The following is a 115343-nucleotide window of genomic DNA, read 5'->3' on the forward strand; positions in this document are numbered from 1 at the left end:
ATTTTCTGATAAACCGCTCTCGCTTTTCATTCTGTCATCCCGCAGGTCTGCTACATAAAATCCACTCTTTGGAACAGAATAAATATATCCCTCTGCTGCAAGCTGCCCATAAGCATTTTCTACTGTAATTACACTTATAGCCAGATTTTTTGCAAGTGCACGCTTTGATGGAAGTTTTTCTCCACTCTTAATTTTCCCTTGAATAATGTCATTTTTGATACATTTATACAAATATTGATAAAGCGTATCTGACCCTATATTTTCAAAATTATACGTCAACATATTTACTTTTTTCTCCATTCTGACCTTTTTGAATATATCAAAACTGAGTATTTTTATATAGTCACTTTGTCATTATACTATTACCTATCGAATTAGTAAAGAAAAGGAGATTTAAAAATGAGTACAAATAATGAACGTTATGAATTGAATAAAAATCTGGCACAGATGTTAAAAGGTGGAGTGATTATGGATGTTACAACTCCGGAACAGGCAAAGATTGCAGAAGCTGCCGGTGCATGTGCTGTTATGGCGCTGGAAAGAATTCCGGCTGACATCCGCGCTGCTGGTGGAGTTTCCCGTATGAGTGACCCGAAGATGATCAAAGGAATCCAGGAAGCTGTTTCAATCCCTGTTATGGCCAAATGCAGAATCGGACATTTTGCAGAAGCTCAGGTACTTCAGGCAATTGAAATCGACTATATTGATGAAAGCGAAGTCCTTTCACCTGCAGATGATGTCTACCATATTAACAAAAGAGAGTTTGGTGTTCCATTTGTCTGCGGTGCAAAAGATCTTGGCGAAGCACTCAGACGTATCAATGAAGGAGCTTCTATGATCCGTACAAAAGGTGAACCGGGAACCGGTGATATTGTTCAGGCAGTTCGCCATATGCGCAAAATGAACAGTGAAATTTCCAAACTTGTAAGTATGCGTGAAGATGAACTTTTCGAGGCAGCCAAACAGTTGCAGGTTCCTTATGATCTTGTCCTTTACGTACATGAAAACGGAAAACTTCCTGTTGTAAACTTTGCTGCCGGCGGTGTTGCAACTCCTGCTGATGCTGCTCTTATGATGCAGTTAGGCGCAGAGGGAGTCTTTGTCGGTTCCGGTATCTTCAAATCCGGAAATCCGGCGAAACGTGCTGCTGCTATCGTACAGGCCGTTACAAACTATACAGATGCAAAACTGATCGCTGAACTTTCATCTGACCTTGGTGAAGCTATGGTCGGCATCAACGAACAGGAAATTGAACTTCTCATGGCAGAAAGAGGAAAATAAGATGACAATCGCAGTACTTGCCCTTCAAGGAGCATTCATAGAACACGAACAAATGCTTCAAAAGCTTGGAGTTCATACCATTGAACTCCGACAGGCTTCTGATCTGCAAAAAGATTTTGATGGGATTATCCTTCCCGGCGGTGAAAGCACCGTTCAGGGAAAACTCTTACACGATCTTAACATGTTCGAACCTTTAAAAGAAAAGATTCAATCCGGAATGCCTGTTCTGGCCACTTGTGCCGGAATGATTCTCCTGGCTTCTGACATTGCTGAACAAGACGAAACCTATTTTGAAACCATTCCTATGACAGTCAAGCGAAACGCCTATGGTCGCCAGCTTGGAAGCTTCCATACGAATGCAGAAGCTTCCGGAATCGGTGAAATTCCTATGACTTTCATCCGAGCACCTTATGTAGAATCTGTTCATACAGACACGTCCGGAAATACACCTGAGATCCTCAGTATTGTAGAGGATCGTATTGTCGGAGTGAAATATAAGAATCAGATGGCATTTGCATTTCATCCGGAATTAGATCAGGACACACAGATTCATGAAGCATTTCTAGGGATGATCAGATAGTTATCGCAGCATTCTCCAAGGTCTCGTGCAAGTACGGACTTTGGCTCGTTGCTCGCGTAAACAAAAGAAACCGACAGGATGTTTTCTAAATGAGCTTATCATTTTCATCCTGTCGATTTCTTTCTTTTTACTAGTACTATTAAGCAGGTTTTTTACATTGGTGTTCCAACCTCTATCAGATTTCCATCCAAATCATAAAAACGAACAATCTTCTGTCCCCAGCTATGCGTCATCAAACGATTCACAAATTTTATATCTGGATAAAGTTTGTCCAGTTTTTCGACAAAGGCTTCGATATTCTTCTCCTCAAAATATAACTCACAGGAATTGCTCTCTGAAATGATATCTCTTTCCAGAAAGTTCTTCCAAATTGTTTTCTCCTGAAGAACAAGTCCCTCTGTCAGAATGACATTTCCTTCATTATCAAGTATTACATCAAGTCCAAATAAATCATAATAAAATTTCTTCGATTTCTCGATATCTTCTACAACAATCATAATATTTCTTAATCTCATACTTCATAATCTCCTTGTGAGGTTTTATGCATCTACTTTCCACTCTGCCAGCGGTTTTAGCTCAATCTTTGTTCCGTTTGGAAGCGAAAACCAATGGTCATTGATTGCTTTTACCGGATACGCTTTGATTTTCTCCATAATCTCTGCCTCTGAATCTACTGCAATGGAAATATGATCATATCCATTTTCTGATGCTGCATCCAGCTCCTCTACTTCGCAAAGCTGGATACCTTCTTTGTACCAGCATTTTCTTCCCGGTTTTTCACCGATTTCTCTCCACATATGCATCTCAAATACATCTTCAAAAAAATGTTGTGCTTCTTCATATGATTTCGTGCGGATTGCTGCGTGATCGATTCTTGCCATTTTGACACACTCCTTTTTTCTTATTCTACTACCTCTATATTACGTTATTTCTTTTCATTTTTCATTATAAACTCAAATTGTTTAACAAAAAAAACAGCGCTTTCGCACTGCTTCTCATTCCTGTCTATATATCATGTACCTTCAAAACTACATACAGTTAAAACCAACATCATCATCCAAACCTATCACTGCTTTGGTTATGCCCTCGACCTATTAGTAACAGTCAGCTCCATGTGTTACCACACTTCCACCTCTGCCCTATCTACCTCGTCGTCTTCAAGGGGTCTTACTAACTTGACGTTATGAGATATCTCATCTTGAGGGGGGCTTCACGCTTAGATGCCTTCAGCGTTTATCCCTTCCCGGCTTGGCTACTCTGCTATGCCTTTGGTAAGACAACAGATACACCAGCGGCCAGTCCATCCCGGTCCTCTCGTACTAAGGACAGCTCCTCTCAAATATCTTACGCCCACGCCGGATAGGGACCGAACTGTCTCACGACGTTCTGAACCCAGCTCGCGTACCGCTTTAATGGGCGAACAGCCCAACCCTTGGGACCTACTTCAGCCCCAGGATGCGATGAGCCGACATCGAGGTGCCAAACCACTCCGTCGATGTGAACTCTTGGGAGTGATAAGCCTGTTATCCCCAGGGTAGCTTTTATCCGTTGAGCGATGGCAATCCCACTTTATACCACCGGATCACTAAGTCCTACTTTCGTACCTGCTCCACCCGTCGGTGTCGCAGTCAAGCTCCCTTCTGCCTTTGCACTCTTCGAATGGTTTCCAACCATTCTGAGGGAACCTTTGAGCGCCTCCGATACCCTTTCGGAGGCGACCGCCCCAGTCAAACTCCCCACCTGACATTGTCCCCCAGCCGGATCACGGCTGCTGGTTAGAAACCCAGTACTGCAAGGGTGGTATCCCAACATTGGCTCCATGGCAACTGGCGTTACCATTTCCTAGCCTCCCACCTATCCTGTACATGCAATACCGAATCCCAGTATCAAGCTGGAGTAAAGCTCCATGGGGTCTTTCCGTCCTGGCGCAGGTAACCAGCATCTTCACTGGTATTTCAATTTCACCGGGTGCATTGTTGAGACAGTGCCCAAATCATTACGCCTTTCGTGCGGGTCGGAACTTACCCGACAAGGAATTTCGCTACCTTAGGACCGTTATAGTTACGGCCGCCGTTTACTGGGGCTTAAGTTCAAAGCTTCGCTTGCGCTAACCTCTCCCCTTAACCTTCCAGCACCGGGCAGGCGTCAGCCCATATACCTCACCTTTCGGTTTTGCATAGACCTGTGTTTTTGCTAAACAGTTGCTTGGGCCAATTCTCTGCGGCCATCTTACTGGCACTCCTTCTCCCGAAGTTACGGAGTCATTTTGCCGAGTTCCTTAACAATGCTTCTCCCGTCGGCCTTAGGATTCTCTCCTCATCCACCTGTGTCGGTTTACGGTACGGGTATCCTGCAAACAATAGCGGCTTTTCTTGACAGTCAGCTCACGTGCTTCCCTACTTATTTTCAGTCCACATCACGTCTTCAGATTAAAGAGCGGATTTGCCAACTCTTCTCCTACCTCGCTTGTACCGGTCTTTCCATTCCCGGCTCACGCTCTCTGCCTGTGTCCCCACAGTTCTGTTACAGGATAGTACAGGAATTTCAACCTGTTATCCATCGACTACGTCTTTCGACCTCGCCTTAGGCCCCGACTTACCCAGAGCAGATCAGCTTTACTCTGGAAACCTTAGATATTCGGCCGGAAGGATTCCCACCTTCCTCTCGCTACTCATTCCGGCATTCTCTCTTCTTAAAAGTCCACAGCTCCTTTCGGTACTGCTTCGTCCCTTTAAGAATGCTCCTCTACCAATTGAATTCTCAATTCCAAAGCTTCGGCAGTGTGTTTTAGCCCCGGACATTTTCGGCGCAGGACCTCTCGACTAGTGAGCTATTACGCACTCTTTGAATGAATGGCTGCTTCTGAGCCAACATCCTAGTTGTCTTCGAAATCCCACATCCTTTTCCACTTAACACACATTTTGGGGCCTTAGCTGTTGGTCTGGGCTCTTTCCCTTTTGACCACCCAACTTATCTCGGATCGTCTGACTCCCATACATCATCTACACGGCATTCGGAGTTTGATATCCCTTAGTAAGCTTTGACGCCCCCTTAGGAATTCAGTGCTCTACCTCCGCAAGACTCGTATGAGGCTAGCCCTAAAGCTATTTCGAGGAGAACCAGCTATCTCCGGGTTCGATTGGAATTTCTCCCCTATCCACACCTCATCCCCACCCTTTTCAACGGATGTGGGTTCGGTCCTCCATTGCCTTTTACGGCAACTTCAACCTGGACATGGATAGATCACCCGGTTTCGGGTCTACTCCGACTGACTATGCGCCCTATTCAGACTTGGTTTCCCTTCGGCTCCGGACCTTTAGTCCTTAACCTCGCCAGCCAGCGTAACTCGCCGGACCGTTCTACAAAAAGTACGCGGTTGAGCATATAAAGCTCTTCCACAGCTTGTAAACATATGGTTTCAGGTTCTTTTTCACTCCCCTCCCGGGGTCCTTTTCACCTTTCCTTCACAGTACTATGCGCTATCGGTCACTAAGTAGTATTTAGCCTTACGGGGTGGTCCCCGCATCTTCCCACAAGGTTCCACGTGTCTCGTGGTACTCTGGATCCCGCCATGTCAACTCGTCTTTCGCTTACGGGGCTTTCACCCTCTCTGGCCGGCTTTCCCAAAACCGTTCTGCTAAACTCGTTGAATCAATTCCGCGGTCCGAACCCCAGCATGCACGCACGCTGGTTTGGGCTCTTCCGTTTTCGCTCGCCGCTACTCACAGAATCACATGTTGTTTTCTCTTCCTCCGGCTACTTAGATGTTTCAGTTCACCGGGTTCCCTTCCTTAAGTTATGTATTGGCTTAAGGATACTTGAGGTTTGCTCAAGTAGGTTTCCCCATTCAGAAATCTCCGGATCAAAGGATATTTGCTCCTCCCCGAAGCTTTTCGCAGCTTATCACGTCTTTCATCGGCTCTTAGTGCCAAGGCATCCACCATACGCTCTTATCAGCATAACCAACTCGACCTCATCCCACGGGAATGGGATAATGTCCACACATACATAGCGTTGTATGCGTTGGTGATAGTCAATTTATTTTAAGTCTGTTTTCTTCAGACTGTAAGTTAATGTTGTTAACATTACCTCGGATGTCTTGATTAGATATTTATCTAAATCTATTGATTTTTACTATATGCAGTTTTCAAGGTACATAAGATGAAGTCCTTATTCAGTTCTTCATCTGACTGACTTTTTCATCAGTCATCAGAGACTAAAAGCTTTCTTTTAAACTCTGATCACTGGTGAAGACCAGCTTTATCGCAGAACCTCTCGGTTTATTTTCTTTTTAATTTGGCGGCCACCTACTCTCCCACACCGTCTCCAGTGCAGTACCATCGGCCGCTTAGGTCTTTACCATCGTGTTCGGGATGGGAACGGGTGTTACCCCTAAGCGCATCGCCACCAAAAGTTTTGGTTACTTGATAACCCAACAATAGACAACAGTAAAAACTCTCTACTTTTTTCTTCCTTAGAAAGGAGGTGATCCAGCCGCACCTTCCGATACGGCTACCTTGTTACGACTTCACCCCAGTTATCGGTCCCACCTTCGGCAGCTCCCTCCTTACGGTTGGGTCACTGACTTCGGGCGTTACTGACTCCCATGGTGTGACGGGCGGTGTGTACAAGACCCGGGAACGTATTCACCGCGACATTCTGATTCGCGATTACTAGCGATTCCAGCTTCATGTAGTCGAGTTGCAGACTACAATCCGAACTGAGACGTTATTTTTGGGATTTGCTCGACCTCGCGGTTCTGCCTCCCTTTGTTTACGCCATTGTAGCACGTGTGTAGCCCTGCTCATAAGGGGCATGATGATTTGACGTCATCCCCACCTTCCTCCAGGTTATCCCTGGCAGTCTCTCTAGAGTGCCCGGCCAAACCGCTGGCTACTAAAGATAGGGGTTGCGCTCGTTGCGGGACTTAACCCAACATCTCACGACACGAGCTGACGACAACCATGCACCACCTGTCATCCCTGTCCCGAAGGAAAGGCAACATTACTTGCCGGTCAGGGAGATGTCAAGAGCAGGTAAGGTTCTTCGCGTTGCTTCGAATTAAACCACATGCTCCACCGCTTGTGCGGGTCCCCGTCAATTCCTTTGAGTTTCATTCTTGCGAACGTACTCCCCAGGTGGACTACTTATTGCGTTTGCTGCGGCACCGAACAGCTTTGCTGCCCGACACCTAGTAGTCATCGTTTACGGCGTGGACTACCAGGGTATCTAATCCTGTTTGCTCCCCACGCTTTCGAGCCTCAACGTCAGTTACCGTCCAGTAAGCCGCCTTCGCCACTGGTGTTCCTCCTAATATCTACGCATTTCACCGCTACACTAGGAATTCCGCTTACCTCTCCGGTACTCTAGATTGACAGTTTCCAATGCAGTCCCGGGGTTGAGCCCCGGGTTTTCACATCAGACTTGCCACTCCGTCTACGCTCCCTTTACACCCAGTAAATCCGGATAACGCTTGCACCATACGTATTACCGCGGCTGCTGGCACGTATTTAGCCGGTGCTTCTTAGTCAGGTACCGTCATTTTCTTCCCTGCTGATAGAGCTTTACATACCGAAATACTTCATCGCTCACGCGGCGTCGCTGCATCAGGGTTTCCCCCATTGTGCAATATTCCCCACTGCTGCCTCCCGTAGGAGTTTGGGCCGTGTCTCAGTCCCAATGTGGCCGGTCACCCTCTCAGGTCGGCTACTGATCGTCGGCTTGGTAGGCCGTTACCCCACCAACTACCTAATCAGACGCGGGTCCATCTCATACCACCGGAGTTTTTACCCCTGCACCATGCGGTGCTGTGGTCTTATGCGGTATTAGCAGTCATTTCTAACTGTTATCCCCCTGTATGAGGCAGGTTACCCACGCGTTACTCACCCGTCCGCCACTCAGTCACCAAGATCTTCATCCGAAGAATCAAATCAAGGTGCTTCGTTCGACTTGCATGTGTTAAGCACGCCGCCAGCGTTCATCCTGAGCCAGGATCAAACTCTCGTTAAAAGTGTTTGTATCCAGTTCAGAACCAACTAACTAGCTAATTCTTTCCTTTTTACTGTTGTTTTGGTTTGTTTAAAAACCGTTCTTAAAAATCTTCTCTTAAAGAAATTTTCAAGGGTTGTTGTTGTCTATTGTTCAGTTATCAAGGTTCTTTGTTTGTGTCGTTCTTTTCAAGCGACAGCTTTTATATTTTATCAAAAGCTTTTGTCTTTGTCAAGAACTTTTTTATTTTTCTTTGCCGCTCTTTTCGAGCTTTCCTTTGCCGTCTCACGCGACAGCTTATTTAGGATATCACTTTCAGAACTCTTTGTCAACAACTTTTTTGATTTATTTTTCAATTATTTCATTGATTTTTAAATCTTCCAGTTTCCTTCCGATCAAGAATGTCCCGCCTCCGCGTCTTCTTTTATCTTCCGTTGCTCTGTTGTTTTCTTTGCTGTTCCTCAGCGACGAAGGTTATCTTATCACAGCTGTTTTTAATTGTCAATGTTTTTTATATATTTCATGCAATTCAGAATATTCTGAAAATTAGTGTCTGCGTTCCCAAACACTAACAGCTATTGCAAGCTTGCTTGCAGTAAGCTGATAGGGTTGGGGAACATAGGGCGAATGCCCTTAACCGAAAGGACGTCAGTTCTTTCGGTTGTTGCAGATGCGTAAACTGCGTTCCCCAACTCTAACAAATAGATCCGATAGCCAAAACAGCTGTTTTGCAAACGTCTGAATAATAATCAAAAAAACAAAAGAGACCATGCTCAACACAGTCTCTCTCTTTTACTATTTTATTTTCTTTTCAACTTCTCTCGGAAGACGTTCGTACAACCATGTCATACGTTTCAGTCTCTTCACCGTCTCTTCATCAAACTGTCCCTTCTCCATTCTCCAGGTCCAGTTTCCGCCAAGTGTAGACGGTACATTGATTCTCGCCTTTCCATCCAGGTTCAGTAAATCCTGCATCGGAGTTACGCAAAGGTTCGCCTTACTGCTCATTGCAAGTCGGATGAAATCCCACGCCAGATCATCTTCATCCAGGCGTTGTGCATTCATATACTCTTTTGCAAAATCTCGCGTCGCTTTATCTGTACTGTGATACCATCCTCTTGTTGTATCATTGTCATGCGTACCCGTATATACAACACTGTTTTCCGGATAATTATGCGGGAGATATGCAGAGCCTCCATTTGGATCAAATGCAAACTGTATTACTTTCATTCCCGGGAATCCACTGTCGGATAGCATCTGAAGTACACTTTCTGTCAGGAATCCAAGGTCTTCTGCAATAATATTCAATTTGCCAAGTTTTTCTTCAATTGTACGGAACAGATCCATTCCCGGGCCAGGCATCCATGTTCCATCCACTGCTGTCTTATTTCCATAAGGAATGGAATAATATTCGTCAAATCCACGGAAATGATCAATTCTTACTACATCATATAATTTGAGACAATGACGGATTCTCTTAATCCACCAGTCGTATTCTGTCTTTTTATGATATTCCCAATTATACAGCGGATTGCCCCACAACTGTCCTGTTGCAGAAAAATCATCCGGAGGACATCCTGCTACTGCCACCGGATTATTCTCTTCATCAAACTGGAATAACTCCGGAGATGCCCATGTATCTGCACCGTCAAATGCAACATAAATCGGAATATCTCCAACGATCTGAATTCCCTGTTCATTTGCATAAGCGTGAAGCTGTGACCACTGTTTATCGAATTCATACTGCTGGAATTTGTAAAAATCAATCTCTTCTGCAAGTTCTTCTCTCGCATTCTCAAGTGCTGCTTCCTCGCGGTTTTTCAGGGCTTCTTCCCATTCATTCCAGCTAATTCCACCTTTGCTGTCCTTGATTGCCATGTAAAGACTATAATCATCCAGCCAATACGCATTTTCTTTGATAAAGTTATCATATGCTTCATCTTTTTCGAAACGCTCAAATGCCTTTTTCAGCACTTTAAATCTTGAATTGTAGATTTTTTCGTAATCAATACTGCCTGCCTGCTCTCCAAAATCATACACTTTACATTCTTTTTTTGTCAGAAGTCCTTCTTTGATCAGTGTCTTCAGATCAATAAAATATGGATTTCCAGCATATGTGGAGAAAGACTGGTACGGGGAATCCCCGTATCCAGTCGGTCCAAGCGGCAGAATCTGCCAGTAACTCTGTCCAGCCTCTTTTAACTGATCAATAAATTTATACGCCTCTTTTGAGAAACAGCCAATTCCGTATTTTGATGGCAATGAAAATACCGGTAATAATACTCCGCTCGCTCTTTTCACGTTCTTCTCCTCCTCTTACAGATGCCAGATATCTCTGTTGTACTCTTCGATTGTTCTGTCAGATGAGAAATACCCTGCTTTTGCAATATTTACAAGTGCTTTCTTAGCCCATGTTTTCTGATCTGCATAAGCTCTCAATGCTTCTTCTTTCTTTTCTTTATAGCTGTCGAAGTCAAGAAGAGTCATGAACCAGTCTTTACTGATAATCTCATGCTGCAGTCTCTCAAGATTCTCTTTCTCTCCAACTTTCAGAACTTCCTCGCTTGTAATAAAGTCAATTGCTGCCTTGATCGCAGGATTCTTCTCATAGAAATCTCTTGCGACATAATCAGCCTTTGCATAATGCTCGATTACTTCATCACTGGATGCACCGAATACAAAAATGTTATCGTTTCCAACGAGTTCATGAATCTCAACATTTGCTCCATCCTCTGTTCCGAGTGTTACAGCTCCGTTCAGCATGAATTTCATATTACCTGTTCCACTGGCTTCTTTAGATGCAAGTGAAATCTGCTCAGAAATATCACAAGCCGGAATTAATTTTTCAGCCTTTGTTACGTTATAATTCTCAACCATAACAACCTTCAGGTATGGACTTACCTCTGGATCATTGTTGATGATCTCCTGCAGACAAAGAATCAAATGAATGATATCTTTTGCGATCACATAAGCCGGTGCTGCCTTTGCTCCAAAGATAGCTGTCACCGGTGCAGCCGGAATCTTTCCTGCTTTGATCTCAAGATATTTATCAATGATATATAATGCATTCAGCTGCTGACGTTTGTACTCATGCAGACGTTTGATCTGAATATCAAAGATTGTATCAGGGCTTACTTTTACTCCCTGTGTCTCTTCCAGATATTTGCAGAGTGCTTCTTTATTTGTATGTTTAATCTCTACTAATCTGTCAAGAACCTTCTCATCATCCTTAAATGCAAGAAGTTTCTCAAGTTCAGCTGCATCTTTCTTGTATCCCTCTCCGATCAGTTCATCAAGAAGCTCTGTGAGAGCCGGATTACAATGTAGTAACCAGCGACGGAATGTAATACCATTTGTCTTATTGTTAAACTTCTCTGGATAAATCTTGTAGAAATTATTCAGTTCTGTCTCTTTCAGAATCTCTGTATGAAGAGAAGCAACACCGTTTACACTGAATCCGTAATGGATATCAATGTGTGCCATATGAACTGTATCATTTCTGTCAATAATAGAAACGCTTTCATCTTCATATTTTCTTCTTACTTTATCATCCAACACTTCGATGATCGGCATCAGCTGCGGAACTACCTTCTTCAGGTAATATACAGGCCATTTTTCCAGTGCCTCTGCAAGGATTGTATGATTTGTGTATGCACATGTCTTAGAAACAACTTCGATCGCCTCATCCATGTCTAATCCTCTCTCTACAAGAAGACGGATCAGTTCCGGAATTACCATTGTCGGGTGAGTATCATTGATCTGGATCACTGCATAATCAGCAAGATCATGAAGGTTGCATCCCTTTGCTGTACATTCATCAAGAATCAGCTGTGCTCCTGCACTTACCATGAAATACTGCTGATAGATTCGAAGCAGTCTTCCGTTCTCATCACTGTCATCTGGATATAAGAAAAGTGTCAGGTTCTTCTCGATGTCTTCTTTATTAAAAGCAATTCCATCCTCTACGATTGTCTCATCTACAGAGTCAATATCAAAGAGATGTAATTTATTTGTCTTATTGTTATATCCTGTTACTTCAATATCATACATTCTCGCATTTACATTAAGTCCTTTGAAAGATACCGGATAAACAACATCTGTCTTTTTCAGCCAGGATTTTTCTTCAATCCATGGATTCGGAGTTTCTCTCTGAAGGTTATTTTTAAACTCCTGTTTAAAAAGTCCAAGATGATAGTTCAGTCCGACACCGTCTCCTGCAAGTCCAAGTGTTGCGATTGAATCAAGGAAACATGCTGCCAGTCGTCCAAGTCCACCATTACCAAGTGACGGCTCTGGCTCTACTTCTTCGATCTCTGCAATATTCTTACCGTTCTGTGCAAGTACATCTTTTACTTCATTAAAAATACCAAGGTTGATCATGTTGTTAGAAAGCAGTTTTCCGATCAAGAACTCTGCGGAAATATAGTAAAGTTTTTTCTTACTATCTGTACGTTCCTTTTCTCCTGCCATTTCCTGCACCATACTAAGAAGTGCTCCGTAGATTTCTTCATTGGAAGCCTGTGCAATCTCTTTACCAAGTTTCTGCTGTAATGTTTCCTGAATGTTCATTTGAATAATCTCCCTTCAAATCTGATTCTGTTTTTATGTTACATACTTTGTTTCTTTGTTTTCAACTTATGATTGTATTTTAATACGATTATCTTCAAATATCTTGCAATATACTTGCACTTTATTGTACAATACTATCATTCTTATAATTCAATCTAGTTTGACCAGTAGGTGTGTCAGATAACATTTTATTGAAAGGATCTCATTTTTACATGAACATTAACGAATATCAGAATTACCATGAAACAAAAGCGCATACATCCGCAGAATTTCCTTATAATACTTATCTCTGCTCGATCCCTCTCGATTTCCCTGGAGTACCACTGCACTGGCACGATGAGTTGGAACTTGTTGTCATTAAAAGAGGGCAGGGTTTTGTTTCTGTGGACTTTGATAAGCGTCTGGTTCACAGTGGAGATATTATTATTATTCCCCCTAGATGTCTCCATGCCATCGAACAGGATGATACTTTTAAAATGGAATATGAAAATATTATTTTCAAACCAGATTTACTTTCTTCCGGAGCAAACGATCTGTGCATGATTCAATACATCGTTCCGCTTCTTGACGGTTCTCTTCCCATTGAATATTTTCTCACTCCGGCTCTCGGATCTTTTGAAGCCTTAAGCAATTGTATCCGACAGATTGACCTTGTCTGTGCTGATCAGACACCTGGATGGCAGCTTGCTGTGAAAAGTTCTCTGTTTAACTTTTTCTTTCTTCTGATCTCTGAACGTCAGAAAAAAACAGTCTCCACTTCCTCCAATTCCAAATCTTTGGAGAAAATGAAAACTGTTTTAAAATACGTAGAAAATCATTATACAGAAAAACTAACGATTGATGACATGGCTGAACTTACTTATTATAGTAAATCCCATTTCATGAAGTTCTTCAAAGCCCACATGGGAATCGGATTCACTGAATACTTAAATGATTACCGACTTACAATGGCTGCCAGACTTCTCAAATCATCCGATGACTCTATTCTGATGATTGCTGATGCCAGTGGTTTTGACAATCTGTCCTACTTTAACCGCATTTTCAAGAGAAAATATGGTATTTCACCTGGGGCTTACAGGAAAGCATAGTAACTATCCAAAAACAATTATGAGTGATAATACAGTTCGATTGGATCAATCGGATCAAATGGATGTTCTTCTTCCATTTTCTTATTCCGCCCACGACGTTTCATCAGCTCGCCGCTCTTGTTGTATACCCAGAAGGAATATACAAGGAGCTTATTTACCTTCCCGATCTTCTCTTTTGTCGTCTTATTATAATAGACACCACCTGTCTTGAATGCAGTCTTCTTATGGATCAAAGAGATCAGCTCTGTCTCCGTTTTGACCGGTTCAGGTAAGATTGTATATGCCCGTCCGACACAGTCTGTCTTGTGGGAATCACTTCCACCGGTCATCACCTTACCGTATTTTTCTGCCAGTTTTAAGGCACCGGCATTAGAATCCTTCGGTTCACAACAATTGAATGTCTCAATAAAATCGAATCGTTTAACAATCTCAGGTGAGAGATAGTATCTTCTCGCATGAGTGAAGCTCATGTACTTTTCTCCGCATGGATGTGCCGGTCCCAAAACTCCACCATTGCGGTGAACCAAATCGATCAGAAGTGCAAGCGGCATTCCACGCATCTCAAGTAGACGCATCTTTACACCCTCCGGCATAATTACAAGAATATGCCCTGCATCTCTCGTATCATATTCAATTCCTTTGAGTACCACAAAATCGGTATGTTTCTTTCCTTTTAAATTCTTTTTCCAGTAGCGGTAGCCATTATATGTGTCGTGATCCGTGATCACCATTCCCTGAAATCCGTGTTCCTTGAGTATCGTGATATATTCCTCAATCCCTACCCTGCTGTCTATGGACCCCTCTTTCACGTGACAGTGCATGTCTATCTTCATATTTGAGTCCTCCTTTTCCGCAGTCCTGATTTTATAAAAAGTACTATGTGAAATAACTTTATTTTCGTTCTTTAAAAAGACTGCTTATTGATAAATTCATTATACCTCGTTTATATAGGAGTGACAAGCAGCTCTTTAATTACGGAAGTTGAAGAGTTACTGTTCAATATCTGATTCGTCACTTTCATTGCAGATTCCACACCGAATCGAAGTAAATAATAATCCTCAACACTTTTCAAATCTTCCCATGCAATCGGAAGAATTTCAACTTTATATTGTTCCTGCACGTTCTCTCAATTCCTTTCTTGCTTCGGAGATACTTCTTGTCTTTGCTCCGTTTAACCTTTCTTCTTCTGCCTGCATGATTTTCGCACGAAATTCCAATGCCTGTTCCCTTTTCTCAAAGGCATCAATATTCATAAATACTCCGTCATCCTCGTCATTTTTTGTTATATAAATCGGTTCACCCGTTGACCTTGCAAGATTGGAAATAGTAGAATAATCGTTTCGTAATGTTGCTGAAGCCTTGATAATATTTGTTTTCCGAATACACTTTGTTCAGAATGTTAATAAGAGCAAGAACAGGCACCACATACGGTAAACTGTTCTTGCTCTTATGTTACATACTTTCAAAGGGATGAGGTAAAGCGGGCTGATACCCGTGGTAATAGTAGAACTGGCATTGCGACCATTCAATTAAATTTTAGATCCCAATTGAAAGAATCCTGGTTCAACAAATCTTACTGCACCTTCGCAATATCGATCAGTGACAGTTTCTTAATATCTGTATTCTCAAGACTTGTGATCAATGCATATGCTGTGTCAATTGCAGTCAGTACATTCACACCTGTCTCGATTGCATTTCTACGGATTACAAATCCATCTCTTGAATGCTCTGCACCCTGTGCCGGGATATCGATAACAAGATCGATCTTATGTCCGAGGATCAGGTCAAGAAGGTTCGGTGATTCCTGCTCGATCTTACGAACCGGAGTAGCCTTTACTCCCGCCTCATTCAGCGCACGTGCTGTTCCGCTTGTAGCAAAGATATGGTATCCAATCTTCTCAAATCTTCTTCCGATCTCTACTGCATCTGCATGGTCTTCATCGCGGACTGTCATGATCATGTTTTTATGCTTCGGAAGCTTGATTCCTGCTCCGATAAATGCTTTGTAAAGTGCTTCATCAAATGTCTTTGCAATTCCAAGACACTCTCCTGTAGACTTCATCTCAGGTCCAAGGCTGATATCAGCTCCGCGGATCTTCTCAAATGAGAATACCGGCATCTTAACCGCTACATAATCAGCTTCCGGCTGAAGTCCCGGTGTGTATCCAAGATCTTTGATCTTCTTTCCTGTGATAACCTGTGTTGCTAAAGGAACAATCGGGATACCTGTCACCTTACTGATATATGGTACTGTACGGCTGGAACGTGGGTTTACTTCGATTACATATACATCATCTTCGCCGCACACGATAAACTGGATATTGATCATACCGATAACATGGAGTGATTTTGCAAGTCTTCTTGTATACTCAGCAATCTTTGCTTTCGCTCCTTCTGTCAGGCTCTGTGCCGGATATACGGAAATACTGTCTCCGGAGTGGATTCCTGCACGCTCGATATGTTCCATGATACCCGGGATCAGGATATCTGTTCCGTCGCATACTGCATCGACCTCAATCTCTTTTCCCTGAAGGTATTTATCTACAAGGATTGGGTGATCCTGTGCGATTCTGTTAATGATTCCGATGAATTCATCAATATCATTGTCGTTGATTGCAATCTGCATTCCCTGTCCACCAAGAACGTAGGAAGGACGAACCAATACAGGATATCCAAGTCTGTTGGCAACTTCTTTCGCTTCTTCTGCTGTGAATACTGTTCCACCTGTCGGACGTGGAATCTCGCACTCTTCAAGAATCTCATCAAAGAGCTCACGGTCTTCGGCTTTGTCTACATTCTCTGCAGATGTACCAAGGATCGGTACTCCCATCTTCATAAGTGCTTCTGTCAGCTTGATTGCTGTCTGTCCACCAAACTGTACAACTGCTCCATCCGGTTTCTCAATATCAACGATACTCTCTACATCTTCCGCTGTCAGTGGCTCGAAGTACAGCTTATCAGCAATGTCAAAGTCAGTACTTACTGTCTCCGGGTTATTATTTACAATGATTGTCTCATATCCGTCTTTTGCAAATGCCCATGTACAATGTACAGAACAGAAGTCGAACTCGATACCCTGACCGATACGGATCGGACCGGATCCAAGAACAAGTACTTTCTTCTTATCTTTTGTCTGTTCAACCTCATTCTCGCTTCCATATACAGAGTAGTAATATGGTGTCTCTGCGGCGAACTCTGCTGCACAAGTATCTACGATCTTATATGCTGCAACGATACCGTTTGCATGACGCATATCGTGAATTTCCTGCTCTGTCTTACCTGTCAGCTGTGCGATCACATTATCCGGGAACTCGATACGTTTTGCTTCTGCAAGAAGCTCCGGTGTAAGTTCCTGTGTCTTCAGAGCTGTCTCCATCTCTGTGATGATCGCAAATTTATCGATAAACCACTCATCAACTTTTGTAATCTCGTGGATCAGATTGTAAGAGATTCCTCTTCTGCATGCTTCTGCGATTCTCCACATACGCATGTCATCTACTTTCTTCAGCTGATCGATCAGTTCATCATCTGTCAGATCTGTGAAGTCATAAGACATCAGACTGTCTACATGCTGCTCCAGAGAACGGATTGCTTTCATAAGAGCTCCCTCGAAGTTATTACAGATGCTCATAACTTCTCCGGTTGCTTTCATCTGTGTTGTCAGCGTTCTCTTTGCACTGATGAATTTATCGAATGGAAGTCTCGGGATCTTAACTACTACATAGTCAAGCATTGGCTCAAAACTTGCATAGGTCTTCTGTGTGATTGCATTCTTAATCTCATCCAGATTGTATCCAAGTGCGATCTTCGCTGCAACCTTCGCAATCGGGTATCCTGTTGCTTTGGAAGCAAGTGCAGAAGAACGGCTTACACGAGGGTTTACCTCGATTACACAATATTCAAATGTCTCTGGGTGTAATGCATACTGTACGTTACATCCACCTGTGATATTCAACTCACTAATAATGTTCAATGCGGAAGTACGTAACATCTGATATTCTTTATCGCCCAGTGTCTGAGATGGTGCAACTACAATACTGTCTCCTGTATGAACTCCAACCGGGTCAATATTTTCCATATTACATACTGTAATACAGTTTCCGGCTCCGTCACGCATTACCTCGTACTCGATCTCTTTCCATCCTGCGATACAACGTTCAACAAGAACCTGACCAACACGGGAAAGACGAAGACCATTCTCAAGGATCTCTACTAACTGCTGAGAATCATGTGCGATACCACCACCGCTTCCTCCCAGTGTATAAGCAGGACGAAGAACAACCGGGTAGCCGATCTTATTTGCAAATGCAAGTCCGTCTTCTACATTTTCTACAACAAGAGAAGCTGCAACCGGCTCACCGATCTTCTCCATTGTTGCCTTGAATTCCAAACGGTCCTCTGCCTTCTTGATTGTCTCAGATGTTGTTCCGATCAGGCGTACATTATTCTCTTTTAAGAATCCAGCCTCTTCGAGTTCCATTGCAAGGTTCAGTCCAGCCTGTCCTCCAAGTGTTGGAAGTACACTGTCTGGTTTTTCCTTTTTGATCAGCTGCTCAACAACCTCAATTGTCAGTGGCTCGATATAAACACGATCTGCGATATCTTTATCTGTCATGATTGTTGCAGGGTTTGAGTTGAGAAGTACAACCTCAATCCCTTCTTCTTTCAGTGAACGGCAGGCCTGAGTTCCAGCATAATCGAACTCCGCAGCCTGTCCGATGACGATCGGACCAGAACCGATAACTAATACTTTTTTGATACTATTATCTCTTGGCATTATTTCTCTCCTCCCATCATCTCAAGAAAACGATCGAACAGGTATCCTGAATCCTGTGGTCCCGGGCATGCTTCCGGATGGAACTGAACTGTAAAAATGTTCTTTCCAACATATGCAAGTCCTTCGTTTGTTCCGTCATTTACATTCTTAAATGCAGGAACTGCAACGTTTGGATCAATCTTGTCTTCATCAACAACATAGCCGTGATTCTGTGAAGAAATGTAGACTCTGCCTGTCTGAAGATCTTTCACCGGATGATTTCCTCCGCGATGTCCATATTTTAATTTGTAAGTTGTACCACCTGTTGCAAGTGCCATCAACTGATGTCCAAGGCAAATGGCAAATATTGGGATATCTGTTTCATAAAGCTTTTTGATTTCTTTGATAATTGATGTACATTCTGCCGGATCTCCAGGTCCATTGGAAAGCATAATGCCATCTGGATTAGATGCGATGATCTCATCCGCTGTTGTATCGGCCGGATAAACGGTCACTTCGCAGCCGCGATCATTTAAAGATTTTGCGATGTTTTTCTTAGCTCCGAGATCAAGAAGTGCAACCTTCTTACCTGTTCCTTCTAAAACGTATTTCTCCTCACATGTAACTTTGGAGACAACACCTTCTACCTTATAATTCTTCAACTTAGAGATTACTTCATCAAGATCGTAATTCTCGTTTGTTGTGATCATACCATTCATGGTACCTTTTTCTCTTAAAATCTTTGTAAGAGCACGAGTATCAACTCCCGCAATACCCGGAATATCATATTTCTTGAGGAAATCCTGAATTGTACCTTCACATCTGAAGTTACTTGGCATTCTGGATAACTCCCTCACAATATATCCATCTGGCCATGCCTTTAATGACTCCATATCCGGTGTAATTCCATAATTACCAATCAGCGGATATGTCATAACCACTGCCTGTCCCGCATAAGAAGGGTCCGTCAGTACCTCAAGATATCCTGTCATTGAAGTATTAAACACGATCTCACTGATCATATCTCTCGTCGAACCAATGCTTGTTCCTGTAAACACAGTACCGTCTTCCAAAATAAGAAACGCTTTCATCTGTTCACCCTTTCCCTTCGTAAAAATATTTTTTCTCAAAAGGAAGGCGCTCATGGAGTCTTTATCCCAGAGCGCCCTCTTTCTCAAATTGTAAAGATTATACTACAGCATGAGAGACATTTCAACATCATTTTTGATGAATAACTTAGTACTTTTATTAATATATATTGGTATTTTTTACTTATAAATGGTATTTTATGCATTTTTATGAATACCAGAAGATCATTATGATCCGCTTTCTGTCATCCACGGCATACGTATATTTCACTTCTTCCAATTGTCTAAAGTCAACAAGAAACTGCGCCGCCTGTGGAATCAAATTATCTATAATTTTCTCTTTTGCAACTTCATAAACAGCATTTTCCGAAAAGCGGATAGCAAACATTTCCTGTTCCTGTTCTATCCCTGCTTTCATTTTTTCATAGATTTCATTCTCATCAAATGTTTCATAGTACAGACCGTTGATTCGATAATATTCCAGATCATTGGAATCGCACACCGGATACGGCACAAAATCATCCTGCTGATGATCTGTAAAAATTTCTTCATCTGTACAACATAGATACTCATAATTCACAAGATCATGAGGCAGCGTTTCTCCCGTCTCATTCTCCTGAAAGATCGGATCTCCGAAAGTCACATCCATCTGATAATACTTATCATTACATTTCACTATATTCCATGCATGTGCCCCCTGCTCTTTTACTGTTCCCACAACGTAAATACATTCTATTCCCATCTGTTTCAACAGATATTGCGCTGCCCTGGAATATCCTGCGCAGACGGATTTTTTCCCAACCAAAGAACTATAAATATTCTGATTATCCAATGCGTTTTGATCATAATCCACAGTATCTACAAGATATTTGAAAATGTACTTGATCTTCTCATACGCTGTCTCACATCCCTGTGCACCTGCAAGTGCCTCTTGTGCCGCATTTTCAATCTGCTCCCGTCTGGATTCTCTCTGATCTGGTGTGCAGATATAAGACGGATGAAACTCTGTGTAGTCTTTGTATACCGTCATTTTTGAGCTGCCGTCACACCAGAACAATTCCGGCCGGTCATACATCAGATATTCGTATATCTTTCCTGCCTCGTCATTCTCGCCTGCATGAAGAAGAATGGTCTCTTCCATGGAACGAACCCCCTGCAGGATCTCACGATAAACCTGTTTTTCCTGCTCCGACAGCTGCTGATAATAAAAACCATCTGCAACATCTTCTTCTGATACATTTAACTCCGGAAATTCTATTTTCTGACCAGAATCAGACAAAAGGACATTTCCAGACTCACGGAATAATCCTGGTACTACTTTTGTCATCTTTAATACACCTGCCACTCCGATGATCACAAGAAGAAGCACAAGAAACACGAATCCTTTTCTTGTTGTTTTTCTATTTCTTCGTCGTTTTTTCCTTCGTCTTCTGTCTCTTTCCATTAATTTCACTGTCTCCTGTCTGAACTGTTCCTGTACTTTATGAAAGCTCTGCTATTCTTGACACGCCAACATAAATTTCCGATATCTTATACCATGTTTTATAATCTATCTCTCCTGTTACCGGAAGACCGAATATAGATTGAAATTTCCGGACAGCCGCTTCTGTTTCAGGTCCATAGATTCCATCTTCCGTCAATTTGGGGATTTCCGGATATGCACCTGCAATCACATTCAGTTCTTCCTGTATCTGACGCACTTTGGGGCCTTGTGAACCTTGTTCCAGTGTATATCCCGGCCAGGAGGACGGAATACCTGAGATTGCTTCTGCCGTATTGATATACATATCGTCACCATAATAATACCTTAGAATTTCAATCGGAGAAAATCCCTGTTCTCCCAGACTTTTTGACCCCCACTGTGTCAACCAATTTGGACAGCTCACCCTGCGGCCATCACAATACTGTGTCAGGATTGGCTGGCGCACATTCGGCCGTGACAGATAGTCTGCAAACAGTTCATCCACAATCACTGAAATAGGCTCAAATATATTGCGCTCCGGGATCCATTTATGGTCAAATGCCGTTGATGATGTAATTGTAAAATCAAACCCTTTATTTCGATACCATTCCGTATAAACCCTGTTTAAAGTAAATGACATAATTGCCAGCACATTTGCCCTTATGGTGTCTGCCGGCCAGGTTGCATAGATTTCACTTGATGCGACATTTTTTATATAATCTTTGTACTTCACATAATAATTCTGTGCTGTAGAATCCCGCGGAGATCCATCATGTACGATAATATATTCCGGTACAACCACACGGCTCAAGACAATTTCTCCTGTTTCATTTACCGGCTTAATCTCTTCCTCTGCAATCTTCGGAGGATAATTTCCATATAAAGTATGAGCAGGGATGACGAATACCTGCTCTTCTTCCCTGCTCTGATCCTTTTGTTTCATGCGTATATTCTGGATTGCCTTTGTGTTTGCCAGGATCTCTGTTCCCGAAACACTGATCGACTCAAATCCTTCTGCTTCAATATTCAATGTATATTCTGAATATGGTTGACGTTCTTCGTTCTCATCCAGACTCCATTCTTCCGGTGGTGCATTCAATTCAATCAGTTCTGTCTGACCGGAAGAATCCGTGACTACCTGCTCTAATATACTTTCCGGAATTCCTGTATAAGAGATGGAAATCCGTGCTTCTTTTACTGGAAATGCATTCACAGAAGATGTAACATTTACCTGCAGCTGACCACGATCGATCAGATTCTCCTGCGTTTCTTTGCTTTCAATTGAACCTTGTATCGGTTGAAAAAGTTTCATAGTTTGTCTCCCACATCTGATTCGTTTCCTTTTTCCAGTATATGCGGGAAACTCCTATTCTTTCCTGTTTTCTACACAAGTTTCAGAATGTCATTAAACATAATAACAACCATCAATGCCATCAGAAGCACAAATCCTGCAAAATGTACCATGCCTTCTTTCTCAGGCGGTACTCTTTTTCCACGAACGGCCTCAATGATAAGGAATACAAGACGTCCACCGTCCAACGCCGGAAGCGGTAACAGATTCATCACACCCAGGTTGGCGGTCAGAAGTACTCCTATATTGAGAAGATTTAAAATCACTACTACCATGCCTGCCGGAGCTGCTTCCTGATAAACGTTATCTACCGCACTGACAATTCCAACCGGACCGGAAAGATCTTTTACTCCTACCTTTCCACCAACTAACATTTTCAGACTGTCAACTGTATATGTGATCCAATACTTCACCGTATATGCTCCGTATCGAACTGTTCCAAACAGACCCGGACGAACCATCTCACCACCTGTAATTCCAAGCAGAGGAAAAGCATCTCCCTCATTCTGTTTTGGTTCCAGCACAACTGTATAATCCTTACCGTCACGCTCATACTCAACTTCTACACTTTTTGTTCCCGCATGCATCATATTATACAGACTGATATCGTTCCAGATATGAACTGATTTTCCTCCGATCTTCTTGATCACATCTCCCGGTTCGATACCTTCTTCCTGCGCTGAATATCCATCTGTCACATTACTGACAATCGGTGCTCGATATCCCGTCCAGCCAATAATAATCATGCAGAGGATCCATGCAAGAATAAGATTAAACACTGGACCTGCAACAATTACTGACATTCTTGCCCAGACCGATTTGCTGTTAAAGCTCCCTTCAGACATATCATCCACATCATCTTCTCCCATCATGCAGGCTCCGCCAAACGGAAGAAGCTTTAAGCTGAATTTTGTTTCTCCAAACTGTTTTCCAAAAATAGTCGGTCCAAGACCCAGAGAGAATTCATCCACACGGATCTTATTCTTCTTTGCAAGCAGAAAGTGTCCTAATTCGTGAAAGATTACAATCGCACTGAATAGCAGAATTGCCAAGATTATGCCCATACATTACCACCTGTTTTTAATAAATTCATATGTTTCCTGTTCTGTCTTTAGTATCTCCTCAACAGTTGGAGCCGCAATATTTTTATGCGCTTCCATACACGCCTGAATAATTTCAGGAATCTGGAGATACTTAATCTTTCTGTCAAGGAACAGCGCAACTGCTTTCTCATTTGCCGCATTTAACACGGTCGGAAGGGAACCTCCTGTTCTTCCCGCTTCAAAAGCAAGCTTCAATCCATAAAATGTTTCCAGATCCGGCTGTTCAAACGTGATCTGCTGAAGTGTCGAAAAGTCCAGTCTGTCACCCGGAAGATAACGACGTTCCGGATAATAGAGTGCATACTGGATTGGAAGTTTCATATCCGGTGTTCCAAGCTGTGCGATCACTGCACCATCTTCATATTCCACCATTGAATGAATGATACTCTGTGGCTGCACAACAACCTGAATCTGATCTACATCCACTCCAAAGAGCCATTTCGCCTCAATCACTTCAAGACCTTTGTTCACCATTGTAGATGAGTCAATTGTAATCTTGCGTCCCATTGCCCAGTTTGGATGTTTCAATGCATCCTCTACCTGGATGTTCTCCAGATCTTCCAGTTTCTTTCCTCTAAATGGTCCACCGGATGCCGTCAGGAGAATCTTGTGCAGAGCCTTCTGCTGTCCTCCCTGAAGAGACTGAAAGATTGCGCTGTGCTCGCTATCCACCGGAAGAATAGAAACCCCTTTTTCCTTTGCCAGCGGCATAATGATATGTCCTGCTGTGACCAGTGTCTCTTTATTTGCCAAAGCAATATCTTTTCCTGCATTAATTGCTTCAATTGTAGGAAGAATTCCAATCATTCCGACAATTGCTGTCACAAGAATCTCTGACTCCGGCTGTCTCGCTACTTCAAGCAGTCCATCCATACCGCTTACTACTTTAACATCCAGATCATTTATTTTGTCTTTTAATTCATTTGCTCTTTCTTCTTTCCAAACTGCTGCCAGTTTCGGCTTAAATTCTCTGATCTGTTTCTCCAGGAGATCAATATTATTCCCTGCTGCAAGTGCTGTAACCTCCAGATCGCCATTTGTCCTGACAATCTCCAATGTCTGTGTTCCTATGGATCCTGTAGATCCCAAAATTGCAATTTTCTTCATCGTAACTTTTTACCTCTATTCTGCTTTTATGTTACAATCCACAAAACTGTGGATCAGCAACGCATCTATCACACATATATCTCCTTTTACAGAAACAGGGAAAGATAGAAAATAATAGGTGCTGTAAAGATAACACTGTCAAAACGGTCAAGAATTCCTCCATGTCCCGGAATCAGTTTTCCATAATCTTTAATGTTGTGGTATCTCTTGATCGCAGAAGCTGCCAGGTCTCCAATCTGTGAAATTGCTCCACCGACCGCACCAATAATCGCATATTGCAATAAATCTGCTGCCGCATTTCCCCAGTAGTTAATTGCAAGTCCATACAATACTCCGATCAATGCTGCACCAAGGATTCCTCCGATTCCACCTTCTATTGATTTCTTCGGACTTAAAATCGGTGCCAGCTTGTGCTTTCCGATCAACATACCGACACAGTATGCACAAGTATCACATCCCCAGGAGCATACAAATACAAGCCATACCGAGAAGATTCCTCCCGGAAGATTTCTTGTCTGATAAATGTAAGAGAGCATCACTGCCACATAGAACATTCCAAAAAAACCGGCAAAAATCTGCTGTGTATTATATTTCGGATAGGCAAATACAAGAACCGCCATCTGGCAGATCAAAAAAGCCATAAACAGCATAACAAACCAGTTTAAGGATTCTCCCGGAAGAAGCGGTTTAAAATATAATAACCCATAATACAGGATTGCAAAAATATATCCGACAATTCCTGGTGCCTTCTTCTCTATGTGAAATACTTTATACAACTCTGTCATTCCGATCAGGCTGATTAATAACAAAACTGCAAAGAGCAGGTTTCCGCCCGTGATCACTGTGACAAGCGCGATGATCACTAATAGTATTCCACTTAGTAACCTTGTTTTAAACATCTTTATTCCGCCTCCTCTACTCCGCCGAATCTTCTATGCCTGCGGTTATATTCTTCCACCGCTTTTATAAGCTCTTCTTTCGTAAATGCCGGCCACGGAATATCTGTAAAATAAAACTCTGAATAGGCCAACTGCCAAAGCAGATAATTCGATAATCTTTGTTCTCCGCTTGTACGGATCATCAAATCCGGATCCGGAATGTCATTTGTATCCAGATAAGAATTAAATAATGATTCATCGATCGTGTCCGGATTTACCTTGCCGGCCGCACAATCCTTCGCAAGCTTTCTGGCTGCTCTTGTGATCTCATCACGGCTTCCATAATTCAGAGCAATTGTAAAATTAAGCCCTCCATTGTTGGCTGTTGCCTCTTCCAGTTCTCTGATCCGGCTCTTGATATCCTCATCCAGCGGTTCAATATCGCCGATCACACGGATCTTCATATCATTCTTTGCCGCTGTCTTCAGACATGTTTTCATGTAATTTCTTAAAAGTTTCATCAGTGCATCCACTTCATTCTGTGGTCTGCTCCAGTTTTCTGTAGAAAATGCATAGACTGTCAGGTACTTGATTCCCATACGCCATGCTTCTTCACAGATCTTCTCAACGTTCTTGGCTCCCTGTGCGTGTCCGTAATTTCTCGGCATTCCTTTTGATTTTGCCCAGCGTCCGTTTCCATCTAAAATAATCGCAATATGCTGTGGTACGTTCATTTTCTTATCCTCTCTGTCGCAACTTTCTTTAAAGAAGAAATGGAGGCCTTAAATAAGCCTCCATGTTCTTAAAAACTTATCTGCGTACAAATAATCTGTAAACAGTTTTTCCACATTACAATCTGACAATTCAGCTCTGCTGTTTTTCGATTTAGACTGTCATGATTTCCTTGGACTTCGCCTCTACCATCTTGTCAATCTTAGCAACATACTTGTCTGTGATCTTCTGAAGTTCATCTTCAAGATCTTTGATCTCATCTTCAGAAATTTCCGTTCCTTTCAGTTTCTTGAAAGCAACATTTCCATCACGACGGACATTACGTACAGCAACTTTCGCTTCCTCACCTTTTTTCTTAACATCTTTCGCAAGTTCTTTTCTGCGGTCCTCTGTCAGTTCTGGGAATACTAGACGGATAGATGTTCCATCATTTGTCGGGTTGATTCCGATATCAGATGTAAGAATTGCTTTCTCAATTGCCTTGAGCATGCTCTTCTCCCATGGCTGGATCTGGATCATACGTGCTTCCGGTACAGATACATTCGCTACCTGCTGGATCGGTGTTGGTGTTCCGTAGTAATCAACTGCCAGCTTATCCAGTACATGTGGGTTTGCACGCCCTGCACGGATTGTAGCAAGTTCTCCATCCAGATTGTTAATTGTCTTTGTCATCTTATCATCATAGATTTTGTTTTTTTCATTCATGCTGTAATTCCTCCGCTATTTAAAATAGTTTATACAGTAACTTTTGTTCCTGTGAATTTTCCCTGCATTGTATTTACAATACTATTCTCTTCATTAAGTCCGAATACAAGCATCGGCATCTTATTCTCAAGACAGAGAATGGATGCTGTCAGATCAACTGCTGCGAGTTTCTGATCGATCACTTCTTGAATAGAAATTTCATCATACTTCACTGCTGCCGGATTCACCTTCGGATCACTGTCATAGATACCGTCAATTGCCTTTGCAAGAAGCATTGCATCTGCCTCAATCTCGATTGCACGGAGAACTGCACCTGTATCTGTTGAGAAATATGGATGTCCTGTTCCACCTGCGAAAAAGATCACCTTACCTTCTTCCAGTGCTGCAACTGCCGCATCCTTTGAGAACAGAGATGTAAATGCTCCGCATACAAAAGGTGTGAATACTTCTGTCTTCATTCCTACATGACGGAAAATATCTGACACATAGATACAGTTCATAACTGTTGCAAGCATACCGATCTGATCTGCTTTTGTACGGTCAATTGTCTCACTTGTTCTTCCTCTCCAGAAGTTTCCTCCTCCTGTTACGATTGCTACCTGCACACCTTCATCTACAAGCTGTTTTACCTGCTTCGCAACTCCGATACAAGTTGCCTCATCAAATCCAGTCTTCTTCTCGCCTGCAAGAGCTTCTCCGCTCAGCTTTAACAATACTCTTTTCATACCGTATAGCTCCTTTAAATTCTATCTTTCAGTGCCTGTTCTGTCTTTTTCACACAAACCATAATTCAAAGTATAATGGCACTAACCTAACTTAGAGTATAACATAAGTTTCCACATTTGTCATGACCGAAGCGTGAAATCCTTATTTTTTTCAAAAAAAGAACCGATTTCTTTCAGGCAATGTTTCTATACGAAAATCCTGATGAAATCGATTCTTTTCATGATTATTAAATTCGCCTACATAATAAGCATTGAAAACAGCACTGTAATAATTCCACAGATTCCGATTGCAAGACCGCTCATTGCACCCTCGATCTCACCAATTTCAATTGCCTTTGATGTTCCGACCGCATGACTACATGCACCGATCGCAAGTCCTGCTGCCACAGAATCCTTCACATGGAATATTTTGATCAGCGTCGGAGCCAGAATACTTCCAAGGATCCCCGTGAAAATAACAGCAACCACCGTAATCGGCACTACACCACCTGCCGGCTCAGAAATACTCACTGCGATAGGTGTTGTCACTGACTTAGGAATCAGTGAAACTGTCATGCTCTGATCCAGTCCAAATAATTTGCACATTCCAAACACGCTTGCCATAGATGCTGCTGACCCTGCAGTACATCCAACTACAATTGGAAGCCAGTATTTCTTCAAAACATCAATTTTTGTATAAATTGCAACCGCAAGACATGCTGTTGCCGGAGCAAGGAACATATTGATTAAAGCCCCGCCCACATCATAGCTATCATATGGAATATCAAAAATCAAAAGGACTCCTACAATCAATACAATCGCAACGATCAGTGGATTACAGATCGGTGTCTTTAATTTATTATGCAGCTTTTCTCCTATCCAGAATGCTACTACACTCAACCCTACTCCAAAATAAGGAGATGTCATTAATTCTTTCATGCTTTCCTTCCTCCCTTTTTCTTCTCCATCAATTTCACTGTCAGCGTAACTACATACGCTGTCACAGCAAATGTTACAATCGTGGATACAACACAGATTACAAGAAGCTGAAGCACTGTACTTTTTAAAATGTCAAAATAATTAATGATACTTACTCCTGCCGGTACAAAAAAGAATGCCATATTTCCTAATAAAAAATCTGCTTTTTCCTGCACATGCTCAATCTTTAAGAACCCGGTCAGCAGACAGATCAACAATAAAATCATACCGATCACACTCGCCGGAAAAGAAAACGGCAGATAATGTTCGATTACAAGACTGACCCAGCAAACACCGAATATCACACCAAACTGTTTTAAAATCTTCATTTGTTTTACCTCTTTTTAATATGTAAGCCTACATGTCAAGTTCCAGAAACAATTCTTTCGTCAGTTTCTGTCAATCTCATGCCTGGAGAACTCTCTTTTCACATGACACGCTTTTTAGATTAGCACTGCGCACTCTATCCGTCAATGTGATTATTCATGAAATAATCACACTATTTTGCATGTTTTTTTGATATATTTCTTCAAATAATCCAAAAGACATTGACATCTAATTGTATATGTTTTATGATACATATGTTTTCGCACTTTAAACAACTAAAATTTTACAGTACGAATATTAAGGAGGATGATAAAAAATGATTATTGTTTTGAAACCTCATACTTCTGAGGAAAATATACACCGTGTCGAAAATCTTGTAAAAAAGCGCGGACTTGACACTCATCTGGTTCAGGGAACCGGAATGACGATCATCGGATGTATCGGAGATACAACACTGATCGATCCAAGACAATTTGAAATTGACACATGTGTTGACAAAGTTATGCATGTACAGGAGCCTTATAAGCTTGCAAATCGCGCATTTCATCCGGAAGACTCTATTATTGATGTTTCCGGTGTTAAGATCGGCGGTGAACATTTAGGACTGATTGCAGGACCTTGTTCTGTAGAATCCTATGAGCAGGTTCTTGAGATTGCTCAAAAAGCAAAAACATCCGGAGCAAATCTTCTCCGCGGCGGCGCATTCAAGCCAAGAACAAGTCCTTACGCTTTCCAGGGACTCGGACTTGAGGGACTTGATATTCTCTGTGCAGTCAGAGAAGAAGTCGGACTTCCTATTGTCACAGAACTCATGTCTTCCAAGTATCTGGATGTATTCAACGAGAAGGTTGACCTGATCCAGATTGGTGCCCGCAACATGCAGAACTTTGATCTTCTCAAAGAATTAGGACAAGTTGATCGCCCAATCCTGTTAAAGAGAGGACTGAATGCCACATACGAAGAATGGATCATGTCCGCTGAGTATATCATGGCATCCGGTAATGAAAATGTTATTCTCTGTGAACGTGGTATCCGTACTTTTGAGACTTTTACAAGAAACACTTTGGATCTTCAGTGTATCCCTGTTCTTCGCAGCAAGACACATCTTCCAATTGTTATTGACCCAAGTCATGCCGGCGGAAAATGGTGGCTTGTTGAGCCTATGGCAAAGGCTGCAGTTGCTGCAGGTGCTGACGGACTTATGATTGAAGTTCACAACAATCCGGAAGCTGCCCTTTGTGACGGAGCCCAATCTTTGAAACCTGAGAAATATGATGTTCTGCTTCAGCAAGTTCGTCAAATTGCCGAAGTAGTCGGTAAAAAATTCTAAGGAGATCGTCATGAAATTAACAGTTGATCTTGGACCGAATTCTTATCCGATCCATATTGAAAATGGAATCCTTGCAAAAACCGGAGAACTTGTAAGCGAAGTGTTCTCCGGAAAAAAAATCATGATCGTTTCAGATGACAATGTTTTTCCTCTCTATGGAGAAATTATCACAAAAGCATTGTCTGACTCAGGGTTTGAATGCTACTCTTTTGTTCTGCCTCACGGCGAACCTACTAAGAGTTTCCAGTCTCTGCCTAAGATCTATGAAGCATTAATAAATGCAAAACTAACACGAAGTGACCTGCTCATTGCACTTGGTGGCGGTGTGATCGGTGATCTTGCCGGATTTGCTGCCAGCAGTTATCTGCGTGGAATCAAATTTGTACAGATTCCAACCTCACTTCTTGCGCAAGTCGATTCTTCCGTTGGTGGAAAAGTTGCGGTAGATCTTTCACAGGGAAAAAATCTTGTTGGTGCATTTTATCACCCAAAGGCAGTCATCATTGACCCAGATGTGCTAAATACATTGCCAGATCATTTCATCAGTGATGGAATGGGCGAAGTGATCAAATATGGATGCATCAAAGACAAAGAGCTTTTTGAGCTTTTATGTAAACATACTTCCTTCGATGATTTAAAGCCGAAGCTGACACAGATTATTGCACGCTGCGTTGATATCAAAAGAATCGTTGTCGAAGCCGATCAGTTTGACCTTGGAGAACGTATTCTTCTGAACTTTGGACACACACTTGCGCACACGATTGAACAGCACTTCAATTATGAGCGCGAAAGCCATGGAGAGGCTGTTGGAATTGGTATGTATCAGATTACAAAGATTGCAGAAGAGAAAGGATTAACCACATCCGGATGCGCAGAACAGATCAAAAAGGCATTGGAGATTTATAAACTTCCGGACAACTCTAATTTACCGATTGATGTACTGACTGATGCAATTTCTTTGGATAAAAAGAACCTGAATAATCACTTGAATGTTGTACTTCTTCATGACATTGGAGACAGCTATGTATATCCAACAGATGTCAGCTTCTTTGACGGTGCCGGTATTGTATAACAGAAATACTTTATGAACAAAGAATGTGCCTTGGCACATTCTTGCGCCTGCGGCGGTCGCTTACGACACCTACCTTGTACGCCGCAGTGCGCATCCTGAGCGGAGCGTTTTTTATATATTAGAAAAGGACTTTCCTAATATATAAAAAACAGGATCCGCCAGTTTTATCTTTACTGACAGATCCTGTTTTCTATTTTCTGTTAAATTAATCCATAATGCTTCATGGCATATGCAATTCCATCATTTTCCACTGTCTTTGTAACAAACTCAGCATATGAATCCAATACCGAATCATGTCTGCCCATCGCAATCGCATGCTCCGCATATTCAAACATCGCCAGATCATTACTGCTGTCTCCGAAGACATACGCACGACTTGCATCCATGTCATATCTTTCCATAATAAACTGACATGCTGTCGCTTTAGAAAATCCCTTCTGAATTACCTCATAGGCCTTTCCGCCACGGTCAAGTGCTTCCATGTCATCTCCAAGATACTCACGAAAAGAATCAAAATCACTCTTATCATCTACGTAAACAAATAACTTATCATATTCAAATCTTTCGCTCTCTAAAGACTGTTCGATTCCTATTCCTCTAGATGCAAAATATCTTCTTGTAGATTCTAACCTGTCAAATCGTGATATGTGCCCAGGAAAATAACAATCCTCTTGTCCTTCCGCAATAACACCAAGATTACATTCTTTTGCTTTTCGCAGCAGTTCTATACCTCTCTGCTTCTCAATCGAGCTTTTTAGCAAAACTTCATCATGTTCTGTAAGATATGTCCCACAGCCACATAAATACCCATCAAATTGGAATTTTCTCACCTCTGTCGGAATACTACAGATTGTTCTGCCTGTATTAATAAACAGCAGATGTCCTTCCGCTCGTGCTTTTTCCATTGCCTCAATCGCACTTTGCGGTACCTCTTTTGTCACTTCACTCAACACTGTTCCATCAATATCAAAAAACAAGATTGCTCTTTCCATTTTACTTAATCCTAACTCTTATCTATTCTTAAACATTTCTACTATGTCAACCATCTCCTGAGACGGATTGGAGATTACAGCAGTTTGTATAACTTTACACGGTGCATTATTTTTCACTTCATCAACCGCTGCTGTTACTGCTGATACACTGCCACCTACAAAAACAAGTGCATGTCCACCGCACTTTGTGTCCTGTGTCACATACTCTACTTCTGCAGTCTTTAACATGCGGTCAACTACGATCACCGCATTGGATTCTCCTTTTACCTCTACCAGGCCATATGCTCCATATTTCTTCATCTTATTTCCCTTTCTTTTCCTTCTCTGATTTCCTCACAAAACAATACTCTTCTCATATGTACAACAGACAATTGAACAAATACCTATTTATTAATTGTCATTGCAATTGCTTTTTCCGTATCCTCAGAAGGTGATGCAATCACCGTATGGGAAACAATCTTCGTCAACGGTCTGGCTACATCCAGTGCTGCTTCCATTGCAGCCTTCACGTCAGAGACACTTCCTCTCATCTTCACGCAGGCTCCTGCCGCAAGACGATTTCTCTCCACACCCTGAATCTTTACTGCTGCTGCTTTTGCTGCCGCATCAAGTGCTACAAAACAGATACACTCACTTTCCAGTTCAAATACGCCGATTGCCTGGTTTCTGTAATCCTCTGCCATATTTTTCTCCTCTTCTTTCTGCTGTTCTGATCTTCCAACAGTTTTTGCATATCATATAGCTTTATTATAATACACACCTGACACTTAATCAACTACAACAGCAATTAAAATTCATCAAAAAAACAACATGAAGAAGTTGCTTTCTTGTGGTTTTGTTACTATTTTGTAACTTTATAAGCTGATAACAGCCTTAATTCCACATTCATTTAACTTCTTCATGATTCATTACTTTCTTCTATTTTTAAATTCGTCTGTTATTTTGCAGATTCCACATTCACAGCCCCAAGGTTCATCTTGCGGAAAACTACAACAAGTACTTTTCCAAGTGCAAGAACGAGAATTGCTGCTGCGATTGCTTCCGGAATACCAGATGCTGTCACAGTTCCCATCACCAGACCGAAGACTGCTGTAAGTGCAACTTCTTTTGCCTCGGCATACTGCTGTGCAAACAGGAAATAAATACTTCCCATTACAGTGACAGTATTCACCATTGAACCAACAAATCCCACAATCGGAAGTGCAATAAACTGATTCAGTTTAATCTTTGTAAAAAGTACCCACAGCCATCCTGCTACCACACCGATCAGAATTCTGCATCCAACAGATATCCAGATTGCCTTCAACGCCCCAGGAATTCCGGTTGTACTTAAAAATGGTGAAAATGCAAAGGATAAGAGTGTCGGAGCCATTGTATTACTGACCAGAGAGCATATACCAAAAACTGCTCCAAGAATTGCTCCTGCACCAGGTCCTAACAGAATTGCTCCGAGGATCACCGGAATATGAACTGTTGTTGCCTTAATGATAGGGAGCTGGATCATACCAAGCGGTGTATTGGCCAGTACGATCACGATCGCTGCCATAAGTGCAACACTAACCATCCAACGAGTGTCATGTTTCTTTGTTTTCATTATTCAATTCCTCCTTGTTATCATTCCCAACTTGCGGGATACAATACAATTACCGGATTAGTATATCATTCCTTTGCCTGCTCAACAAGTATAAAAAGAAATACAATTTCATATATTCTATTAACGATTTTCCGAGGTGAACGAATGAAACTCTCTCTTTCCCGGAAATGTATCCATTTTCCCATACACCCTTTGAAATCAAAAAAATATTGTATTTTATTTCTTATCTTCTCTTATTTTTCAGGTATTGGAGCTGGATTTCTTAAAGAACAGATTTTCGCTTTTTCTAATGAGTCAACTTCGGCTCGCCCCTCTCCTGTCAACCAGAACTCCGTGACTTCTATTCCCCGGACGATTTCCTGTGCCCTTCCTGATCTCACACTTTCTTCAGAAGGAAACTGGGGGTTAAGTTTTCAGGAAGAAGGCAAAACTCCTGTTGGAAATGCTTCGATCCAGGAACTTGCATCTATGGATGCTTATTACGCACAGGATACGTCTGAAAAAGTTCTGTATCTTACTTTTGATGCCGGTTACGAAAACGGAAATACATCTGCCATCCTTGATGCACTGAAAAAACATCAGGTAAAAGCCACTTTTTTTGTTGTCGGAACCTACATTGACTCTGAGCCTGAACTGATCCGACAGATAATAAAAGAAGGACACACCGTGGGAAACCATACCTGGCATCACCCCGACATGTCCCATATTTCTTCTATAGAAGATTTCCAAAAAGAACTGGACTATGTAGAAACTGCCTATAAAAACGTAACCGGAAAGAATATGACCAAATACTATCGGCCTCCTCAGGGAAAATACAGTGAAGCTAATCTTCAAATGGCAAAAGAACTTGGTTACAAAAGTTTCTTCTGGAGTCTCGCCTATGTAGACTGGTATCAGGATAACCAGCCATCCAAAGAAGAAGCTTTCTCCAAACTCCTCGGAAGGATTCATCCCGGAGCTATCGTTCTGCTCCACAGCACATCTTCCACTAATGCTGAAATCCTGGATGAACTACTGACCAGATGGGAAGAGATGGGATATCATGTACAGCCCCTTGAAAATATCATTTCCACTTCATCTGCCACCGTCCAGCAACACACATAACTATAGATTTTCAACCGCTGCTTTCTCGATTGCAAGACCCTTAGCATATGTTTCCATAAATTTCTCGTATCCTTCCACATCTTCCGCAACCGGATCCATTCCTGTTCCCACTGCATCATGGAATACTTTGTTCTCAAGATAATCTGTCAGCGATTCCTTGTCCTCTTTCTTAATAAGGTAATCGGCAAGCAGTGCGATTCCCCATGCACCACCTTCACCTGCTGTCTCCATAACATAAACCGGTGTATCGATTGCTCCTGCAAGGATTCTCTGTCCAACACCTTTTGTCTTAAACAATCCGCCATGTCCCATCATTCGATCCAATGCAACATGTTCTTTTTTCAGAAGGATATTCATTCCTGTCTTCAATGCTCCAAGAGAAGTATAAAGATGCACTCTCATAAAGTTTGCAAGATTAAATTTGCTGTCAGGTTTACGAACGAACAACGGTCTTCCTTCGTTAAATCCTGTAATATGCTCTCCTGAGAAATAGTTGTAAGCCAGAAGTCCGCCACAATCGGAATCTCCTTCTAATGCTTTGTTATAAAGTGTTCCAAAAATCTGGTTCATATCTGCTGTCATTCCCATACTCTCTGCAAATTCACGGAACAGATTCACCCATGCATTCAGATCTGATGTACAGTTATTACAGTGTACCATCGCTACAAGATCTCCGGCCGGAGTTGTTACGAGGTCAATTTCTTCGTAAGGCTTTGTCAAGTCTTTCTCAAGTACTGCCATTGCAAATACACTTGTTCCGGCAGATACATTTCCTGTACGGACAGCAACGCTGTTTGTTGCAACCATTCCTGTTCCGGCATCTCCTTCCGGAGGACACATTGGAATTCCGGACTGAAGTGTTCCTGTAGGATCAAGCAGTTTTGCGCCTTCTTCTGTCAATACACCTGCGTCTTCTCCGGCAACAAGAACTTCCGGAAGGATTTCACGGATCTTCCATGGGAAATTCTTCTCTGCTGTAAGTTCATCAAACTGATCCATCATCTTCTCATTAAATTTCTTAGTAGCTATGTTGATTGGGAACATTCCTGCTGCATCACCATTTCCGAGCACCTTCTTGCCGGTCAGTTTCCAATGGATATATCCTGCAAGTGTTGTAATATAACGAACATCTTTTACATGTTCTTCACCATTTAAGATTGCCTGGTACAGATGAGCAATACTCCAACGCTGCGGAATATGATAGGAAAAGAGCTCTGTCAGTTTTTCAGAAGCTTCTTCTGTGATCGTATTTCTCCAGGTACGGAACGGAACAAGCAATTCATCATTCTCACCAAACGCAAGATATCCATGCATCATTGCGCTGACTCCGAGTGCCGCAAATTTTGTAAGCTTCACATTATATTTTGCTTCTACATCTTTCACAAGATCCTGATAACATCCCTGAAGACCATTCTGGATTTTCTCCATGCTGTATGTCCAGATATTGTCTACAAGCTGATTCTCCCAGTCATAACTTCCGGATGCGATCGGACTTTTATCCTCATCAATTAAAACTGCTTTGATTCTTGTAGAACCAAACTCAATTCCAAGCACCGCTTTTCCTTCTTCGATTGTTTTCTTAATCTCTTCTTTTCCTCTCATATTTTTGCCCTCCTATAAAAAATGCGGCGTATAACTCATTTAAGTAAGTCATCGCCGCATCCGATTTTATAACATATGTTTTCTAAGCTCTTCTCCGCTCTTTGCGCTTAAGTATGCAGGTGCAATATCAAATACTGTCTTGCATCCGCTCTGTCCTTCGCTTGCCAGTCTGTAAGCTGCTCTTGCATAAGCGATCAGTACAGATGATGTAAATTCCGGATTGGAATCAAGTTTCAGACTATATTCGATCAGGTGCTTATTCTCACCATCCCATCCTGTCTTTCCGCTGCGGAGTACAAATCCACCGTGCGGAATTCCGCTGTGGTTTGCTTTCAGTTCTTCTTCACTGATAAAGTGTACTGTTGTATCATAATCTGAGAAGTAGTTCGGCATTGTCTTGATCTCTTCTTCTACCTTCGCCGCATCTGCTCCTTCTTCCAGTACAACGAAACACTCTCTTGTATGTTTCTGTCTTGTTGTAAGTTCCGGATTCTCTCCGTTTCTTACTGCTTTCAGTGCAGCCTCTACCGGAATTGTGTACTGCTTTCCGTCTTTGACACCTTCAACTCTGCGGATTGCATCAGAATGTCCCTGGCTTACACCTTTGCCCCAGAATGTGTAATCATTTCCATCTGGAAGAATTGCATTCGCATACAGTCTGTTCAGTGAGAACATTCCCGGATCCCAGCCCACGGAAATGATTCCTACATGTCCGCCTTCTTTTGCGGCTGCATCTACATTTGCAAAATGCTCCGGGATTCTTGCATGTGTATCAAAACTATCGATCACATTGAACATCTTTGCGTAAACAGGTGTCTGTTTTGGAAGGTCTGTTGCGCTTCCTCCGCAAATTATCATAACGTCAATCTTATCTTTCCAGTCTTCTACGTCTGCTACATTACAAACTGTCGCAGTCTCTGTCAGAATCTTGACATCTTCCGGATTTCTTCTTGTGAACACTGCCACAAGCTCCATATCATCATTCTGCTTTACTGCGCACTCAACGCCTCTTCCAAGATTACCATAACCTAAAATACCAATTTTAATACTCATACTTAAACTCCTTTTTGCTCCGCAGATCTGTTTGCTTTGCATTTTCTTAGCGGACAGATTTACGGAGACTTTTTTTCTAATTAGATATTATACCTTTTCGTTTTCTTCATTTCAATGATTTTTCGATGAATTTTTAAGTATTGAAGGTTATCCTCTTAATGATTTTTTATTTTCTAAATGCAAGTTCATTCCATCTGAGTTCATTTTTCAGATTACGGATTGTTGTATCTTTATCAATATATACAGCTTCGATTCCCATCATTGCTGCCCAGTCACCCATCTGTTCTGCAGTGATATCATAAGAGAATGCTGTATGATGTGCACCACCGCAAAGAATCCAGGCTTCAGCTCCTGTTGCGAGATCCGGCTCCGGTGTCCAGAAGTTTGTTGCTACCGGAAGCTTCGGCATTGGTTTTTCATTTTTCTTGCAGTCAACTGTATTGATGATCAGGCGGAAACGATCTCCAAGATCGATCAGTGATGTTGCAATACCCTTTCCTTCTTTTGATGTAAATACAAGTCTTGCAGGATCTTCTCTGTCTCCCATAGAAAGTGGATTTACCTTGATGCTGATCGGACCGTCTGCGATAGATGGGCAGATCTCAAGCATATGAGCCTGAAGGATTCCTTCTTTTCCAGGCACAAAATTGTATGTATAATCTTCCAGCATCGATGTTCCTTTTGCATCTTTCATGCCTTCTGTCATGATCTTCATGATACGGACCATAGCTGCTGTCTTCCAGTCTCCTTCAGCTCCAAATCCATATCCCTTCTGCATCAGACGCTGGATCGCAAGTCCAGGAAGCTGTTTGAGTGCACCGAGATCTCCAAAGTGTGTAACGATTGCCTGATAGTTTTTCTCCTCAAGGAAACGCTCGAATCCAAGCTCAATCTGTGCCTGAACAGCAACATGTTTTCTGAACTCTTCCGGATCTCTTCCTTCAAGAAGGATCTCATATTTGTCATAATACTCTTCTACTAATGTATTTACATCTGCTGCGCTTACAGCATCTACAGACTCTGCGATTTCATTTACCGGATAAGCATCTACTTCCCATCCGAATTTAATCTGTGCCTCTACTTTGTCACCTTCAGTAACAGCAACATTTCTCATGTTGTCTGCAACTCTCATGACACGTACATGGCTGCTTTCGATCACACCAACTGCTGTACGCATCCAGGAAGCGATCTTCTCCTGAACCTTCTCGTCTGACCAGTGTCCAACAACAACTTTTCTCTCGATTCCAAGTCTTGTGAAAATGTGTCCGAACTCACGTCCACCATGTGCTGACTGGTTCTCATTCATGAAATCCATATCGATCGTGTCATATGGGATCTCCATATTGAACTGTGTATGAAGGTGAAGCAATGGTTTTCTGAACTCCTGAAGTCCAAGAATCCATGATTTTGCAGGTGAGAATGTATGCATCCATGTAATGACACCGGCACATTCATCATCAATATTAGCTTCATTAAAAGTCTTACGGATCAGTTCGTTTGTGATCAATGTTGGTTTCCATACAACTTCATATGGAAGAACTCCAGACTCATTGAGCTTCTCTACGATAATCTTGGCATGCTCTGCTACATGCGCCAGACATTCATCTCCGTAAAGATCCTGTGAACCTGTGCAAAACCAGAATTTGTACTCTTTCTTCTTTAACATTTTTGTGTCCTCCTTGTTATAAAATGTTTATAGTTATTTTTTATTTATCACTTAATTTGTTATTATGTTATACTTGACAGTTATTATTTTGCTGTATTCTGTCCGTAATAGGCATTCGCACCATGTTTTCTATAGTAATGCTTATCCTGAAGTTCCTGCGGAGCCGGTTTTACCTGCGGATTGATCATCTCACATCTTGCTGCCATCTTTGCAACTTCTTCTGCAACAACTGCATTGTGAACTGCTTCGTGTGCATCTTTACCCCATGTAAATACACCATGATTCTTACAAAGAACTGCCGGAACTGCAATATAATCTTTCTTCTTAGCTTCAAACTCATCTGCAATCAGAACTCCTGTGTTCTTCTCATATGCTTCCTCAATCTCTTCTTTCGTCAGATTACGCACGCATGGGATTTCTCCGTAGATGTAATCTGCATGTGTTGTTCCGTAACATGGGATATCTCTTCCTGCCTGTGCCCAGCTTGTTGCCCATGCAGAATGTGTATGTACAACACCACCGATTTTTGGAAAACGATTATAAAGAACAACATGTGTCGGTGTATCGGAAGATGGATTGTAACGTCCCTCTACTTTATTTCCGTTCAGATCAACAACTACCATATCTTCCGGAGTCAGCTTATCATATTCAACTCCACTTGGTTTAATAACAAAAAGTCCGCTTTCTCGATCGATTCCACTTACATTTCCCCATGTAAATGTAACCAAATCGTATTTTGGAAGCAGCATATTTGCCTCATACACTTCTTTTTTTAACTGTTCTAACATTGTTCTTCTCCTTTCGTCTGCTGTCTACATGACTTCATTATATAATTTCACAGAATTTCGCATCACAAGTTCCGGTGCAAATTCCGCTGAGTACATTTCCATATTTTTATCAATCTTATCCAATATAATCTGTGCTGCACACTTTCCAATCTCATTTGCCGGATTATTTACCGATGTGATTGGTACTTCACAAAATCTTGCAAGATTGGAATTGTCAATTCCAATCACTGAAATCTGATCTGGCACCTGCAAATCTGCACTTTGCAAGATTTGAATCAACTTACTTGCAATCTCATCATTGTAGCAGACACAGGCTGTACATCCGTTTAACCGCTTTAAAATTCTTTCACTTACCAGCTCCATCTCACGGATATCTTCTGAATCGATCCATAAAATCTGCCGATTCTTGATTTTATGTGAATGTTCCATGAGTGCTTTTGTGTATCCTGCATATCGCATTCTTCCCTGCCCATCATCCGCCTTGAAGATTCCTGCTATTCTTGTATGTCCACATTCCAAAAGGTGTTTCGTTGCAATGTAGCCTGCTTTCTCATCATCCAGACTGACATGCGGAATTGTGAGATTCTCATAGAAACTATTCACAAACAAAACCGGTATTCCTGATTTCTGTAATTTCTGATATAAATCTAAATTCGGATTCGGAAGCCCGCTTTTCACAGGTTCTGCAATCAATCCATCAATTCTTCTTGTTCTCAAAAATTCTTCTAAATGCATCCGCTCTTTTGCAACCGAATTATCTGTCATCGCAATCTGAAGGATTCCGCCTGCCTGAGTAACTTTTTTCTCAATTTCCCGAACAATAATTGGGAAAATATATGTATCAATGTATGTCAGCATCACTGCGATTCGCTTTTCTTCGTGATCTGATCTTTTTCTTTCTATATTTCCCAAAATCGAGCCCGCTTCTTCACATATATAGGATCCACTGCCACGTCTGCTTTCTACAATATTCTGTTTTACTAATTCCTCTAATGCCCGCCGTACGGTCTGGCGACTGACCTGAAATTGTTCGGACAATTCCTGCTCAGAAGGAATTTTCTCTCCGGAAATCATTTTTCCTGTTCTTACTTCCTCCTGTATCCAGGTTACGATTTTCTCAAATTTTTTCATTCGCTTATGACCTCTCTATACAATCGACTATCATTACTGTCATACGACACTTTGATTGTTACTGTTCACACGATGTGCGACCAGCAACGCATCTCGCCATTTTAAATCGCCTTTGGCGATGGGGCGAGATGCATTCAAACCAAAACATGCATCCTCCGTGTCAATCAGCGGAGTGATTGACACGGGAGTGAACAGTAACCTCTGATTTTCATCGATCCGATCAGTACATTCTCTTTATGCACTTAATATACAACAATACATGTTACAATACAATCCGCAGGATATCCAATCTTTTTCACTTGAAAATGTATATAAATTCAAAGTTGTATTGTTTTTATTCTTATTTTTCAATACAAATCAATAACTGTTCAGAGCCAACCTTCAAAATGCTACGCATTTCGTCGGTGTAGCGTATCCGCCAAATAAAATTTTTTCCTCTCCCTCTTGGGTACATAGTTGCTGTTCACACGTTGTGCGACCAGCAACTATACATTCACTCAAATATTATATTTTCAAAAAAATGTCTTGAAATTTATTTGATTTCGGTTCATAATTACATCAGACAAAGAATTAAATATTGTCAAAGGGGAGCTGGTCAGAACCGGCTGAGAGGAGACGTGTTACCGTTTCGACCCGTTTAAACCTGATTTGGATAATGCCAACGGAGGGAATTGATACCATGTAATGATTGAGATGCCCTTGCATCTCTTTTTACTTCGGACAGCTGGTAGGATCTTCACTCAGGTGAGGATCCTTTTTTTCATTTGAAAGGAGACTCAAGTTATGAAACAGACAACAAACACAAAAAAACTGGCACTTGCAGGTGTTCTCACCGCTCTTGCCATCGTTGGAAGCTTTTTAAGCTTTCCTGTAGCCGGAAGTAAATGTGCACCGGTTCAACATATGGTAAATATCTTTGCAGCCGTACTTCTTGGTCCCGGCTGGGGCGTTGGAATTGCATTCTGTGCAAGCCTTCTACGCAACATACTTGGAATCGGAAGTCTGATGGCTTTCCCGGGTAGTATGATTGGAGCTCTCTGCTGTGGACTTGTTTACAAGAAATGTAAGAATTTAAGCCTTACTTGTCTTGCAGAGGCACTTGGAACAGGTATTCTCGGAGGAATTGCTGCTTATCCGGTTGCTTTATTCCTTATGGGAGCAGCACCGGCAGGATTATTTATCTATGTGATCCCATTCCTGATCTCAACAGTAGCCGGAAGTATCCTGGCATTCCTGCTGATTTCAGTATTCCAGAAAAGTGGAGTAATGGCACAGCTTTTCCCGACTTCATAAGTTGTTCTATGCGATACATTGGGGACACCACCTTGTACCGCACAAGAAAATGCAGAATCAATCTGTAATCACCGGAGTTTTCCGTTAATAACCTCTTTATTTTCCAGTTATTAACATCTCTCCGCTGAAGGCGTCAGCATAATTTTTCTACTCATTCACTGGAAGTGTAGGTTAATAGTTACATCTCCTGTCCACATTCGTTCATGTGCAGGAGGTAGTAGCTTTTCTCGTGTACGCTGTCCGTGTTTTGCTGACGTCATAATATTTATCAATTCACATGTAAGAACGGAGGCAAAACAACATGAGAAACTACACAACCCAGATGGATGCAGCCCGCAAGGGGATTCTCACCCCGGAAATCAAAACAGTAGCTGAAAAAGAACATATGGAAACTGACAAACTGATGAAGCTTGTCGCAGAAGGAAAAGTTGCGATCTGTGCGAACAAAAACCACAAAGCACTGAACCCGGAAGGTGTCGGAAGCATGCTCCGCACAAAGATCAATGTCAATCTCGGAGTTTCCCGTGACTGCAAAGATTATAATATTGAGATGCAGAAAGTAATGAGCGCAGTAGAACTCGGTGCGGAAGCGATCATGGATCTTTCCAGCCATGGAGATACACAGCCATTCCGTCGCAAACTGACTTCTGAATGTCCTGCTATGATCGGTACAGTTCCTGTATACGACAGTGTCATTCATTATCAGAGAGATCTTGCAACTCTGACTGCACAGGATTTCCTTGATGTCATCCGTATGCATGCAGAAGACGGTGTTGACTTTGTTACACTTCACTGCGGAATCACAAGAAAAACAATTGAACAGATCAAAAAGCATAAACGTAAAATGAACATTGTAAGCCGTGGAGGAAGCCTTGTATTCGCATGGATGAGCATGACAGGAGAAGAGAACCCATTCTACGAGTACTATGATGAGATTCTTGATATCTGTGAAGAATATGACGTGACGATCTCACTTGGTGATGCGTGCCGTCCTGGATGTCTGGCTGACGCTACAGATGTATGCCAGATTGAAGAGCTTGTACGTCTCGGCGAACTGACAAAACGTGCCTGGGATCATAATGTTCAGGTTATGGTAGAAGGACCTGGACATGTACCGCTTGATCAGGTTGCAGCTAACATGAAAGTGCAGCAGACCATCTGTATGGGAGCTCCTTTCTATGTTCTTGGACCTATCGTTACAGATATTGCTCCTGGATATGACCATATCACTTCCGCGATCGGTGGAGCTGTTGCGGCAATGAACGGTGCTTCCTTCCTCTGCTATGTAACACCGGCTGAACACCTTGCTCTTCCAAATGTTGAAGATACAAAACAGGGAATCATTGCTTCTAAGATTGCAGCTCATGCTGCTGATATTGCCAAAGGAATTCCTGGAGCAAGAGATATCGATGATAAGATGGCAGATGCCCGCCGTGTTCTTGACTGGGATGCACAGTTTGAATGCGCTCTGGATCCTGAAACTGCAAAAGCAATCCGCGACAGCAGAAAACCGGAGGACGACCACAGCGATACTTGCAGTATGTGTGGAAAGTTCTGTGCAGTAAGAAGTATGAATAAGGCACTGGCCGGGGAATATATTGATATTCTGTAAGTATCCGAAATACGTATAGCATTTTGGGAGATTAATTCCAAGCAGTTATAATTAAGGGAATGCGGTTAAAGAATCGCTTTCCCTTTTGCATTTACGCGATCAAACGAGTCAAAGTCCATGCTTGCACTATGCTGATCACACCTATGATCGATGCTCTCTGAAAACCTGTTATATATCCCAAGTCGACTTGTCTTTAAGAGGATAATAAGCTTCTACCATGGCTTTTTGAACAGTTACAACAAATCTTTTATTTTTTTATCCTGTTGTCCTTTAATAGAATACTTTTAGACCTTAAATAGCACTTAATGTCAGAAAAGCTATCAATCACAACACATTTCATCTTAATTGTTGTAATCGATAGCTTTTTATATTTCTATATTATCTTATTCCGGATTCACAATCTTCCCGGCAACTGCACATGCCGCTGCAGTTCTCGGACTTGCAAGATAAATCTCTACCTTAGATGTTCCCATACGCCCAAGGAAGTTTCTGTTATTCGTTGCTACAACTCGTTCTCCGTCAGAAAGGATTCCTCCTGTTCTTCCGCAGCACAATCCGCACCCCGGATGTGTAATGATCGCACCTGCTTCTGCCAAAATATCCAGGGTTCCGTCTGCCAGTGCCTGTCTGTAGATCTTGCGGCTTGCCGGTGTAACGATCAGCTTCACAAAGTCCGCAACTTTCTTCCCTTTGAGTACTTCTGCCGCAGCTCTGAGATCTTCCAGACGTCCATTTGTACAGGATCCGATAAATACCTGGTCAATCTCTGTTCCTTCCAGTTCACTGACATTTCTGATCTTATCAACCTGGGACGGACATGCCATAACCGGAACGAAATCCTCTGCCTTATATGTCATTGTCTTCATATAAACAGCATCTTCATCTCCAACAAGGCTCTTCTGGTAATCATTGAGTTCAATCTCACAATATTCTGCCGTCTTCTCATCCGGTGTGAAAAGAGCACATTTTGCTCCTGCCTCGATTGCCATATTCGCCATTGTCATACGGCTTGCAACTGACATATTCTCAATCGTGCTTCCCGAGAATTCCAGTGCTCTGTAAGTTGCTCCGTCCGCACGGAGATCTCCGATCAGTCGGAGAATGATATCCTTGGACATTACATTTTCCGGAAGTTCTCCGTCAATCACAACTTTGATCGTCTCCGGAACTTTGATCCACATTGTACCGGTTCCGAGAATACTTGCCATTTCTGTATAACCGATTCCAGATGAAAATGCGCCGACACAACCATAAGTTGTCGTATGGCTGTCTGTTCCGAATGCGATATCTCCAGGTTTCACATATCCAGCTTCTGTCATCAACTGGTGACAGATTCCGTCGCTTCTATGTACGTGAGTCAGTCCATATTTTTCTACAAATTCATCTCCTTTGTGGAAATGTCTTGTGTCATCCTGCTGGCTTGCCGGAACCAGGTGGTCATAAATTAAAACCACTTTATCCGGATCATGAAGCTTTGTAAATCCCATCTCTTCAAATTTATCTGCTACAAAAGGAATGAAAATATCATGGATCATGCATCTGTCAACATTGACTGTCACGATATCTCCCGGCTTTACTGCCTTTCCTGTATTATGTCTGATAATCTTTTCAATAATCGTCTCGCCCATCATGCTCTCCTTTCTGCTCAATCCTCAAGTCCATTCAGCTTGCGCATAGCTTTTACAAGTCCGCCTGCCTGAATGATGCTCATCAGATTCTCCGGCAGAGAAGCGATCGGGTATTCTTTGCCATTATAGTCTACATGCTGATTCATCACGACATCAATTGTGTCGCCTTCTTTCATATCATCATACAGATCCGGCTGCTCGATCAAAAGCAGACCATTGTTGATTGAATTGCGGAAAAAGATTCTTGCAAATGATTTTGCGATCACACACTGGATTCCAAGTGCTTTGATGATCTCCGGTGCCTGCTCTCTGGAAGATCCACATCCAAAGTTCTTTCCTGCAACGATGATATCACCTTTCTGGATCTGTCCTGCCAGCTCCGGACGAAGCGGACTGAATCCATACTGTTTCATATCGTCAATTGTTTTCAGTGCAAGATACTCTGTCGGGATAATGATATCAGTATCAATATCATCTCCGAGTACCCACACCTTTCCTGTAAATTTATCCATAGTTCACCTCAAAATATATAAGTTCTTCTCTGTGTAAATTATCTCTTGTTCCCATCACCTTACAGATCAGATGCAAGTGCGATCTCGCCCTTAATTGCTGATGCTGTAACTGTTGCTGCGGATCCAAGATATACTTTTGAACTTGGGTGTCCTGCACGACCCTTGAAATTACGTGTTCCTGTACTGATCAGAACTTCATTTTCACCGATAACTCCCTGGCAGCTTCCCCAGCAGACACTACAGTTCGGATTCATTACAATTGCGCCTGCCTCCATGAAAATGTCAAGAAGTCCTTCCTTAAGAGCCTGGCGGTAAATTGTCTGGCTTGCCGGAACAACAAGGAAACGGACCTTATCTGCAACTTTCTTTCCTTTGATGACTTCTGCTCCGACACGAAGATCTTCAATACGTCCATTATTACAGGAACCTAAAAATGCTTCATCAATCTTAATTCCACGCACTTCTTTTGCCGGACTTAAATTATCTACAAAATCAGGTTTTGCCACGACCGGTTCCACTTTAGAAAGATCGATTGTATACTCTCTGATATAATGCGCATCCGGATCACTGTGAAATACAGCTTTCGGCTCACGGCCATGCTCTTTCAGGTATTCCATTGCTTTTTCATCAGCCTCGAAGATACCTGTCTTGGCTCCGGCTTCTACTGCCATGTTGCAAAGTGCGATACGATCACTGATACTCAGTGTCTTTGCTCCTTCTCCTGTGAACTCCATCACCTGATAGTTACATCCGTTCGCACCAACCTGACCGATAATTGTCAGGATCAGGTCTCTTGCATAAACACCTTCCGGAAGTTCTCCAATCAGATTGAATTTCACTGATTCTGGAACGAGTACCCAGGACTGTCCTGTCACCATTCCATAAAGGAAGTCTGTACATCCGACACCTGTACCGAACGCTCCGAGTGCTCCGTAAGAACAAGTATGGCTGTCAGCTCCGAAGATCAGTTCTCCCGGACGGACATAGTTCTCCATCATAACCTGATGGCAGACACCCTTTCCTTCCCAGAAGTCAATTCCGTTCTCTTTTGCAAAATCTCTCATCTTCTTCTGAGATGCCGCTGTCTTCGGACTGTCTGACGGCACATTATGATCCACAATGAATACCAGTTTCTTCGGATCTGCAATACGAGGATTCTTTAATTTGTTATTATACATATCCACAGTAAGATGCGTCGTTCCATCATTACTCATCATTCTGTCCAATGTTACTGTATGAATATCTCCCGGTTTTACGCTGTCCACACCGGCTGCAGCAGCGATGATCTTCTCTGCGATTGTCATTCCCATAGTTCTAGTCCTCCTTATTCAGTGAAGCAATCAGTCCACCCTGATTCAGAATATTCTGCATATACTCCGGCAGCTTTGTACAGGAATAAGTCTTTCCATTCGCCTCAGCTGTTCCGTCAGACATGCGAAGTTCCATTGTATCACCTGTCTTCACCTCATCCGGAAGCTCCTTACAGACAATGACCGGAAGTCCGATATTGATTGCATTTCTATAGAAGATTCTTGCAAATGATTTTGCAATGACAGCCTGTACTCCAAGTGCTTTGAGCACACCCGGTGCCTGCTCTCTGGAGGATCCACAACCAAAATTCTCTCCTCCGACTACGAAGTCTCCCGGTTTTACTTTTTTCGCAAAATCCGGATCCAATGATTCAAATGTATGGCTCTTCATCTCATCTAAGTTCGGCAGAAGCAGATACTGGGATGCGATGATCTGATCTGTATCAAGATCATTATGAAATTTAAAAATTGTACCTTTTTCCATAATAATAATGTCCTTTCTGTTGTCCTGTGGATAAATTGTATCAATTTAACGTGATGAAGTCCATGAACTATTTTAACAAATCTTCATCTTATTTTGCATTGATTTTCTATATCATACTTCCACTTCGAATGGCAGAAGATCTAAAATATCTTTCTGCACATCGATTCCAGGATATACTTCTATCAATTTCAACCCCTTCGGTGTCAGGCGAAATACACAGCGTTCAGTCACATAAAGTACCTTCTGTCCATTTGCGATCGCACGTCTGGCAGAAAAACTGATACTCTTGACTCGATCTACAAATTTTGAAATAGAACCTTCCTTCTCAATTTCAACAATCCCCTTCTTCTGTGAAACTTCCAGTCCTTTTGCCGTAAAGCTGAAACAGAAAACAACGGTTGGTGTCTTAGCTGTGATATTCGCAAATCCTCCGATTCCGGCAAACGCTCCCGGTCCACGGTGTGCATTCACATTTCCTTCTTTATCCACTTCAAGCGCGCCCATAAAGCAGACATCGAGGCCACCATTATCATAAAGGTCAAACTGGTTTGCCATATCATAGACAGATGCCGCACCGATCATTGCTCCAAATGCTTCTCCTGAAACCGGAAATCCTCCGATTCCTCCGGATTCAACCGTCAATGTCACCATATCAAGCATTCCACTCTTTCTTGCAAAACGAGAAACCATCTCCGGAATACCGATTCCAATATTTACAATATCATCTACACGTAATTCCTTCGATGCACGTTTTCCGATGATATTTGCCACCGTACTGTTCTTTGACTGTTTCACTGAGACAGAATCTAAACGCTCACTCCATGTGTTCCACTCTTCATATGGAATCTCAAAGCTTCCAGTCAGTGCTGTATAGGCTTCATTTCTTGCTTCCGGTTCTGCCACAACGATCGCATCTACCAGACAGCCCGGAATAATTGCATTTCTCGGTCGTGACGGGGTGTCCACCAGGCGGTCTACCTGTACGATCACCTTGCCGCGATTCGCTTTTACTGCCTGACAAATAGACAGCGCATCACCGGACATAAACATATCGTCAAAAGTAATATTTCCCTTTCGGTCTGCTGCTGTTCCTTTAATCAGTGCAATATTAATTTTCGGTAATTTATAATAGAGAAATTCCTCTCCATCCACTTCCACATGCCTGACCAGTGAATCATCAATTGAGATTCTGTTAATTCCAGGCCCTTCTTTTCTTGGATCTACAAATATATCCAAGCCAACCTTTGAAAGTGCACCCGGGAGACCTCCGGCCTGTGCACGGATTGCATGTGAAATGCATCCAAGCGGAAGATTGTATGCCTCAAACCGGTCTTCTAAAACTAGTTTCTTTGTACTGAGCATTGCTCCAAAATGCCCGCAGATAAGCTTGTCCACAGCACCCTCTCTGATGTATCCTTCTGCATTATGTTCATCATCCCAGACACCAAAACCGGCACTGGAAATCATTGTCAGATGTGTTGGGGACTGCATCTTCTGGTATCTTCTGTAAATTGCTTCGTGAAGTTCAATTGGATTCTCTATTCCGACAAATGAATTCACACAGATACAGTCTCCGTCCCGAATCAGCCGGATTGCTTCATCGGCAGTCATTATTTCATACATGGTGTATTTTCTCCTAGTTCTCTAAAATATCTTTGGAATACATTATACACTATCTTCGGAGATCAATCATTACAAATCATACAATTATTTTCCATTTGTCTCATTATTCCAACCATTTGGTTACTCAATTCCATGTAAAATCATTAAAAGTGCAAAAAACGAGACAAACCTGTTCACACTATTTGCAGGAGGGATTAGAACTATGCCAAAACGAACACCTACTACCGGAGAGAAGAATCTGATCGGCAAAAGGCTCATTGAACTTCGTCGGCAACGCCATATGTCACAGAGACTTTTAGCTTACAAACTCCAATTGCGCGGATATGATATGGACAAAAATGTAATTACAAGAATAGAAACCAACAAACGTTACGTTACAGACATAGAATTGAAAGCTCTAACTGAGATCTTCGACGTTTCTTATGAATATCTCATTGAGGGAAAAGACATCCTTGAACCTTAACGGATGATAGAAACGGAGGTGAAACTATGGCAAATATTCAACTTGCGGATAATCTACGGCGTTTGAGAAAGCAATATAACTACACGCAGGCTCAGATCGGCAAAAAGCTGCATATCACTCATCAGGCTTATTCAAATTATGAAACCGGCGTACGTGAACCAAACCTTCAACTTCTTGCTGAACTATCCTGGATCTATCACACCTCTGTCGACTCGCTTATCACTCAGTACTGCAATGCAAAGAATCCATCATCAGTTGAAGTAAAAAACTATTTCTGTATTAAAATTGAAAATAGTGAAAACGACATTCTTCTTACAAAAAATGAAGTGAATTTTCTTTTGAAATACCGTTCTGCTGGGGAAGCTGAACGTAAACTCGCACATGAAGCTTTAGATTTTACTGAACGTTGATTTCTATTTCAAAAAGAACTGAACCCATTGACATTAATTATCTGGGTTCAGTTCTTTTTTATCTCTACTTTCTTCTACGCTGATATTGCATTTCCTGTATACAGCTGATAATACTTACCTTTCTCTTCAATCAACTGGTCGTGTGTACCTCTCTCGATAATCCTTCCCTGTTCAAGTACCATGATACAGTCAGAATTACGAACTGTTGACAAACGGTGTGCGATCACAAAGGTAGTACGCCCATGCATCAGCCGGTCCATACTTTCCTGGATAATACGCTCTGTGCGGGTATCGATCGAGCTTGTTGCCTCATCCAGAATCAATACCGGTGGATCTGCTACTGCCGCACGGGCAATCGCAAGAAGCTGTCGCTGTCCCTGACTTAAGTTTGCTCCATCTCCGGTGATCACCGTGTCATACCCTTCCGGAAGTCTGCGGATAAATCCATCTGCATTTGCCAGCTTTGCTGCTGCAATGATTTCTTCATCTGTTGCATCCAGCTTTCCAAAACGAATATTATCTTTCACTGTACCAGTAAACAAATGTGTATCCTGCAATACGATTCCAAGAGAATGTCGAAGATCTGCTTTCTTGATCTTGTTAATATTAATTCCGTCATAGCGGATCTTACCATCCTGAATATCGTAGAAACGATTGATCAGATTTGTAATTGTCGTCTTACCGGCTCCTGTTGAACCTACGAAAGCAATCTTCTGCCCCGGTTCTGCATATAACTTCACATCATGAAGGACGATTTTGTTATCATTGTATCCGAAATCCACTCCGTCAAATACAACATTCCCTTTTAACTCAACATAATCAACAGAACCATCTGCCTGATGTGTATGTTTCCATGCCCAGCGGCCAGTACGTTTCTCACTTTCTGTCAGTTTTCCATTCTCTTCTTTCGCATTAACTAATGTAACATAACCTTCATCCACTTCCACTTTTTCATCCAGAAGTGTAAAGATACGTTCCGCACCTGCGAGTGCCATAACAATCGCATTCAGCTGCTGGCTCACCTGGTTGATCGGCATACTGAAGCTTTTATTAAATGTAAGGAAACTTGCCAGACCGCCCAATGTAAATCCACCGACATGGTTAAGAGCAAGTGCACCTCCAACGATTGCACACATTACATAACTGATATTTCCAATCTGCGCATTCATAGGACCGAGGAAGTTTGCATAAGTATTTGCACGGTCTGCGCTTACAAACAGATCCTCATTCAACTTTTTGAATTCTGTCTTACTTTCTTCTTCATGACAGAATACCTTCACAACCTTCTGGCCGTTCATCATTTCTTCAATATATCCGTTGACCTTACCAAGATTCTTCTGCTGCTCAAGGAAATATTTTCCACTCTGTCCGGCAGCTTTCTTTGTTCCCCAGATCATGATCGCAACCATAACCATCGTCACTGCTGTCAGTGGAATATTCAAGATCAACATACTGATAAATACACTGACAATTGTAAATCCACTGTTGATAATCTGCGGAATACTCTGGCTTACCATCTGTCTAAGTGTATCAATGTCATTCGTGTAGATTGACATAATATCGCCATGCGCATGTGTATCGAAATATTTAATCGGAAGTTTCTCCATGTGACTGAACAGATCATTTCTCATGTTCATCATCATTCCCTGTGTCACATTGATCATAATTCGGTTGTAAGTATAAGTTGCCACGATTCCGACTCCATAAAAGCAAGCAACTTTTCCGATTGCATGTGCAAGCGGTGTAAAGTTCGGTGTATCACTGGACAATAAAAACGGTGTAATGTATTTATCAATCAAATCTCTTGTGAACATTGTTCCCTGAACATTTGCAATAACTCCTACAAAAATAAGGATGAATACTATAATGCAGTGAAATTTATAATCCCGGAAAATATAATCCATCAAACGTTTAAGTAATTTCCCAGGATTTTCCACTCTATTCTTTGGTTTTCCCATTGGTCCGCGCATTATGCTTCACCTCCATTTTCATCAAAATCTCCGCCTCCCTGTGTCTGAGACTCATATACCTCGCGATAAATCTCATCTGACACAAGCAGTTCATCATGTGTTCCGAATCCATGAATCTTTCCTTCATCCATCACAATAATACGGTCTGCATCCTGAACACTGGATACACGCTGTGCAATGATCAGCTTTGTCGTATCCGGAATCTCTTCACGGAATGCACGTCGGATCTTCGCATCTGTTGCAGTATCAACAGCACTTGTACTGTCATCAAGAATCAGGATCTTCGGCTTCTTTAGCAATGCTCTTGCAATACAGAGTCTCTGCTTCTGACCACCGGACACATTGTTTCCGCCCTGTTCAATATGCGTATTATATTTATCCGGGAAGCGCTCGATAAATTCATCTGCACAGGCCAGTTTACATGCCTGGATACACTCTTCATCTGTCGCTTCTTTGTCTCCCCAACGGAGATTGTCTAAAATACTTCCTGTAAATAAGACATTTTTCTGAAGCACTACAGACACCTGATTACGGAGCACCTCAAGATCATATTCTTTTACATTTTTTCCACCAACCAGAATCTCTCCGTCCGTCACATCATACAGACGACTGATCAGATTGACCAGACTTGTCTTCGCACTTCCGGTTCCTCCGATAATTCCAATCGTTTCTCCGGAACGAATCTCCAGATTGATGTCTTTGAGAACCTTCTCTGCACTGTCTTTCTTATAAGAAAAGTCTACATTTTTAAATGTAATGCTTCCGTCTGCGACTTCATATACCGGATGCTCTGGATTGTGAATATCTGTTTTTTCATTCAGCACTTCCGCAATACGGCACATACTTGCCATACTCATGGAAATCATGACGAAAACCATCGAAAGCATCATCAGACTCATAAGAATATTCATACAATAAGCAAGAAGACTCATCAGTTCTCCGGTTGTAAGAGAATCCACAACAATCATCTTCGCACCGAACCAGCTGATTAAAATAATACAGGTGTAAACTGTAAACATCATGATTGGCGCATTCCAGATAACATTCTTCTCTGCTTTTACAAAAATATCATAAATATTCTTGCTTGCACGCTTAAATTTACTTGTCTCTTCCTCTTCCCTTACATATGCCTTTACAACACGGATTGCAGAAACATTTTCCTGAACAGACTCATTCAATGCGTCATATTTCGGAAATGCCTGTTGGAAATATGCAGTTGCATGACGGATAATAAAAAACAAAATAATTCCAAGAATCAAGACTGCCACAAGATAAATACTTGCCAGCCTTGCATTGATCGCAAATGCCATCACCATCGCACATACCATACTTGCCGGTGCTCTCATCATCATACGTAACATCATCTGATACGCATTCTGCACATTTGTTACATCTGTTGTCAGACGCGTTACCAGTCCTGCTGTACTGAAATGATCAATATTTGCAAACGAATATGTCTGAATCCGATCAAACATTGCATTTCTCAAATTCTTTGCGAAACCTGTAGAAGCCTTTGCTCCATAACGTCCTCCCGCCATTCCGGCAAGCAGGCCTAAAAATGCTGCTACGATCATGATTCCACCCACTTTATAAATGTGGTGGATATCACCCGTATTAACCCCTTTATCAATGATCGATGCCATCAAAAACGGGATCAATGTCTCAAATAAAACTTCAAGAATCATGAAAATCGGTGTCGCGATCGATGCTGCCTTATACTCTTTTACTTCTTTTAATAAAGTACGAATCATGAATTCTCTCCTCTCATTTTTCTTAGATTGAGATGAACCTTATGAGTCACTCTCAAAAATGCCTGTAATTCTTCTTCGGTAATTCCTTCTTCCAGTTCTGCGTCCATTCGCTTGAAAATCTCTCCAAGCTTTTCGTGACTTTCGCGTCCTGCCTCTGTCAGCATAACCTTTTTCAGCCTTGCATCACTCGCAACCGAAGCACGACAGACAAGTCCTTTCTTCTCTAAAGCCTGAATGATATTCGTCACTCCCGAACGGCAGATTCCGAAATACTTCTCTATGTCTTTCTGATAAATCTCTGCATCCTGATGTTCATAGAGATAACGCAAAATCCATCCATGCATAAGGGTTACTTCATCCAACCCTTCCGCTTTTACTCTCGCCTCAAGTAATTTTGAAATGGAACGATCCATTTTATGTACCTGTGGACCGATATGAAAATGTTCTTCACACAAAATTGTAATCCTCCTTTCTATCTTCACACGCAGGAACTGTTTACCAGTGAATTGTTCACTTGTGAACAGTTCCTGTATAAACAAGTTTATCACATTGGTTTTTAATGTCAATAGAAAATATTGAGTTGTCTTCTATTTTTATTTTGCAAAAGAAAAGCTCACAGCTGATCATATACAACCAGCCGTGAACTTTTTATTCTAAGTTTCATAATATGAATCTATATTTACATTCTATCTCTCAGCACATGATACAACTCTGCCTCTGTATAATACTGATACGGATTTACATAAAGAAAAGTTAAGATCCCAAACGTACATGCCCCCAGCAAATGCCAGCCGATAAAGGAAAGATCCAGCACAAACGCATCCCATTTATTCCCCATCATCATTCGTTTGCTCTCCGCAAAAATCTCCTGTCTGCTCATCTCCGGATGGTCAAGCAGAAGATACGGTACCATTGCATATTCATATCCTTTGATCACACCGGGAACAATAAATAACAGTGACCACAATGTAAGATAAATTGTCTTCAGAAGCATTGTCATACGTACTGTCTTATTGCAATCTCTTACCATACGGAAAATATCTTTCACATCCTGTCTTCCGTCTCTTCCATTTTTGAAAAATTTACAACAGCCGACAGTCATTGGATTCCATAGGAAATAGGCAATAGCCAGATATACAATAAATGAAATTACAACCACAACTGCTACAGTTGCTGCAATCCCAAACATTAGAATCGGATGAAAACCTTGTATCGAAGTTTCCACCTCACTATTCTTATTTTTTAGTATATTATAAGAATGCGTAAATCCATTTCCCAAAAGAAACGTATAAATCAATGCTGCAAGAACAGAATACCAATAATTCTGTTTCAACAGGAACTTTGCTCTTCCCTTTAATTCACTTCTTGTCCATAACATAAAAATCCCTCCTGATGTCATTCTGTTGATTGAACTGATTGCTACATAATCATTATAGCATATTCTATCTTCCAGAAATATCTCAAGAGGGATATCTTTCTTAATTTTTCTTAATCTGTAACTGTTCAGAGCCAAGCAAAATTTCAAAAAAAGATGTAAAATGCTTGCATTTTTAAGACTGTTTTTGAAATTTTATTTGGCGGATACGCCACACCTTCAAAATGCGTAGCATTTTGAAGGTTGGCTCTGAACAGTCACCTTAATCTTTTGATATCTACATGCCATCCGGATACTCTACACCTTCCGGTAGTGGATCCCAGTCATTCAATCCCAATGACTGTTTATATCTGGCACGATCCAATGTCAGTATTTCCACAGGCTCATTCAGATAATCTATGAGCTCTTTGATACCTTCCCGCGTCTTATTATTTACTTCGAAAATGCGCTCACATCCGGCATTCTTCATCCAAAGTCTCACCATATCAACATTTGCGTACGGTGAATCAATCTTTGTAATGATTCCGATCAATGGACGTTGGATAAAACATCTGCTTCCAGGTCCGAACAGATTGAACGGTTCATCTGCAGCCTGCACCATAGCAATCACGTCTGCCTCAAATGAAAAACAGGCAAGTCCAACACTGAAATGCTTAGACTCTGCATACTCTCCCGGAGAGTCGATCGTATCATCTTCTGTATTCGTATACTGTGTCTTCACATAATGCAGTTCTTCTCCCTTAAGAGCCTGCGTCAGTGAAGTCTTCCCCGCTTCACTTCTCCCCATCAAAAATATCTTTTTCATCCTGTTACGCCTCTGTCTTCTTAACTTCTATGAACCTCGCACACTGCAAAGCCAAGTCTCTCATTAAAAAATCGAACTACTTCTTCCACCGCTGTCTGTACCTGTGTCAATCCGCCGGTCAGAATTAGTGTCCCGCAGAATCTGTCCATAAATCCAATCTCAACATCTGCGCTCTTGAATGCTACATCTGCAGCAACCACAACTGCTTCCCACGGTGTAAAACGCAGAAGTCCGATAGACTCTCCTGTGTGATCCTCACCTTCATGAGTTCCAATATGTAATCCCAGATTCTGGTAAATAACCTCATCTGATCTACTGATAATATGCGCCATGCAGACTTCCTTCCCCGGCACGCGCACACGAGTCATACGAAGCTTCTTTCCTTTCAGATTCTCATAGTCATCATGAAACAGACGCTCCATGAGCTCTTCTCTCGTTATACGTTCCCGTTCCATAAGCGCACTTCCTATCGTTTTGTAATATCACAGACTACATAACCAAGAGAATCTCTGAAATAATCCACAACTTCTGTCAATGCAGATGTAACATCAGAAATCTCTCCTGTAATAATCAGTGTGCCTGTAAAACGGTCTGCGAATCCAAGATAAACATTACCGCTTTTCACTGCAATATCAGATGCGATAACTGCTGACTCCGGTGGAGTCATATTCATAATTCCAATTGCAGAAGAACGATAATCCAGATGTGGATTTAATCCGAGTTTCTGATAAATAATCGGAGCCGGACCTCCCATTACATGTGCAAATGTAATCTCCTTACCTGCAACTGTTTCCTGTACAATTCTAATCTGTTCTCCGTGATCATTCGCCATCTGTCAGTTCCTCTCTTTCACATAGATTCTGTAATTCTCATTCATACAATCCTGTATGTTAATCCACTAACATTCTCTGTTCACAGCCAGTCTCGTTACTGTTCACACGATGTGACCAGCAACACATCTCGCCATTTTAAATCGCCTTTGGCGATGGGGCGAGATGCATTCAAGCCAAAACATGCATCCTCCGTGTCAATCAGCGAAGTGATTGACACGGGAGTGAACAGTAACCCAGTCTCAGCTATAAACTCTCTTACTATAAATAATACTATCTATATGCCTTTCTGTCAAGGAGATTCCAATAAATCTCAACACGCTTTAATTAAGAATCAACAAAATCCAACTGTTTTATTTGTAAAAACAACAAAAACTCAAGTTTCTTTTTTATACATAAGAAAAAAGGGAAGTTTTTCACCTGCAATACACAAACACACTTCATGTAATTTCTGCAAATGAAAAACTCCCCTTTATTTTAACTATTAACTTCTATCAATTTACACTTCTTCTGCAATCTCTCTTGCTACGAACACACCACTTGCTGATGCATGGGACAATGAATGTGTCACTCCACTTCCGTCTCCAATCACATACAGGCCCTTGTGTTTTGTTTCAAGATGTTCATCCAGTTTCACTTCCATATTGTAGAACTTAACTTCTACACCATAGAGCAGTGTATCATCATTTGCTGTTCCAGGTGCGATCTTATCCAAAGCGTAGATCATCTCAATGATTCCATCAAGAATACGTTTCGGCAATACAAGGCTCAAATCTCCCGGTTCTGCGGAAAGTGTCGGTGTCAGAAAACTCTCTGCAATACGTGCCGGTGTACTTCTTCTTCCTCGGATCAGATCACCAAAGCGCTGTACAAGAACGCCACCTCCAAGCATATTAGACAGGCGTGCAATACTTTCACCATATCCATTACTGTCTTTGAACGGCTCTGAAAAATGTTTCTCCACAAGAAGCGCAAAGTTTGTATTCTCTGTCTGCTTCGCCGGATCTTCATAGCTATGTCCGTTTACTGTAACGATTCCGTTTGTATTCTCATTTACAACGATTCCATTCGGATTCATACAGAATGTTCTGACTTTATCTTCAAACTTCTCTGTTCTGTAGACAATCTTGCTTTCATACAGTTCATCTGTAAGGTGTGAGAAAATAACTGCTGGAAGTTCCACACGAACTCCGATATCTACACGGTTGGATTTTGTTGTGATATCGAGATTTTCACATACTTTTTCCATCCATTTACTTCCGCTTCTTCCCACAGAAACGATACATTTCTTACATTCATCTACACCATCCTTTGTAATCACGCGATATCCGCCGTCAATCGCTTCCACATCATCTACATGACAGTTAAAACGGAACTCTACAGTATCTTTCAACTTTGCATAGAGATTCTCAAGAACAACATAGTTGATATCTGTTCCAAGATGACGAACAGATGCATCCAAAAGATTCAGCTTATTCTGCATACAGAGTTTCTTAATATGTGTTCCTGATGTGGAATACATTTTTGTACCCTCACCACCAAATTTCACATTGATCTCATCTACGTAATTCATCAGCTCAATTGCTGTCTCTTTACCGATATACTCATACAATGTTCCACCAAAATTATTTGTGATATTGTATTTTCCATCTGAAAATGCTCCTGCTCCACCGAATCCACTCATAATCGCGCATGTCTTGCAGTTCACACAGCTCTTAATCTTCTTTCCATCGATTGGGCATTTTCTCTTCTCCAGTGGATTGCCGGCTTCAAATACCGCCACCTTCAATTCCGGTGCTTTCTCTACCAGCTCATAAGCTGCAAAGATTCCCCCAGGTCCTGCACCGATAATAATTACATCATAATTGCTCATATATTTTTCTCCTTTCAATTACTTCCTTGTTTCTTAACTACACTACTCTTCGTCTCTTAATTTCAAGATTCCGACAATCAGCGTCTTTATATCATCAAAAATATAATCAAACGCACCGGCCTGACACATATTTATAATGACCATACCAACCGGAACAGCAAGGATCATCCAGATCACACCACCAATTCGATATCCAATATAAATCAAAAGCAGTGTAACCAGCGGATTCAATCCGACACTGTCTCCGACAAGCTTCGGCTGGATCAGCTGTCTGACAATTTGCGTAATTGCATAGATCACAACAAGCATAATCGCACGTTTATAATCTCCCATAAAGACTGCATATATAGCCCATGGAATCATCGCAGTTCCTGTTCCAAAAAATGGTAGGAAATCTAGAAATGCGATCAAAAATGCAGACAATACAAAGTAATGGACTCTCAAAAATCCAAGTCCTACAGCCAAAATCAAAAATACAATTCCCATGATCTTAAACTGTGCCTTGAAATATCCACCAACCGCATATTTCAGGTTATCTATCACCATGATCATTCGTTCAGTTACTGACTTTGGCGCAATCTGTTTGACCCATGTCACAACTTCTTCTCGCTCTGAGATAAAGAAATAAGAAGACATAACCGCAACGATTGTTGATACCAGATAACTTGGCACACGCTTTGCGATATTTCCTGCGGCACTTACCGTTGGCTCACTGATTTTTGACATCAGATTTCCCATCGTGTCATCCAAATTCGCAACAGTTGTCGTCCATCCATTCTGGATTCCATCCGGCAGTTTGCTAAAAATTCCGGACATAGAAATTCCAATTTGATGGAGTCCTTTTTCGAGCTGCACATACATTTCCGGGAAGTCTTTGATCAGACTGCTGACTTCTGAAACCAGCCAACTGACAGCAAAGTAGCCCAGCGTCCCCATCAACGCCAGGACTCCGATAATAATCAATGCGGAGCCTAATTTTTTTCTGATCTTCAAACGTTTTTCTAACCAGTTAACAACCGGTGTGGCGATGGATGCAATGATCCATCCAACCACAAACGGCATGAGAAATCCAAGTAATTTCCATCCGATCAGTATAAATCCAACTGTTGCTGCTATGCTGAAAAGCAAGCTTACGGCAACTTGCCAGTATGGGCGCTTATTTGTCATCCTCTGCCCCCTCGTCATTTCCATATCCGAGATATTCTGTCTCAATCAATTCCCAAATCTCATCTCTTCCCTGTTTTGTCTGGGATGAGAATGGAATTACTTTTGTTCCAGGAACAAGCTGCAGACCTGTCTTCAGCATTTTAATATGCTTCTGTACCTGACTGCGTTTAATCTTATCAAGCTTTGTTGCGATAATGATTGGCTGATATCCCTGATCCAGGATCCACTGATACATCATTTTATCATTCGCAGATGGATCATGACGGATATCGATCAAAAGGAATACTGCCTTAAGCTGTTTTGATGTATGCAGATAACGCTCGATCAGTTTTCCCCACTGAATCTTTTCCTGCTCAGAAACCTTTGCGTATCCATACCCTGGGAGATCGACCAGATACATTTCCTCATTAATCGTATAGAAATTGATTGTCTGTGTCTTTCCCGGTGTTGCTGAAATTCTTGCATAAGACTTACGGTTCATCAGTGCATTAATCAGTGATGATTTTCCTACATTTGATTTTCCCGCAAATGCGATCTCAGGCTTATCGTTTTCCGGAAGAACGCTTGTGATTCCACAAACTGTTTCCAGATTTATATTTTTAATGACCATGTCGTTTACTCCTCCTTTCTTTCTATTCTATTGCAATCTGCTGTCAGAAGCAATCTTTTTATCTTGTCAGTGCTTTCTTTAAGACTTCTTCCATTGTCTCAACCGGAATGATTTCCAATCCTTTTGTAATTTCAGAAGAAAGTTCTTCCACATCTGCTGTGTTCTCTTTTGGAATAAGCACGGTCTGTATTCCTGCATTTTTAGCAGCAAGAAGTTTTTCTTTCAATCCTCCGATCGGAAGCACACGACCTCTCAAGGTGATTTCTCCTGTCATTGCAAGATCTGCGCGAACTTTCTTGCCTGTCACAGCAGAAAGCATTGCTGTTGCCATTGTGATTCCGGCTGATGGTCCGTCTTTCGGAACTGCACCTTCCGGAATGTGCACATGAATATCATGCTTCTCGAAGAAATCTTCTGCGATTGCATATTTTTTGCTTACAGATCGAATATAACTGATTCCGGCACGGGCGGACTCTTTCATTACATCTCCAAGCTGTCCTGTCAGCATGATCTCTCCCTTACCCGGCATTACATTCACCTCAATCTGAAGCGTATCTCCTCCGACACTTGTCCATGCAAGTCCACGTACGATACCGACCTCCGGTGCTGCATTTGCCATCTGATAAGAATATTTCTCTTTTCCAAGGAATTTATGAAGATTTCTATCTGTCACAGTAATCTTCTCTTTCTCGGTTGTAAGAAGCTCTTTCGCCGCCTTACGGCAAATATTTCCGATTTCACGTTCTAACTGACGAACACCTGCTTCTTTCGTATAGTTATGTGCGATCTTCCAAATTGCTTTCTTGCTAAATCTGAGCTGTTCGTCTGTAATCCCATGCTTTTCCAGCTGCTTTGGAATCAGATGTTCTATTGCAATATGAAGTTTCTCGTTTTCTGTATAACTTGTAATCTCGATGATCTCCATTCTGTCCAGGAGTGGTCTTGGAATCGTCTGTAAGGTATTCGCTGTTGTAATAAATGTAACCTCTGACAGATCCAGTGGCACTTCCAGATAATGATCGCGGAACTTACTGTTCTGCTCACTGTCTAGTACTTCCAAAAGTGCAGAGAACGTATCCCCTTTATAGTCTGTACTTACTTTGTCAATCTCATCCAGAAGGAGTACCGGATTCTTCACACCTGCTGTGCGAATTCCATTTGCAATTCTTCCTGGCATCGCTCCGACATACGTCTTACGATGACCACGGATCTCAGCCTCGTCACGTACTCCTCCTAAAGAAATGCGCACAAACGGTTTCTTAAGAGAACGTGCCAGGGACTTGGCAATAGAAGTTTTACCTGTTCCCGGAGGTCCCACCAGACAAAGAATCGGGCTTTCTCCCTTCTGTGTCAGTGTTCTGACAGCCAGGAATTCCAGGATTCTTTCTTTCACCTGTTCCAATCCATAATGATCTGCCTCTAAAACTTCTTTCGCATAGTTAATATCTGTATTATCTTCGGCACGTTTATTCCACGGCATCTCCAGGATTGTCTCAATATAAGTACGGATTACTCCATTTTCTGCCTGAGAACCGATCGTGTTCTTAAACCGTCCAATTTCCTTATGGAGCTTTTCTTTTACTTCTTCCGGTGCATCTAATTTGCTACATGCTTCTTCGAACTCATCTGCATCTGAAAATGTAGTATCTTCACCTAATTCCTCGCGAATCACCTTCAGCTGTTCTCTTAAAAGATATTCTTTTTGATGCTTATCTACTTTGCTCTTTACTTTTCTCTGAAGTTCTTCTTTGATTTCCATGATCTGCATCTCATTCACAAGCTTCAATGATAATTTCTCATATCTGCTCCAGAAATCCAGCTCTTCCAGAAGTTCCTGTTGATCCTTGTACTTCAATGGAATATTCGCAGCCACTTCATTTACCAGACGTTTTAAATCAGTAATATCAAGAATTTCTGCAACAGATTCTTTGGAAATCTTTCCATTCTTTGCTGCATATTCTGTAATAATTTCCTTCAATCCGCGCATCATTGCTTCCGCATTCAGATCATCCGGAATCGTGATCTCCTGTTCTTCCAGAACTTCTACTTCTGCACGAAGATAAGGATCTGTCTCTTCAATTTTCTTAAGAACCGCACGATTCTTTCCTTCCACGAGAACCCTTACAACTTTCTTTGACAGCTTGATCAGCTGCTTCACAGATGCAACTGTTCCAGTCTCATAGACATCATCCTGTCCGGGGTTCTCTGTCTCTATTGATTTCTGGGCAACCAGAAATATCTCCTGCTCTTCAACCATTGCCTGTTGAATTGCAGCGATGGAGCGTTCTCTGCTCACATCAAAATGAACGATCATCTCCGGCATGATTGTTAATCCTCTTAAGGCAACCATAGGGAGACTTCTTGTCTCGTTGTCCAATTCAATTCCTCCTCGTTAGAAAAGGCGGGTAGGATGGTACTCCCATCACTCCCGCCTCGTTTTATACTCCGCAACTGTTTGCAGGATTCCTGTATCCAGTTACTATTTGCTCTCAGATGTCAGGAATGATTTTCTTTCCTCACTATCACGAGTATACTTCGGTTCTTCCACTCCAAGAACCGCTTCCTTCGTAATGCGGCATTCCTTGATTGTCTTATCTGACGGTACTGTAAACATCGTATCCATCATGATATTCTCCATGATTGCACGGAGACCTCTCGCACCTGTCTTACGCTTCAATGTTGTCTCTGCTATTTCTAACAGAGCATCTTTATCAAATTCAAGCTTCACGCCATCCAACTCCAGAAGCTTCTGATACTGTTTTACGATCGCACTTTTTGGCTCTGTAAGAATGCGTATCAATGCATCCTTATCCAGAAGATCCAATGATACTGTCACCGGAAGTCTTCCGACCAGCTCAGGGATCAAACCAAACTTTACAAGATCCTGTGGAAGCGCTTCCTGAAGAAGTACATCCATATCGTACTCATGTTTTGATGCGATCTCTGCATTGAATCCGATTGATTTTCTATCGATTCTTGTCTCAATGATCTTATCGATTCCTTCAAAAGCACCACCACAGATAAACAAGATGTTCGTTGTATCAATCTGGATCAACTCCTGATGTGGATGCTTTCTTCCGCCCTGCGGTGGAACAGACGCAACTGTTCCTTCGATGATTTTCAAAAGTGCCTGCTGAACACCTTCTCCGGAAACATCTCGTGTAATGGATGGATTTTCTGATTTTCTTGTGATCTTATCAATCTCATCAATGTAAATGATTCCGTGTTCTGCACGCTCGATGTCTCCGTCTGCTGCCTGAATCACCTTAAGGAGAATATTTTCAACGTCCTCTCCTACATATCCTGCCTCTGTCAGTGCTGTAGCATCTGCGATTGCAAATGGAACATTCAGGACTTTCGCAAGTGTCTGTGCCAGAAGTGTCTTACCACATCCTGTTGGTCCAAGCATCAGGATATTACTCTTCTGAAGTTCTACTCCAAGATCCTGTTCTGCCAGAATTCTCTTATAATGATTGTAAACTGCAACAGAAAGAACTTTCTTCGCCTCATCCTGTCCAATCACATATTCGTCCAGAAAAGCTTTCATCTCTTCCGGTGTCAGGAGATTAATATCGTCAAGTGCAGCTCTGTCATTAAAATCTAATTCTTCCTCAATAATCTCGGTACAAATAGCAACACAGTCATCACAGATATAGGTTCCGTTCGGTCCTGCGATCATCTTACGAACCTGGGACTGTGTCTTATTACAAAACGAGCATCTTACGATATCCTCAGTCTTTTTTCCTGCCATATTCTGTCACCTCAATAACCAATTAATGGTTTACTATTACTTCGTCGATCAGACCGTACTCTTTCGCCTCTTCTGCAGACATGAAATTGTCACGCTCTGTATCCTGCTGGATCACTTCCAGCGGCTTTCCTGTATTTGCTGCCAGGATCTCATTCAATTTCTTCTTTGTACGAAGAATATGTTCTGCTGCAATCTGAATCTCTGTTGCCTGTCCCTGTGCACCACCGGATGGCTGATGAATCATGATTTCAGCGTTCGGAAGGGCAAATCTCTTTCCTTTCTTTCCACCAGAAAGCAGGAATGCGCCCATGCTGGCTGCCATACCGATACATACTGTTGAAACATCACACTTGATGTACTGCATTGTATCGTAGATTGCCAGACCTGCTGTTACAGATCCTCCCGGGCTGTTAATATACAGCTGGATATCCTTATCCGGATCGTCTGCCTCCAAGAACAGAAGCTGTGCAACGATCACGCTTGCTGACACATCATTTACTTCTTCTCCGAGGAAAATGATACGCTCCTTTAAAAGTCTTGAATAAATATCATAGGAACGCTCTCCGCGGCTTGTCTGCTCAATGACATAAGGTACTAAACTCATATGCTATCCTTCCTTTTCTATATGATTGTCGCTATTTGCAATAGTTATTGCCAGCAACACATAATTATTGTTCTGATCCTTACTCCCGGATCAGTCCTCATCCTCTCACTTCTTATAGAAAGAGAAAAGGCACACCTGATATACAGGCGCACCCTCTCAAGAAATCTAATAAATGATTAGCCTTCTACAGATGCATCAACGATCAGAGTAACTGCATCCTGTACTGCAATATCCTCTTTCATCTGCTTCTTCTCGTTCTCACCCATGAACTCTTTCAGCTTCTCAACTTCCATCTTGTAAGACTCAGCCATCTTAGCTAACTCTTCATCAAGACGCTCATCAGATACTTCAATATTCTCTGCTGCTACGATTGCTTCAAGAACAAGTCTTGTTCTGATTCTCTTCTCAGCCTGTGGCTTAAGCTCTTCCATCATCTTCTCTTCTGAGAGACCTGTGAACTGGAAGTACTGCTCTACGCTGAGTCCCTGCTGCATAATGCGGCGTGCAAAATCATCCGCCATCTGCTTAGCCTGAAGGTCAACCATTGGTTCCGGAAGATCGATCTCTGCATTAGCAACTGCCTGCTCTACAGCCTGATCTTCTTTCTTAGCCTTTCCTTCGTTCTCTTTACGCTCTTTAATCTGAGCCTTTACTTCTGCTCTGTAAGCATCAAGTGTCTCAGCCTTCTCGGAAACGTCAGATGCGAACTCGTCATCTACTTCCGGAAGCTCTTTTGCTCTGATTGCATGTACTGTGCATTTGAATACAGCTTCTTTACCCTTCAGATCTTCTGAATGATAATCTTCTGGGAATGTAACCTTAACTTCTACTTCTTTGTCAATCTCAGCTCCGATCAGCTGCTCCTCGAATCCCGGAATGAAAGAACCAGATCCGATTGTCAGTGGATAGTTCTCACCTTTTCCACCTTCGAATGCAACACCATCAACAAATCCTTCAAAATCAAGTGTAACATCATCTTTATCTGCTACAGCTCTGTCTGTAACCTCAACGATTCTTGCATGCTGCTCACGAACTTTCTCAATTTCCTCGTCAACTTCCTTCTGTGTTACTCTTGTAGAGTATTTGTCAACTTTAAGTCCTTTGTACTCTCCAAGTTTAACTTCCGGTTTAACTGCAACTTCTGCTGTGAAGATGAATGATTTTCCCTTCTCAAGCTGAACGATATCAATTGTCGGCTGGGAAGCAATCTCAAGTTCACTCTCATCATATGCTTTTGCATATGCCTCAGAGATCATGCGGTTTGCTGCCTCATCATAAAATACTTCCGGTCCGTACATCTTCTCGATCATCTGACGCGGAACTTTTCCTTTACGGAATCCTGGAAGGCTGATTTTGCTGCGCTCTTTTAAGTAAGCTGCCTGCAGTGCCTTCTCTACTTCTTCAGCTGAAACTTCGATTGTCAGCTTTGCCATATTATGCTCTAATTTTTCTACCTGTAAACTCATTTTCTTCCTCCTTGTTTATAAGCAAATTCTTTACTTATCGAACGAATTAATTTCTTAAAAGTATACATTCGCAGTCATTGAAACAGTATAGCATATAAAGTCTCATATTTCCAGTGTTTTTTCCACTTTCCTATATCTTTTACATGTTTTTTTACATTTTTCTGACTACTTTTTCTAATTTTATTCCTCATATACAATAGATTCTGCTATTTCAGAAGCTTTTTCATTGCCAAAAAGCTGACGGATCAGTTCCAGTGCGAATGGTATCGCTGTTCCCACACTACGGCTTGTTGTGATATTTCCATCTGTGACAAAGGAACAGAACTTTGCTTCTTTACAATTCAGCTGTTCTTCCATCCCCGGATAACAGCATGCTGCTTTCTCTTTCAACAATCCAAGTGCTCCGAATACTGTCGGAGCTGCACAGATTGCTGCGATTCTCTTTCCCTTTTCATTGAACTTGCAAAGTAAGTCTGCCAAACCTTTATGCTCTTTTAGATGCAGTGTTCCCGGCATACCTCCCGGAAGTACAAGAAGTTCTGCGTCATCAAAAAATGCTTTCTCAAACAATTCATCCGCTTCCACCTGTATTCCATGTGCTCCGTCAATCTGCAGTTTTCCCATAACAGAAACTGTCTCTACAACCGCTCCTGCTCTTCTCAAAAGATCCACTACAGTTAAACCTTCTACTTCTTCAAAACCGTCTGCTAAAAATACAACTACTTTCTTCATCCAATACTTCCTCGCTTTCCGATGATATCTCAACAATGATTTCATTTTACTGCGTGGATAAGTCGTTCGTCAAGTCAAGATAGTACTCATCTCACCATTGCCTTTTTATATTTCACGTATTATGATGTAAGTGTCAAAAGTATAAATTGCGTTTGTGCTCGCACAAATAAGCAATTTATACTTATTGACACGCCGAACACCGAAAACGGAATAAAATGGTGTGAACACGCCATTTTATGGAAGTTTGAGGTATTCGAGGATTGTGGGAATTGCATAGCAATGGAGCAATCAGGTTACATCAGTGAGTGGCAAAATTTACTTTTGACACTCACTTCATATTATTATAGTATAACTAATCAACACCAGGAGGAATATTTAGTTATGGAAATAGAACGCAAATTTTTAATACAAAAGCTTGAAGAACTGCCATTTTCTCCTTTCGATTATCCACACAAAGAGCTGGAACAAGGCTACTTATGCACTGCTCCTGTCGTAAGGATACGCAGAGAGGATGACGATTATGTTCTCACCTACAAATCCAAGGGGCTTATGGCCCGTGAAGAATATAACCTTCCTCTTACCAAAGAAAGTTATAAGCATCTAAAAGAAAAAGTCGACGGACGCATCATTCATAAAACACGCTATGTCATTCCTATGAGTTGTGTCTGCCCGGAAAACGCAGACTTCTGTTCCACTCCGCTTTTTCTTGAATTAGATATCTTCCATGATGACCTTGCTCCACTGATTCTCGCCGAAATCGAATTCCCGGACGAAGAAACAGCTAACACCTATCCCGCACCTCAATGGCTGGGAGAGGACGTTACCTTTAGTTCTGCGTACCATAACAATACACTGAGCCGTATGTAACACAAGAGCCAGGACAGTTACCATATGTGGTACCTGCTCTGGCTCTTTCTACTATACTTTCAGAATCCAATGAAGCAAATACAAATTAATCTGCCATACGGATCATCTTCACAACTTCCGGCATCTCTTCTGCCTTCTGTGCATACTCCGCCTCGGTCATCTCGCCTGTGATAACAGCGAATTCTCCCTCGACATCATCTGCTTTGACAAATTCAACTTGTCCGAACACTTCGTCCACACGGGATTTGAGTACAGATTCTTCTCCATGAATTCTGACGAAGAATCTTCTCTTCGCATCCGCATTCGGAACAAGTTCGAGTGTGTTACTCTCCCATCTTGTTACAACAGTTCTGTGAAGGTGCTTTGCAGCATCTACAACATCTGCAACTACAGCACTTGCTGTCGGAAGCTTACCCGCTCCACTTCCGTAGAACATTGCATCACCAAGCATATTTCCACGAACAAAAATTGCATTAAATACATCATTCACATTACACAGCGGATGATTCTTGGAAAGAAGCATCGGTGCAACGATTGCAGAGAAAGATTCCCCTTCTCTTTTACTGGATGCAAGCAGCTTGATTGCCATATCCATCGTCTTGGCATACTTCATATCTTCTGTTGTGATCTTTGTGATTCCTTCTGTATGGATTGTCTCAAAATCCACATGTTGTCCTGCGATCAGAGATGTCAGAATCGCAATCTTTCTACACGCATCATGTCCCTCGACATCTGCTTCCGGATTACGCTCCGCGTATCCTTTCTCCTGCGCCTCTTTGAGCACCTCATCATAATCAGCACTCTCAAAGAACATCTTTGTCAACATATAGTTTGTTGTTCCATTCAGGATTCCCGTCACTTCGTCGATTCTATCTGCTGTCAGAGAGGAATTCAGTGCACGAATGATTGGGATACCCCCACCAACACTTGCTTCAAACATAAAATTGATACTTCTGTCACGAGCAATCTCAAGAAGTTCTGCTCCATGTTTTGCTACCAGAGCTTTGTTGGATGTAGCAACGTTCTTACCTGCTTCCAGACAACGTTTTACAAATGTATAAGCAGGCTCTATACCTCCCATTGTCTCAACAACAATGTCTACTTCTGCATCATTTACGATTGTCTCGAAATCATGTGTCAGAATCTCTTCTACCGGATCACCCGGAAAATCTCTGAGATCCAGAACGTATTTTACATTTATCACATCCTGAGCTCTTTCATTGATGAGTTCACCATTGGTTCTGAGGACCTCTACAACTCCTGATCCTACTGTACCGTATCCCATTACTGCTACATTTATCATTCTGCTTTCTTTCCTTTCTGTGCTTCTGCATCCATGCTCAAATATGCGTTAATAAAAGGATCAATATTTCCATCCATTACTGCACCTACATTGCTGATTTCTGCGTTTGTTCTGTGATCCTTGACAAGTGTATATGGCTGCATGACATAAGAACGGATCTGATTTCCGAAATTAATATCTCTAACCTCTCCGCGGATGTCTGACATCTTCTCTGCCTGTTCCTGCTGTTTGAGTACATACAGTTTGGATTTCAACATCTGCATCGCCTTATCTTTATTCATGTGCTGGGAACGTTCATTCTGACACTGAACCACAATTCCTGTCGGAAGATGTGTGATTCGGATTGCAGATGACGTCTTATTGATATGCTGTCCGCCGGCACCACTGGAACGATAAGTATCGACACGGATATCATCGTCGTTGATCTCGATATCGATATCTTCTTCAATATCCGGAATTACATCACAGGATGCAAATGATGTCTGTCGTTTTCCATTTGCATTAAATGGAGAAATACGTACCAGACGATGTACACCTTTCTCGGAACGGAGATAGCCATAAGCATTTTCTCCCTTAACCTCAAAAGTAACTCCCTTGATACCTGCTACATCTCCTTCCAGATAGTCCAGCACCTCGACTTCATATCCTCTCTTTTCAGCCCAGCGGCTGTACATACGATAGAGCATACTTGTCCAGTCCATTGCCTCTGTACCGCCCGCACCTGCGTGAAGTGTCACGATTGCATTATCTGCATCATACGGTCCGATCAGAAGTGTGCTGATTCGCAGTTTCTCAAAGACTTCCTCAAATGTTCCAAGTTCCTCTTCAATCTCTTCTGCGGCTTCCTGCTCCTCGTCTTCTCCTGCACTCATTTCAATCAGAAGAAGCATGTCTTCATAATCTGTAAATAATTTTTCAATCTCTTTTACAGAATCCTGAAGACCTTTCAATTCTTTCATTACATGCTGGGAAACCTCCGGGTCATCCCAGAATCCTGGTTCCTCCAGTCTCTTTTCTAATTCTTCGATCCTAAGCTTCTTTGAAGCGAGGTCAAAGTGAATCCCTCAAATCTTTCAGCGGTTCTTCATATGCAGTCAGTCTTGACTTCAGTTCATCCAGTAAAACCACCTTAATCACCTCTTTCATATATATACTTTAAATTATTGTAACTGTTCAGCTTATTTGTTTTTTCTTCCACAGCATTGTTTGTACTTCTTTCCACTTCCGCATGGGCATGGATCGTTTGGATAAATCTTCTTCTCCTCGCGCTTTTTCGGTGCACGGACTGCGCTGTCATCTTTGTTTGTTCCAGTTACTTTTGCAACCTCTTCTCTCTCCACTTTCTGCTCAACCTTAATGTGGAATAATGTACGGATCGTGTTCTCAGCGATTGCATTTGTCATTTCACCGAACATCTCATATCCTGTCATCTTGTACTCTACCAGTGGATCTCTCTGCCCATAAGCCTGAAGACCGATTCCCTGACGCAGCTGATCCATATCATCGATATGATCCATCCATCTTGCATCAATCACTTTCAGAAGTACAACACGCTCAACTTCTCGAAGCTGCTCTGCCTCCGGGAACTCTGCTTCTTTGTTCTCATAAGCCTTCACTCCACGTTCTTTCAGAAGATGCTTTAACTCCTTCTGACTCATACTCTGGCATTCCTTCTCAGATGGGAGCTGAAGCTGTGGAATCACATTGTGAAGATTCACATCCAATCCTTTGATATCCCACTCTTCCGGATCTGCCTCTGTAGAAGCGAAACGATCTGTCATATTTTCCACATATTCTGTAATCATGCTGTAGATTGTATCACGCATGCTTTCTCCATCAAGAACACGGCGTCTCTCTTCGTAAATAATCTCTCTCTGCTCGTTCATTACCTGATCGTACTCCAACAGATTCTTACGAATACCAAAGTTATTGCTCTCAATCTTCTTCTGTGCTTTCTCAATTGCACTTGAAAGCATCTTATGTTCAATCTGCTCACCGTCTTCTACACCAAGTGTATTGAAAATTCCCATCAGTCTTTCTGAACCGAACAGTCGCATCAGATCATCTTCCAGAGAAATGTAGAATCTGGACTCTCCTGGATCTCCCTGACGTCCGGAACGTCCACGCAGCTGATTGTCAATACGACGAGATTCATGTCTCTCTGTACCGATAATTTTCAGACCGCCTGCCGCACGCGCATCATCATCCAGCTTGATATCAGTACCACGGCCAGCCATATTGGTTGCGATCGTTACCGCTCCATGAAGTCCGGCATCAGCTACGATTGCAGCCTCCTGCTCATGATATTTTGCATTCAGTACATTATGCTTGATTCCCTCTTTCTTCAGCATCTTACTGAGAAGTTCGGATACTTCAATTGTAATTGTACCTACCAGCACCGGCTGTCCTGTTGCATGCGCTTCTTTAACAGCTTCTACAACTGCTTCGTATTTTTCTTTCTTTGTCTTATAAACAGCATCCTCTAGATCCACTCTCTGTACCGGCTTGTTTGTCGGAATTTCAACAACGTCCATTCCATAAATATCACGGAACTCTTTCTCTTCTGTGATCGCAGTACCTGTCATACCACTCTTCTTATCATACTTATTAAACAGGTTCTGGAATGTGATTGTTGCCAGAGTCTTACTCTCTCTTCTTACCTTCACATGTTCCTTCGCCTCGATTGCCTGATGCAGACCATCAGAGTAACGACGTCCCGGCATGATACGTCCTGTAAACTCATCGACGATCATAACTTCACCATCCGGAGTTACAACATAATCCTGATCACGGAACATCAGATTGTGTGCTCTGAGTGCAAGGATAATATTATGCTGAATTTCCAGGTTCTCCGGATCAGCAAGGTTTTCGATGTGGAAGAACTTCTCTACTTTCTTCACACCATCTTCTGTCAGGTTAACTGTCTTCTCTTTCTCATCAACAATGAAATCACCCGTCTCTTCGATTTCTTCTCCCATGATGGCATTCATCTTGGAAAATTCACCGCTTGCCTCACCTCGTTCCAGCTGTTTTGCAAGAACATCACAGGCTTCATACAGAGCTGTAGACTTTCCACTCTGTCCGGAAATGATCAAAGGTGTTCTTGCCTCATCGATCAAAACGGAATCGACCTCATCGATAACTGCATAATGCAATCCTCTCTGAACCAGCTGTTCTTTATAGATAACCATGTTATCTCTCAGATAATCAAATCCAAGTTCATTATTCGTTACATAAGTAATATCGCAATTATAAGCCTCTCGTCTCTCGTCATTGTTCATCTCATTGAGAACAACACCGACTTTGAGTCCTAAAAACTCATGTACTTTTCCCATCCACTCAGCATCACGCTTCGCCAGATAGTCATTAACTGTGACGATGTGAACACCTTTTCCGTCCAAGGCATTCAAATATGCCGGAAGTGTGGACACAAGAGTCTTACCTTCACCAGTTCTCATCTCTGCGATACGTCCCTGATGCAGGATAATACCACCAATCAACTGTACTCTATAATGGCGCATTCCAAGACTTCTGTAAGCACCTTCTCTTACTACAGCATATGCTTCCGGAAGGATATCATCCAGAGTCTCTCCCTCTTTCAGTCGTTCTTTAAATTCTTTTGTCTTTCCTCGAAGTTCTTCGTCTGAAAGCGCCTCCATCTCCGGCCCCAGTGCCTCGATGCGGTCTACGATCGGATAAATTCGTTTCAGCTCGTTCTCACTGTGAGTTCCGAAAATCTTTTCTATAATATTCATATTTCCGCAATTACTCCTTCTCTGAATTTTGATTTTGGTCTGAAATTCCACTCTGTTCTACATTCTATCACTATCCGCTCTTGAATTCAACAACTTCATAGAGTGTTAACATTCTGCGGATTTACAAGCGGAGTGATTGACTCGGGAGTGAACAGTAACTACAAACTTCTGCATATGGAATTTTTCCTCCAAACAGATCAAGAGCGCTTCCGATTGTAAAGTCTACTTTTCCGCCGCTCTCTTTTCGAAATCTCTCCAGATCTTCCATTAATCCGATTCCACCGGCATAAGTGATTGGGATTCCGTCCCAGCTCCCAAGCATCCTTACTAATTCTGTTTCCATTCCGGCACCTTTCCCCTCCACATCTACACCATGGATCAGGAATTCATCACAATATTTTGAAAGCTCATTTAACACCTTGTGTGATAATGCAAGTTCTGTGAACTTCTGCCAGCGGTCAGTAACCACGTAAAATTTACCATCTTTTCTTCTGCAGCTAAGATCTAAAACCACATGTTCTTTGCCAACTGCATTTACTAATTTCTGCAGTCTCTCTTCATGAAAAATCCCGTCTTGAAACACATAAGAAGTCACGATCACATGACTTGCTCCTGAATCTAGATATTCCTGTGCATTATCTGCTGTAATTCCACCACCGATCTGCATTCCACCCGGGTATGCCGCCAGAGCTCCCATCGCCTGCTTTTTCGTCGCCTCGTAGTATTCTGATCCAACTGGATTTAAAAGAATTATATGGCCGCCTTTCAGGTGATCTTTCTGATACTGTCTTGCATACCATGCTGCATCCAGTTCTGACATAAAGTTTGTGCTGGCCTGATTTCCTTCATCTTTCAGGCTTCCGCCCACAATCTGTTTCACTTTTCCATTATGTATATCAATACATGGTCTGAATCTCATCCTGTCTCTCCTTCTTTTAGAAAAATGCCGCAGTTCCGTTTCCGGCCTACGGCATATTGATCACTCGTTATTCTGCATCTTGTTCTGCACGCCATTCTCCTGCGTCAGATCATCGGCTGCATCATCAACACCATTTGTGATATCGTCTGTAACATCATCCACGCCATCCGTTACATCGTCAACCGCGTCATCTAGGATACTATCTCCATTCTGGTCTCCCGCATTATTTCCGGTATTATTACCATTTTCTCCACTTCCATCATAGTTTTCACCGGATGTCGCATCATTGAGATTGTCATTCGCTGTTCCTGTGTTGTTTCCACAACCAGCGAGACTGCAAAGCATCAGTACGCACATCACACAGACAAGCAATTTTCTTATTCTCCTCATTTTTGTCTTCCTTTCAAATAAATATTGTGTCTTTACTATCTGCAATTTTTCAATATTTATTCAAAAGAAATTTTTTACAGTTTTGTCGCTTTGCTGCGAAGTTTCTCCATCGCTCTGGCTTCAATCTGGCGTACGCGTTCTCTTGTCACATTCAGTTCATCACCGATTTCTTCCAGCGTATGTGTTTTTCCATCTTCCAAACCAAATCTCAAACGGATCACCTGACGTTCTCTGTCATTAAGAGACTCTAACAATTCCTGTACTTCTTCTTTTTGCACAAGCTGATTCATAGCATCTTCCGGCGTTGTTGCATCCTTATCTTCAACCATATCACCAAGATTATTCTCCCCATCTTCTCCTACCGGAGTTTCCAGTGAAACCGGATTCTGAAGATATGACAAAATCTCTTTTACAAATTCCGGTGATTTATCCTTCATCTCTTCTGCTATCTCTTCCGGTGTAGCCTCTCTTCCAAATTTCTGCTGAAGATCTTTTGAAATTTTCTGTACTTTCTTCATATTCTCTGCAACATGAACCGGCACACGGATTTCTCGTGACTGCTGATCGATTGCCCGCTGCATTGCTTCTTTGATCCACCAGGATGCATATGTGGAAAATCTATTTTCCTTTGTATAATCATATTTCTCTGCTGCATGCATGAGACCAATATTTCCCTCCTGGATCAGATCCATGAGTGTAATCCCTCTTCCAGTATAATGTTTTGCGAGAGATACCACCAGGCGTAGATTCCCCTCTTCCAGCTTTCTTCTTGCATCCTCATCTCCTGAAGCACTTTTACACCCAAGGTCCCTTTCCTCTTCTTCTGACAGCAAAGGGATCTGTCCAATCTCATTCAGATAGATTTTCAGCGGTTCTGTTACTTCTGTTCCTTCCGGAAGATTTAAGTCTTTTTCCATTCTAGTAATCCTTTCTATCTTCAGTCCTAATTCAAGAATGCCTCGGCATTCTTGCTGCGAGGTGCGCGTCATGCAATTGCATGACATACTTCTACTGCGCACCTCTGCAATCCTGCCGGAGGCTATAATCAGCATAAACAATTATTTACAGTTTTTCTATAATCTGACCATTTCTGTACGACGCCAGCAGCCATTCAAGATCTTTAATCTGTTCTTTTAATTTCCTTCCAGCGTCGGTGTCACCAACAAGACGTCTCTCGTTCACTCTGGTCACTACTACTGTCTCTGAATGAATGTCATTTTCCTTCTTAATTGCTGCTTCTGTAGACTCAAATGGTTCATGTGCTACCAAAAGTAATCCATACGAATTATAAACCAGCGTGTATCCTGCAATTCCGGTTTCTTTCTGATATGCTCTTGAAAATCCCCCATCAATAACCATTACTTTACCATTACACTTGATCGGACTCTCGCCATCTTTTCTCTTAACCGGCACATGACCATTTATAATGTGTGTATCCTCTTTTGGATCCAATCCAAATTCTATCATGATATTATCCACAACTGTCTCATTTTCAAGCAGAGCATAGTATGGATTTTTCTTTTCTATATGTGTTTCCTTCTCAGCAAGGAAATATCTTTCAAAGGTCGCCATCTTGTTCTTTCCAAATAACGGTGAGTCCGGATGTAGCCAGATATACCACATTGTATCTTTTCCATCTTCCCGCTCCTTTGGATCCAATGCAAAAAATCCTTTTCTCACATAACTTTCCAACACATCATACAAGGCCTTTCCACGATATTTCTTTCCGAAAATTTCTACTTCTTTCAGGTTCCCCTTCGCATCTAACGGTACACATCCATGATACAACAGATTATTGTTATATACCTTATACAAACCACCTTTCGCAAGAAGGAAACGCATATGTTCCTGCAATTTTTCACATCCCACAAAAGCATGCACCAGACGATCCATAATTTCTTCCTCTTCAGAAGTCAGTTTATATGGGTTCTTTGGATCTATTGTCGGGAAATTTGTATCCAGGAGCTTATATTCTTTTCCTTCCAGATTAATCGTACCTTTCTGATAATCAATCTTATGCAGTAACGCACGATTCTCCAAATGGAATCCTTTCTGCCTCTCTATAATCTGACCTTCTACTTTAAACTGGATAATTGAAATCGCTTTATGTATTCTCAGATTCATCTGCATCTCATCAGATTCCGGTCTGTCAGTGCCTTTCAATTTAAAACAGGTACATGGATCATCCTTGTACATCCTCATAGCAAATGTAGCCAGTGGAAGCAAATTGATACCATAACCATCTTCTATAATATCCAGGTTTCCATATCTGGCGCAGATACGGATCACATTTGCAATGCAGCCCAACTGTCCGGCCGCTGCTCCCATCCATACAACATCATGGTTTCCCCACTGGATATCAACAGAATGATATTTCAGCAGCTTATCCATAATAAGATGCGGTCCCGGTCCTCTGTCATAAATATCACCGACAATATGCAGATGATCCACAACCAGACGCTGGATCAGTTCTGAAATTGCTGCAATAAATTCTTCTGCCCGTCCGATTCTAATGATTGTAGAAATAATTTCATTATAATAGGACTCTTTGTCACTGACTTCCGCTTTCTCGGTAATCAATTCTTCGATCACATAAGAGAAATCCTTCGGCAGTGATTTTCTCACTTTAGATCTTGTATATTTACTTGCTGCACGCTTACTTACTTCTATCAGACGATACAGATTCACTCGATACCAGTCATCCATATTCGACTCCGTCCGCTTCACCTGTTCCATCTTCGCTTTCGGATAGTAAATCAATGTTGCCAGTGCTTTTTTGTCCTTTACACTCATTGTATTACCAAAAACATCTTCAATCTTGCTTCTCACGGCACCAGACCCATTCCTCAGAACATGAGAAAAAGCTTCATCTTCTCCATGTACATCCGTCAGAAAATGTTCTGTCCCCTTCGGAAGGTTTAAAATTGCCTGCAGATTAATAATCTCCGTAGATGCAGCTGCAATTGTCGGATAAAGATCCGACAACCTGTCTAAATAACGGTTTTCCATATTTTCCATATACAATCTCCTCCAGACCCGAAATCTTCCCCTTACAGGGATCTATTTACCGGATCTTGTTCCCGCCGGTTTACCGGCTATTATTCATCCAGTACTAAAACTGAATAACATCCCCCATGTCATACATGCCAGCTGGCTGTCCCGCAAGGAACTTTCCTGCCTCGACTGCACCTTTGGCAAATACGCTTCTTGAATATGCAGTATGTTTAAATTCAATCACTTCATCTGTTCCTGCAAAAATCACCTCGTGTTCTCCTACGATTGTTCCTGCACGAACTGCTGAAATACCAATTTCCTTTGCGTCTCGCTTCTTTCTCACCTGACTTCTGTCATACACATACTCGTATTCATTTCCCATTGCTTCATTAATAGAATCTGCCAATGCAAGTGCCGTTCCGCTTGGCGCATCCAGCTTCTGATTATGGTGTTTCTCAACAAGTTCAATATCATAGCCTGCCGGTGCAAGTACTTTGGCAGCATCTTTCAAAAGTTTCAGTAACAGGTTGATTCCCATTGACATATTCGCAGACTTAAGAACTGCAATCTTCTCAGAACACTCATCTACCTTCTTTAACTGTTCGTCTGAAAGCCCTGTTGTACAAAGAACAACCGGAAGACTCTTCTTCACACAGTAATCTAACAATTCATCTACTGCTCCCGCATTGGAAAAATCAATCACTACATCTACACCCACATCACACTGTGTGATCTTCTCAAATACCGGATAATCATTTGGAATTCCTGTGAACTTGTCGACGCCTGCCGCAATCACTGCATCTTCTTCATTCTTCACAATTTCTGTGATCATGCGTCCCATTTTTCCGTTGCATCCGTGCATTAATATCTTAACCATCTGTATCTTCCTCCTGTATGAAACCTCAAGTATTCCATGATTTTTCAGAACTACTGTCTATCAGCATTACCTGTTTTTTCTTTCATTACACTCTTATTTTCCGAAATATCATATAAAAAAGAATATCACATTTGAGTTGTTATCTCAATATATGATATCCTTTTCACAAAGTTTTAAATAATGAAACAATCCACCCTTAGAATTCTTCCACACACTCCAGTTTACTGACGGAGACCTCATATGCGATTCTTGTCTCTGTTTGTGTCTCTGACAATTTCTTCACATACTCTCTGCTTTGGATTCTTCCGAATATTCTGACATGTTCCCCTACATCAAAGTTTGAAGCATATCTTGCATTTCTCCCCCAGCAGATACATGGAATATAATCAGATTTTCCATACGGTCTGTTCACTGCCAGCAGAATATCTGCAATTTCTCTTCCAAGAGGTGTTTTTCTGTAGACCGGACGCTTACACATATATCCTTCGAGAAGTATATGATTTGTTCTTGCTCCATCCGGTTCTTCCTCGATAAATTCTATTTCTCTCGCAAACACAGAAAGAACCAGTCTGTTTTTTGTCTCCTCATGACGATTATAGGATCTGAACTGACCAGACACCATTAAATATTCTCCACGGCAATCCTGTGTTACGTCAATGAGACGTTCTGATATCATGACCGGAATCCGGTCACAAGAGTTACTTAACCGCTTTACAAGAAGTTCTACCATATAGAAACCTTCTCCAAAGACCTCATGGCTGTATGTAAACTCTGATACCACCTCTCCAATAACTGTCACCTGGTTGTTTTCAATAATCTTATCTGACATAATTTATAATTCTCCCTTCCTCTGGCTGGTATTTTAAGTCATTACCTAATGTATGTCTTATTGTAATGAAATAGAACTATTTTTTACAGAAAAAGTATTCGACCTTTTTCGTACTTGAAATCGAATTCAAACTTTTTCTTGTAAATTTCATTTTTTGTGATAAAATAATGAAGTTATGTTACAGATAAATATTTTTTGTATAATTAAGGAAGAGTGTTTAGATTATGAAAACAAAACGTGAAGATGTGAGAAATGTTGCAATTATCGCCCATGTTGACCATGGTAAGACAACTCTGGTTGACGAGCTTTTAAAACAGAGCGGTGTATTCCGTGAGAATCAGGAAGTAGAAGAACGTGTCATGGACTCTAATGACATTGAGCGTGAACGTGGAATTACAATCCTTTCTAAGAATACTGCCGTTCATTATAATGGTGTTAAGATCAATATCATTGACACACCTGGACATGCTGACTTCGGTGGAGAAGTAGAACGTGTTCTTAAGATGGTAAATGGTGTTGTACTTGTTGTTGATGCATTTGAAGGTGCTATGCCTCAGACAAAATTCGTTCTGAGAAAAGCACTTGAGCTGGAACTTCCTGTTATCGTATGTATCAATAAGATTGACCGTCCGGAAGCAAGACCGGATGCCGTAATTGATGAGGTTCTTGAACTCTTTATCGATCTCGGTGCTTCAGATGAGCAGCTTGAGTGTCCTTTTGTATATGCTTCTGCAAAAGCTGGTGTTGCTGTCCTTGATCTCTCTGACGAGAAACAGGATATGAAACCACTGTTCGAGACAATCCTTGACTACATTCCTGCTCCGGAAGGTGATCCGGAAGCTCCAACCCAGATGCTGATCAGCACGATCGACTACAATGAATATGTTGGTCGTATCGGAGTTGGTAAAGTAGAAAACGGTACAATTTCCGTGAACCAGGATATGGTTGTTGTAAACCATCATGATCCTGACAAACAGCAGCGTGTAAAAATTGGTAAACTCTATGAATTCGACGGACTGAACCGTGTAGAAGTAAAAGAAGCTACAATCGGATCTATTGTTGCTGTATCAGGTATCACAGATATTTCCATCGGAGATACTCTCTGCTCTCCTGAGAATCCGGAAGCCATTCCGTTTCAGAAGATTTCTGAGCCAACAATTTCCATGCAGTTTATCGTAAACGACAGCCCGTTTGCAGGACAGGAAGGTAAATTCGTTACATCCCGTCATCTGCGTGACCGTCTTTTCCGTGAGCTGAACACAGATGTCAGCCTTCGAGTAGAAGAGACAGAAAATGCAGACAGCTTCAAAGTATCCGGTCGTGGTGAGCTTCACCTTTCTGTTCTTATTGAAAACATGCGTCGTGAAGGATACGAGTTTGCAGTAAGTAAAGCTGAAGTTCTGTATCACACAGATGAAAATGGCAAAAAACTTGAGCCTATGGAACTTGCTTATATTGATGTTCCTGATGAGTTCACTGGAATTGTTATTGAAAAACTCGGTCAGAGAAAAGGTGAACTCCGCAATATGACTCCGTCAAACGGTGGATATACTCGTCTCGAATTCCTTATCCCGGCACGTGGACTGATCGGATACCGTGGTGAGTTCATGACAGATACAAAAGGAAATGGTATCATCAACACAAGCTTTGAAGGATATGCACCATACAAAGGAGATATCCAGTATCGTAAACAGGGATCTCTGATCGCATTTGAGACTGGTGAATCCGTAACTTATGGTCTGTACAGTGCCCAGGAGCGTGGTACTCTCTTCATCGGAGCCGGTGAGAAAGTATATTCCGGTATGGTTATCGGACAGAATGGTAAAGCTGAAGATATCGAACTGAACGTATGTAAGACAAAACATCTTACTAACACACGTTCTTCCAGCGCAGATGAAGCACTTCGTCTGACACCTCCGCGTGTTCTCAGCCTCGAACAGGCACTTGACTTTATTGATACCGATGAACTTCTTGAAGTAACACCGGAAAATCTGCGTATCCGCAAGAAGATTCTGGATTCCAGAATGAGAAAACGCAGCACGATCAATAAATAATATTCGTGTTTGAAACTTATGCTCGCCGATCAAAATAGTATTCATTAATTATCTGATAATTTTAAAATCGTCCTAAAGTTTTGAAAATTTTCATAATTTTAGGACGATTTATTGTATACAGAAAATCTTTTTCATGTTATAATGTAACCATGATACAGAAGTAATCTAATCATTCTTCTGTATAATTTGAACAAAGGAGTTGAGCAGCATGAAATTTATTATCAGCGGAAAAAACATCGAGGTAACACCGGGATTAAAGGATGCTATCGAACAGAAATTAGGAAAACTTGAAAGGTACTTCACTCCTGAAACAGAAATCAATGTAACGCTCAGTGTAGAAAAAGGACGTCAGAAAATTGAGGTAACAATCCCAGTCAAAGGAAATATTATCCGTTCTGAGCAGACAAGCAATGATATGTATGTTTCCATTGATCTTGTAGAAGAGATCATCGAACGCCAGCTTCGCAAATATAAGAACAAACTGGTTGCTCGTAATCAGGGACATCCTACATCATATGCTCCATCAGGTAACAGCTTCAGAAAAGAATTCTTTGATTCAGAAGAAGAGACAACAGAAGACGATGAAGTCCGTATCGTTCGTACAAAGAAGTTTGGTATTAAACCAATGTTTCCAGAAGATGCCTGTGTTCAGATGGAACTTCTCGGACATAACTTCTTCGTATTCTCCAACGCCGAGACTGATGAAGTCAATGTAGTATACAAAAGAAAAGATGGTTCATTTGGTCTGATCGAACCAGAATTCTCATAGAACATATCTATTCAGTATAAGTAGATTTATTGAATGTTATATGACACACACTTAAAGGAAAGGATCCCCTGCCAGATATTCCGGCAGGGGGTCCTTTCTATCTCACAAAACAACATCTTCTATGAGAATTATTCTTCATCAAAAATCTTAATTCCATCTTCTGTCCTTGCAAACCAACAGGTTGTCTCTTCATCCAGAACCACCTGACCGTTTGTCCCTTCCATCAGTTCAGCCCGCAGGCTGCCCATCTCATCTGTCGGAACAAACACTGTCATTTCAACCTTATCTGTGTAAACAGGTTCTAATTGATCCAGATTTCGATTTGCAATCAGATATTGAATTTTTCCCAAATCCGTATAATTCGTCTCAATTCCGAGTTTCACCCCATGAATCCTTGCAATGCTCTCACTGTTCTTCAATCCTTCGATCGTTGCTGCTGTATAAGCCCTGACCAGTCCACCTGTTCCAAGAAGCGTACCTCCAAAATATCTTGTAACAATTACAAGTACATTCGTCAGTTCTCTCCCACGGATCACCTCCAAAATCGGTTTTCCTGCTGTTCCTGCCGGTTCTCCATCATCACTCATTCTTTCTGCCGCCGGATTCCTTCCTATAATGTAAGCCCAGCAATGATGTCTCGCATCCCAGTACTGCTTTCTTGTCTGCTCTAAAATCTCCATGGCTTCTTCTTCTGATGTGACCGGATGCACTTCTGCAATAAATCTGGATTTCTTTTCAACAATTTCTCCGTCTCCGCCCTTATATATTGTATGGTAGATTTCCATTTTTCAGTCTCCCATTCCTTTTTTATTTTTGCTATATTTGAAAATATTTCTTTATCTAATATACCATGCTTTTCTATATAAAACTGTATTTTTTCTTAAGATTTTCAGGAAAATTTGAACTTTTCAAATTTACCTTTATTTACATCGGTAAATTTGATATAATCATAGAAGTCAATAAAGGAGGATATTATACGTGAATTACGGAAAATCGAATCTTTCTAGAAGAAAAAAGCGAATTTCTTCTAAAAAGAAAAGGAAAAAGAAGCGAGTCGGCGTACGTTTTTTCAAAGCCCTCATTATTTGTTTTCTGCTTTTGATCGTCATTGGGGCAGCCGGAGTTGGCATATATGTAAAAAAAGTGATTGACAATACACCGGAAGTCACAGCAAAGGACATTATGCCACAGGGCTATACAACGAATATTGTCGATTCCAATGGAACTTTGCTTGAGCAACTCAAAGACTCTGATTCTAACCGTGTTTACAAGAAATATGACGAGATTTCACCATACATGGGAAAAGCTTTTGTTGCGATCGAGGACGAACGTTTCTTCAAGCATAATGGTATTGATATCCAGGGAATTATCCGTGCCGGTGTCAATGGTGTTGCACATGGCTTCCATTTCACAGAAGGAGCCAGCACATTAACCCAGCAGCTGATCAAAAATAATGTATTCCCTAATTTCATCAATGAGAGTAAGTATCAGCGAATTGAACGTAAAATCCAGGAACAGTACCTTGCACTAAAGATTGAAAAAGAGATGAGTAAGGAAGAGATTCTTGAAGCATACATGAACACAATCAATTTAGGTCAGGGATGCCTCGGAGTTCAGACAGCCGCACAGCGTTACTTTAATAAAGATGCAAAAGACCTGACTCTTTCTGAATGTGCAGTTATCGCAGCGATCACTCAGAGTCCGTCGAATCTGAATCCTGTTAGCAACCCGGAGAATAATGCAAAAAGACGGGAAAAAGTACTGAAAAACATGAAGGAACAAGGCTCTATCACAAAGGATGAATACGATGAGGCTATGGCTGATAATGTATATGACCGCATTTCCGAAACAGCGTCAAATACAACTGCATCCAAACCTTACACTTATTTCATCGATGCTGTCATAAATCAGGTTGTAGATGATCTTGTAACTGAGAAGAGTTATACAGAAACACAGGCATATAATCTGCTCTATAGCGGCGGCCTTACGATCAACGTTACACAGGATGCTGATATTCAGGCCATCTGTGATGACGAAGTTGCTAATGTAGGGGATTATCTCAATGGTGATACAGAATATGGGCTTGATTACGCACTTACTATCCACAGGGCAGATGGTTCTTCTGAGAACTACAGCAAAGAACAACTTGCTTCTTATATTCAGACTGCATGGGGATATGACACTCCTCTTCTCTACGGTTCTGAAGAAGCTGCACAGGAAGCAGTTGATGCATTTAAATCAACGCTCAATATCAATGAGGCTGACGGAGACACTGTTGATGAGAGAATTGAGCTCTCACCTCAGCCGCAGGCTTCTGTTGTTGTGATGGATCAGTATACCGGACAGGTGAAAGCCATCGTCGGTGGACGCGGCGAAAAGAAATCCAGTCTTTCTCTAAACCGTGCCACAGATTCTGCAAGACAGCCTGGATCCTGTTTCAAGATTCTTGCTGCTTATGCACCGGCACTTAACGAAGGAAAGATCACTCTTGCAACAACAATTGATGATGAAGAATATGAATATAAAAACGGACAGTCCGTAAACAACTGGGATAAAAAATATATCGGTCCGACACGTGTCCGTTATGGAATCGAACATTCTATGAACGTCCTTGCCGTTAAGACATTAACTGACTATGTTGGTGAAACGGAAAGTTATGATTATCTTCTTGATTTTGGATTTACAACACTGACTGAAGATGATAAATATTCACAGGCGAAAGCTCTTGGTGGTATCACAAACGGTGTATATAATATCGAGATGACAGCTGCCTATGCAGCAATTGCCAATGGTGGAACTTACATGAAACCGATTCTTTACACACAGGTTCTGGATCATGAAGGAAATGTTCTTCTCGATAACACAACCCCTGAGACACATGAAGTCTTAAAAGACTCCACTGCTTATCTTCTGACAAGTGCAATGGAAGACGTTGTCAACGGTGCCGGTGGAACCGGTGGTTCTGCAAGACTGAGCAACATGCCTGTTGCCGCTAAAACAGGTACCAGCCAGGAAAGCCGCGACTTGTGGATTTCAGCATTTACGCCTTATTATACAGCGTCTGTATGGGGTGGATATGATGAGCATAAGACAATGGATCGATTAAGCCAGAACTGGCATCAGAAACTTTGGAGAAATATCATGGAACGTATCCAGGATACAAAAGGCCTTGAGTACAAGGACTTTGAAATTCCATCCTCTGTCGAAGAAAAGACGGTTTGTACTAAAACAGGACTCCTTGCCACAAGCAGTTGTCCTGCCATTACAGAGTATTTTTCAAAAGACAATGTTCCGACTAAGAGCTGTAGTGGTCACTATTTTGCGCCATCAGAATACTATGAGAAAGATGACACCGAGAGTTCTGATGAAACCACACCTGCTACAGGTACCGATTCTTCTGGAGCAACATCATCACCGGATTCTTCCTCTGGTGGAACAACAACCGAACCCGCTGCCGGCGGAGACTCTGGTGGAACAACCGGAACAACTACAGGTGATACTGATACTTCCGGCAGCACTACTGGTAGCGACACTGAAAGTGGAAGTACCACTCAATAAGTAAATTATGCGCCGCAAGGTACACCTAAAAAGGAGAGGCTATACAAAACGCCTCTCCTTTTCGCATACTTATATAACTGATTGCTCTTGTCATCCTATCCGTATCTCTCTGATACAATATTCTGCTATCTTGTTTTACGGTTAATATATCTTGCTTTATATTTAGAATATACAATCGTCTGATCTTTATATAAACTATAATATCCGGAAACCGCATAGCTGATTGATATCGCGATCAGATAATATGCTGCTCCTGAAAATCCAAACAGTTCGAATGAAATCAGCATTGCCGTAATCGGACAGTTCGTCACTCCGCAGAAAAGTGCAACCATGCTGGCTGCCGCTGCTAATTCCGGTGAAAATCCAAGTATTCCACCGGCAACACATCCAAATGTTGCACCTATACTGAATGCCGGTACAATCTCACCACCACGATATCCTGCCCGCATCGTAAGTGCTGTAAGTAACATTTTCCATAAAAAATCAAGTGGTCTTGCTTCACCCTTTTCAATAGCTCTTGCGATCAATCCACTACCTGCTCCCATATAATCTTTTGTATTCAGACATATTGTGATCAGAATGATCACTCCTGCTGCAACAACAATTCTAATATACGGATTTTTCAGATACTTTGCATACAACTGCCCTACTGTTTTTAGCAAGATACAGAATAGAATACTTAAAATCCCACACCCCACTGCGATCAGTGCCATCTTAAGTCCTGACTCCACAGTAAGTCCCGGGATAGAATGTACCGGAAATGTCTCCGGATCAATCCCCATTCCTGTTGCAAACTCTGCTGCAATGATAGCTGCAATCACACACGGAAGAAGTGCTGCGTAATACATTACCCCCACGCTCACAACTTCCATTGCAAAAACTGCTGCTGCCATCGGTGTTCCAAACACGGCTGCAAACGCTGCACTCATTCCGCACATGATCATCACATGGTGATCAAATTCATCTAAATGAGCCAGTTTTCCAAGCCAATTTCCAATACTTCCACCAAACTGTATCGACGCACCTTCTCTTCCTGCCGAGCCACCGGTAAGATGCGTCAATAATGTTGACACAAAAATCAATGGTGCTGACAGAAACGGAACATCATCCTTTGATTTAATTGTAGCAAGTACCTGATTCGTTCCTCCGTCCTGCCTTCCTATCTTCTCATACATAAATACAATCAGAACTCCTGCAACCGGCAAAAGCATAAAAATCCAATTATGTGTATCCCTGTATTCCGTTGCTGCCTTGATACATCCTGCAAATATTGCACTCGCACCGCCTACAACCAGACCTGTCAAAACAGAAAGCCCCATCCATTTCAGAAAATTTTCCGTGTTCTGTCGGATCCTTTCATAATAATACTTTATTACTATTTTTGTATCATGAGAATGTTTTCGTTTTCCCATCTCCGCATTTTCTGTATTTTCTTTTTCTTCCATTTGCATTTCCCCTCTTGTATTTCTCTTTTATTTCGAACTCTGATTACTTTCTTATGTTCAGATAGAATCCCTTGCCTTATTTATTATAAAATGATTTTCCTCACCATGCAACACAGAAAAAAGGATGGTTTTCTCACATTCGAACGTTTCTTGTTCGTTGTGTCAAACCATCCTCTAAATCAATTATTTTTTACCTCTGCCTTATCATTTCATTCTTTTTATACTGCTTCTTCTTTTGTATTCACACTCTTGGATTCTCTGTCCTCTTTGAATTTATCATAATATGCAAACATTCCTGCAAGGAGTGTTCCTGAAATAGAATGCCATGTACAAGATACTGCACAGATGATTGCTGACTCCGGTGTGGATGCAAACTGTGCTGTTGTTGTTGCAAGGTTTGTTGCAAGTCCTGCATTCTGCATACCTACCTCGATCGAGATTGTTCTCTTCTTCGCTGTATTCATTCCTGTGAGTTTACCAGCTCCGTATCCAAGCAGATATCCAAGTCCATTATGAAGAAATACTGCTACGAAGATTACAACACCGGACTCAAAGAATTTGCTTCCCTGTGAAGATACTACACCGCCGACAACGCATGCAAGTCCAAGTACTGCAATACCAGGCATAATTTTCTGAAGTTCTTTGAATGTTTTATTTTTTCCTAACAGATAGTTAAGTAAGAATCCTACTGCTACCGGGAAGATAACTGTTTCAATAATGGATACAAACATAGGTAATCCTTTGATTGAAATATGTGTACCACTTGCCAGCAGTGAAACCATAAGTGGTGTCATAACTGGTGAGAGCAGTGTTGAAACTGTTGTCATTCCTACGGAAAATGCTACGTCTCCTCCACACAGATAAGACATAATATTGGATGACACACCACCAGGACAACATCCAACAAGAATCAGTCCCAAAGCGATTCCATCCGGAAGATTCAATGCCTTTGTCAGTGCAAATGCAAGGAATGGCATAATCAGATACTGGGCGATAGCTCCGATGCAGATGTCAAACGGTCTCTGCGCCAGAATCTTAAAATCCTCTGTTGTTAATGTCAGACCCATACTAAACATGATCACTCCGATAATAATAGACTGACAGGTAAATTTATTGGATACCGGATCGACAAACAAAGCGTTGTTAACCCATCCCATCATTGTCGGGACAAAGAATGTCACTACTGCAATGGCAATAACAACCACTGAAGTATAATCTGATAAAAATTTGCTGACTTTTTGTAATGCTTTCATTACAATACCTCCTTAGGATTCTTGTTCACCTAAAATTTGTATTCTTCTTGAGATATATTCAAAGAAAAAAGTCCCTTTCCAGAACTCAATCTGAAAAGGGACGAATATAATCCGCGTTACCACCCTAATTCCGCAAAAATTAATTCTGCGACACTTCACATACCAACATATGCTATCCATATAACGGTGGATCCCGGCGAGGTTTACTTGCAACATGTTCATCTGCTTTCAGCCCGCTTCTTAGAGAGGATATCCTTACCCGGTTATTGTCTGTTCACACCAGCCACAGACTCTCTGAAAATAATGACGGATACGGTTTTGTTCTCATCAACGAATTTTGGTGAACTGTATTTTGTTTACTCTGACATTATAGTCCTCTGAAATCAGAAATCAAGAGTCTATTTTAATCTTTTTCTTGATTTATTTTAATCTTTTTGTTGTAAAAATTTATTTTCAAGGCTTAAATTCATCTGAAAAAATAAAAGAATCATTGAAAAAAATTATTGTTTTTCCTGTTGTTTCCCCGCACTTTTCATGCTACACTGTATATAAGAATCATCGGATTTTAACCAGAAAACAGATAGTTACTGTTCACTCCCGTGTGAACAGTAACAACAGATACGGATGTTTGGGGCATCCAAAAGATTTATTAATACACAATACAATACGTTATTTTTCATTGCTTTCTTTTGGGAGTGATGTTTTTTTTGTAATTTTATCTGTTTTCTTTCATTATTTTATCTGGTAAAGAGGTATTTGGGAATGAATAATGAAATAACGAAAAGACGAAAGCGAACAATTGAAATGACTCAGGGATCTCTTTGGAAAAACATGTTTTTCTTCAGTGTTCCTCTTATATTTTCCCAGATTTTGGAAGTGATGTTCAACTTAAGTGATGTCGCTGTTGTCGGACATTTTGCAGATTACAAAGCACTTGGTTCTGTCGGCTCGACAACTACACTTGTCACACTGTTCACGGGACTTCTGATCGGGCTCGGAAGTGGTGTCAACGTCCAGGTTGCCAATAAACTCGGTGCCGGTGATAAGAAAGCTACAAAAGAAACCATTCACTCTGCACTCATTATCTGTGCAGCGGCAGGTATTTTCGTCTGTCTGATCTGTCTGCTTTTTGCAGGACCAATGCTTTCCATGATGAATACAAAGCCCGAACTGCTCGATCAGGCTGTTCTCTACATGAAAGTTTTTGCACTTGGCATGCCTGCCACGGCGGTTTATAATTTCGGCAACGGTGTCTTAAGCGCCCGTGGGGATACAAAGCGTCCGATGTATTACCTTGCATTTGCCGGAATACTTAATGTCCTATTGAATCTGATCTTTGTTATCGTATTCCATATGGCTGCTGTCGGAGTTGCTACTGCCAGTGCAATCGCACAGTACGTTTCAGGAGGATTGATCCTGATCCATCTGATGCGACGCGATGATGAATGTAAAGTTCGTCTGCGCAATCTGCGTTATCATAACATTTATGGAAAAGGAGTTCTTTATCTCGGTGTTCCATCCGGTCTTCAGAATGCGATTTTCGCGATTGCAAACCTTTTTGTTCAATCCGGAGTCAACTCCTTTGATGCGATTATGGTTTCCGGAAATGCTGCAGCTGCGAATGCAGACAATCTGATTTACAATGTTATGTTTGCCTTCTACGTGGCCTGTTCCAGTTTCATGAGCCAGAACTGGGGAGCCGGGAATAAAGAAAGAATGAAAAAATGCTATCTCGTAACACTTACTTATTCTTTCAGTGCAGGCCTGCTTCTCGGAGGAGCACTCTTCTTCTTTGGGCGCCCATTCTTGTCTCTGTTTGCCACAGAACCAGCCGTTATCGCAGCTGGCATGCATAGAATTAGGATTATGGGATTCTCCTATGCATTCAGCGCCTTTATGGACTGTGCGATTGCATCTTCCAGAGGAATCGGCAAGAGCATTGCTCCTACATTTATTGTTATCATGGGATCCTGCGTATTTCGTATTATATGGATCTATACGGTATTTGCTTACTTCCATACAATTCCATCTCTGTATCTGCTGTACATCTTCTCCTGGGGACTCACAGCGATTGCAGAAACCATATACTTTAAAGTTAGTTTCAAAAAAGTGCTTGTATAATAGATTTCCCAAAGAAAAAAGAGGGATTTCACAGATATCCAACATCTGTAAAAATCTCCTCTTTTTTCTTTCTACTATTTATTCTGCACTTGTTATACTTTTATCAATCCGCAAGTACCAGCTTAGCTGCTCCGCAGATTCCTGCATCATTTCCAAGAGTAGCAAGCTTAAATTTCACATTCTTATTTGCAAAGAACGCTTTTTCCATAAATGGTTTTTCGATAAATGAAAGCAGAACTTCTCCTGCTTTGGACACTCCACCGCCAATTACAAATACAGCCGGATCCAGTACTGCTGCCATATCTGCCATTGCATGTCCTAAATAATTTCCCATCTCTGTCGCAACTTCAATCGCAACTTCGTCTCCTTCTTTGACTGCATCGAAAACAGCTTTTGCAGAAAGATCTTCTTTTGTCAGGATTGTTGCACGTGTCTCATGCTCCATCTTCTTTCTTGCAAGACGAGAGATACCTGTTGCTGATGCATACTGCTCCAGACATCCGTGTCCGCCACATCCGCAAGTATCTGTCTCTTCCAGATTCACACACATATGACCAATCTCTCCACCTGCTCCGTTCTCTCCCGTCAGGATCTTTCCATTGATGATAATGCCACCTCCAACACCTGTTCCAAGTGTGACCATGATCATATTGCGGTAACCAACACCGCCGCCTTTCCACATCTCGCCAAGTGCTGCGACATTCGCATCATTTCCAAACTCTGCTGTCAATCCTGTCAGTTCTTCCAGCTCTTTCTTCGCATTCTTATATTTCCAGCCAAGATTCGCAGAACCGTTGACAATTCCATCTACAGTAACAGGAGCCGGCACACCGACACCGATTCCAAGAACCTGTTCTTTCTCAATGCCGTGCTGCTCTAACTTACCATTGATTGCTTCTGCAACATCCGGAAGAATCGCCGCACCTTCATTCTCAGTTCTTGTCACGATCTCCCATTTCTCTACAATAGCACCTGCCTCACTGAACAGACCAAGTTTAACCGTTGTTCCCCCGATATCAACACCAAAACAATATTTCATAAATCTATCTCCGTTTCTTTTTATATTTCACATAAGAATGCGGTACTCTGTAACATTTGTACCGCATCCTCTGTTTCTCTTTTGTTTTATTTTCTTCTCTTTGCCAGATTCTCCTGCACACGTTTGTACAATTCCTGTGCAGCGTTGTATCCCATCTGCTTCTGTCTGTGGTTAACTGCAGCAGATTCTACGATGATCGCCAGATTACGTCCCGGACGGATCGGAATATTATGGCAGACAACTCGGTTTCCAAGGAATTCTGTATATTCCTCCTCCAGACCAAGTCTGTCGTATTCTTTCTCTCTGCTCCAGTCTTCCAGAGTAATGACCAGATCGATATTCTGTGTTTCTCTTACGCTCTGTACACCGAACATAGACTTTACATCCACGATTCCGATACCACGCAGCTCGATAAAATGTCTTGTGATATCCGGTGCAGAACCAACCAGTGTATCGTCACTGACTTTGCGGATCTCAACCACATCATCCGTCACAAGACGATGTCCACGCTTGATTAGTTCAAGAGCTGCTTCGCTCTTACCGATTCCACTTTCTCCCATGATCAGAACTCCGACACCATATACGTCAACAAGCACTCCATGAATGGAAATGCACGGAGCAAGTTTTACATTCAGCCAACGGATCAGTTCTCCCATAAAGGAGGATGTCTTCTTACATGTACCGAATACCGGAATATCATTTTTCTGAGCAATCTCAATGAAGCTTTCATCCGGCTGAAGTTCATTGCTGAAAATAATACATGGTACTTTATGTTCCAGAAGTTTCTGATAAATCTCAACTCTTTTCTCTTCTTCCAAAGTCTCCAGATAGGCACACTCTACATTCCCTATAATCTGTACACGATTCAGATCAAAATGATCGAAAAATCCTGCCAGCTGAAGTGCCGGTCTGTTCACATCCGGAACAAGAACTTCACGTTCTGTGATATCTACTTCCGGAGTGAGATTTTTCAGATTCATCTTTTCAACGATATCGGTTAATTTCACACCACTCATCTTGTAATCTCCTTTTCCTGTATCTCTTTTCGTTTCAGACATGCTGCCTTGATAAGCTCAAGAGATATATGATACTTACTGCTCGCATAAATCCAACATTTCCCTACATGTCCCATCGCCTGTACATAAGTATATCATGATTTTCTTTTCGATAAAACCCTTAATCATGAAAGAATTGATAAACCGATTCTGCTGCCTTCTCATTCATTGACGGAAGCTGCGCCAGTTCTTCTACTGTTGCGCTCCGGATTGCATCCAGGCTCAGATAATGCCGCATCAATGCCTTTCTTCTGGCCGGACCGATTCCTTCAATATCATCCAAAACGGAATGTACCTGCCCTTTGCCACGCAGCTGCCTGTGGAACTCGATTGCAAACCGATGGGCTTCATCCTGAATTCTTGTGATCAGTTTAAATGCTTCTGAATTGCGGTCAATCGGGATTTCCACATTATTATAATATAATCCTCTTGTTCTATGATTGTCATCTTTCACCATACCACAGACCGGAATATTCAGCTTCAACTCATCAAGCACCTGCAATGCAATATTTACCTGTCCACGGCCTCCATCCATCAGAATCAAATCCGGAAATGTTGTAAATTTCCCAGCTTCCGCATTCTCCTCACGTTCTTTTAATCCATGTGTAAAACGACGCGTAAGAACTTCTCGCATGCTCGCATAATCATCTGGTCCTTTCACGCTCTTGATTTTGAACTTCCTGTAATCATTCCGCTTTGGTTTTCCTTTCTCATAGACAACCATAGAGCCTACCGATTCGAAACCATTTGTATTAGAAATATCATATGCTTCCATACGGACGATCTTTTCCAGCCCCAGTAAAGATGCTATCTCCTTCACTGCACCAATCGTACGTCCTTCTTCCCTCTTTAGCCGCTCTTTATCTTTAGACAGAACCATCCTCGCATTCTCTTCCGCCAGTTCTACCAGCTTTTCTTTTGTACCTTTCTTCGGCACACGGATCGTTACTTTCTGCCCCTTCTTCGCGCTCAGCCAGGATTCAAGAAGTTCCTGCTCTTCGATTTCTTCCGGCAGCATCAGCTCACCTGGAAGAAAAGGGGTTCCTGCATAATACTGTTTGATAAAACTGTTAAGAATTTCCGATTTTTTATCCTCTTCGCTGATTCTCAGATAGAAATGGTCTCTCCCGATCAATCTTCCGCCACGGATAAAAAAGACCTGTACAACTGCATCTTCGTCCTGGCATGCAACTGCCATGACATCTCTGTCTTCCCCACTGGAATCTGTAATCTTCTGTTTCTGAGCCACCTTTTTCACACTATTTAATAACTCTCTATATTCGATTGCTTTCTCAAATTCCAGTGCCTCCGAAGCGGCCATCATCTTATCTTCCAGATCTTTTAAAATCATATCAAAATTTCCATTTAGAAAACGGATCACCTCATCAATGGATTTCCGGTATTCTTCCCGGGAAATGTATCCCTGGCACGGTGCCTCACACTGCTTGATATGATAATTCAGACACGGACGCTCTTTTCCAATGTCTTTTGGAAGTGAACGATTACAGCTTCTTATATGATACAGCTTATGGATCAGATCAATTGTATCACGCACCGCCTGTGAGCTTGTATAGGGACCGAAATAACGTGCCTTATCTTTTTTCATCTGACGTGCCAGCATAATACGAGGGTATTCCTCTCCTGTTGTCACCTTGATGAATGGATAGGCCTTGTCATCCATCAGCATCGTATTATATTTGGGCCGATGTTCCTTGATCAGATTACATTCCAGAACAAGTGCTTCCAGTTCCGAATCTGTCACAATATATTCAAAGCGGCGGATATGTGTTACCATCTGTTCGATCTTAACCCCTTTATTCCTGCTGCTTTGAAAATACTGCCGCACACGGTTTTTCAGGCTGATTGCTTTTCCGACATAGATAATCTGATCCGTCTCATCATGCATCAGATAGACTCCCGGCCTTCCCGGAAGCTTTTTCAATTCTTCCTGTATATTAAAATTATAATTTTCCATAGATCCTATTTCTTGCCTCTGCTACAGACCAGCTATGTTCTTCTGCAATTTTGGAAACATCATCATACTCGAGTTTTTCTTTCACCACTCCATATCCGGATGCTCTCTTCACATGAACGGTTCCATATTCTGTCTGCACTTCGTCTATTTTCCGCTTAAGTCCATATCTTCTACAAAAATACTCTCTGACACCAAGTGTTGAAGTGTGTTTGAATATCAGCTGTAGAAAATACTCTTTCTGCTCTGCCCTGCACATACATGTAAGCAGAATCCCCGGCCGGTTTTTCTTCATCTGAATGGAGGATGTGTAAACATCCAATGCGCCTTCTTTGATCAGAAGCTCTGTCGCATACCCGATTTCTTCCGAAGTCATATCATCCAGATTACAGCACAGTTCTAGGATTTCTTCTTCTACCTTGTCTTGCGTTTCTCCAAGAATCGCACGCACACAGTTCAGTCTTTCATACTCTCTTTTTCCAAAACCATAACCGATTTCTTCCATCTGCAGAACCGGCATCTGTTCATACTTTTTAACAAAATGCTTCAGAAGTGCGGCTCCTGTCGGTGTACAGAATTCTCCCTCCAGGTCTCCTGCATACATTGGAATTTCTTTCATCAGATACGCTGTTGCCGGTGCCGGCACCGGAAGGATTCCATGTGCACATTTCACATGACCATATCCGACACGAACCGGTGATGCAAGAATCTGATCCACCTGAAGTTCATTCAGCAAATAGCAGACAGCCACAACATCAGCCACTGCATCCATCGTCCCAACCTCATGGAAATGGATTTCATCCATGCGCTGACCATGCGCCTTTCCTTCCGCCTTTGCAATCAATTTATAAACTGCAACTGCGTCCTGTTTTACCTGATCTTCAATTTTTAACCGATTGATCAGACGAACGATCTGAGACATTGAGTGATGTCCGTGTTCTTGTGTATGCTTCTCTGGTTCTTCTGATTTATGTCCGATCTGCTCTTCCGTCTGCATATGAGGATTCTCTTCTTCCTGTCCTTTCACAAACACGCGGACCTGATATCCTCTGATTCCGCCTCTTGTACACGCCACCAACTGATATTTTACCCCCGGGATTTTCAGATCATTCAACTTTTTCACCTGTTTTACAGGTTCTGAAAACAATTGCAATAATGAAGCCGTCAGCATATCCCCTGCTGCTCCCATCCCACAGTCTAAATATAATGTCCTCATTCCTTCGTTCTCCTCTCTATGTGATTGATCCGGCTCGCAAGAAATCCCGCGCCAAATCCATTATCGATATTTACAACACTCACTCCGCTTGCACAAGAATTCAACATAGAAAGAAGTGCTGATACGCCACCGAAAGATGCTCCATATCCAACACTTGTCGGAACTGCGATCACCGGGCAATCCACCAGTCCTCCAATCACACTGGCGAGTGCTCCTTCCATTCCGGCTACAGCAATAATGACACGAGCTTCCATTAATTCGTCGAGATGTCCAAGCAGACGATGTACTCCTGCGACACCTACATCATATAAACGGACCACTTCATTTCCAAGTGTCTCTGCTGTTCTTGCAGCCTCTTCTGCAACAGGGATATCGCTTGTCCCGCCTGTTGCCACAACTATTTTCCCGTCTCCATCTTTTATTGGTGCTTCGCCTATAAACCCAATCCGGCTGGCTTCATCATATTGAAGTTCCAGGCGTTCTCCCACGTAAATTGCTGACTCCTTATTCATTCTTGTGATCAGGACTGCTTTCTGTCCCTTTTCCTTCATTGCTTCTGCAATCCGGAAAATCTGTTCCGGTGTTTTTCCTTCTCCATAAATCACTTCTGCCACACCCTGGCGCATGGCTCTGTGATGGTCAATCTTGGCAAAACCAAGATCTTCAAAAGGCTCTTCTTTTAACTTCAAAGCTGCCTGTTCTACATCCATTGTTCCGGATGCTACCTGTCTTAAAAGATCTATCATTTCCTTTTGTTCCATCTTTTTCGCCTCATTCTAATTCTTCTTATCCAGGGTTTCATTCATACTTCCCATTCTGTACCCTGTTAGATCCATTGTAACATAAGTGAATCCGAACTGCTTAAATTGTTTTACAATATCCTCACGGACTTCTTCCTGAAGCAACTTCAAAAACTCTTCCGGCATTACTTCGATCCTCGCCATCCTTCCATGCATACGGACACGAAATTGCCGGAAGCCATGTTCAAGCAATAACTGTTCCGCGTTTTCCACCATGATCAACTTCTCTTTGCTGATTGTTTCTCCGTATACAAATCTTGAAGCCAGACAGGCAAAAGATGGCTTTTCCCAGGTTGAAAGTCCCATCTCTTTTGACAATTCACGAATCTCCGTTTTTGTAAGTCCTACTTCGCGCAGTGGACTTTTTACTCCTAATTCCGCCACAGCCTGAAGCCCCGGTCTGTAGTCGCCAAGATCATCCATATTAGAACCTTCTGCAACATAAGCAATTTCATTTTTCTCTGCAATTACTCCAATCTTTTCAAACAGTGCATGCTTGCATAAATAACATCTGTTCGGTGGGTTCTGAGAAAATCCTTCAATCTTCATTTCATCCACCTGACAGACCTTATGACGAATATCTTCTTTTTTGCAAAATGCAATTGCCTCATTTAGTTCTCTCTTTGGAAAGGAACCGGATTGTACTGTGATCGCCATCACATTATCTCCCAATATCTCATGTGCCACCTTTAATAAAAATGTAGAATCAACTCCACTGGAAAATGCAATCGCAACACTGTCCAGTTCTTTTATGTACTCTTTTAAATGTGCTAATTTATTATGTAATTCATCCTGCATCTTTTTCCTCCTGTCTTGTTACTGTTCACACGATGTGCGACCAGCAACGCATCTCGCCATTTTAAATCGCCTTTGGCGATGGGGCGAGATGCATTCAAGTCAAAACACGCATCCTCCGTGTCAATCAGCGGAGTGATTGACACGGGAATGAACAGTAACCCTGTCTTTACCTTCTTGCTGTTCTGATTTTTTCTATCAATCGTAATTCTTTTCATGCAAAAAATGCACCCAATTACAATTTCATAAATCCTCGTAATCAAGTGCATTTATTATACTATGTAAAGCCCGGTTCAGGTCAAGTTAATTTGTATTGCTTCATTAATTCTATTTCATGATATCTCATGGTTTATAGTTCCATCATTCCGGACATAATGCATCCTCCGGAAGCACCATTTTGTTTCAATTCTTCCCACTGTTTTTCATCAAACTTGATTCCACCAATCGCATATACCGGAACATTCACAGTACTGCAGACATCTTTTAAGAATCCAAGCCCTCTCGGTGCCAAACCTTTCTTGCAATCTGTAACATAAATATGTCCTGCTGTCATGTAAGACACACCAAGTCTTTCTGCTTCCTTTGCATCTTCCACTGAATGAACGGAAGTACCGATTCTTTGAAATTGTTCTTTCACACCTTCCGGAAGTTTCCTTAATTCCGGCAATGGCAGATGTACAGATGTACATTCCAATTCCAATGCTGTTTTCCAGAACTTATGTAAAATACACGGAATCTCATATTTCTTGCAAACAGACAGAACTTCTTCTGACAGAATCCGATATTCCTCTTCTGACAGATCTTTTTCACGCAAAATAATTGCCTGCGGTTTCATCTGACAAACCCGTTCAATCTGCTCCAAAAATGGTCTTTCGCACAGTTTTCTATTACTGACAGCTATAATTTTCAAATCCATCTCCGATAAATTGCATTTCATCTTACACATAAATATAATCACTCATAACCGGCTGGAGATTATTTTTCAATAATGCATCATAAACCTCATCTACCGAACGTTCATCTGAAATCTCAAACTGGTCATCGCCCTTATCCTCGATATCATCCACATGGCTTCCAATTCCTGTACTTACCCCTGCTGAAATCTTAGTTGCCGCAATATTTACAAGATTATCTCTGACACGCGCACACTCTCTTGTTGAAACTGTAATGCTTGCAAATGGCATAAACAGACGATATGCACAGACAACCTGCAGAAGCTGTGGCTCATGAACATCCATCGGATTGATTCTGTCATTATTGATGATCGGGCGAAGTCTTGGGCAGGAAAATGCGATTTCTGCATGTGGATATTTTCTCTGTAACAGATATGCGTGATATCCTGTTGCAAAAGCATCTTTTCTAAAATCATCCAGTCCTAAAAGCGCACCGAATCCAACTCCTCGCATACCACCTTTCACTGCTCTCTCCTGTGCATTGACACGGTATGGGAAGATTCTTTTATGTCCTGCCAGATGAAGCGTCTCGTACTTATCTGAATTATATGTTTCCTGGAATACTGTCACATAATCAGCTCCACATTCATGCAGATACGCATACTCATCTGAATTGACCGGATAGATTTCCAGACCGATCACTTTGAAATACTTTCTTGCAATCTTGCATGCCTCTCCAATATACTCTACTGTAGATTTGTTGCGGCTTTCCCCTGTCAGAATCAGGATTTCCTGTAATCCTGTCTCTGCGATTGCTGCCATTTCTTTCTCAATCTCCTCTGCATTCAACTGTGCGCGGTTAATCTTGTTATGACAGTTAAATCCACAATAAATACAATAGTTTTCACAATAGTTTGCAATATAAATCGGTGTAAACATATACACACTGTTTCCAAAATGTTTTCTTGTCTCCTTCTGAGCTGCCTGGGCAATCTCTTCCAAAAACGGAAGGGCTGCCGGTGATAACAATGCTTTAAAATCTTCCGGAGTACGTTCGGAATGTGCAAGTGCATTTTTCACATCTGCTGCGGTATATTTGCTATAATCATAGGCTTCCATTGCCTCGATCACCTGATCCATGATTTCTGATCCGATATCCTCCATTCCCGGAAGATATGTCATATGATCGATTCTGTTTTTCTTCTGATCTTCCAGTATTTCTTCACTTAAAATACTTTCATTAACATGTGTATCATTCATCTCAACTGCCTCCTAGTCTTCCAGAAATCCTGTCAATGGTGAAGATGCACTTGCACCTCGTTCAATTGTTCTTCCAAGACCTGAAAGATAAGCACTTCTTCCTGCTTCAATTGCTTTCTTGAATGCCTCAGCCATCTCCTCGACATTTCCTGCTGTTGCGATTGCTGTATTCGCCATAACAGCTGCCGCTCCCATTTCCATTGCCTCGCATGCCTGAGATGGACGTCCGATTCCTGCATCTACAATAATCGGCAGATCAATCTCATCAATCAAAATCTGGATGAAGTCTTTTGTACAAAGTCCTTTGTTAGAACCAATCGGTGCCCCAAGTGGCATTACACAGGCAGCCCCTGCATTCACCAGATCTCTTGCCGCATTCAGATCCGGATACATATATGGCATAACTACAAAGCCTTCTTTTGCAAGAATTTCTGTTGCCTTGATTGTCTCATAGTTGTCAGGAAGAAGATATTTGGAATCTCTGACAACTTCGATTTTTACAAAGTTACCACAACCAACTTCTCTGGAAAGTCTTGCAATACGAACTGCTTCCTCTGCATTTCTTGCTCCTGATGTATTCGGAAGAAGTGTTACATTTTCCGGAATATAATCCAAAATATTCGCAAGTCCTCCTTCATTTGCACGACGAAGCGCAAGTGTAATGATCTGCGCTCCTGCTTTTTCTACACATGCTTTCACAAGATCAAGCGAAAATTTTCCTGATCCCAGAATAAAACGTGAACTAAATTCTTTTCCTCCAAGTGTAAATGTATCTTTCTGATTCATAACTTAAATCCTTCTTTCTTTTTTATTCATTTAGATGTCTTTCTATACATCCTCTTCTCCAAGAAGCAAACGTGTGATCATATTTGCTTCATGCCCTGCGCAGATTGCAACTCGTGGAGCCATTAATCCATTCCCATAAGTCGGCTCTGTCACACGATCTCCACATAAATAAAAGTTCTTCATCATTCTCTTAGTACTGATTATATTGCTGCTTTCATAGCCTGCCATACCTGTTGCAGACACAAGCTTCTTCTCCGGAAAATGCTCCAGAATTCCATTCACCAGCATTGCTTTTGCTACCGGATTATCAAATGCTTCACAGACAATCTGAGCATCCGCAAACAGTTCTTTCAAATTCTCTTCTGTCACCTTCACACAATCTGTACGAATATCCAGATATGGATTGATCTTTAAAAGCAGTGACTTTAGCGCATCGGTCTTATACATTCCGATATGCTCCATGAAATACTGCTGCCGATTCAAATTGGTAATATCCACCACATCAAAATCAATCAGATGCAGATGCCCTACTCCAATTCGTGCAAGTGAATACGCTACATTAGAACCTAGTCCACCAAGTCCGGCAATCGTCACCTGACCGGCTGATAAAAGCTTCTGTTTTTCCGGCGAATGGCGTTCATTCAGCGCTGTTTCGATTTCTTCTTTGCTTAATATTCTTTCTGATGCCATCTGATATCAGCCTCCTCCTACAAATGTCACAACCTCCAGACGGTCACCGTCTTTGAGCATTGTCTCTGAATAGCTGTATTTCGGAAGAATTTCTTCATTCATTTCAACTGCGATTCTATTAATCTGGTAATTGTTCTGCTCCAGATAATCAGCAACACTCATTTCAGATGTCAGCTGGATCTGCTTTCCATTTACTGTAATCATAACTACTCCTTTCCGGATAATTGAAAAAAGAGTTCACGAAAGAAATGTACCCGTGGTGGTGCACCCCTTCATGAACTCTCGCTCAATCTCAACTTACTCCAATCTTCAATTTTGCCTGATTAGTAAAAAAGAGAGATACCAACAAATGTATCTCTCTAAAGTACTGCTTTATACATTCCTACGTTGGCATTATCCAAATCAGGTTATGGGTCGAAGTTCTCAACTTCCTCTCAGCCTGGTACACAAGCTCCCCGTGTTTTCTTCACATGATTAGTATAAAAGCTTGTCTGATAGATGTCAACCGTTTTCTCTCCATCTGATACAAGATCTTTTCCGTTACTGTTCACACAATGTGCGACCAGTAACGCATCTCGCCATTTTAAATTGCCTTTGGCGATGGGGCGAGATGCATTCAAGCCAAAACATGCATCCTCCGTGTCAATCAGCGGAGTGATTGACACGGGAGTGAACAGTAACTCTTTTCCCGCAATGTGCCAGTCCAACATAACACACTTCTCCGGTCATCTCTGCGTCATATTGTTTTTCCTTTATCTGTTCCAGTGCCTTTTCTGCAAGCTTTTCTAAATCGTCTTTTTCATCTTTGGTATACTTGAATTCCAAAATTAAATTTGGATATCTGTCATGTTTTGCATAAAGACAGATATCACTTCTGCCTTCTCCGGTTTCCCGATTGCTTTTGATATCATAATCCTTTCTAAGAAATGCACACATTCCAAGCGTCATCATATGGTAACTATTCTCATCTTTCAGATCATGATAAGATGGCAATTCCAAAAGAACTCCCTGATACTCTTCTGCAAAACGTTCCATATCCTTTCTTTTAAGAGCATTTAACATCTTTTCCATATGTCTCTCATCGATTTTCAGATGACATGCTGTTAATTCTTTGAACACTTTCCACACTTCCAGATTAGGAACCCGAAGTCGGTAATAGTCCTCTTCGATTTCTTTTGTAATTGTTACAATTCCGGCATTTACAAGAAGTCCACATAAATTTGCTTCGTCCATTTTTTCATAATAAGTCATTGAAAAATCTACTGTCACTTCTACTTCACCTTCTGTGACCAAGGTCTCATATTCTTTCTCAAAAGACCTTCCCTGTACTTCAAGTGCATTACGTAAAATACTGTTTTCGCTTGTATTAACCCAATAAGAATCCATCCTTCTTCTTGCCGCATAACACGATATTGACCATGGATTATATACATCTGTACTGCCAAAATGATATCCATCGTACATCTTTTTCAGCTCATCTGAAAATTCTGCTTTACAATAAGCAAGCAGCTCTTTTACTTCTTGCTCTGTAAAACCAAAACAGTCATCATAATCTTCATCCTGCACTGTGCAAACAACTAAATTATTGAGACCCGAAAATATATTTTCCTTCGCAATTCTCTGAATTCCTGTCAGAATTGCCTTTTGAAGATAATCGTTGCCTTTCAGGGATGTTGCCAGAAAACGATTCAACATGGCTCTTACTTCATCATAATATCCTTCGGAATTTGCAGACATAAACGGAGTATCATATTCATCTAACAGCAAAAATACTTTTTCTCCATAATACGTACTCAGTGCCTGACAAAGAACAGCAATTGAACGAATTACATGATTTTCTATTTCTTTTCCGATGCTTTCCTGACATAAACTATTATAAATCATATTGAATTCTTTCACCTGGAATTCTGACAGTCTTCCATCATTAACCATCTGATAAAAGCGCTCATACTCCGCACGTACAGTATCTTTCAATGCATAACACAAAGATTCTGCATCCCCCGCTTTCACGTTAAGGAAAGACAAAAATACAACAGGATATCGATTGAGCTCCTTGTAGTGGACAGATTTTGTAATCTTTGTTCCACAAAATAAATCGGAGGAATCTTTTGTGCAGTCAAGAAATTCTGCCAACATTGACATATTAAGTGTCTTACCGAACCTTCTCGGTCTTGTAATTAATGTAATCTGATACCAGGATTCTAAAAACTGTTCAATAAACTGTGTTTTGTCCACATAATAGGCTTGTTTTTCACGCAAATCGCGAAAGTCCTGTACTCCTATTGCAAGTTTAGGTTTTTCTTCTTGTATCCCAGATACATTGTACAGAATGCTGTCTTCCTTTACCACGTCACAACTTGCAACATAAGTTGGTTTTCTTCCAAATAATTCATCTAAGGAACAGGCTAACACCTCACTTATTCGTTCCAGTACTTCAAAGTCCGGTGTTCGGTTTCCATTCTCATAATTAGTATAAGTCGATCTGGAAATCCCCAGTTTTTCTGCCATCTGCGCCTGAGTGTAGACCCGGGATTTACGTAATTTTGTCAAATACTCGTTAAATTTTGTTTTCATAGAATCACCGCTTTTTTTCTTTTAATATACGCCTTTATGTTTCATTTTGCAACATTCTTTTTTATTTATATACAAAGAAGGACAGAAAGGTTAACAAAGCGAAACCTTTCTGTCCTTTTTAAATAGTTGCTATCTTATTTTCCTTACAGCATAGCTCCGAAATCTGTTACGATTGCCTGTCCTGTAATCGCCTTTGATTCATCGCTTGCAAAGAACAGGATTACATTTGCTACATCTTCTGCTGTACAAGATGGTGTTCTAAGATTACTGTGTGTTGACATTGCACCGATCATATCCGGGTCAAGTGCTGCCGGATTTGTTCCTGATGTCATTGGTGTAATGATATTTCCCGGGCAGATTGCATTACAACGGATTCCTGTTGCCTGGAAACGAAGTGCTGTATGCTTTGTCACTCCTACGATTGCTGCTTTAGATGCTACATAAGCAGCTCCGCCACATCCTTTCACTCCAGCGATAGAAGCAACATTTACGATAGATGCTCCTGCCTGCATCTTCTGTGATGCAGCACGCATGCAACGCATAGTTCCTTTTTCGTTCGTCTCTACGATACGATCAAGATCTTCGTCTGAGAATCGATCGATTGGTTTCAGTCCTTCCTCAAGAATTCCTGCATTATTCACAAGAATGTCTACCTTGCCATATTTCTCGATCACGAGATCCATCAGTCGCTCCGGATCTCCCTTCTTTGAGATATCTGTTGAAACAGCGAAAACTTCTCCTCCTGCTGCCTTAATCTCTTCTGCTACTTTCTCCAGTGCAGCCTCTCTTCTCGCTGTGATAACAACAGTTGCGCCCTCTTTGGCGAACATCTTTGCTGTTGCTTCTCCAACTCCTGAGTTACCACCTGTAATAATAGCTACTTTACCTTTCAAACGATCCATTTCAAAGATCCTCCTTTGTTGTTATAGATAAAATTATACAATTCTTCTTTCAGTATTTCAATCTATTTATCTATATTTTACATTTTGTTTTATGCTTTATATTTCATCCAAACAAATTCATAGCCTTTCAAAACTGGATCTTTCACTTCTACAATTTCACCATTCACCAGATTTCTGAAAATGCCTTCTTCCTGCATCCACGCAGTCTGTTCACTTTCGCTGAAATTAAACAGTGCAATAAATCGTTCTCCCTTATACTCTCTGAGGATTCCTAAAATACTGTCATTGTGAACATCATATGTATATACTTCTGCTTCCTGGGAAAAGACATTTTCCTGTCTTCGGATCTGTTCCAATCGGTTCAACATCTGGAACAATTGTCCCTGTACAGTAGAAAGATCTTTTCTCTTATCCGCGAGTTCCCACAGGAATGCTCCTCTGTGGAGATAACGTGAATCAGATGCTTTTTCAGCATCATCTTTATAACTATAATCATTTACCTGTCCTAACTCATCACCACTGTAAAGCATCGGAATTCCCGACTGTGTCAACATGTAAGCGTGGAGCATGAGATCTTCTTGAATTGCCGTCTGCATCTTTTCTGCATTTCCTTCAAATCCCGCTGCTTCAATTCCGCACATGGATGCTGTTGTTCCACAAAATCGTGCATCTTGAGTTACAGGATCATCGTTATATAACTCTCCACGGCTGATGCTGTCTGCTACCTTTCCGGTGAAATAATCATTCAGATAACGCTTATGAGAAGGCTCTTCCATTCCCCATTGTTTCAATGTATCAAAATCAAGCCCCCAACCGATATCGTCGTGACAACGAAGGTAATTCAAAAATGTATATTGCTTTGGCAGACGGCTAACTATATCCATCTGTTTCTTCAAAAGCCGGATGTCTCTTGTCGCAATACTATTCCAGGTCGTCGCCATTGTTGTCACATTATAGAGCATATGACATTCCGGTTTTTCAACTGTACCAAAGTACGGCACCACCTTTTCCGGCTCCATAACCACTTCGCCAAGAAGTATCACGCTCGGACAGACAATTTCTGCAATCATACGCATCATTCTGACAATCGTATGTACTTCTTTCAGATTCCTGCAGCTTGTTCCTAACTCTTTCCAGATGTAAGGAACTGCATCGATACGGATAATATCCATTCCCTGATTCGCAAGAAAAAGAAAGTTATACATCATTTCATTAAATACTCTTGGATTACGGTAATTTAAATCCCACTGATATGGATAAAACGTCGTAAGCACATAATGCCCGATTTCCGGAAGCCATGTGAAATTTCCCGGTGCAGTTGTAGGAAATACCTGTGGAACAGTTTCTTCGTATCTCGCCGGAATATCACCGTTATCATAGAAGAAATAACGGCTCATGTATTCTCCTTCGCCTGCTCGTGCACGTTTTGCCCACTCATGTTCCTCAGAAGTATGATTCATCACGAAATCCATGCATACATTCATACCATTTTCATGACATTTTTCTGTCAATCTGGCAAGATCTTTCATTGTACCGAGATCTGGTCTTACTTTCCGAAAATCTGCCACGGCATATCCACCGTCTGATTTTCCTTTCGGAGTATCCAGAAAAGGCATAAGATGAAGACAATTTACATTACACTCTTTCAGATAAGCTAACTTTTTTTCTACACCTTTCAGATTACCGGCAAAGTTGTCAATGTACAACATCATGCCAAGCATTTCTTTTTCCTTAAACCAGTCAGGATTCTTTTCTTTCTTAATATCTCTTTTTTTCAACTCTGTGCTACGCTTCAAGTAGTAATCATGCATCTGCTCACAAAGTTCTGCATACATTGCATCATTTCCATACAACTCCATGTAAAGCCAGCGTAATTCATCCTGATGTTTTTCCATACGCTGTGCAAAGATTTTTTCTGTATTATTCACATTCTTCACCATTTTCTGTTCCATCGTCAACCAATTTATTTTACTCTTTCACAAAACAATACTGATATGCCTGATATTCGCCCGGCTCTATCGGAAGCGGCATGCCGCCATACATAAGTGCAGCTCCGGTGTATCTTTTTCCACTCTTTTCTTCTCGATATACAGCTGTTTCTTCAAGCCCTTGAAGTTTTACATAATTTACTGTCATATTTCCATGAATCACCTGCATAACTATATTTAAAAGAACTTTACTTTGTTCTTTCTCATCTGTATGCACAAACTCCCATGCACAGATTTCTTCTGTTGTCGGATTTGAGAGACGATAGTACAATCCGTTCTGAATAATCGACGCATAGCTCTTATATTCTGCGATTTGCTCTCTGATCTCCTGCTTTTCTTCTTCAGAAAGTTTCATAAGATTCAGCTCGTATCCAAAAGTTCCGGACATTGCAACAACACCTCTTGTATGAAGTGGGGTCTTTCTTCCTGTCTGATGATTCGGCACTGCTGACACGTGAGAACCTACTACCGATACCGGATAACCAAAGGATGTTCCATACTGGATCCGTAATCTGTCAATTGCATCCGTATTATCACTACACCAGATTTGCGGAGTGTAATACATCATACCGGCATCAAATCTTCCACCTCCACCGCTACAGCCTTCAATCAGCAGATTCGGATATCTCTGCACAAGACGTTCCAGGAAATCATATAGTCCCAATACATAATCATGTAACACTCTTCCCTGATCTCTTGTTACAGAAGAATAAACATCCATCAGGCTTCGGTTCATATCCCATTTTACATATTCGATATTACCCTGATCCAACACCTTGCAAATCTGATCATAAATTTCATCTACAACTTCTTTTCTTGAAAAATCCAATACAAGCTGATTTCTGCTTCTGACCGGATTTCTACCCGGAACCGTCAATGCCCAATCTGGGTGTTTCCGATAAAGATCACTATCTTCTGAAACCATTTCCGGCTCGATCCAGATACCAAACTTCACACCCAGATCATTAATTTTCTTGATCAGATTTCCAAGTGTGCCACCAAGTTTCTTCTCATTCACAAACCAGTCACCCAGTCCGCTATTATCATCATCACGTTTTCCAAACCAACCATCATCCATAACAAGCATGTCAATATTGACTTCCTTCGCCGCTTTGGCAAGCTCATAGATTGTATCTCCGGTAAAATCGAAATAAGCTGCTTCCCAGCTATTGATCAAAATTGGACGAATTTCTTCTTTATATTTGCCTCTGCAGATATGTTGTCTGATACAATGATGCAGATTCTGAGACAAGCGATTCATTCCTTCTGAGGAATAGGATAAAATCACTTCCGGAGCCTGGAACATTTCTCCTGTTTCCAACGGATAGCGAAAAGCTTCTTCCTGAAGTCCTAGCATCATTCTTGTCTGGTTTAACTGATCTTTCAACACTTCTCCCTGGAAACATCCACTGTATACAAAGGACATTGCATAACAATTTCCTTTGTCTTCTGTCGTTTCTTTTTCTGCAAGGATCATCATCGGATTGTACTGATGACTGGAGGTTCCTCTGACACTTCCGATTTTCTGTGTTCCATGCACAACCGGAACTCTCTGAACATTTCGCTCCATCGCATGTCTACCATAAAATGTTAGAAGCTCATAATCTCCGTAAAGAAAATCCAGACTTGCTGACTCAATTTTGTTTAAATAGATTTTGCCACTGCTTTCATTTTTCACACTTACACTTCTTGTAATAATATCCTGTGCGGGAAGCACTCCATAAAGAAGCACCACCTTAACTCCCGTCACCGGATCTTCCATTAAGATTTCCAGTGTCTGTGCTTCCTCCTCACTTGCATAAACTGCCGGAAGTCCTTCCAGATTATATTTTCCATCAATGATTACATGACTCTTGTAACGAAGGTCGCAGCTCATACTTCCATCTGCATTTTCTACTGCAAATGCTGTACTTCTGAAATCTCCGTTCCCGTAACAAGGAAATTCCTGTGGAAGTGTATCCATTGAATACGTACGATCTTCTCCTGCATCATATGGATTTCCCGAAAATCCCCTGTCATAATATGTCAGAAGATAGTCCATACATCCATCGGTTTTCTTCCCGTAATATAGATGTAACAAAAATCCATAGCGATCCACCTGCATCTGATATGTCGTATTTTTTGTCTGTAAAGTAAATGTTCTGTCTTTCTCGCAATATATAATTCCCATATCTAAATACTCCTGTTTTCCATTTTAGCGAAGCAAGATCTGCATTACTGTCTGTTCTCGCTTCGCTATCTTTTACTTTTTATTATTTCACTGCTCCATTAACAACTCCGTTGAGGATATGCTTCTGACAGATCAGATAGAAGATCAGAATCGGAAGCAGTGCCAACAGATAGGAGGCAAATGCCAGATTATAATTTGTTCCAAACTGTGTCTGGAAGTTTAGCTGTGCCAGTGGAAGTGTATTTCCGCTTCCTGAACCGGACATGATGACGAGTGGTGTCATTACATCGTTCCATGTACCAAGTGCTGTCAAAACTGCAACTGTCGCATGCATTGGTTTCATGATTGGGAAAACAATCTTCCAATACGTTTTCCATGTGCTCGCACCATCCACGCAGGCTGCTTCTTCCAATGCCAACGGGATATTTGTCAAATATCCTGAATAAAGCAATACATTCATAGGCATATAAAATACAACGTACAGAATAATAACTCCTGCTCTGTTTGCCAGTCCCATCTGCGCCGTCTGTTTTACAACAGGCATCATCAGAATTGCAAATGGAACAAACATTCCGCTGACAACATAGAAATAAATGAATTTGTAAAATTTACTCTTCTTATTTCTTCCGATTGCATACCCCAACAGTGAATGAATCAGAATTGAAAGGACAACTGTTACAAGTGTAATAAATACACTGTTTCCGAGAGAATGCCAGAAATCTGTCACTCTCATTGCCTCAGCAAAATTATCAAGGCTCAAATGACTTGGCAAGGAAAGGATTCCGCTGATACTATTCGTCATCTCAGAAGGCTTCTTCAGTGCAATTACGATTGTCATATACAGTGGAAAAGCAACCGTAATCAAACCAAGTAAAAGTAAAATCGTTACAGGCCAGTTTACTCGTTCTTTTATTTTCATTTTTTCCATTACAGCTGTTCCTCCTTTTTCCCTGTGATTGTCATCTGTAATACAGAAATTACAACAATAACGATAAAGAATATCACTGCGTTTGCACTCTGGAATCCAAACTGACCGCCACTCATACCATTGTTATAAATCAGATAAGAAATGGATTCTGTACTCTGTGCCGGACCTCCTTTGGTCAACGCCATGATCTGATCAAATACCATCAGAAAGTTTTTCACACAGAGTACCATATTTATGCTAAAGAATGGAATAATGAGAGGGAATGTCAGATGTCTGAACTTATTCCATCCTGTTGCACCGTCAATCGCTCCTGCTTCGTAAACATCCTCCGGAACTGTCTGCAGTCCTGAAATATAAATAATTGTATTCATCGCAATCGACTGCCATGCACACACGATTACAACTGCGATCCATGCCAGTTTTGTACTAGACAGCATACTGGAAGAAAGGGTCTTGCTTCCAAGCATTTCTCCGAAAGCCGGAAAAATGTATGTAAAAAAGTAATTGAAAATGTATCCTACAACCAACGCTCCGAGAACATTTGGAATAAAGTAGGCACCACGAAACGCACTCTTGAATTTAATCTTACTATTCAGTCCAAGTGCAAGGATCAAACTGATTACATTTGTCACAATCGTAGCTACAATTGCAAGTTTAAATGTAAACAGATAAGAACCTCCGACTCTGCTGTCTGTAAAAAGATCCTGATAATTTCTAAGTCCTACCCAGTCAAAGCTTCCATAACCTTTGAAATTCGTAAAACTGTAAATCACACCTTTGATCAGTGGCAATGTATTAAAACAGAAAAACAGTGCCACGATCGGAATTGTTATCAGAAGAAAGGTCATTTTTCTTCCACTCATTGATTTCTTTCCCATGCTTGAATTCCCCTTCCTTAATCTTCGTCCGCATGCTCTTTCTCGTAATCTTCCACTTTGCGGATGATATCACGGTTATATCTCTTCCAGTCTGTATCAAACTTTGTTAAGAATGCATCCACATCCCCTTTCATAAGAAATGTCTGAATCTGCGCATCTACTGACATCTCTGAAGGATAGTAATGATCCTGGTAATCTGCCATTCTTCCTTCTTCTATGAAAGATTTCACTCCATCAAGTGTTGAAGCAAGTTCAAAATCTCCTTCCTTACAAGGAACCGCTTTCTGTTCATCCAGATAACTCTGTACATTTTCATCTTTCAAAAGGAAATCAAGCACTTCATACGCTGCCTCTTTGTTCTCGCAATCTTTCATAACACTGAACTGAAGATCCACACCAGAGTTCAGCTTGTTCTCTGATGCATCATTATTAGCCGGCATTACAAAGGAATCGATATCCATATCTGGATTTACTGTCTGAATCTGTGGGATTGCATAACTTCCGATCGTGTACATTGCAGATTCTCCGTTTGCAAATGCTGTACAAGCTCCATTGTAATCATAGGCAAATGGATCTTTTGGCCCATAGGCAAGCAATGCCTGTGTCTTTTCTGCTACTTCTCTATATTCATCTGAAAATGTTGTCTCTCCTTTGTTCACCTGGCTGCAGACATCTGCCGGTGCAAGATCAACGGCGATCGCATTCCACGGTGCAAGACAAGTCCATGTATCTTTAAATCCAAAATACAATGGCTGGATTCCTTCACTCTGGATCTGTTCACAGAGGGCTATAAATTCATCCCAGGTTTCCGGAATTTTCCAGCCATATTCCTCAAACATTGCTCTGTTGTACAGAACTCCTGCTGCATTTGCCACATATGGAACGGCATACACGCCATCCTCCGGTACAAATTCAAGCGCTTTGTCTATATCCAGGTAAGCCTGTTTAATAGAGTCCAGGCCTTCATAATCTGAAATATCCATCAACATATCAGAGTCAATAAAGTTAGAGAAATTGACATCTCCACCGATTCCGATAATATCCGGAGCATCTTCTCTGATAAAACGTGTTTTAAGTACTGTCATTGCATCATTCGGAGATTCAATCGTCAAATGAATATCGTCATGAGTTGCATTGAATTCTTCTTCAATCTTCTCAAAGGTTTTTACTGCCTCCGGTTTATACTGCACAAGCTCGATTTCTATCTTTCCGCTATTTTCACTCTTCTGTCCGCAGCCTCCAAGTATCATTGCCGAAGTCATACAAAGTATCAATCCCATGCAAATGATTCGATTGCTCTTCTTATACATTTCATTACTCCTTCCTTTTACCATACACCTTTCATTTTGACACATTCCGGAATATTTTTGTCTCTTTATTCGGGTTTTCTATTTGATAAATAAATTCTAACATATCTTTATGCGACTATAAATATCTGTATTTTTTATGTTTTATAGCAAAATGCAATTTTCCCTCTCATATATTGAAGTTATCTAGCATTTTGATATATAATGATATCAGAGGTGATTTAAATGAGCGATTTACTTTTTTCTGTATTTCCAAATGAAAATTTTGTTGATCTTGGATTATATCAATATGGATGGGAACAATGTGCACCGGCACATTCTTTTGGTCCTGCCGCAAGAAATCATTACCTTTTCCATTATGTAATTTCCGGAACAGGAACATTACTTGCAGATGATGAAAACGGAAACACCATCACTTGGCAGGTAAAAAGCGGACAGGGCTTCATGCTTTTTCCGGGACAGGTCAATACTTATATTGCTGATTCCACGCTTCCGTGGGAATACACCTGGGTAGAATTCGATGGTCTTCGTGCCCGTGAGATTGTTACAACCGCAGGTCTGAGTTTGAATCATCCGGTTTATCATGCCAGTTCAAAAGAACTTCGCAATCAGATGATGGAAGAAATGCTTTATCTAAGTCGGCATTCTGAAGAATCCCCATTCCATTTGATCGGACACCTTTATCTGTTTTTAGATTATTTTATGCGTTCTGCTGCAACAGTTCACGTAAAGCAAAACGGAAGTATTCGGGACTTTTATGTCAAAGAAGCTCTTTCGTACATTGAACAGAATTTTCAGAATGATATTTCTGTAGAAGATATTTCCGCATTCTGCGGATTGAATCGAAGTTATTTCGGAAAAATTTTTCACGATACGATTGGACGTTCTCCACAGGAATTCCTGATCAGTTATCGTATGACTAAGGCTGCAGAGCTTTTGAAGATCACTTCACTGTCAATTGCAGATATTGGGAATGCCGTAGGGTATCCGAATCAGTTGCATTTTTCACGTGCATTCAAAAATGTCTATGGGATGTCACCAAGAAATTGGAGAACTGAAAATAAAATAGAACTATGAGAAACACGCTCTGCGAGTTTCTCAAGTTATCCTATTAACATCTCCTGTTCAATTTCCATTTCACTTTCCAGGATACATTGCTTCAACGCTTCCAATTGTCCAGCATTTAATGCCTCTAATTTTTTCTTCTTCTCACTGTTTAGTTTAATGCCTTTTCCATTTTTCAAAGCATCCTCATAAGAAAGAACATCCATCTTCCATGGAGTCAGATTTGGGAAAATATTTTTCTCATTGTATAAAAAGATCTGTATTCCACCGTAATCCATATCTCCCCAGTGATAACACTGGATTTCTTCCGGTGCTGTCTTCATTAACATTTGCAAAAAGCGAACTTCTTTTGGCGAAAAGTAGCCATGACAAAAGATATATAAAACTTTTGGATCATATTCCATGCTTTCGTAATTCGCTTTATTCTCAATTACAATAATTTTTTCAACATCATTTCGTAAAGTTGGAACGGCATGCTCTAATGTCTGTGCATTAAGTACTGTTCCATAATAATTCGAAGAAGTGTCAATTTTCTCCTCGCTCGCTATGCCACTGCGATCTGTCAGACAATACTCCACGGCACCTTTCCATTCTAATGTCTGAGAATAACTTAATATTCCATGTGCTGCCAGTATCTCATCATCTGACATTCCCTCGTCATATTGCGGAGAGTATTTCAAAGCTTCAATAACTGCACCTTGATAAATGCGTTCGAAAACTTTAGATGGTGTGATATCATTTTTCTTTTCAAATACTTTAGAGCTGAACACACGCTTCCATTCCGGTTCTTTCAGATCAGCTAAAGCTTTCAGGCATTTAAGAAATTCTTCATCCTCCGCTTTGGATAACTCTTTCGTATTTCCTTTATTCAGCTGTTCTAACACATGATCACAATAAGCGCTTAGACAGCTTTCGGATACATCCACCTGCAGTTTACATATTCTTGAAATTGCCTGTAACTGGCGTTCTCTTGGATCCATGATTCCGATCAGCTCACATAATCTTGGAACCACTTCTACCCTATAATCAATCCTCGTAATATCTGTATTCATTTCTCTCCAGTCAAAATGCAGATATTCTTCTCCGCCTAATGCTGGAATTCTTTCCAAAACTTTTGCCTGTCTGACCAGTTCATCTCTGCCACCTACTGTTTTCAAAAGATTCCCATCCACCTTTGGATGTTTCATTCCTGAGAGATTTCCTATACGATAGTCCTTTGTATTCGTCTTATCGATCAGCCATTTTGCCAATGGCAGATTCTTTTCGTTCAATTCCATATTTTATCCTTCGATTTTCATCAGCACTAATCTGTGAGCAGTCTATCAAGCAACATCTGCCTATTATTTATGAACATTTCCGTTATTTGATAACTCTCTGTTTCTTCATATTCACATAAATGAATTCGCCCATTGTCAAAACAATAGATGTCTGCATCTGGTATACCTAATAGAATAGGCGAATGGGTAACTATAAAAAACTGTGCTCCTTCTTTTGCAAATCTACATAATAAAAATCTTCAATTCCGATTGGAAGCTTTCTTAATTCTGTCATTTGCATCTCCTTTTAATTTAAACCATGAAAAACACGGTTTGTGAGTTTCTCACGTAAAACAGAACCCATGCTATCGTTGTTTTTAATGATAGCATGAATCCTGTTTTCTGCCAAGTAAGGATACTAACGCATTGTGCTATTTAAAGTGTCATCCTTATCCACTCATCCGCCAGCTCCGGCCACTGTTTTACTTCTTCATTTTCCTGTTCTTTCTTACGTTCTGTCTGTCCGGTGAACATTTTCACCATCTCATTCAAAGCCTATTTCGCTTCTTCCGATACAGGAAATGTTCCATCGTTCACTGCCTGCCCCAGTGCAAAAGTCTGTTCCAATGTATATGGTTCTCCAAACTCTTCATTTGCCCATGCTTCATCAGCAAGTGACAATCCATGCTTCCCTTTTGAAAATACATGGAATGCATAAGGAATCTTCTTTTCCTGTAGCGCCTGTGCAAATAAGAAGGAATTCTGAACCGGAACCAGTTCATCTGTCGCCGTCTGCCACAAGAAACATGGCGGCATATCTTCTGTCACTTGTTTTTCCAGAGATATATATTCCAGTTCTTCCTCAGAAGCATCGGCTCCCAAAAGTGCTGTAAAGGAACCTCTATGTGCACAGTCACCTGATGTGATCACCGGATAGGAAAGAATGACTGCATTTGGTTTTGCAGATGCAGTCTGATATCCCATCTCATAAAACTTCTTTGCTACGATCTCACCTTCAGATGGAGAAACTACTGCATATCCACCACCCGGTACGATCAGGATACATGGTCGTGCTTTTTCAACTTCATGAAAATAAAGTTTCATGTTTGGGACAAAACCGCATGCTGCTACATAATTGTATTCTGATTCAGTGCATTCACTACTGCCTCATACATCGGTTTTGCCTGTGGCGCAGCTCCCAGCAGTTCTGCGAGTGTCATTCCATAAGCGAACTGGATCATTGGACCTTCCAGCATTCCCGGTGCCATCTGGTTGAACATCTCAACTGCAAGCGGTTCTGCAACGATTTCGCCAAGTGTGCTGTCCATACTAAATCG

99 protein-coding genes, 3 rRNA genes, 2 pseudogenes, 2 riboswitches and 1 other annotated feature (2 of these 107 cut by a window edge) are annotated in these 115343 nt (G+C 41.5%); of the genes and pseudogenes, 16 read left to right on the top strand and 88 right to left on the bottom strand.

The annotated features are described in order from the left end of the window. Nucleotides 1-300 carry the beginning of a MocR-like pyridoxine biosynthesis transcription factor PdxR gene (pdxR, locus tag ACZ47Z_RS10175; RefSeq protein ID WP_464525550.1) on the bottom strand. It extends 1137 nt beyond the left edge of the window, so 300 of the gene's 1437 nt are visible here — the first part of the coding sequence; it begins with the start codon at nt 298-300; the stop codon falls past the left edge of the window. Between the two features lie 99 nt (nt 301-399). Here pdxR and pdxS point away from each other — a divergent pair, with 99 nt between their 5' ends. Together pdxS and pdxT are read left to right on the top strand one after the other, a co-directional pair. Continuing rightward, nucleotides 400-1281, top strand: a complete 882-nt coding sequence (gene pdxS / locus ACZ47Z_RS10180) for a pyridoxal 5'-phosphate synthase lyase subunit PdxS (RefSeq protein WP_020437164.1) — start codon at nt 400-402, stop codon at nt 1279-1281. A 1-nt stretch (nt 1282) separates the two neighbouring features. Next, nucleotides 1283-1861 carry a pyridoxal 5'-phosphate synthase glutaminase subunit PdxT gene (pdxT, locus tag ACZ47Z_RS10185; RefSeq protein ID WP_054753451.1) on the top strand — a complete coding sequence of 193 codons (579 nt, stop codon included), beginning with the start codon at nt 1283-1285 and terminating at the stop codon, nt 1859-1861. A gap of 152 nt (nt 1862-2013) precedes the next feature. Here pdxT and ACZ47Z_RS10190 read toward each other — a convergent pair whose 3' ends face one another. The 7 genes from ACZ47Z_RS10190 to ACZ47Z_RS10220 all read right to left on the bottom strand — a co-directional run bounded on the left by ACZ47Z_RS10190 (nt 2014) and on the right by ACZ47Z_RS10220 (nt 12418). Continuing rightward, nucleotides 2014-2376 (bottom strand): VOC family protein, encoded by a 363-nt coding sequence (locus ACZ47Z_RS10190; RefSeq protein WP_464525551.1) that lies wholly within the window; start codon nt 2374-2376, stop codon nt 2014-2016. Between the two features lie 24 nt (nt 2377-2400). Continuing rightward, nucleotides 2401-2742, bottom strand: coding sequence for a VOC family protein (locus tag ACZ47Z_RS10195; RefSeq protein ID WP_054753447.1), 342 nt, complete (start codon nt 2740-2742; stop codon nt 2401-2403). Between the two features lie 193 nt (nt 2743-2935). Continuing rightward, nucleotides 2936-5825: ribosomal RNA gene (locus tag ACZ47Z_RS10200) — 23S ribosomal RNA — on the bottom strand. Nucleotides 5826-6155: 330 nt separating this feature from the next. Further along, nucleotides 6156-6273: ribosomal RNA gene (gene rrf / locus ACZ47Z_RS10205) — 5S ribosomal RNA — on the bottom strand. A gap of 66 nt (nt 6274-6339) precedes the next feature. After that, nucleotides 6340-7870 (bottom strand): 16S ribosomal RNA (locus ACZ47Z_RS10210). The 16S, 23S and 5S rRNA genes sit together here, the layout of an rRNA operon. A gap of 774 nt (nt 7871-8644) precedes the next feature. Beyond that, entirely contained in the window at nt 8645-10150 is a 1506-nt protein-coding gene (malQ, locus tag ACZ47Z_RS10215) for a 4-alpha-glucanotransferase (RefSeq protein WP_020436671.1), read from the bottom strand. A gap of 15 nt (nt 10151-10165) precedes the next feature. Then, nucleotides 10166-12418, bottom strand: a complete 2253-nt coding sequence (locus tag ACZ47Z_RS10220) for a glycogen/starch/alpha-glucan phosphorylase (RefSeq protein ID WP_464525552.1) — start codon at nt 12416-12418, stop codon at nt 10166-10168. A 212-nt stretch (nt 12419-12630) separates the two neighbouring features. On the opposite strand from ACZ47Z_RS10220, the gene ACZ47Z_RS10225 reads away from it, so the two are divergent. Beyond that, entirely contained in the window at nt 12631-13506 is an 876-nt protein-coding gene (locus ACZ47Z_RS10225) for an AraC family transcriptional regulator (protein WP_015529668.1), read from the top strand. A gap of 17 nt (nt 13507-13523) precedes the next feature. On the opposite strand, the gene ACZ47Z_RS10230 is transcribed toward ACZ47Z_RS10225, so the two are convergent. The 15 genes and pseudogenes from ACZ47Z_RS10230 to ACZ47Z_RS10300 all read right to left on the bottom strand — a co-directional run bounded on the left by ACZ47Z_RS10230 (nt 13524) and on the right by ACZ47Z_RS10300 (nt 28699). Then, a complete protein-coding gene (locus ACZ47Z_RS10230; RefSeq protein ID WP_015529667.1) occupies nt 13524-14339 on the bottom strand; it encodes a PHP-associated domain-containing protein in 816 nt (271 codons plus the stop codon). A gap of 110 nt (nt 14340-14449) precedes the next feature. After that, complete coding sequence (locus tag ACZ47Z_RS10235; RefSeq protein WP_226901264.1) at nt 14450-14626, bottom strand: hypothetical protein; 177 nt, start codon at nt 14624-14626, stop codon at nt 14450-14452. Further along, on the bottom strand, nt 14610-14873 hold the full coding sequence (locus ACZ47Z_RS10240; RefSeq protein WP_054752368.1) for a type II toxin-antitoxin system Phd/YefM family antitoxin: 264 nt from the start codon (nt 14871-14873) through the stop codon (nt 14610-14612). The genes ACZ47Z_RS10235 and ACZ47Z_RS10240 overlap by 17 nt, the downstream gene beginning before the upstream one ends. Nucleotides 14874-15079: 206 nt before the next feature. Further along, nucleotides 15080-18283: a carbamoyl-phosphate synthase large subunit gene (gene carB, locus ACZ47Z_RS10245; RefSeq protein ID WP_464525553.1), complete on the bottom strand. Its 3204-nt coding sequence runs from the start codon at nt 18281-18283 to the stop codon at nt 15080-15082. Continuing rightward, nucleotides 18283-19353 (bottom strand): carbamoyl phosphate synthase small subunit, encoded by a 1071-nt coding sequence (locus tag ACZ47Z_RS10250; RefSeq protein ID WP_054752398.1) that lies wholly within the window; start codon nt 19351-19353, stop codon nt 18283-18285. Before ACZ47Z_RS10250 ends, carB begins: the two co-directional genes overlap by 1 nt. 205 nt (nt 19354-19558) lie before the next feature. After that, nucleotides 19559-20794: a transglutaminase domain-containing protein gene (locus ACZ47Z_RS10255; RefSeq protein ID WP_055148321.1), complete on the bottom strand. Its 1236-nt coding sequence runs from the start codon at nt 20792-20794 to the stop codon at nt 19559-19561. A 37-nt stretch (nt 20795-20831) separates the two neighbouring features. Beyond that, nucleotides 20832-22124 carry a peptidoglycan-binding protein gene (locus ACZ47Z_RS10260; protein WP_020436666.1) on the bottom strand — a complete coding sequence of 431 codons (1293 nt, stop codon included), beginning with the start codon at nt 22122-22124 and terminating at the stop codon, nt 20832-20834. A 71-nt stretch (nt 22125-22195) separates the two neighbouring features. Further along, a complete protein-coding gene (gene rseP / locus ACZ47Z_RS10265) occupies nt 22196-23227 on the bottom strand; it encodes an RIP metalloprotease RseP (RefSeq protein ID WP_054752364.1) in 1032 nt (343 codons plus the stop codon). A gap of 3 nt (nt 23228-23230) precedes the next feature. Further along, nucleotides 23231-24373, bottom strand: a complete 1143-nt coding sequence (gene dxr / locus ACZ47Z_RS10270) for a 1-deoxy-D-xylulose-5-phosphate reductoisomerase (RefSeq protein ID WP_054752363.1) — start codon at nt 24371-24373, stop codon at nt 23231-23233. 86 nt (nt 24374-24459) lie between these two features. Then, nucleotides 24460-25272: a phosphatidate cytidylyltransferase gene (locus ACZ47Z_RS10275; RefSeq protein ID WP_020436663.1), complete on the bottom strand. Its 813-nt coding sequence runs from the start codon at nt 25270-25272 to the stop codon at nt 24460-24462. A 2-nt stretch (nt 25273-25274) separates the two neighbouring features. Continuing rightward, nucleotides 25275-26000: pseudogene (locus tag ACZ47Z_RS10280) on the bottom strand (isoprenyl transferase); the annotation flags it as partial. A 136-nt stretch (nt 26001-26136) separates the two neighbouring features. Next, nucleotides 26137-26688, bottom strand: coding sequence for a ribosome recycling factor (gene frr, locus ACZ47Z_RS10285; RefSeq protein ID WP_015529657.1), 552 nt, complete (start codon nt 26686-26688; stop codon nt 26137-26139). Between the two features lie 29 nt (nt 26689-26717). Then, on the bottom strand, nt 26718-27413 hold the full coding sequence (gene pyrH / locus ACZ47Z_RS10290; RefSeq protein ID WP_015529656.1) for a UMP kinase: 696 nt from the start codon (nt 27411-27413) through the stop codon (nt 26718-26720). Nucleotides 27414-27650: 237 nt separating this feature from the next. Beyond that, nucleotides 27651-28331, bottom strand: coding sequence for an LrgB family protein (locus tag ACZ47Z_RS10295; RefSeq protein WP_020436661.1), 681 nt, complete (start codon nt 28329-28331; stop codon nt 27651-27653). Further along, nucleotides 28328-28699, bottom strand: coding sequence for a CidA/LrgA family protein (locus ACZ47Z_RS10300; RefSeq protein ID WP_054752360.1), 372 nt, complete (start codon nt 28697-28699; stop codon nt 28328-28330). Before ACZ47Z_RS10300 ends, ACZ47Z_RS10295 begins: the two co-directional genes overlap by 4 nt. A 314-nt stretch (nt 28700-29013) precedes the next feature. Here ACZ47Z_RS10300 and aroF point away from each other — a divergent pair, with 314 nt between their 5' ends. Both aroF and aroB read left to right on the top strand, forming a co-directional pair. Then, nucleotides 29014-30027: a 3-deoxy-7-phosphoheptulonate synthase gene (gene aroF, locus ACZ47Z_RS10305; protein ID WP_464525554.1), complete on the top strand. Its 1014-nt coding sequence runs from the start codon at nt 29014-29016 to the stop codon at nt 30025-30027. Nucleotides 30028-30037: 10 nt separating this feature from the next. After that, a complete protein-coding gene (gene aroB, locus ACZ47Z_RS10310) occupies nt 30038-31099 on the top strand; it encodes a 3-dehydroquinate synthase (RefSeq protein ID WP_054752358.1) in 1062 nt (353 codons plus the stop codon). A gap of 200 nt (nt 31100-31299) precedes the next feature. On the opposite strand, the gene ACZ47Z_RS10315 is transcribed toward aroB, so the two are convergent. The 4 genes from ACZ47Z_RS10315 to ACZ47Z_RS10330 form a co-directional block, all read right to left on the bottom strand. Next, entirely contained in the window at nt 31300-32091 is a 792-nt protein-coding gene (locus tag ACZ47Z_RS10315; RefSeq protein WP_054752356.1) for an HAD family hydrolase, read from the bottom strand. Between the two features lie 18 nt (nt 32092-32109). Continuing rightward, entirely contained in the window at nt 32110-32391 is a 282-nt protein-coding gene (locus ACZ47Z_RS10320; RefSeq protein WP_015529650.1) for a BMC domain-containing protein, read from the bottom strand. An 83-nt stretch (nt 32392-32474) separates the two neighbouring features. Then, a complete protein-coding gene (locus tag ACZ47Z_RS10325) occupies nt 32475-32774 on the bottom strand; it encodes a BMC domain-containing protein (RefSeq protein WP_015529649.1) in 300 nt (99 codons plus the stop codon). Between the two features lie 254 nt (nt 32775-33028). Continuing rightward, complete coding sequence (locus ACZ47Z_RS10330) at nt 33029-33685, bottom strand: ECF transporter S component (protein WP_020436657.1); 657 nt, start codon at nt 33683-33685, stop codon at nt 33029-33031. A gap of 333 nt (nt 33686-34018) precedes the next feature. On the opposite strand from ACZ47Z_RS10330, the gene ACZ47Z_RS10335 reads away from it, so the two are divergent. Further along, entirely contained in the window at nt 34019-34789 is a 771-nt protein-coding gene (locus ACZ47Z_RS10335) for a delta-lactam-biosynthetic de-N-acetylase (RefSeq protein WP_330582950.1), read from the top strand. On the opposite strand, the gene ACZ47Z_RS10340 is transcribed toward ACZ47Z_RS10335, so the two are convergent. The 5 genes from ACZ47Z_RS10340 to ACZ47Z_RS10360 form a co-directional block, all read right to left on the bottom strand. Then, nucleotides 34790-36391, bottom strand: a complete 1602-nt coding sequence (locus ACZ47Z_RS10340) for a xylulokinase (protein WP_464525555.1) — start codon at nt 36389-36391, stop codon at nt 34790-34792. It lies immediately after the preceding gene. A gap of 66 nt (nt 36392-36457) precedes the next feature. Further along, complete coding sequence (locus ACZ47Z_RS10345; RefSeq protein WP_020436654.1) at nt 36458-37444, bottom strand: diaminopimelate dehydrogenase; 987 nt, start codon at nt 37442-37444, stop codon at nt 36458-36460. Between the two features lie 166 nt (nt 37445-37610). Beyond that, nucleotides 37611-39110, bottom strand: coding sequence for an L-arabinose isomerase (araA, locus tag ACZ47Z_RS10350; protein ID WP_020436653.1), 1500 nt, complete (start codon nt 39108-39110; stop codon nt 37611-37613). 83 nt (nt 39111-39193) lie between these two features. Continuing rightward, a complete protein-coding gene (locus ACZ47Z_RS10355; protein WP_055148293.1) occupies nt 39194-39898 on the bottom strand; it encodes an L-ribulose-5-phosphate 4-epimerase in 705 nt (234 codons plus the stop codon). Nucleotides 39899-39922: 24 nt separating this feature from the next. Next, nucleotides 39923-41029, bottom strand: coding sequence for a GntR family transcriptional regulator (locus ACZ47Z_RS10360; RefSeq protein ID WP_055157182.1), 1107 nt, complete (start codon nt 41027-41029; stop codon nt 39923-39925). A 574-nt stretch (nt 41030-41603) separates the two neighbouring features. Continuing rightward, nucleotides 41604-41717, top strand: a riboswitch (TPP riboswitch). A 95-nt stretch (nt 41718-41812) separates the two neighbouring features. On the opposite strand from ACZ47Z_RS10360, the gene thiW reads away from it, so the two are divergent. Both thiW and thiC read left to right on the top strand, forming a co-directional pair. Continuing rightward, the gene (thiW, locus tag ACZ47Z_RS10365; protein ID WP_015529641.1) at nt 41813-42322 is read left to right on the top strand and encodes an energy coupling factor transporter S component ThiW; all 510 of its coding nucleotides are present in this window, start codon (nt 41813-41815) and stop codon (nt 42320-42322) included. Between the two features lie 301 nt (nt 42323-42623). Then, nucleotides 42624-43934 carry a phosphomethylpyrimidine synthase ThiC gene (gene thiC, locus ACZ47Z_RS10370; RefSeq protein ID WP_015529640.1) on the top strand — a complete coding sequence of 437 codons (1311 nt, stop codon included), beginning with the start codon at nt 42624-42626 and terminating at the stop codon, nt 43932-43934. A gap of 383 nt (nt 43935-44317) precedes the next feature. On the opposite strand, the gene ACZ47Z_RS10375 is transcribed toward thiC, so the two are convergent. From ACZ47Z_RS10375 to ACZ47Z_RS10395, 5 genes are all read right to left on the bottom strand, one after another. Beyond that, the gene (locus ACZ47Z_RS10375) at nt 44318-45562 is read right to left on the bottom strand and encodes a 3-isopropylmalate dehydratase large subunit (RefSeq protein WP_117890207.1); all 1245 of its coding nucleotides are present in this window, start codon (nt 45560-45562) and stop codon (nt 44318-44320) included. Nucleotides 45563-45579: 17 nt separating this feature from the next. Continuing rightward, complete coding sequence (locus tag ACZ47Z_RS10380) at nt 45580-46074, bottom strand: LeuD/DmdB family oxidoreductase small subunit (protein ID WP_015529637.1); 495 nt, start codon at nt 46072-46074, stop codon at nt 45580-45582. Between the two features lie 59 nt (nt 46075-46133). Then, entirely contained in the window at nt 46134-47384 is a 1251-nt protein-coding gene (locus ACZ47Z_RS10385; RefSeq protein WP_015529636.1) for a 3-isopropylmalate dehydratase large subunit, read from the bottom strand. A gap of 4 nt (nt 47385-47388) precedes the next feature. Then, nucleotides 47389-47868 carry a 3-isopropylmalate dehydratase small subunit gene (locus tag ACZ47Z_RS10390; RefSeq protein WP_015529635.1) on the bottom strand — a complete coding sequence of 160 codons (480 nt, stop codon included), beginning with the start codon at nt 47866-47868 and terminating at the stop codon, nt 47389-47391. A gap of 111 nt (nt 47869-47979) precedes the next feature. Then, nucleotides 47980-49491: a CoA-transferase gene (locus tag ACZ47Z_RS10395; protein ID WP_015529634.1), complete on the bottom strand. Its 1512-nt coding sequence runs from the start codon at nt 49489-49491 to the stop codon at nt 47980-47982. A gap of 202 nt (nt 49492-49693) precedes the next feature. Between ACZ47Z_RS10395 and ACZ47Z_RS10400 the strand changes: the two genes are divergently transcribed. Further along, nucleotides 49694-49954, top strand: a complete 261-nt coding sequence (locus ACZ47Z_RS10400) for a helix-turn-helix domain-containing protein (protein WP_054752341.1) — start codon at nt 49694-49696, stop codon at nt 49952-49954. A 26-nt stretch (nt 49955-49980) separates the two neighbouring features. Continuing rightward, complete coding sequence (locus tag ACZ47Z_RS10405; RefSeq protein WP_020436468.1) at nt 49981-50364, top strand: helix-turn-helix transcriptional regulator; 384 nt, start codon at nt 49981-49983, stop codon at nt 50362-50364. A 74-nt stretch (nt 50365-50438) separates the two neighbouring features. On the opposite strand, the gene ACZ47Z_RS10410 is transcribed toward ACZ47Z_RS10405, so the two are convergent. The 15 genes from ACZ47Z_RS10410 to ACZ47Z_RS10480 all read right to left on the bottom strand — a co-directional run bounded on the left by ACZ47Z_RS10410 (nt 50439) and on the right by ACZ47Z_RS10480 (nt 67298). Continuing rightward, entirely contained in the window at nt 50439-52334 is a 1896-nt protein-coding gene (locus tag ACZ47Z_RS10410; RefSeq protein WP_196019929.1) for an ABC transporter ATP-binding protein, read from the bottom strand. After that, complete coding sequence (locus tag ACZ47Z_RS10415; RefSeq protein WP_196019931.1) at nt 52334-54085, bottom strand: ABC transporter ATP-binding protein; 1752 nt, start codon at nt 54083-54085, stop codon at nt 52334-52336. Before ACZ47Z_RS10415 ends, ACZ47Z_RS10410 begins: the two co-directional genes overlap by 1 nt. Next, the gene (locus ACZ47Z_RS10420) at nt 54082-54540 is read right to left on the bottom strand and encodes a MarR family winged helix-turn-helix transcriptional regulator (protein WP_226865947.1); all 459 of its coding nucleotides are present in this window, start codon (nt 54538-54540) and stop codon (nt 54082-54084) included. The genes ACZ47Z_RS10415 and ACZ47Z_RS10420 overlap by 4 nt, the downstream gene beginning before the upstream one ends. 224 nt (nt 54541-54764) lie before the next feature. After that, the gene (locus ACZ47Z_RS10425; protein ID WP_070103786.1) at nt 54765-55463 is read right to left on the bottom strand and encodes a DUF975 family protein; all 699 of its coding nucleotides are present in this window, start codon (nt 55461-55463) and stop codon (nt 54765-54767) included. Between the two features lie 274 nt (nt 55464-55737). After that, entirely contained in the window at nt 55738-56265 is a 528-nt protein-coding gene (locus ACZ47Z_RS10430) for a EutP/PduV family microcompartment system protein (RefSeq protein WP_055148280.1), read from the bottom strand. 20 nt (nt 56266-56285) lie between these two features. Then, entirely contained in the window at nt 56286-56720 is a 435-nt protein-coding gene (locus tag ACZ47Z_RS10435; RefSeq protein WP_015529622.1) for a BMC domain-containing protein, read from the bottom strand. A gap of 11 nt (nt 56721-56731) precedes the next feature. After that, on the bottom strand, nt 56732-57097 hold the full coding sequence (locus tag ACZ47Z_RS10440; protein WP_020436463.1) for a BMC domain-containing protein: 366 nt from the start codon (nt 57095-57097) through the stop codon (nt 56732-56734). Nucleotides 57098-57594: 497 nt separating this feature from the next. Continuing rightward, complete coding sequence (locus ACZ47Z_RS10445) at nt 57595-58968, bottom strand: NAD(P)/FAD-dependent oxidoreductase (RefSeq protein WP_226901255.1); 1374 nt, start codon at nt 58966-58968, stop codon at nt 57595-57597. Between the two features lie 42 nt (nt 58969-59010). Continuing rightward, a complete protein-coding gene (gene ytvI / locus ACZ47Z_RS10450; RefSeq protein WP_020436462.1) occupies nt 59011-60135 on the bottom strand; it encodes a sporulation integral membrane protein YtvI in 1125 nt (374 codons plus the stop codon). After that, nucleotides 60125-60745: a ribosome biogenesis GTP-binding protein YihA/YsxC gene (yihA, locus tag ACZ47Z_RS10455; protein ID WP_015529618.1), complete on the bottom strand. Its 621-nt coding sequence runs from the start codon at nt 60743-60745 to the stop codon at nt 60125-60127. Before yihA ends, ytvI begins: the two co-directional genes overlap by 11 nt. A 58-nt stretch (nt 60746-60803) precedes the next feature. After that, a complete protein-coding gene (gene lon, locus ACZ47Z_RS10460; protein ID WP_416388980.1) occupies nt 60804-63095 on the bottom strand; it encodes an endopeptidase La in 2292 nt (763 codons plus the stop codon). A gap of 129 nt (nt 63096-63224) precedes the next feature. Then, on the bottom strand, nt 63225-64496 hold the full coding sequence (clpX, locus tag ACZ47Z_RS10465; protein WP_054752330.1) for an ATP-dependent Clp protease ATP-binding subunit ClpX: 1272 nt from the start codon (nt 64494-64496) through the stop codon (nt 63225-63227). A gap of 22 nt (nt 64497-64518) precedes the next feature. Continuing rightward, on the bottom strand, nt 64519-65100 hold the full coding sequence (gene clpP, locus ACZ47Z_RS10470; RefSeq protein WP_015529615.1) for an ATP-dependent Clp endopeptidase proteolytic subunit ClpP: 582 nt from the start codon (nt 65098-65100) through the stop codon (nt 64519-64521). A 176-nt stretch (nt 65101-65276) separates the two neighbouring features. Continuing rightward, on the bottom strand, nt 65277-66566 hold the full coding sequence (gene tig, locus ACZ47Z_RS10475; protein ID WP_020436459.1) for a trigger factor: 1290 nt from the start codon (nt 66564-66566) through the stop codon (nt 65277-65279). 180 nt (nt 66567-66746) lie between these two features. After that, the gene (locus ACZ47Z_RS10480; protein ID WP_196019939.1) at nt 66747-67298 is read right to left on the bottom strand and encodes a DJ-1 family glyoxalase III; all 552 of its coding nucleotides are present in this window, start codon (nt 67296-67298) and stop codon (nt 66747-66749) included. 381 nt (nt 67299-67679) lie between these two features. Between ACZ47Z_RS10480 and ACZ47Z_RS10485 the strand changes: the two genes are divergently transcribed. Continuing rightward, nucleotides 67680-68165 (top strand): CYTH domain-containing protein, encoded by a 486-nt coding sequence (locus ACZ47Z_RS10485; RefSeq protein WP_055157204.1) that lies wholly within the window; start codon nt 67680-67682, stop codon nt 68163-68165. Nucleotides 68166-68250: 85 nt separating this feature from the next. On the opposite strand, the gene ACZ47Z_RS10490 is transcribed toward ACZ47Z_RS10485, so the two are convergent. The 9 genes from ACZ47Z_RS10490 to ACZ47Z_RS10530 all read right to left on the bottom strand — a co-directional run bounded on the left by ACZ47Z_RS10490 (nt 68251) and on the right by ACZ47Z_RS10530 (nt 79232). Beyond that, nucleotides 68251-69468, bottom strand: a complete 1218-nt coding sequence (locus ACZ47Z_RS10490) for a homoserine dehydrogenase (RefSeq protein ID WP_055148266.1) — start codon at nt 69466-69468, stop codon at nt 68251-68253. Continuing rightward, nucleotides 69465-70596, bottom strand: a protein-coding gene (gene prfB, locus ACZ47Z_RS10495) for a peptide chain release factor 2 (protein WP_412309320.1) whose coding sequence is annotated in 2 segments (ribosomal slippage) — nt 69465-70532 and nt 70534-70596 — 1131 coding nt in all. Because the reading frame shifts where the segments join, the coding sequence is not laid out codon by codon here. Before prfB ends, ACZ47Z_RS10490 begins: the two co-directional genes overlap by 4 nt. Before the next feature lie 50 nt (nt 70597-70646). Continuing rightward, the gene (gene secA, locus ACZ47Z_RS10500; RefSeq protein WP_196019941.1) at nt 70647-73223 is read right to left on the bottom strand and encodes a preprotein translocase subunit SecA; all 2577 of its coding nucleotides are present in this window, start codon (nt 73221-73223) and stop codon (nt 70647-70649) included. A gap of 121 nt (nt 73224-73344) precedes the next feature. Further along, nucleotides 73345-74142: a phosphoribosylformimino-5-aminoimidazole carboxamide ribotide isomerase gene (hisA, locus tag ACZ47Z_RS10505; protein WP_196019943.1), complete on the bottom strand. Its 798-nt coding sequence runs from the start codon at nt 74140-74142 to the stop codon at nt 73345-73347. A gap of 60 nt (nt 74143-74202) precedes the next feature. After that, nucleotides 74203-74532, bottom strand: coding sequence for a hypothetical protein (locus ACZ47Z_RS10510; RefSeq protein WP_055157208.1), 330 nt, complete (start codon nt 74530-74532; stop codon nt 74203-74205). Nucleotides 74533-74606: 74 nt separating this feature from the next. Next, nucleotides 74607-75449: a sigma-70 family RNA polymerase sigma factor gene (locus ACZ47Z_RS10515; RefSeq protein ID WP_015529606.1), complete on the bottom strand. Its 843-nt coding sequence runs from the start codon at nt 75447-75449 to the stop codon at nt 74607-74609. A 145-nt stretch (nt 75450-75594) separates the two neighbouring features. Next, the gene (locus ACZ47Z_RS10520) at nt 75595-77550 is read right to left on the bottom strand and encodes a fructose-1,6-bisphosphatase (RefSeq protein ID WP_196019945.1); all 1956 of its coding nucleotides are present in this window, start codon (nt 77548-77550) and stop codon (nt 75595-75597) included. Nucleotides 77551-77644: 94 nt separating this feature from the next. Beyond that, on the bottom strand, nt 77645-78403 hold the full coding sequence (dapB, locus tag ACZ47Z_RS10525; RefSeq protein ID WP_155204581.1) for a 4-hydroxy-tetrahydrodipicolinate reductase: 759 nt from the start codon (nt 78401-78403) through the stop codon (nt 77645-77647). A 196-nt stretch (nt 78404-78599) separates the two neighbouring features. Beyond that, nucleotides 78600-79232, bottom strand: a complete 633-nt coding sequence (locus tag ACZ47Z_RS10530) for a single-stranded DNA-binding protein (protein WP_015529603.1) — start codon at nt 79230-79232, stop codon at nt 78600-78602. A gap of 224 nt (nt 79233-79456) precedes the next feature. Between ACZ47Z_RS10530 and typA the strand changes: the two genes are divergently transcribed. Further along, on the top strand, nt 79457-81286 hold the full coding sequence (gene typA, locus ACZ47Z_RS10535; RefSeq protein WP_015529602.1) for a translational GTPase TypA: 1830 nt from the start codon (nt 79457-79459) through the stop codon (nt 81284-81286). A 208-nt stretch (nt 81287-81494) separates the two neighbouring features. Then, entirely contained in the window at nt 81495-82055 is a 561-nt protein-coding gene (hpf, locus tag ACZ47Z_RS10540; RefSeq protein WP_015529601.1) for a ribosome hibernation-promoting factor, HPF/YfiA family, read from the top strand. A gap of 128 nt (nt 82056-82183) precedes the next feature. Here the strand turns inward: hpf and ACZ47Z_RS10545 are convergent, their stop codons facing one another. Further along, entirely contained in the window at nt 82184-82840 is a 657-nt protein-coding gene (locus tag ACZ47Z_RS10545) for a YigZ family protein (RefSeq protein ID WP_055157214.1), read from the bottom strand. A 193-nt stretch (nt 82841-83033) separates the two neighbouring features. On the opposite strand from ACZ47Z_RS10545, the gene ACZ47Z_RS10550 reads away from it, so the two are divergent. Next, nucleotides 83034-85613 (top strand): transglycosylase domain-containing protein, encoded by a 2580-nt coding sequence (locus ACZ47Z_RS10550; protein ID WP_426759339.1) that lies wholly within the window; start codon nt 83034-83036, stop codon nt 85611-85613. A gap of 125 nt (nt 85614-85738) precedes the next feature. Here the strand turns inward: ACZ47Z_RS10550 and ACZ47Z_RS10555 are convergent, their stop codons facing one another. Further along, nucleotides 85739-87058 carry a chloride channel protein gene (locus ACZ47Z_RS10555; RefSeq protein ID WP_054752315.1) on the bottom strand — a complete coding sequence of 440 codons (1320 nt, stop codon included), beginning with the start codon at nt 87056-87058 and terminating at the stop codon, nt 85739-85741. 218 nt (nt 87059-87276) lie between these two features. Continuing rightward, a complete protein-coding gene (locus ACZ47Z_RS10560) occupies nt 87277-88311 on the bottom strand; it encodes a bile acid:sodium symporter family protein (RefSeq protein WP_015529598.1) in 1035 nt (344 codons plus the stop codon). Nucleotides 88312-88404: 93 nt separating this feature from the next. Continuing rightward, nucleotides 88405-88651: a binding site (T-box leader), on the bottom strand. Between the two features lie 422 nt (nt 88652-89073). Here ACZ47Z_RS10560 and ACZ47Z_RS10565 point away from each other — a divergent pair. Continuing rightward, nucleotides 89074-90432, top strand: coding sequence for an MATE family efflux transporter (locus ACZ47Z_RS10565; RefSeq protein ID WP_418291532.1), 1359 nt, complete (start codon nt 89074-89076; stop codon nt 90430-90432). A gap of 103 nt (nt 90433-90535) precedes the next feature. Here ACZ47Z_RS10565 and ACZ47Z_RS10570 read toward each other — a convergent pair whose 3' ends face one another. The 20 genes from ACZ47Z_RS10570 to ACZ47Z_RS10665 form a co-directional block, all read right to left on the bottom strand. Continuing rightward, nucleotides 90536-91471: an ROK family glucokinase gene (locus ACZ47Z_RS10570; protein WP_054752313.1), complete on the bottom strand. Its 936-nt coding sequence runs from the start codon at nt 91469-91471 to the stop codon at nt 90536-90538. An 86-nt stretch (nt 91472-91557) separates the two neighbouring features. Beyond that, complete coding sequence (gene hprK, locus ACZ47Z_RS10575; protein ID WP_054752311.1) at nt 91558-92487, bottom strand: HPr(Ser) kinase/phosphatase; 930 nt, start codon at nt 92485-92487, stop codon at nt 91558-91560. Nucleotides 92488-92647: 160 nt separating this feature from the next. Next, a complete protein-coding gene (uvrC, locus tag ACZ47Z_RS10580; RefSeq protein WP_418291529.1) occupies nt 92648-94501 on the bottom strand; it encodes an excinuclease ABC subunit UvrC in 1854 nt (617 codons plus the stop codon). Further along, nucleotides 94488-95714: a nickel pincer cofactor biosynthesis protein LarC gene (larC, locus tag ACZ47Z_RS10585; RefSeq protein ID WP_055148242.1), complete on the bottom strand. Its 1227-nt coding sequence runs from the start codon at nt 95712-95714 to the stop codon at nt 94488-94490. Before larC ends, uvrC begins: the two co-directional genes overlap by 14 nt. Further along, complete coding sequence (gene larB, locus ACZ47Z_RS10590) at nt 95711-96475, bottom strand: nickel pincer cofactor biosynthesis protein LarB (protein ID WP_054752309.1); 765 nt, start codon at nt 96473-96475, stop codon at nt 95711-95713. Before larB ends, larC begins: the two co-directional genes overlap by 4 nt. A gap of 15 nt (nt 96476-96490) precedes the next feature. Continuing rightward, nucleotides 96491-97312, bottom strand: coding sequence for an ATP-dependent sacrificial sulfur transferase LarE (gene larE / locus ACZ47Z_RS10595; protein ID WP_055148240.1), 822 nt, complete (start codon nt 97310-97312; stop codon nt 96491-96493). After that, complete coding sequence (locus tag ACZ47Z_RS10600; RefSeq protein ID WP_055161760.1) at nt 97285-97527, bottom strand: hypothetical protein; 243 nt, start codon at nt 97525-97527, stop codon at nt 97285-97287. The genes larE and ACZ47Z_RS10600 overlap by 28 nt, the downstream gene beginning before the upstream one ends. A 131-nt stretch (nt 97528-97658) precedes the next feature. Then, nucleotides 97659-98255 (bottom strand): thiamine phosphate synthase, encoded by a 597-nt coding sequence (locus tag ACZ47Z_RS10605; protein WP_054752304.1) that lies wholly within the window; start codon nt 98253-98255, stop codon nt 97659-97661. Beyond that, nucleotides 98248-99462 carry a 2-iminoacetate synthase ThiH gene (thiH, locus tag ACZ47Z_RS10610; RefSeq protein WP_195942171.1) on the bottom strand — a complete coding sequence of 405 codons (1215 nt, stop codon included), beginning with the start codon at nt 99460-99462 and terminating at the stop codon, nt 98248-98250. Before thiH ends, ACZ47Z_RS10605 begins: the two co-directional genes overlap by 8 nt. Before the next feature lie 12 nt (nt 99463-99474). Further along, nucleotides 99475-100248, bottom strand: a complete 774-nt coding sequence (locus ACZ47Z_RS10615) for a thiazole synthase (RefSeq protein ID WP_020436699.1) — start codon at nt 100246-100248, stop codon at nt 99475-99477. Between the two features lie 42 nt (nt 100249-100290). Next, entirely contained in the window at nt 100291-100938 is a 648-nt protein-coding gene (gene thiF, locus ACZ47Z_RS10620; RefSeq protein WP_020436698.1) for a sulfur carrier protein ThiS adenylyltransferase ThiF, read from the bottom strand. Between the two features lie 6 nt (nt 100939-100944). Beyond that, nucleotides 100945-101142, bottom strand: coding sequence for a sulfur carrier protein ThiS (gene thiS / locus ACZ47Z_RS10625; RefSeq protein WP_020436697.1), 198 nt, complete (start codon nt 101140-101142; stop codon nt 100945-100947). 158 nt (nt 101143-101300) lie between these two features. Next, nucleotides 101301-101406, bottom strand: a riboswitch (TPP riboswitch). Then, nucleotides 101373-101648, bottom strand: a complete 276-nt coding sequence (locus ACZ47Z_RS10630; RefSeq protein WP_170962606.1) for a hypothetical protein — start codon at nt 101646-101648, stop codon at nt 101373-101375. Its footprint overlaps the riboswitch before it by 34 nt. Next, nucleotides 101581-103512, bottom strand: coding sequence for an AAA family ATPase (locus ACZ47Z_RS10635; RefSeq protein WP_464525556.1), 1932 nt, complete (start codon nt 103510-103512; stop codon nt 101581-101583). Before ACZ47Z_RS10635 ends, ACZ47Z_RS10630 begins: the two co-directional genes overlap by 68 nt. A 143-nt stretch (nt 103513-103655) precedes the next feature. After that, the gene (locus ACZ47Z_RS10640) at nt 103656-104414 is read right to left on the bottom strand and encodes an SDR family NAD(P)-dependent oxidoreductase (RefSeq protein WP_020436695.1); all 759 of its coding nucleotides are present in this window, start codon (nt 104412-104414) and stop codon (nt 103656-103658) included. Nucleotides 104415-104503: 89 nt separating this feature from the next. After that, the gene (locus ACZ47Z_RS10645; RefSeq protein WP_055157224.1) at nt 104504-106366 is read right to left on the bottom strand and encodes an amylosucrase; all 1863 of its coding nucleotides are present in this window, start codon (nt 106364-106366) and stop codon (nt 104504-104506) included. Nucleotides 106367-106382: 16 nt separating this feature from the next. Next, entirely contained in the window at nt 106383-108572 is a 2190-nt protein-coding gene (locus ACZ47Z_RS10650; RefSeq protein ID WP_412310180.1) for an alpha-galactosidase, read from the bottom strand. A gap of 82 nt (nt 108573-108654) precedes the next feature. Then, entirely contained in the window at nt 108655-109500 is an 846-nt protein-coding gene (locus ACZ47Z_RS10655; protein ID WP_015529572.1) for a carbohydrate ABC transporter permease, read from the bottom strand. Beyond that, nucleotides 109500-110378: a carbohydrate ABC transporter permease gene (locus tag ACZ47Z_RS10660; protein ID WP_054752296.1), complete on the bottom strand. Its 879-nt coding sequence runs from the start codon at nt 110376-110378 to the stop codon at nt 109500-109502. The genes ACZ47Z_RS10655 and ACZ47Z_RS10660 overlap by 1 nt, the downstream gene beginning before the upstream one ends. 17 nt (nt 110379-110395) lie before the next feature. Continuing rightward, nucleotides 110396-111688 carry an ABC transporter substrate-binding protein gene (locus tag ACZ47Z_RS10665; RefSeq protein WP_412310179.1) on the bottom strand — a complete coding sequence of 431 codons (1293 nt, stop codon included), beginning with the start codon at nt 111686-111688 and terminating at the stop codon, nt 110396-110398. A gap of 222 nt (nt 111689-111910) precedes the next feature. On the opposite strand from ACZ47Z_RS10665, the gene ACZ47Z_RS10670 reads away from it, so the two are divergent. After that, nucleotides 111911-112762 carry an AraC family transcriptional regulator gene (locus ACZ47Z_RS10670; RefSeq protein ID WP_412310178.1) on the top strand — a complete coding sequence of 284 codons (852 nt, stop codon included), beginning with the start codon at nt 111911-111913 and terminating at the stop codon, nt 112760-112762. 26 nt (nt 112763-112788) lie between these two features. Here ACZ47Z_RS10670 and ACZ47Z_RS10675 read toward each other — a convergent pair whose 3' ends face one another. From ACZ47Z_RS10675 to ACZ47Z_RS10690, 4 genes and pseudogenes are all read right to left on the bottom strand, one after another. Continuing rightward, nucleotides 112789-114027 (bottom strand): Wadjet anti-phage system protein JetD domain-containing protein, encoded by a 1239-nt coding sequence (locus tag ACZ47Z_RS10675; RefSeq protein ID WP_412310177.1) that lies wholly within the window; start codon nt 114025-114027, stop codon nt 112789-112791. A gap of 26 nt (nt 114028-114053) precedes the next feature. Beyond that, nucleotides 114054-114251 (bottom strand): annotated as a pseudogene (locus ACZ47Z_RS10680) (AAA family ATPase); the annotation flags it as partial. 310 nt (nt 114252-114561) lie between these two features. Then, the gene (locus ACZ47Z_RS10685) at nt 114562-115110 is read right to left on the bottom strand and encodes a prolyl oligopeptidase family serine peptidase (RefSeq protein WP_412310176.1); all 549 of its coding nucleotides are present in this window, start codon (nt 115108-115110) and stop codon (nt 114562-114564) included. A 23-nt stretch (nt 115111-115133) separates the two neighbouring features. Further along, nucleotides 115134-115343 carry the 3' portion of an alpha-L-rhamnosidase gene (locus ACZ47Z_RS10690; protein ID WP_426742453.1) on the bottom strand. It continues 2523 nt past the right edge of the window, so the window shows 210 of its 2733 coding nt (coding positions 2524-2733); the start codon falls outside the window, past its right edge; its stop codon occupies nt 115134-115136.

The organism is Mediterraneibacter faecis (assembly GCF_055383675.1).

Bases quoted from the DNA above. Each gene is read 5' to 3' on its own strand.
- araA (WP_020436653.1), bottom strand. From the start codon at position 39,110: ATGTTAAAGAAGAAAGAGTACAAATTCTGGTTTTGCACAGGTTCACAG.
- frr (WP_015529657.1), bottom strand. From the start codon at position 26,688: ATGAATGAAAAAAACAAAATCTATGATGATAAGATGACAAAGACAATT.
- larE (WP_055148240.1), bottom strand. From the start codon at position 97,312: ATGCAGGATGAATTACATAATAAATTAGCACATTTAAAAGAGTACATA.
- ACZ47Z_RS10385 (WP_015529636.1), bottom strand. From the start codon at position 47,384: ATGGGAATGACAATCGCAGAGAAGATCATCGCTGCTGCAGCCGGTGTG.
- ACZ47Z_RS10225 (WP_015529668.1), top strand. From the start codon at position 12,631: ATGAACATTAACGAATATCAGAATTACCATGAAACAAAAGCGCATACA.
- clpX (WP_054752330.1), bottom strand. From the start codon at position 64,496: ATGGCAGGAAAAAAGACTGAGGATATCGTAAGATGCTCGTTTTGTAAT.
- clpP (WP_015529615.1), bottom strand. From the start codon at position 65,100: ATGAGTTTAGTACCTTATGTCATTGAGCAGACAAGCCGCGGAGAGCGT.
- ACZ47Z_RS10440 (WP_020436463.1), bottom strand. From the start codon at position 57,097: ATGGCGAATGATCACGGAGAACAGATTAGAATTGTACAGGAAACAGTT.
- ACZ47Z_RS10355 (WP_055148293.1), bottom strand. From the start codon at position 39,898: ATGTTAGAACAGTTAAAAAAAGAAGTGTATGAGGCAAATATGCTGCTT.
- thiW (WP_015529641.1), top strand. From the start codon at position 41,813: ATGAAACAGACAACAAACACAAAAAAACTGGCACTTGCAGGTGTTCTC.
- ACZ47Z_RS10640 (WP_020436695.1), bottom strand. From the start codon at position 104,414: ATGGATCGTTTGAAAGGTAAAGTAGCTATTATTACAGGTGGTAACTCA.
- thiF (WP_020436698.1), bottom strand. From the start codon at position 100,938: ATGGCATCAGAAAGAATATTAAGCAAAGAAGAAATCGAAACAGCGCTG.
- pdxS (WP_020437164.1), top strand. From the start codon at position 400: ATGAGTACAAATAATGAACGTTATGAATTGAATAAAAATCTGGCACAG.
- thiS (WP_020436697.1), bottom strand. From the start codon at position 101,142: ATGATTACAGTAAATGGAAAGCAGATCCAGCTGACATCTGAAATGAGT.
- ACZ47Z_RS10600 (WP_055161760.1), bottom strand. From the start codon at position 97,527: ATGAAAAGAATTACGATTGATAGAAAAAATCAGAACAGCAAGAAGGTA.
- ACZ47Z_RS10555 (WP_054752315.1), bottom strand. From the start codon at position 87,058: ATGGAAGAAAAAGAAAATACAGAAAATGCGGAGATGGGAAAACGAAAA.
- ACZ47Z_RS10360 (WP_055157182.1), bottom strand. From the start codon at position 41,029: ATGAAAAAATTTGAGAAAATCGTAACCTGGATACAGGAGGAAGTAAGA.
- ACZ47Z_RS10195 (WP_054753447.1), bottom strand. From the start codon at position 2,742: ATGGCAAGAATCGATCACGCAGCAATCCGCACGAAATCATATGAAGAA.
- tig (WP_020436459.1), bottom strand. From the start codon at position 66,566: ATGAGTTTACAGGTAGAAAAATTAGAGCATAATATGGCAAAGCTGACA.
- ACZ47Z_RS10445 (WP_226901255.1), bottom strand. From the start codon at position 58,968: ATGAGCAATTATGATGTAATTATTATCGGTGCAGGACCTGGGGGAATC.
- hpf (WP_015529601.1), top strand. From the start codon at position 81,495: ATGAAATTTATTATCAGCGGAAAAAACATCGAGGTAACACCGGGATTA.
- ACZ47Z_RS10325 (WP_015529649.1), bottom strand. From the start codon at position 32,774: ATGGCAGAGGATTACAGAAACCAGGCAATCGGCGTATTTGAACTGGAA.
- ACZ47Z_RS10400 (WP_054752341.1), top strand. From the start codon at position 49,694: ATGCCAAAACGAACACCTACTACCGGAGAGAAGAATCTGATCGGCAAA.
- ACZ47Z_RS10300 (WP_054752360.1), bottom strand. From the start codon at position 28,699: ATGAAGATTTTAAAACAGTTTGGTGTGATATTCGGTGTTTGCTGGGTC.
- ACZ47Z_RS10670 (WP_412310178.1), top strand. From the start codon at position 111,911: ATGAGCGATTTACTTTTTTCTGTATTTCCAAATGAAAATTTTGTTGAT.
- ACZ47Z_RS10520 (WP_196019945.1), bottom strand. From the start codon at position 77,550: ATGGAAAATATGGAAAACCGTTATTTAGACAGGTTGTCGGATCTTTAT.
- ACZ47Z_RS10390 (WP_015529635.1), bottom strand. From the start codon at position 47,868: ATGGAAAAAGGTACAATTTTTAAATTTCATAATGATCTTGATACAGAT.
- pdxT (WP_054753451.1), top strand. From the start codon at position 1,283: ATGACAATCGCAGTACTTGCCCTTCAAGGAGCATTCATAGAACACGAA.
- ytvI (WP_020436462.1), bottom strand. From the start codon at position 60,135: ATGACAAATAAGCGCCCATACTGGCAAGTTGCCGTAAGCTTGCTTTTC.
- ACZ47Z_RS10190 (WP_464525551.1), bottom strand. From the start codon at position 2,376: ATGAGATTAAGAAATATTATGATTGTTGTAGAAGATATCGAGAAATCG.
- ACZ47Z_RS10275 (WP_020436663.1), bottom strand. From the start codon at position 25,272: ATGTTTAAAACAAGGTTACTAAGTGGAATACTATTAGTGATCATCGCG.
- ACZ47Z_RS10330 (WP_020436657.1), bottom strand. From the start codon at position 33,685: ATGAAAACAAAGAAACATGACACTCGTTGGATGGTTAGTGTTGCACTT.
- aroB (WP_054752358.1), top strand. From the start codon at position 30,038: ATGAAATTAACAGTTGATCTTGGACCGAATTCTTATCCGATCCATATT.
- ACZ47Z_RS10315 (WP_054752356.1), bottom strand. From the start codon at position 32,091: ATGGAAAGAGCAATCTTGTTTTTTGATATTGATGGAACAGTGTTGAGT.
- ACZ47Z_RS10615 (WP_020436699.1), bottom strand. From the start codon at position 100,248: ATGAATCAGAAAGATACATTTACACTTGGAGGAAAAGAATTTAGTTCA.
- ACZ47Z_RS10570 (WP_054752313.1), bottom strand. From the start codon at position 91,471: ATGAAATATTGTTTTGGTGTTGATATCGGGGGAACAACGGTTAAACTT.
- ACZ47Z_RS10220 (WP_464525552.1), bottom strand. From the start codon at position 12,418: ATGAACATTCAGGAAACATTACAGCAGAAACTTGGTAAAGAGATTGCA.
- ACZ47Z_RS10660 (WP_054752296.1), bottom strand. From the start codon at position 110,378: ATGGGAAAGAAATCAATGAGTGGAAGAAAAATGACCTTTCTTCTGATA.
- ACZ47Z_RS10685 (WP_412310176.1), bottom strand. From the start codon at position 115,110: ATGAAACTTTATTTTCATGAAGTTGAAAAAGCACGACCATGTATCCTG.
- ACZ47Z_RS10320 (WP_015529650.1), bottom strand. From the start codon at position 32,391: ATGAAGAAATATGGAGCATATGGCCTGGTAGAGGTAAAAGGAGAATCC.
- ACZ47Z_RS10425 (WP_070103786.1), bottom strand. From the start codon at position 55,463: ATGTTATGGACAAGAAGTGAATTAAAGGGAAGAGCAAAGTTCCTGTTG.
- ACZ47Z_RS10340 (WP_464525555.1), bottom strand. From the start codon at position 36,391: ATGAGAGGAAAAGAAGAGATTAAGAAAACAATCGAAGAAGGAAAAGCG.
- ACZ47Z_RS10645 (WP_055157224.1), bottom strand. From the start codon at position 106,366: ATGGAACAGAAAATGGTGAAGAATGTGAATAATACAGAAAAAATCTTT.
- thiH (WP_195942171.1), bottom strand. From the start codon at position 99,462: ATGAATGATACACATGTTAATGAAAGTATTTTAAGTGAAGAAATACTG.
- aroF (WP_464525554.1), top strand. From the start codon at position 29,014: ATGATTATTGTTTTGAAACCTCATACTTCTGAGGAAAATATACACCGT.
- ACZ47Z_RS10480 (WP_196019939.1), bottom strand. From the start codon at position 67,298: ATGAAGAAAGTAGTTGTATTTTTAGCAGACGGTTTTGAAGAAGTAGAA.
- ACZ47Z_RS10250 (WP_054752398.1), bottom strand. From the start codon at position 19,353: ATGAAAGCGTTTCTTATTTTGGAAGACGGTACTGTGTTTACAGGAACA.
- ACZ47Z_RS10395 (WP_015529634.1), bottom strand. From the start codon at position 49,491: ATGTATGAAATAATGACTGCCGATGAAGCAATCCGGCTGATTCGGGAC.
- ACZ47Z_RS10230 (WP_015529667.1), bottom strand. From the start codon at position 14,339: ATGAAGATAGACATGCACTGTCACGTGAAAGAGGGGTCCATAGACAGC.
- thiC (WP_015529640.1), top strand. From the start codon at position 42,624: ATGAGAAACTACACAACCCAGATGGATGCAGCCCGCAAGGGGATTCTC.
- rseP (WP_054752364.1), bottom strand. From the start codon at position 23,227: ATGGGCATAATCTTGGCAATTCTGCTATTCAGTGCGATTGTAATCTTT.
- ACZ47Z_RS10410 (WP_196019929.1), bottom strand. From the start codon at position 52,334: ATGCGCGGACCAATGGGAAAACCAAAGAATAGAGTGGAAAATCCTGGG.
- hprK (WP_054752311.1), bottom strand. From the start codon at position 92,487: ATGAGTGGTGTGAAATTAACCGATATCGTTGAAAAGATGAATCTGAAA.
- uvrC (WP_418291529.1), bottom strand. From the start codon at position 94,501: ATGGAAAATTATAATTTTAATATACAGGAAGAATTGAAAAAGCTTCCG.
- ACZ47Z_RS10560 (WP_015529598.1), bottom strand. From the start codon at position 88,311: ATGAAAGCATTACAAAAAGTCAGCAAATTTTTATCAGATTATACTTCA.
- ACZ47Z_RS10485 (WP_055157204.1), top strand. From the start codon at position 67,680: ATGGAAATAGAACGCAAATTTTTAATACAAAAGCTTGAAGAACTGCCA.
- ACZ47Z_RS10565 (WP_418291532.1), top strand. From the start codon at position 89,074: ATGAATAATGAAATAACGAAAAGACGAAAGCGAACAATTGAAATGACT.
- ACZ47Z_RS10345 (WP_020436654.1), bottom strand. From the start codon at position 37,444: ATGAGTATTAAAATTGGTATTTTAGGTTATGGTAATCTTGGAAGAGGC.
- dapB (WP_155204581.1), bottom strand. From the start codon at position 78,403: ATGGTTAAGATATTAATGCACGGATGCAACGGAAAAATGGGACGCATG.
- ACZ47Z_RS10430 (WP_055148280.1), bottom strand. From the start codon at position 56,265: ATGAAAAAGATATTTTTGATGGGGAGAAGTGAAGCGGGGAAGACTTCA.
- ACZ47Z_RS10375 (WP_117890207.1), bottom strand. From the start codon at position 45,562: ATGGGCGAGACGATTATTGAAAAGATTATCAGACATAATACAGGAAAG.
- ACZ47Z_RS10490 (WP_055148266.1), bottom strand. From the start codon at position 69,468: ATGATAAATGTAGCAGTAATGGGATACGGTACAGTAGGATCAGGAGTT.
- larC (WP_055148242.1), bottom strand. From the start codon at position 95,714: ATGAGGACATTATATTTAGACTGTGGGATGGGAGCAGCAGGGGATATG.
- pyrH (WP_015529656.1), bottom strand. From the start codon at position 27,413: ATGAAAAGAGTATTGTTAAAGCTGAGCGGAGAAGCTCTTGCAGGCGAG.
- ACZ47Z_RS10380 (WP_015529637.1), bottom strand. From the start codon at position 46,074: ATGGATAAATTTACAGGAAAGGTGTGGGTACTCGGAGATGATATTGAT.
- ACZ47Z_RS10295 (WP_020436661.1), bottom strand. From the start codon at position 28,331: ATGAAAGAATTAATGACATCTCCTTATTTTGGAGTAGGGTTGAGTGTA.
- ACZ47Z_RS10605 (WP_054752304.1), bottom strand. From the start codon at position 98,255: ATGTGTAAGATGAAATGCAATTTATCGGAGATGGATTTGAAAATTATA.
- ACZ47Z_RS10515 (WP_015529606.1), bottom strand. From the start codon at position 75,449: ATGGAAAAAGACTTAAATCTTCCGGAAGGAACAGAAGTAACAGAACCG.
- ACZ47Z_RS10545 (WP_055157214.1), bottom strand. From the start codon at position 82,840: ATGGAAATCTACCATACAATATATAAGGGCGGAGACGGAGAAATTGTT.
- ACZ47Z_RS10655 (WP_015529572.1), bottom strand. From the start codon at position 109,500: ATGGAAAAAATGAAAATAAAAGAACGAGTAAACTGGCCTGTAACGATT.
- ACZ47Z_RS10650 (WP_412310180.1), bottom strand. From the start codon at position 108,572: ATGGGAATTATATATTGCGAGAAAGACAGAACATTTACTTTACAGACA.
- lon (WP_416388980.1), bottom strand. From the start codon at position 63,095: ATGGTTGCCTTAAGAGGATTAACAATCATGCCGGAGATGATCGTTCAT.
- ACZ47Z_RS10675 (WP_412310177.1), bottom strand. From the start codon at position 114,027: ATGGAATTGAACGAAAAGAATCTGCCATTGGCAAAATGGCTGATCGAT.
- ACZ47Z_RS10510 (WP_055157208.1), bottom strand. From the start codon at position 74,532: ATGAGGAGAATAAGAAAATTGCTTGTCTGTGTGATGTGCGTACTGATG.
- ACZ47Z_RS10405 (WP_020436468.1), top strand. From the start codon at position 49,981: ATGGCAAATATTCAACTTGCGGATAATCTACGGCGTTTGAGAAAGCAA.
- ACZ47Z_RS10635 (WP_464525556.1), bottom strand. From the start codon at position 103,512: ATGAAAACAAAATTTAACGAGTATTTGACAAAATTACGTAAATCCCGG.
- typA (WP_015529602.1), top strand. From the start codon at position 79,457: ATGAAAACAAAACGTGAAGATGTGAGAAATGTTGCAATTATCGCCCAT.
- ACZ47Z_RS10260 (WP_020436666.1), bottom strand. From the start codon at position 22,124: ATGAAACTTTTTCAACCGATACAAGGTTCAATTGAAAGCAAAGAAACG.
- ACZ47Z_RS10665 (WP_412310179.1), bottom strand. From the start codon at position 111,688: ATGTATAAGAAGAGCAATCGAATCATTTGCATGGGATTGATACTTTGT.
- secA (WP_196019941.1), bottom strand. From the start codon at position 73,223: ATGAATATTATAGAAAAGATTTTCGGAACTCACAGTGAGAACGAGCTG.
- ACZ47Z_RS10530 (WP_015529603.1), bottom strand. From the start codon at position 79,232: ATGTCAGATAAGATTATTGAAAACAACCAGGTGACAGTTATTGGAGAG.
- yihA (WP_015529618.1), bottom strand. From the start codon at position 60,745: ATGGTCATTAAAAATATAAATCTGGAAACAGTTTGTGGAATCACAAGC.
- hisA (WP_196019943.1), bottom strand. From the start codon at position 74,142: ATGAGATTCAGACCATGTATTGATATACATAATGGAAAAGTGAAACAG.
- ACZ47Z_RS10415 (WP_196019931.1), bottom strand. From the start codon at position 54,085: ATGATTCGTACTTTATTAAAAGAAGTAAAAGAGTATAAGGCAGCATCG.
- larB (WP_054752309.1), bottom strand. From the start codon at position 96,475: ATGGAACAAAAGGAAATGATAGATCTTTTAAGACAGGTAGCATCCGGA.
- carB (WP_464525553.1), bottom strand. From the start codon at position 18,283: ATGCCAAGAGATAATAGTATCAAAAAAGTATTAGTTATCGGTTCTGGT.
- ACZ47Z_RS10630 (WP_170962606.1), bottom strand. From the start codon at position 101,648: ATGTTGGACTGGCACATTGCGGGAAAAGAGTTACTGTTCACTCCCGTG.
- dxr (WP_054752363.1), bottom strand. From the start codon at position 24,373: ATGAAGAAAATTGCAATTTTGGGATCTACAGGATCCATAGGAACACAG.
- ACZ47Z_RS10255 (WP_055148321.1), bottom strand. From the start codon at position 20,794: ATGGAAAGAGACAGAAGACGAAGGAAAAAACGACGAAGAAATAGAAAA.
- ACZ47Z_RS10435 (WP_015529622.1), bottom strand. From the start codon at position 56,720: ATGGAACGGGAACGTATAACGAGAGAAGAGCTCATGGAGCGTCTGTTT.